Annotated in this window: 111 protein-coding genes, 2 tRNA genes and 5 pseudogenes (1 of these 118 running past the window's edge); 67 read left to right on the forward strand and 51 right to left on the reverse strand. The window is 63.1% G+C overall.

Annotated features, from left to right (window positions below; translation table 11 throughout):
* The 3 genes and pseudogenes from QXZ85_RS25845 to QXZ85_RS25855 form a co-directional block, all read left to right on the forward strand.
* Positions 1–91 carry the 3' portion of a hypothetical protein gene (locus tag QXZ85_RS25845; RefSeq protein ID WP_315728881.1) on the forward strand. It extends 887 nt beyond the left edge of the window, so the window shows 91 of its 978 coding nt (coding positions 888–978); its start codon lies beyond the left edge, outside the window; it ends in the stop codon at positions 89–91.
* 18 nt (positions 92–109) lie between these two features.
* Positions 110–292: pseudogene (locus tag QXZ85_RS25850) on the forward strand (conjugal transfer protein TraD); the annotation flags it as partial.
* 1 nt (position 293) lies between these two features.
* Positions 294–539 (forward strand): conjugal transfer protein TraD, encoded by a 246-nt coding sequence (locus QXZ85_RS25855; protein WP_315807056.1) that lies wholly within the window; start codon positions 294–296, stop codon positions 537–539.
* 96 nt (positions 540–635) lie between these two features.
* On the opposite strand, the gene QXZ85_RS25860 is transcribed toward QXZ85_RS25855, so the two are convergent.
* Genes QXZ85_RS25860 through QXZ85_RS25870 form a run of 3 tightly spaced genes read right to left on the reverse strand, consistent with a single transcriptional unit; the run spans position 636 to position 4,888 of the window.
* Positions 636–1,865 carry a pyridoxal phosphate-dependent aminotransferase gene (locus QXZ85_RS25860; protein WP_315701513.1) on the reverse strand — a complete coding sequence of 410 codons (1,230 nt, stop codon included), beginning with the start codon at positions 1,863–1,865 and terminating at the stop codon, positions 636–638.
* Between the two features lie 12 nt (positions 1,866–1,877).
* A complete protein-coding gene (locus QXZ85_RS25865) occupies positions 1,878–3,431 on the reverse strand; it encodes an aldehyde dehydrogenase family protein (RefSeq protein WP_315701512.1) in 1,554 nt (517 codons plus the stop codon).
* 53 nt (positions 3,432–3,484) lie between these two features.
* The gene (locus QXZ85_RS25870; RefSeq protein ID WP_315701511.1) at positions 3,485–4,888 is read right to left on the reverse strand and encodes a VOC family protein; all 1,404 of its coding nucleotides are present in this window, start codon (positions 4,886–4,888) and stop codon (positions 3,485–3,487) included.
* 154 nt (positions 4,889–5,042) lie between these two features.
* On the opposite strand from QXZ85_RS25870, the gene QXZ85_RS25875 reads away from it, so the two are divergent.
* The 10 genes from QXZ85_RS25875 to QXZ85_RS25920 all read left to right on the forward strand — a co-directional run bounded on the left by QXZ85_RS25875 (position 5,043) and on the right by QXZ85_RS25920 (position 15,975).
* A complete protein-coding gene (locus QXZ85_RS25875) occupies positions 5,043–5,945 on the forward strand; it encodes a LysR family transcriptional regulator (RefSeq protein ID WP_315701510.1) in 903 nt (300 codons plus the stop codon).
* Positions 5,946–6,046: 101 nt separating this feature from the next.
* Positions 6,047–6,487, forward strand: coding sequence for an Lrp/AsnC family transcriptional regulator (locus tag QXZ85_RS25880; protein WP_315701509.1), 441 nt, complete (start codon positions 6,047–6,049; stop codon positions 6,485–6,487).
* A 190-nt stretch (positions 6,488–6,677) separates the two neighbouring features.
* Entirely contained in the window at positions 6,678–8,459 is a 1,782-nt protein-coding gene (locus tag QXZ85_RS25885; protein ID WP_315730137.1) for a thiamine pyrophosphate-binding protein, read from the forward strand.
* A 13-nt stretch (positions 8,460–8,472) separates the two neighbouring features.
* A complete protein-coding gene (locus tag QXZ85_RS25890; RefSeq protein WP_316175087.1) occupies positions 8,473–9,603 on the forward strand; it encodes a saccharopine dehydrogenase family protein in 1,131 nt (376 codons plus the stop codon).
* A gap of 65 nt (positions 9,604–9,668) precedes the next feature.
* The gene (locus QXZ85_RS25895) at positions 9,669–10,520 is read left to right on the forward strand and encodes a transporter substrate-binding domain-containing protein (protein WP_315701506.1); all 852 of its coding nucleotides are present in this window, start codon (positions 9,669–9,671) and stop codon (positions 10,518–10,520) included.
* A gap of 109 nt (positions 10,521–10,629) precedes the next feature.
* Positions 10,630–11,346: an aspartate/glutamate racemase family protein gene (locus tag QXZ85_RS25900; protein ID WP_315701505.1), complete on the forward strand. Its 717-nt coding sequence runs from the start codon at positions 10,630–10,632 to the stop codon at positions 11,344–11,346.
* Between the two features lie 5 nt (positions 11,347–11,351).
* Positions 11,352–12,011, forward strand: a complete 660-nt coding sequence (locus QXZ85_RS25905) for an amino acid ABC transporter permease (protein WP_315701504.1) — start codon at positions 11,352–11,354, stop codon at positions 12,009–12,011.
* Positions 12,012–12,047: 36 nt separating this feature from the next.
* Positions 12,048–12,839 (forward strand): amino acid ABC transporter ATP-binding protein, encoded by a 792-nt coding sequence (locus QXZ85_RS25910; RefSeq protein WP_315701503.1) that lies wholly within the window; start codon positions 12,048–12,050, stop codon positions 12,837–12,839.
* Between the two features lie 22 nt (positions 12,840–12,861).
* Positions 12,862–14,169: an FAD-binding oxidoreductase gene (locus tag QXZ85_RS25915; RefSeq protein WP_315767478.1), complete on the forward strand. Its 1,308-nt coding sequence runs from the start codon at positions 12,862–12,864 to the stop codon at positions 14,167–14,169.
* Between the two features lie 159 nt (positions 14,170–14,328).
* Positions 14,329–15,975: a thiamine pyrophosphate-binding protein gene (locus tag QXZ85_RS25920; protein ID WP_315730134.1), complete on the forward strand. Its 1,647-nt coding sequence runs from the start codon at positions 14,329–14,331 to the stop codon at positions 15,973–15,975.
* A 341-nt stretch (positions 15,976–16,316) separates the two neighbouring features.
* On the opposite strand, the gene QXZ85_RS25925 is transcribed toward QXZ85_RS25920, so the two are convergent.
* Entirely contained in the window at positions 16,317–16,598 is a 282-nt protein-coding gene (locus tag QXZ85_RS25925) for a hypothetical protein (RefSeq protein ID WP_316205221.1), read from the reverse strand.
* Between the two features lie 262 nt (positions 16,599–16,860).
* On the opposite strand from QXZ85_RS25925, the gene QXZ85_RS25930 reads away from it, so the two are divergent.
* On the forward strand, positions 16,861–17,262 hold the full coding sequence (locus QXZ85_RS25930; protein WP_315729236.1) for a helix-turn-helix domain-containing protein: 402 nt from the start codon (positions 16,861–16,863) through the stop codon (positions 17,260–17,262).
* A complete protein-coding gene (locus QXZ85_RS25935) occupies positions 17,259–18,116 on the forward strand; it encodes an IS3 family transposase (protein ID WP_315741825.1) in 858 nt (285 codons plus the stop codon). The genes QXZ85_RS25930 and QXZ85_RS25935 overlap by 4 nt, the downstream gene beginning before the upstream one ends.
* 234 nt (positions 18,117–18,350) lie before the next feature.
* On the opposite strand, the gene QXZ85_RS25940 is transcribed toward QXZ85_RS25935, so the two are convergent.
* Positions 18,351–18,818 carry a MarR family winged helix-turn-helix transcriptional regulator gene (locus tag QXZ85_RS25940; RefSeq protein WP_315701495.1) on the reverse strand — a complete coding sequence of 156 codons (468 nt, stop codon included), beginning with the start codon at positions 18,816–18,818 and terminating at the stop codon, positions 18,351–18,353.
* A 65-nt stretch (positions 18,819–18,883) separates the two neighbouring features.
* Here QXZ85_RS25940 and QXZ85_RS25945 point away from each other — a divergent pair, with 65 nt between their 5' ends.
* The 5 genes from QXZ85_RS25945 to QXZ85_RS25965 all read left to right on the forward strand — a co-directional run bounded on the left by QXZ85_RS25945 (position 18,884) and on the right by QXZ85_RS25965 (position 22,824).
* A complete protein-coding gene (locus tag QXZ85_RS25945; RefSeq protein ID WP_315701494.1) occupies positions 18,884–19,174 on the forward strand; it encodes a DUF1330 domain-containing protein in 291 nt (96 codons plus the stop codon).
* A gap of 45 nt (positions 19,175–19,219) precedes the next feature.
* Positions 19,220–19,390 carry a hypothetical protein gene (locus tag QXZ85_RS33845; protein WP_409977525.1) on the forward strand — a complete coding sequence of 57 codons (171 nt, stop codon included), beginning with the start codon at positions 19,220–19,222 and terminating at the stop codon, positions 19,388–19,390.
* A gap of 521 nt (positions 19,391–19,911) precedes the next feature.
* Complete coding sequence (locus tag QXZ85_RS25955; RefSeq protein ID WP_315701243.1) at positions 19,912–21,012, forward strand: IS4 family transposase; 1,101 nt, start codon at positions 19,912–19,914, stop codon at positions 21,010–21,012.
* Positions 21,013–21,500: 488 nt separating this feature from the next.
* Positions 21,501–21,848, forward strand: coding sequence for a hypothetical protein (locus QXZ85_RS25960; RefSeq protein ID WP_315726824.1), 348 nt, complete (start codon positions 21,501–21,503; stop codon positions 21,846–21,848).
* Between the two features lie 298 nt (positions 21,849–22,146).
* A complete protein-coding gene (locus QXZ85_RS25965) occupies positions 22,147–22,824 on the forward strand; it encodes a ParA family protein (RefSeq protein WP_315701492.1) in 678 nt (225 codons plus the stop codon).
* 121 nt (positions 22,825–22,945) lie between these two features.
* On the opposite strand, the gene QXZ85_RS25970 is transcribed toward QXZ85_RS25965, so the two are convergent.
* From QXZ85_RS25970 to trxB, 4 genes are all read right to left on the reverse strand, one after another.
* On the reverse strand, positions 22,946–23,080 hold the full coding sequence (locus QXZ85_RS25970) for a hypothetical protein (RefSeq protein ID WP_315701490.1): 135 nt from the start codon (positions 23,078–23,080) through the stop codon (positions 22,946–22,948).
* Positions 23,081–23,269: 189 nt separating this feature from the next.
* The gene (gene dapA, locus QXZ85_RS25975; RefSeq protein WP_315701489.1) at positions 23,270–24,184 is read right to left on the reverse strand and encodes a 4-hydroxy-tetrahydrodipicolinate synthase; all 915 of its coding nucleotides are present in this window, start codon (positions 24,182–24,184) and stop codon (positions 23,270–23,272) included.
* Between the two features lie 423 nt (positions 24,185–24,607).
* Positions 24,608–25,531: a LysR family transcriptional regulator gene (locus QXZ85_RS25980; protein WP_315701487.1), complete on the reverse strand. Its 924-nt coding sequence runs from the start codon at positions 25,529–25,531 to the stop codon at positions 24,608–24,610.
* Between the two features lie 8 nt (positions 25,532–25,539).
* Positions 25,540–26,505 carry a thioredoxin-disulfide reductase gene (gene trxB, locus QXZ85_RS25985; RefSeq protein ID WP_315701485.1) on the reverse strand — a complete coding sequence of 322 codons (966 nt, stop codon included), beginning with the start codon at positions 26,503–26,505 and terminating at the stop codon, positions 25,540–25,542.
* Between the two features lie 287 nt (positions 26,506–26,792).
* Here trxB and QXZ85_RS25990 point away from each other — a divergent pair, with 287 nt between their 5' ends.
* Positions 26,793–27,272, forward strand: coding sequence for an Lrp/AsnC family transcriptional regulator (locus tag QXZ85_RS25990; protein WP_315701483.1), 480 nt, complete (start codon positions 26,793–26,795; stop codon positions 27,270–27,272).
* A 152-nt stretch (positions 27,273–27,424) separates the two neighbouring features.
* On the opposite strand, the gene QXZ85_RS25995 is transcribed toward QXZ85_RS25990, so the two are convergent.
* The 5 genes from QXZ85_RS25995 to QXZ85_RS26015 form a co-directional block, all read right to left on the reverse strand.
* Entirely contained in the window at positions 27,425–27,823 is a 399-nt protein-coding gene (locus QXZ85_RS25995) for a DoxX family protein (RefSeq protein ID WP_316175092.1), read from the reverse strand.
* Between the two features lie 314 nt (positions 27,824–28,137).
* On the reverse strand, positions 28,138–28,614 hold the full coding sequence (gene greA / locus QXZ85_RS26000; RefSeq protein WP_315701480.1) for a transcription elongation factor GreA: 477 nt from the start codon (positions 28,612–28,614) through the stop codon (positions 28,138–28,140).
* Positions 28,615–28,825: 211 nt separating this feature from the next.
* Complete coding sequence (carB, locus tag QXZ85_RS26005; RefSeq protein ID WP_315701479.1) at positions 28,826–32,290, reverse strand: carbamoyl-phosphate synthase large subunit; 3,465 nt, start codon at positions 32,288–32,290, stop codon at positions 28,826–28,828.
* A 227-nt stretch (positions 32,291–32,517) separates the two neighbouring features.
* A tRNA-OTHER gene (locus QXZ85_RS26010) sits at positions 32,518–32,594 on the reverse strand.
* 10 nt (positions 32,595–32,604) lie between these two features.
* Positions 32,605–33,369: a class I SAM-dependent methyltransferase gene (locus QXZ85_RS26015; RefSeq protein WP_315769056.1), complete on the reverse strand. Its 765-nt coding sequence runs from the start codon at positions 33,367–33,369 to the stop codon at positions 32,605–32,607.
* A 110-nt stretch (positions 33,370–33,479) separates the two neighbouring features.
* Here QXZ85_RS26015 and QXZ85_RS26020 point away from each other — a divergent pair, with 110 nt between their 5' ends.
* Positions 33,480–34,001 (forward strand): DNA starvation/stationary phase protection protein, encoded by a 522-nt coding sequence (locus QXZ85_RS26020; RefSeq protein WP_315701477.1) that lies wholly within the window; start codon positions 33,480–33,482, stop codon positions 33,999–34,001.
* Positions 34,002–34,042: 41 nt separating this feature from the next.
* Here QXZ85_RS26020 and QXZ85_RS26025 read toward each other — a convergent pair whose 3' ends face one another.
* From QXZ85_RS26025 to QXZ85_RS26040, 4 genes are all read right to left on the reverse strand, one after another.
* The gene (locus QXZ85_RS26025) at positions 34,043–34,840 is read right to left on the reverse strand and encodes a sulfite exporter TauE/SafE family protein (RefSeq protein WP_315701476.1); all 798 of its coding nucleotides are present in this window, start codon (positions 34,838–34,840) and stop codon (positions 34,043–34,045) included.
* Positions 34,841–34,931: 91 nt separating this feature from the next.
* Entirely contained in the window at positions 34,932–35,825 is an 894-nt protein-coding gene (locus QXZ85_RS26030; protein WP_315701474.1) for an MBL fold metallo-hydrolase, read from the reverse strand.
* A 2-nt stretch (positions 35,826–35,827) separates the two neighbouring features.
* The gene (locus QXZ85_RS26035; RefSeq protein WP_315701473.1) at positions 35,828–36,289 is read right to left on the reverse strand and encodes a DUF6691 family protein; all 462 of its coding nucleotides are present in this window, start codon (positions 36,287–36,289) and stop codon (positions 35,828–35,830) included.
* Positions 36,290–36,303: 14 nt separating this feature from the next.
* Complete coding sequence (locus tag QXZ85_RS26040; RefSeq protein WP_315744637.1) at positions 36,304–36,726, reverse strand: YeeE/YedE family protein; 423 nt, start codon at positions 36,724–36,726, stop codon at positions 36,304–36,306.
* 56 nt (positions 36,727–36,782) lie between these two features.
* Here QXZ85_RS26040 and QXZ85_RS26045 point away from each other — a divergent pair, with 56 nt between their 5' ends.
* A complete protein-coding gene (locus tag QXZ85_RS26045; protein ID WP_315701470.1) occupies positions 36,783–37,109 on the forward strand; it encodes a metalloregulator ArsR/SmtB family transcription factor in 327 nt (108 codons plus the stop codon).
* On the opposite strand, the pseudogene QXZ85_RS26050 reads toward QXZ85_RS26045, so the two are convergent.
* Both QXZ85_RS26050 and carA read right to left on the reverse strand, forming a co-directional pair.
* A pseudogene (locus tag QXZ85_RS26050) lies at positions 37,097–37,623 on the reverse strand (hypothetical protein). The gene QXZ85_RS26045 and the pseudogene QXZ85_RS26050 sit on opposite strands and share 13 nt — an antisense overlap.
* A 154-nt stretch (positions 37,624–37,777) precedes the next feature.
* Positions 37,778–38,974 (reverse strand): glutamine-hydrolyzing carbamoyl-phosphate synthase small subunit, encoded by a 1,197-nt coding sequence (carA, locus tag QXZ85_RS26055; RefSeq protein ID WP_315701469.1) that lies wholly within the window; start codon positions 38,972–38,974, stop codon positions 37,778–37,780.
* A gap of 184 nt (positions 38,975–39,158) precedes the next feature.
* Between carA and QXZ85_RS26060 the strand changes: the two genes are divergently transcribed.
* The 3 genes from QXZ85_RS26060 to QXZ85_RS26070 all read left to right on the forward strand — a co-directional run bounded on the left by QXZ85_RS26060 (position 39,159) and on the right by QXZ85_RS26070 (position 42,293).
* Entirely contained in the window at positions 39,159–39,614 is a 456-nt protein-coding gene (locus QXZ85_RS26060) for a GatB/YqeY domain-containing protein (protein WP_316175095.1), read from the forward strand.
* Between the two features lie 129 nt (positions 39,615–39,743).
* Positions 39,744–41,351, forward strand: a complete 1,608-nt coding sequence (locus QXZ85_RS26065; protein WP_316175206.1) for an acyl-CoA synthetase — start codon at positions 39,744–39,746, stop codon at positions 41,349–41,351.
* Positions 41,352–41,510: 159 nt separating this feature from the next.
* On the forward strand, positions 41,511–42,293 hold the full coding sequence (locus QXZ85_RS26070) for a DUF2189 domain-containing protein (RefSeq protein WP_316175097.1): 783 nt from the start codon (positions 41,511–41,513) through the stop codon (positions 42,291–42,293).
* A 156-nt stretch (positions 42,294–42,449) separates the two neighbouring features.
* Here QXZ85_RS26070 and QXZ85_RS26075 read toward each other — a convergent pair whose 3' ends face one another.
* From QXZ85_RS26075 to QXZ85_RS26085, 3 genes are read right to left on the reverse strand one after another with little or no spacing between them, the layout of a single operon-like run.
* A complete protein-coding gene (locus QXZ85_RS26075) occupies positions 42,450–42,962 on the reverse strand; it encodes an SRPBCC family protein (RefSeq protein WP_315701466.1) in 513 nt (170 codons plus the stop codon).
* Between the two features lie 3 nt (positions 42,963–42,965).
* Positions 42,966–43,427 carry an SRPBCC family protein gene (locus tag QXZ85_RS26080; RefSeq protein ID WP_315701465.1) on the reverse strand — a complete coding sequence of 154 codons (462 nt, stop codon included), beginning with the start codon at positions 43,425–43,427 and terminating at the stop codon, positions 42,966–42,968.
* The gene (locus tag QXZ85_RS26085) at positions 43,420–43,734 is read right to left on the reverse strand and encodes a metalloregulator ArsR/SmtB family transcription factor (RefSeq protein ID WP_315701464.1); all 315 of its coding nucleotides are present in this window, start codon (positions 43,732–43,734) and stop codon (positions 43,420–43,422) included. The genes QXZ85_RS26080 and QXZ85_RS26085 overlap by 8 nt, the downstream gene beginning before the upstream one ends.
* Positions 43,735–43,859: 125 nt before the next feature.
* On the opposite strand from QXZ85_RS26085, the gene QXZ85_RS26090 reads away from it, so the two are divergent.
* From QXZ85_RS26090 to QXZ85_RS26100, 3 genes are all read left to right on the forward strand, one after another.
* On the forward strand, positions 43,860–45,302 hold the full coding sequence (locus QXZ85_RS26090) for a hypothetical protein (RefSeq protein WP_316175099.1): 1,443 nt from the start codon (positions 43,860–43,862) through the stop codon (positions 45,300–45,302).
* A 9-nt stretch (positions 45,303–45,311) separates the two neighbouring features.
* The gene (locus tag QXZ85_RS26095) at positions 45,312–45,884 is read left to right on the forward strand and encodes a hypothetical protein (RefSeq protein ID WP_315701461.1); all 573 of its coding nucleotides are present in this window, start codon (positions 45,312–45,314) and stop codon (positions 45,882–45,884) included.
* A gap of 150 nt (positions 45,885–46,034) precedes the next feature.
* Complete coding sequence (locus tag QXZ85_RS26100; RefSeq protein WP_315701460.1) at positions 46,035–46,655, forward strand: LysE family translocator; 621 nt, start codon at positions 46,035–46,037, stop codon at positions 46,653–46,655.
* 262 nt (positions 46,656–46,917) lie between these two features.
* Here QXZ85_RS26100 and QXZ85_RS26105 read toward each other — a convergent pair whose 3' ends face one another.
* Positions 46,918–47,766, reverse strand: a complete 849-nt coding sequence (locus QXZ85_RS26105; protein ID WP_315763105.1) for a PhzF family phenazine biosynthesis protein — start codon at positions 47,764–47,766, stop codon at positions 46,918–46,920.
* A 19-nt stretch (positions 47,767–47,785) separates the two neighbouring features.
* On the reverse strand, positions 47,786–47,989 hold the full coding sequence (locus QXZ85_RS26110) for a hypothetical protein (protein ID WP_316175101.1): 204 nt from the start codon (positions 47,987–47,989) through the stop codon (positions 47,786–47,788).
* Positions 47,990–48,087: 98 nt separating this feature from the next.
* Here QXZ85_RS26110 and QXZ85_RS26115 point away from each other — a divergent pair, with 98 nt between their 5' ends.
* A complete protein-coding gene (locus QXZ85_RS26115; protein ID WP_410050912.1) occupies positions 48,088–49,431 on the forward strand; it encodes a PLP-dependent aminotransferase family protein in 1,344 nt (447 codons plus the stop codon).
* Positions 49,432–49,447: 16 nt separating this feature from the next.
* On the opposite strand, the gene QXZ85_RS26120 is transcribed toward QXZ85_RS26115, so the two are convergent.
* Positions 49,448–50,251, reverse strand: coding sequence for an N-formylglutamate amidohydrolase (locus QXZ85_RS26120; RefSeq protein WP_315763103.1), 804 nt, complete (start codon positions 50,249–50,251; stop codon positions 49,448–49,450).
* Between the two features lie 135 nt (positions 50,252–50,386).
* Between QXZ85_RS26120 and QXZ85_RS26125 the strand changes: the two genes are divergently transcribed.
* The 5 genes from QXZ85_RS26125 to QXZ85_RS26145 all read left to right on the forward strand — a co-directional run bounded on the left by QXZ85_RS26125 (position 50,387) and on the right by QXZ85_RS26145 (position 58,174).
* Entirely contained in the window at positions 50,387–50,785 is a 399-nt protein-coding gene (locus tag QXZ85_RS26125) for a gamma-glutamylcyclotransferase family protein (protein ID WP_315701455.1), read from the forward strand.
* Positions 50,786–50,894: 109 nt separating this feature from the next.
* The gene (gene dnaG / locus QXZ85_RS26130) at positions 50,895–52,901 is read left to right on the forward strand and encodes a DNA primase (protein WP_316175105.1); all 2,007 of its coding nucleotides are present in this window, start codon (positions 50,895–50,897) and stop codon (positions 52,899–52,901) included.
* 441 nt (positions 52,902–53,342) lie between these two features.
* Positions 53,343–55,469, forward strand: a complete 2,127-nt coding sequence (gene rpoD / locus QXZ85_RS26135) for an RNA polymerase sigma factor RpoD (protein WP_315701452.1) — start codon at positions 53,343–53,345, stop codon at positions 55,467–55,469.
* A gap of 868 nt (positions 55,470–56,337) precedes the next feature.
* Positions 56,338–57,276 (forward strand): DUF817 domain-containing protein, encoded by a 939-nt coding sequence (locus tag QXZ85_RS26140; RefSeq protein WP_316175107.1) that lies wholly within the window; start codon positions 56,338–56,340, stop codon positions 57,274–57,276.
* Between the two features lie 358 nt (positions 57,277–57,634).
* Positions 57,635–58,174, forward strand: coding sequence for a helix-turn-helix transcriptional regulator (locus QXZ85_RS26145; protein WP_316228793.1), 540 nt, complete (start codon positions 57,635–57,637; stop codon positions 58,172–58,174).
* Positions 58,175–58,345: 171 nt separating this feature from the next.
* Here the strand turns inward: QXZ85_RS26145 and QXZ85_RS26150 are convergent, their stop codons facing one another.
* The gene (locus tag QXZ85_RS26150) at positions 58,346–58,582 is read right to left on the reverse strand and encodes a hypothetical protein (protein WP_315701449.1); all 237 of its coding nucleotides are present in this window, start codon (positions 58,580–58,582) and stop codon (positions 58,346–58,348) included.
* A 224-nt stretch (positions 58,583–58,806) separates the two neighbouring features.
* On the opposite strand from QXZ85_RS26150, the gene QXZ85_RS26155 reads away from it, so the two are divergent.
* Positions 58,807–59,181 carry a thiol-disulfide oxidoreductase DCC family protein gene (locus QXZ85_RS26155; RefSeq protein ID WP_315764555.1) on the forward strand — a complete coding sequence of 125 codons (375 nt, stop codon included), beginning with the start codon at positions 58,807–58,809 and terminating at the stop codon, positions 59,179–59,181.
* Between the two features lie 359 nt (positions 59,182–59,540).
* Here the strand turns inward: QXZ85_RS26155 and QXZ85_RS26160 are convergent, their stop codons facing one another.
* A complete protein-coding gene (locus tag QXZ85_RS26160) occupies positions 59,541–59,873 on the reverse strand; it encodes a hypothetical protein (protein WP_315728879.1) in 333 nt (110 codons plus the stop codon).
* Positions 59,874–60,249: 376 nt separating this feature from the next.
* Positions 60,250–60,762: a hypothetical protein gene (locus QXZ85_RS26165; protein WP_315728878.1), complete on the reverse strand. Its 513-nt coding sequence runs from the start codon at positions 60,760–60,762 to the stop codon at positions 60,250–60,252.
* A gap of 160 nt (positions 60,763–60,922) precedes the next feature.
* On the opposite strand from QXZ85_RS26165, the gene QXZ85_RS26170 reads away from it, so the two are divergent.
* Positions 60,923–61,729, forward strand: coding sequence for a lytic murein transglycosylase (locus tag QXZ85_RS26170; RefSeq protein WP_315701445.1), 807 nt, complete (start codon positions 60,923–60,925; stop codon positions 61,727–61,729).
* Positions 61,730–62,409: 680 nt separating this feature from the next.
* Positions 62,410–63,510 (forward strand): IS4 family transposase, encoded by a 1,101-nt coding sequence (locus QXZ85_RS26175; protein ID WP_315701243.1) that lies wholly within the window; start codon positions 62,410–62,412, stop codon positions 63,508–63,510.
* Positions 63,511–63,734: 224 nt separating this feature from the next.
* Here the strand turns inward: QXZ85_RS26175 and QXZ85_RS26180 are convergent, their stop codons facing one another.
* Entirely contained in the window at positions 63,735–63,956 is a 222-nt protein-coding gene (locus QXZ85_RS26180; protein ID WP_315701444.1) for a hypothetical protein, read from the reverse strand.
* Positions 63,953–64,792 (reverse strand): SDR family NAD(P)-dependent oxidoreductase, encoded by an 840-nt coding sequence (locus QXZ85_RS26185; protein WP_316175109.1) that lies wholly within the window; start codon positions 64,790–64,792, stop codon positions 63,953–63,955. Before QXZ85_RS26185 ends, QXZ85_RS26180 begins: the two co-directional genes overlap by 4 nt.
* Before the next feature lie 175 nt (positions 64,793–64,967).
* Between QXZ85_RS26185 and QXZ85_RS26190 the strand changes: the two genes are divergently transcribed.
* Together QXZ85_RS26190 and QXZ85_RS26195 are read left to right on the forward strand one after the other, a co-directional pair.
* Positions 64,968–65,372, forward strand: coding sequence for a response regulator (locus tag QXZ85_RS26190; protein WP_315701442.1), 405 nt, complete (start codon positions 64,968–64,970; stop codon positions 65,370–65,372).
* 75 nt (positions 65,373–65,447) lie between these two features.
* A complete protein-coding gene (locus QXZ85_RS26195; RefSeq protein WP_315769032.1) occupies positions 65,448–66,059 on the forward strand; it encodes a LysE family translocator in 612 nt (203 codons plus the stop codon).
* Positions 66,060–66,132: 73 nt separating this feature from the next.
* Here the strand turns inward: QXZ85_RS26195 and QXZ85_RS26200 are convergent, their stop codons facing one another.
* Positions 66,133–66,279 carry a hypothetical protein gene (locus QXZ85_RS26200; protein ID WP_315701440.1) on the reverse strand — a complete coding sequence of 49 codons (147 nt, stop codon included), beginning with the start codon at positions 66,277–66,279 and terminating at the stop codon, positions 66,133–66,135.
* A gap of 297 nt (positions 66,280–66,576) precedes the next feature.
* On the opposite strand from QXZ85_RS26200, the gene QXZ85_RS26205 reads away from it, so the two are divergent.
* Positions 66,577–67,803 carry a GGDEF domain-containing protein gene (locus tag QXZ85_RS26205; RefSeq protein WP_315769031.1) on the forward strand — a complete coding sequence of 409 codons (1,227 nt, stop codon included), beginning with the start codon at positions 66,577–66,579 and terminating at the stop codon, positions 67,801–67,803.
* 69 nt (positions 67,804–67,872) lie between these two features.
* On the opposite strand, the gene rpoH is transcribed toward QXZ85_RS26205, so the two are convergent.
* Together rpoH and QXZ85_RS26215 are read right to left on the reverse strand one after the other, a co-directional pair.
* Positions 67,873–68,772 carry an RNA polymerase sigma factor RpoH gene (rpoH, locus tag QXZ85_RS26210; RefSeq protein WP_315703097.1) on the reverse strand — a complete coding sequence of 300 codons (900 nt, stop codon included), beginning with the start codon at positions 68,770–68,772 and terminating at the stop codon, positions 67,873–67,875.
* Between the two features lie 219 nt (positions 68,773–68,991).
* Positions 68,992–70,044 carry an RluA family pseudouridine synthase gene (locus QXZ85_RS26215; protein ID WP_315744627.1) on the reverse strand — a complete coding sequence of 351 codons (1,053 nt, stop codon included), beginning with the start codon at positions 70,042–70,044 and terminating at the stop codon, positions 68,992–68,994.
* Between QXZ85_RS26215 and QXZ85_RS26220 the strand changes: the two genes are divergently transcribed.
* Both QXZ85_RS26220 and QXZ85_RS26225 read left to right on the forward strand, forming a co-directional pair.
* On the forward strand, positions 70,043–70,381 hold the full coding sequence (locus tag QXZ85_RS26220; protein WP_315701436.1) for a hypothetical protein: 339 nt from the start codon (positions 70,043–70,045) through the stop codon (positions 70,379–70,381). The two genes, QXZ85_RS26215 and QXZ85_RS26220, sit on opposite strands and share 2 nt — an antisense overlap.
* 208 nt (positions 70,382–70,589) lie before the next feature.
* Positions 70,590–70,664, forward strand: a tRNA-Glu gene (locus QXZ85_RS26225).
* Positions 70,665–70,853: 189 nt separating this feature from the next.
* Here the strand turns inward: QXZ85_RS26225 and QXZ85_RS26230 are convergent.
* A pseudogene (locus QXZ85_RS26230) lies at positions 70,854–71,189 on the reverse strand (tyrosine-type recombinase/integrase); the annotation flags it as partial.
* On the opposite strand from QXZ85_RS26230, the gene QXZ85_RS26235 reads away from it, so the two are divergent.
* Positions 71,175–71,612: a hypothetical protein gene (locus tag QXZ85_RS26235; RefSeq protein ID WP_315768995.1), complete on the forward strand. Its 438-nt coding sequence runs from the start codon at positions 71,175–71,177 to the stop codon at positions 71,610–71,612. The pseudogene QXZ85_RS26230 and the gene QXZ85_RS26235 overlap by 15 nt on opposite strands.
* 133 nt (positions 71,613–71,745) lie before the next feature.
* Here the strand turns inward: QXZ85_RS26235 and QXZ85_RS26240 are convergent, their stop codons facing one another.
* Entirely contained in the window at positions 71,746–72,021 is a 276-nt protein-coding gene (locus QXZ85_RS26240) for a hypothetical protein (protein ID WP_315701434.1), read from the reverse strand.
* A gap of 549 nt (positions 72,022–72,570) precedes the next feature.
* Here QXZ85_RS26240 and QXZ85_RS26245 point away from each other — a divergent pair.
* Positions 72,571–72,804 (forward strand): helix-turn-helix transcriptional regulator, encoded by a 234-nt coding sequence (locus QXZ85_RS26245; RefSeq protein WP_315701433.1) that lies wholly within the window; start codon positions 72,571–72,573, stop codon positions 72,802–72,804.
* A 96-nt stretch (positions 72,805–72,900) separates the two neighbouring features.
* On the opposite strand, the pseudogene QXZ85_RS26250 reads toward QXZ85_RS26245, so the two are convergent.
* The 3 genes and pseudogenes from QXZ85_RS26250 to QXZ85_RS26260 all read right to left on the reverse strand — a co-directional run.
* Positions 72,901–73,077 (reverse strand): annotated as a pseudogene (locus QXZ85_RS26250) (integrase core domain-containing protein); the annotation flags it as partial.
* A gap of 274 nt (positions 73,078–73,351) precedes the next feature.
* Positions 73,352–73,750 (reverse strand): Rid family hydrolase, encoded by a 399-nt coding sequence (locus QXZ85_RS26255; protein ID WP_315701432.1) that lies wholly within the window; start codon positions 73,748–73,750, stop codon positions 73,352–73,354.
* A 10-nt stretch (positions 73,751–73,760) separates the two neighbouring features.
* Positions 73,761–75,131: an FAD-binding oxidoreductase gene (locus QXZ85_RS26260; protein WP_315701431.1), complete on the reverse strand. Its 1,371-nt coding sequence runs from the start codon at positions 75,129–75,131 to the stop codon at positions 73,761–73,763.
* 159 nt (positions 75,132–75,290) lie between these two features.
* Here QXZ85_RS26260 and glnT point away from each other — a divergent pair, with 159 nt between their 5' ends.
* The 11 genes from glnT to QXZ85_RS26315 all read left to right on the forward strand — a co-directional run bounded on the left by glnT (position 75,291) and on the right by QXZ85_RS26315 (position 88,231).
* Entirely contained in the window at positions 75,291–76,688 is a 1,398-nt protein-coding gene (gene glnT, locus QXZ85_RS26265; RefSeq protein ID WP_315728861.1) for a type III glutamate--ammonia ligase, read from the forward strand.
* A 24-nt stretch (positions 76,689–76,712) separates the two neighbouring features.
* A complete protein-coding gene (locus QXZ85_RS26270; protein WP_315701429.1) occupies positions 76,713–77,609 on the forward strand; it encodes a glutamine amidotransferase family protein in 897 nt (298 codons plus the stop codon).
* Positions 77,557–78,369, forward strand: coding sequence for a protein glxC (locus QXZ85_RS26275; protein ID WP_315728860.1), 813 nt, complete (start codon positions 77,557–77,559; stop codon positions 78,367–78,369). Before QXZ85_RS26270 ends, QXZ85_RS26275 begins: the two co-directional genes overlap by 53 nt.
* Positions 78,369–79,697, forward strand: a complete 1,329-nt coding sequence (locus QXZ85_RS26280) for an FMN-binding glutamate synthase family protein (protein ID WP_315701427.1) — start codon at positions 78,369–78,371, stop codon at positions 79,695–79,697. Before QXZ85_RS26275 ends, QXZ85_RS26280 begins: the two co-directional genes overlap by 1 nt.
* 57 nt (positions 79,698–79,754) lie before the next feature.
* A complete protein-coding gene (locus QXZ85_RS26285; RefSeq protein ID WP_315768994.1) occupies positions 79,755–81,044 on the forward strand; it encodes an ABC transporter substrate-binding protein in 1,290 nt (429 codons plus the stop codon).
* Positions 81,044–81,814, forward strand: coding sequence for an ABC transporter ATP-binding protein (locus QXZ85_RS26290; protein ID WP_315701425.1), 771 nt, complete (start codon positions 81,044–81,046; stop codon positions 81,812–81,814). Before QXZ85_RS26285 ends, QXZ85_RS26290 begins: the two co-directional genes overlap by 1 nt.
* Entirely contained in the window at positions 81,807–82,532 is a 726-nt protein-coding gene (locus QXZ85_RS26295; protein ID WP_315701424.1) for an ABC transporter ATP-binding protein, read from the forward strand. Before QXZ85_RS26290 ends, QXZ85_RS26295 begins: the two co-directional genes overlap by 8 nt.
* 1 nt (position 82,533) lies before the next feature.
* On the forward strand, positions 82,534–83,433 hold the full coding sequence (locus QXZ85_RS26300; protein ID WP_315701423.1) for a branched-chain amino acid ABC transporter permease: 900 nt from the start codon (positions 82,534–82,536) through the stop codon (positions 83,431–83,433).
* 2 nt (positions 83,434–83,435) lie between these two features.
* On the forward strand, positions 83,436–85,124 hold the full coding sequence (locus QXZ85_RS26305; protein ID WP_316175112.1) for a branched-chain amino acid ABC transporter permease: 1,689 nt from the start codon (positions 83,436–83,438) through the stop codon (positions 85,122–85,124).
* A 31-nt stretch (positions 85,125–85,155) separates the two neighbouring features.
* Positions 85,156–87,477 (forward strand): N,N-dimethylformamidase beta subunit family domain-containing protein, encoded by a 2,322-nt coding sequence (locus tag QXZ85_RS26310; RefSeq protein ID WP_315701421.1) that lies wholly within the window; start codon positions 85,156–85,158, stop codon positions 87,475–87,477.
* An 82-nt stretch (positions 87,478–87,559) separates the two neighbouring features.
* Positions 87,560–88,231 (forward strand): XRE family transcriptional regulator, encoded by a 672-nt coding sequence (locus QXZ85_RS26315; RefSeq protein ID WP_315701420.1) that lies wholly within the window; start codon positions 87,560–87,562, stop codon positions 88,229–88,231.
* Positions 88,232–88,384: 153 nt separating this feature from the next.
* On the opposite strand, the gene QXZ85_RS26320 is transcribed toward QXZ85_RS26315, so the two are convergent.
* From QXZ85_RS26320 to QXZ85_RS26350, 6 genes and pseudogenes are all read right to left on the reverse strand, one after another.
* Positions 88,385–88,576, reverse strand: a complete 192-nt coding sequence (locus tag QXZ85_RS26320) for a transposase (RefSeq protein ID WP_315701419.1) — start codon at positions 88,574–88,576, stop codon at positions 88,385–88,387.
* A complete protein-coding gene (locus QXZ85_RS26325; protein ID WP_315701418.1) occupies positions 88,573–88,905 on the reverse strand; it encodes a hypothetical protein in 333 nt (110 codons plus the stop codon). The genes QXZ85_RS26320 and QXZ85_RS26325 overlap by 4 nt, the downstream gene beginning before the upstream one ends.
* A 28-nt stretch (positions 88,906–88,933) precedes the next feature.
* On the reverse strand, positions 88,934–89,557 hold the full coding sequence (gene tnpB, locus QXZ85_RS33850; RefSeq protein ID WP_410051603.1) for an IS66 family insertion sequence element accessory protein TnpB: 624 nt from the start codon (positions 89,555–89,557) through the stop codon (positions 88,934–88,936).
* Between the two features lie 215 nt (positions 89,558–89,772).
* Positions 89,773–90,189, reverse strand: coding sequence for an IS66 family insertion sequence element accessory protein TnpA (gene tnpA / locus QXZ85_RS33855; RefSeq protein WP_409977528.1), 417 nt, complete (start codon positions 90,187–90,189; stop codon positions 89,773–89,775).
* Positions 90,190–90,343: 154 nt separating this feature from the next.
* Positions 90,344–90,451 (reverse strand): annotated as a pseudogene (gene tnpA, locus QXZ85_RS33860) (IS66 family insertion sequence element accessory protein TnpA); the annotation flags it as partial.
* A 596-nt stretch (positions 90,452–91,047) separates the two neighbouring features.
* Positions 91,048–91,941 (reverse strand): GNAT family N-acetyltransferase, encoded by an 894-nt coding sequence (locus QXZ85_RS26350; protein ID WP_315701416.1) that lies wholly within the window; start codon positions 91,939–91,941, stop codon positions 91,048–91,050.
* A 229-nt stretch (positions 91,942–92,170) separates the two neighbouring features.
* On the opposite strand from QXZ85_RS26350, the gene QXZ85_RS26355 reads away from it, so the two are divergent.
* Positions 92,171–93,094: a glyoxylate/hydroxypyruvate reductase A gene (locus tag QXZ85_RS26355; RefSeq protein WP_316175114.1), complete on the forward strand. Its 924-nt coding sequence runs from the start codon at positions 92,171–92,173 to the stop codon at positions 93,092–93,094.
* Positions 93,095–93,115: 21 nt separating this feature from the next.
* Here QXZ85_RS26355 and QXZ85_RS26360 read toward each other — a convergent pair whose 3' ends face one another.
* Positions 93,116–94,390, reverse strand: a complete 1,275-nt coding sequence (locus QXZ85_RS26360) for an FAD-binding oxidoreductase (protein ID WP_315730309.1) — start codon at positions 94,388–94,390, stop codon at positions 93,116–93,118.
* A gap of 14 nt (positions 94,391–94,404) precedes the next feature.
* Positions 94,405–95,073: a haloacid dehalogenase type II gene (locus QXZ85_RS26365; protein WP_315768989.1), complete on the reverse strand. Its 669-nt coding sequence runs from the start codon at positions 95,071–95,073 to the stop codon at positions 94,405–94,407.
* A 169-nt stretch (positions 95,074–95,242) separates the two neighbouring features.
* Between QXZ85_RS26365 and QXZ85_RS26370 the strand changes: the two genes are divergently transcribed.
* From QXZ85_RS26370 to QXZ85_RS26400, 7 genes are all read left to right on the forward strand, one after another.
* Positions 95,243–96,085, forward strand: a complete 843-nt coding sequence (locus QXZ85_RS26370) for a GNAT family N-acetyltransferase (protein ID WP_315730308.1) — start codon at positions 95,243–95,245, stop codon at positions 96,083–96,085.
* Between the two features lie 13 nt (positions 96,086–96,098).
* A complete protein-coding gene (locus QXZ85_RS26375) occupies positions 96,099–97,475 on the forward strand; it encodes an aspartate aminotransferase family protein (protein ID WP_315701411.1) in 1,377 nt (458 codons plus the stop codon).
* Between the two features lie 159 nt (positions 97,476–97,634).
* Entirely contained in the window at positions 97,635–98,354 is a 720-nt protein-coding gene (locus tag QXZ85_RS26380; protein ID WP_315701410.1) for an HAD-IA family hydrolase, read from the forward strand.
* 51 nt (positions 98,355–98,405) lie between these two features.
* On the forward strand, positions 98,406–100,013 hold the full coding sequence (locus QXZ85_RS26385; RefSeq protein WP_315768987.1) for an ABC transporter substrate-binding protein: 1,608 nt from the start codon (positions 98,406–98,408) through the stop codon (positions 100,011–100,013).
* A gap of 87 nt (positions 100,014–100,100) precedes the next feature.
* Complete coding sequence (locus QXZ85_RS26390) at positions 100,101–101,051, forward strand: ABC transporter permease (protein ID WP_315768986.1); 951 nt, start codon at positions 100,101–100,103, stop codon at positions 101,049–101,051.
* Positions 101,048–101,902: an ABC transporter permease gene (locus QXZ85_RS26395; RefSeq protein WP_315768984.1), complete on the forward strand. Its 855-nt coding sequence runs from the start codon at positions 101,048–101,050 to the stop codon at positions 101,900–101,902. Before QXZ85_RS26390 ends, QXZ85_RS26395 begins: the two co-directional genes overlap by 4 nt.
* A complete protein-coding gene (locus QXZ85_RS26400) occupies positions 101,903–103,561 on the forward strand; it encodes an ABC transporter ATP-binding protein (RefSeq protein WP_316175118.1) in 1,659 nt (552 codons plus the stop codon). It abuts the gene before it with no gap.
* A 14-nt stretch (positions 103,562–103,575) separates the two neighbouring features.
* On the opposite strand, the gene QXZ85_RS26405 is transcribed toward QXZ85_RS26400, so the two are convergent.
* The gene (locus QXZ85_RS26405) at positions 103,576–104,052 is read right to left on the reverse strand and encodes an Lrp/AsnC family transcriptional regulator (protein WP_315701405.1); all 477 of its coding nucleotides are present in this window, start codon (positions 104,050–104,052) and stop codon (positions 103,576–103,578) included.
* Between the two features lie 240 nt (positions 104,053–104,292).
* On the opposite strand from QXZ85_RS26405, the gene QXZ85_RS26410 reads away from it, so the two are divergent.
* From QXZ85_RS26410 to QXZ85_RS26420, 3 genes are all read left to right on the forward strand, one after another.
* A complete protein-coding gene (locus tag QXZ85_RS26410; RefSeq protein ID WP_316175120.1) occupies positions 104,293–105,618 on the forward strand; it encodes an FAD-binding oxidoreductase in 1,326 nt (441 codons plus the stop codon).
* A 1,005-nt stretch (positions 105,619–106,623) separates the two neighbouring features.
* Positions 106,624–107,460, forward strand: a complete 837-nt coding sequence (locus QXZ85_RS26415) for a bis-aminopropyl spermidine synthase family protein (RefSeq protein WP_316175125.1) — start codon at positions 106,624–106,626, stop codon at positions 107,458–107,460.
* Positions 107,457–108,038, forward strand: a complete 582-nt coding sequence (locus QXZ85_RS26420; RefSeq protein WP_316175127.1) for a hypothetical protein — start codon at positions 107,457–107,459, stop codon at positions 108,036–108,038. Before QXZ85_RS26415 ends, QXZ85_RS26420 begins: the two co-directional genes overlap by 4 nt.
* Here the strand turns inward: QXZ85_RS26420 and QXZ85_RS26425 are convergent.
* From QXZ85_RS26425 to QXZ85_RS26435, 3 genes are read right to left on the reverse strand one after another with little or no spacing between them, the layout of a single operon-like run.
* Entirely contained in the window at positions 108,035–108,694 is a 660-nt protein-coding gene (locus QXZ85_RS26425) for a hypothetical protein (RefSeq protein ID WP_316175129.1), read from the reverse strand. The genes QXZ85_RS26420 and QXZ85_RS26425 overlap by 4 nt on opposite strands.
* The gene (locus QXZ85_RS26430) at positions 108,687–109,682 is read right to left on the reverse strand and encodes a hypothetical protein (protein ID WP_316175131.1); all 996 of its coding nucleotides are present in this window, start codon (positions 109,680–109,682) and stop codon (positions 108,687–108,689) included. Before QXZ85_RS26430 ends, QXZ85_RS26425 begins: the two co-directional genes overlap by 8 nt.
* A 56-nt stretch (positions 109,683–109,738) precedes the next feature.
* The gene (locus QXZ85_RS26435) at positions 109,739–110,506 is read right to left on the reverse strand and encodes a hypothetical protein (RefSeq protein WP_316175133.1); all 768 of its coding nucleotides are present in this window, start codon (positions 110,504–110,506) and stop codon (positions 109,739–109,741) included.
* Between the last annotated feature and the right edge of the window lie 14 nt (positions 110,507–110,520).

A 110,520-nucleotide genomic window follows, 5' to 3' on the forward strand; every position in this document is an offset into this window, starting at 1 on the left:
ATTGCCGCTTTGGATGCTTGTCGCGGACCGGCTGATCGCAGTTGCCGAAGCGGCGCGGCAATGGTTCGGTTCACTCGGGATAGGGCTCTAAGCCCGATCTCGTGGCGCAGCTATTCGGAGCGTAGCCGAGACGAAAGATGCCGGAAGGAGGGAGGCATGGGCCAAGCGCGGGGTCGCGTTCTTTCAGAGCCGGCCGCGGCGAATTGCAGCAGCAACTGATCGCAGCATGGACGGCGCTCCAGCGCCACCGAGCGGCGCGCAACCGGCATCAGGCCGCAAAGGCGCGGCATGAAATGCGCAATTGGCAGGTCGAACGCCGCAAGCGCACGCGGCATCTCATCGAGCTCGGTGGACTCGTCGTCAAAGCCGGCATCGTAGGGCTCGCCGGGGATGATCGGGCGACGATCTTAGGGGCATTGCTCTGGGCAGCCGATAAGCTCCGCAGCGACAAAGGCGAAGAGGCCCGCAAGCTGTGGGCGACAAAAGGCCGGCCCGAATTAGAGGCGATCGCGGCAAAAGGTCACGAGCGAACTGTGTAACCAGTTCGTCGCTCATGCAACGCGATATCTCATTGCGTCAGTATTCGCGCAAGAAAATGGGTGAAATGCGAGCGGCTCACAAGTGTTCCGCGCAATCTACAAAAGTCGAGCCGATGCGGCAGCGATGCGCTGGCAGGCGTCGCGAAGCTCGGCCGCTGAGGTGGCGTAGGAGATCCGGAAATAGGGCGCGAGGCCGAAGGCCGAACCCGGGATGACGGCAACGCCGGCGGTGCGCAGAAGATAGTCTGCGAACAGGGTATCGTCTTCCACGACGCGGCCCTCCGGCGTGGTCTTGCCGATGAGGCCTGCACAACTCGCGAACGTGTAGAAGGCGCCCTCGGGGACGCGACAGCTGATGCCTTCGATGCTGTTCAACGCGTTGACGACGAGGTCGCGCCGCTGCTGAAACGAGCGGCAGCGGTCGGCGATGACATCCTGCGGTCCTGTCAGCGCCTCGATTGCGGCGGCCTGGCTGATGGACGAGGGGCAGGAAGTTGATTGGCTCTGCACGACGGCCATGGCCTTGATCAGCGCGCTGGGGCCGGCGCCGTAGCCGATGCGCCAGCCGGTCATCGCATAGGCCTTTGAGACCCCGTTCACCGTCAGCGTGCGGTTGCGCAGCGCCGGCTCGATGGCGACTGGCGTCACGAAGCGAAAGCCGTCGTAGACGATGTGCTCGTAGATGTCGTCGACCATGAGCCAGACATTGGGATGCTTCAGCAGAACGTCGAGGATCGGCCGATACTGGTGCTCCGAATAGGCCGCTCCCGACGGATTCGACGGCGAGTTCAGCATCAGCCAGCGCGTACGCTGCGTGATGGCGCGTGCAAGATCCTCGGCCGAGAGCCGAAACCCGTCGGCTTCCGAGCACGGCACGAGAACGGGCGTCCCGCCGGCGATCGCCACGATGTCGGCGTAGGTCACCCAGAATGGCGTGGGGATGATGACTTCATCGCCGGGGTCCAGCGTTGCCATCATGGCGTTGAATAGCACCTGCTTGGCGCCGGCCGAAACCGTGATCTCGTCCTGCGCGAAGTCGAGTCCGTTGTCGCGCTTGAACTTGGCACGGATGGCGGCCTTCAGCTCGGGCGCGCCGTCGAGAACGGTGTACTTGGTCGCGCCGTCCCGCATCGCCCGCGCCGCGGCCTCCTTGATCGGCTCGGGCGTGTCGAAATCAGGTTCGCCCGCGCCGAGGATGATGACATCCCGCCCCTCGCGCTTCATCTGCGCGGCGAGCCCGCTGATCTTCAGAATCTCCGACACGCCGATGGTGGACAGCCGCTGGGCCGGCTTGAACGGAGATGGCGACTTGGCGATCACGTTCACGGGCGGCTCCTCTCAGGCGATATCGAACTTGACACCCTGGGCGAGCGGTAGCGTGCGTCCGAAGTTGATGGTGTTGGTCGCGCGCCGCATATAGGCTTTCCAGGCGTCCGAGCCCGACTCGCGTCCGCCGCCGGTCTCCTTCTCGCCACCGAACGCGCCGCCGATCTCGGCGCCGGAGGGGCCGATGTTCACGTTCGCGATTCCGCAGTCGGATCCGCGCGCTGACAGGAAGGTTTCCGCCTCGCGTAGATCGTTGGTGAAGATCGAGGACGACAGACCCTGCGGGACGTCATTGTGCAGCTCGAGCACCGCGCCGAGATCGCGATAGGTCATCACGTAGAGAATTGGCGCGAAGGTCTCGTGCCTGACGGGACCGGTCTGCGCGGACATCTCGACCAGCGCCGGGCGCACATAATAGGCCTCGTCGGCTCCCGCCAGCGCAACGCGCTCGCCGCCGAGCACGTGGCCGCCAACGGCACGCGCCGCCTCGAGCGCTTTCTGCATCGCCGAATAGGCCAGTTGATCGATTAACGGCCCCACGAGAGCGTCGGTCTGGAGCGGATTGCCGACCGTCACGCTCTGATAGGCCCGCTTCAGACGCGGTACGAATGCGTCGTAGACCGTCTCGTGGACGAAGAGACGCCGCAGCGTCGTGCAGCGCTGGCCGGCCGTCCCCATGGCAGCAAAGGCGACGCCGCGCAGCGTCAGATCGAGGTCCGCCGTCGGCGTCACGATCGCGGCGTTGTTGCCGCCGAGCTCGAGGATCCCCCGCGCAAATCGATTGGCGAGCCGCGGGCCGACTGCACGGCCCATGGCTGTCGATCCCGTCGCCGAGACCAGCGGGACCTTGGCGTGATCGACCAGGATCTCTCCGATGTCACGCCCGCCGAACAACACCACGGACAGCGCGTCGGGGGCTGATCCGCCATCCCGCCTGAAGCGTTCGAGCGCGCGCGCGAACAGCGCCTCGGTGGCGAGGGCGGTCAGCGACGTCTTCTCCGACGGCTTCCAAACGATGCTGTTGCCGCACACCAAAGCAAGCGCCGCATTCCAGCACCACACCGCCACGGGAAAATTGAACGCGGAGATGATGCCGGTCACACCGAGCGGATGCCACGTCTCCATCATGCGGTGCGCGCTGCGCTCGGTGGCGATGGTCAGGCCATAAAGCTGGCGCGACAGGCCGACAGCGAAGTCGCAGATGTCGATCATCTCCTGGACCTCGCCCAGGCCCTCCGAGGCGATCTTGCCGACCTCGATCGAGACTAGCCTGCCGAGCGCCTCCTTGTTGGCGCGCAACTCCTCGCCGAGCAGCCGCACCAGCTCACCGCGCTTCGGCGCAGGGACCTGCCGCCATTCCAGAAAGGCGGCGTGCGCCTTGTCGATCTCGACGGCCGCCTGGGCGGCGCTGACCTCGTGCACGCGCCCGGTGATCTCGCCAGTGATCGGAGTTCGTGCCACCAGCGTGCCGCCTGTGTGCCGACTCGGCTCGACGCCGAGCTTGGCGAGCAATGCGTCCACTTCGCCGGCGAGCGATGTGATGGAACGAGACGGCGTATCGGTCATGGCAAACGGCCTTTGAACGGTAGATTGGATGAGTTGTTGCGATCTGCCCGCTGCTAACCGGCGACCGCCGTGCGTCCGAGATTTGATGATGTCAGCTGCAGCAGAGCCTGCTGCAGCGAATCCTGCTCCGCCCTCGCGTATAGCTCCATTTCATCGCAAACCTTGGCGCCGAGAGCGACCTCGAATGCGGACCGGTTGGCGTTGGACGCGTAGGTCTTCTGGTCCTCGGAGCCGAGATTCGACTGGAAGATGCCCGCGGCGCTCACCGGCAGAAAATCCTCGTAGACGATCGGATCGAAGCGCAACAGCCCCTCGGCAATTAGATCAGCGACGGAGGACGTCCGAGCGTGGCCCGATCCGGCCCCGGCCTCGGTCACCGAATAGCGGAAGAAGGCCAGGCCTTCGCGTCGCAGCGTTGCCCAGTCGTCGGGAAACGCCTCAAAACGTTCGGCCAGTCTTTCGGAGTAGCTGCGCGGGCTCGCCTCGCGGCCGCCAGTCTCCCGTGCCGACGCAAGCAGCGCGTCGTAGAGCGCGCGCCCTTCCGGCGTCAAGGCCACGCCGCGCTGCTCGATCTCGCCGAAGCGCGCGGTATGTGTTCCGGGCGCGGATGTGCCGTCGGCTCGCTTGAAGATGATAGGTTCCTCAAGCGCCTTGAAGCTGGTCTGGCGCAGCAGGATCGGGCAGTTGCGGCGCGGCGGGCCCTCGATGACGGCCTTCGGGGCGATGCCGCGTCCCGGCATTGCGGCCTGGACGGCATCGATGTCGAGCGTGCGCGGCGTCAGATGATTGATGTGGGGACCCCTGAAGCTCACCACGTCGGCAATCAGCCGATGCGCATCGTGCAGCTGCTCGTAGACGTCGAGGCTGACCGTCGCCTCGCTGTGCCAGCGGAAGGTCTCCAGCGCTTCGCCGACGAACTCCTCGGCCTGCGCGACGGTCAGGTAACCCCGCGTCTCGAACACGTCCACGAGGTCCAGGGTGCGCGGCGTGAAGATGCTGCGCTCGCCAAGGATGCGCTCGGCGTCCGCGCGTAGCGCGTCGTCCTCGATCAGCTCCAGGCGCAGCAGCGAGGTGAAAACCCGAAACGGATTGCGGCGCAGAGCTGCATCGTCGATCGGGCGAAACGCCGTCGCATGCACCGGCACGCCCGCGGCCGACAGGTCGTAGTAGCCGACCGGGTGCATGCCCATCACGGCAAACACGCGGCGCACGTTGAACAACTCCTCCGCGCGTCCCAGGCGGATCGCGCCGTGACGCTCGAGGCTCAATCGCTCGAGTTCGTCGCTCCGCTCGAGGCTCGCGCGCAACTGCTCGCTCTCTTGCAAGGTCGCCCGATTGACCTCGCTCACCAGCTCCATCAGGGTTCCGTATTGCGGCACCTCGGCGCGGTACATGTCCGACATAGCGCGCGAAAACAAGGTGCGGATGTCGTCGGCGTCCGCGTGCAGTGCTCGCATCGGAGATCTCCAGTGGGGCCGGACCAGCCTGATCGTGCGAGGCCCTGATCGCTCAGTCATGCAATTTGATCATGACATCTGCAGATTAGACTTGCCGCTGGGGCCGGTTCAAACAATGTTTGCTCAGAAGATCATTCTGAATTGGAATGACCAAATGAGCACCCAGACACCTCGCCGCTTCCTTCCCTCCACCGCGGTTCTCGCCGCCTTCGAGGCGACGGCCCGCACCGGCAGCATGACCATGGCGGCGCAGGAGCTTCAGCTGACGCAGAGCGCGGTCAGTCGGCAGATCAAGATCCTGGAGCAGCAGCTCGAGGCCGAGCTCTTCATTCGGGAACGTCAGACGGTGCGGCTCACCTCCGCCGGCGCGTCCTATGCGCGCGAGATCCGCGACGCGCTCCACAAGATCAGCTCCGCCTCGTTGAACCTGCGGGCCAATCCGGGCGGGGGAACGCTCAACCTCGGCATTCTCCCGACGTTCGGGACGCGCTGGCTGGCGCCGCGGCTGCCGCAATTTCTCGCGGCCAATCCCGGGATCACGATCAACCTCGCGACGCGGCTGTCCTATTTCGATTTCGGCGCGGAGGCGCTGGATGCCGCGATCCATTTCGGCCAGGCGGAATGGCCGGGCGCAGAAATGGCCCTCCTGCGCTCCGAGCAGGTCATTCCGGCGTGTAGTCCCGGCCTGAAACGGGAGTATCGCTTTCGTGCCGCGGGCGATCTCCGGCGGGCGCCGCTGCTCAGCATCTCGACTCGTTCCCAGGCCTGGACGCGCTGGTTCGCGATGCACGACGTCGCAGCGCGGCCCACTCAGGGAATGGTGTTCGATCAGTTTGCCACCGCGGCGCAGGCCGCGATGGCCGGCCTGGGCGTGGCCTTGTTGCCGACGTTCCTGATCGAGGAGGAGCTTGCGAGCCGCAAGCTGGTCCGGGCCATCAATCTGCCAATGGAAAGTCCCGAGCGCTACTACCTGGTCTGGCCGTCGGAGCGTGCGGCCTATCCGCCGCTTCGAGCGTTCCGGGAGTGGCTCATCGCGGTGACCGCGCCTGATCGATAGACAGGCAGGGGCTGACTGGAAGAAGTGCTGGACCGTTTTGGCCAGAACGTAATAATTTCCCTTCGTTCTGCTCAGAAACGATCAATTCGGAGAGGTAAGATATGGCCCGCCCCGCGGACGCCAGGAAGGATCAGGACCTCATCAACATCCTGATGGTGAACGCGCGGACCTCCATTTCCGATCTTGCGAAGGCGCTCGGCGTGTCCCGGGCGACCGCGCAGGGGCGATTGGCAAGATTGGAAAAGGACGGAACGATCGCCGGCTACACCGCGATCCTGGGCAAGCAGGCGCATGTGACCTCGATCTCGGCGATCATCCTGATCGAGCTGGAGGTGAGGCAGCAGGGCAACGTCATTGCCGCGCTGCGCAAGAAAGCTGAAGTCGTCGACTGCTACACGCTGAGCGGCCCGTTCGATCTTTTCGTCAAGATCAACTGCGCGACGTCGGCGCATCTCGACGAAATCATCGACTGGATCGCCGAGATGGAAGGTGTTCGACGCACCACGTCATCGATTCTTCTCGCCAGAAAATTCGAAAGGTGAACAAGGCCTGGGCAAAGCCTGCCTCATTGCCGTCCTTCTTGCTTCGATTGTTAGCAAGATGTCTCGTTTCCCGTCGAAACGAGTCTTAGTCCGGCGGTTTGCAACTATATTCTTCGTATAACCGGCGGTTTGGATATTTATGCCGCGCCTATGCTCCTGAATAACAACTGAGAACAAGGAGCATTTGAAAATGAACGGTGCAACCGCGCTGGTGAGCATGCTGTCCGGATATGGCGTCGACGTCATCTTCGGCGTCCCGGGCGATACCAATGTCGCGCTCTATGAGGCTCTCAGAACGACGAAGGGCGCGCCCCGCCACATCCTGTGCCGTGACGAACGTTCGGCGGTGTTCATGGCGGACTGCTATGCGCGCCTGTCCGGAAAGCCGGGAGTCGCGGAGGTGCCGAGCGGGGCCGGTGCGCTGTACGGTCTGCCCGGCGTCGCCGAAGCCAACAAATCGTCGGTGCCCCTCATCCTGCTGGTCAACGACATTCCGCAGCCCGGCGTCGGGCGCGGCACCCTGACTGAGCTGCCCGTCCAGGATCTGTTCAAGCCGATCAGCAAGCGGGCCGAGACGCTCGCTCATGTGCGCAAGCTGCCCGAGGTCGTGCGCCGCGCCTTTCGCGAGGCGACTGGCGGTCGGCCCGGCGCCGTCGTCCTCGCGCTGCCGGAGGACATTCTCTACCAGGATCTGCCCAGCGAGGGCGTCTCGCTGCATGTCGAGCCGCAATGCAGGCAGGCGCCGTCCTACAGGAGCAGGCCCGCCGACGCCGATCTCGACAGCGCGCTGGGCGCCATCCTCGCCGCCGAGCGTCCGCTGATCGTTGCGGGCGGCGGCGCCAATCGATCCGCAGCGGCGGAAGCCATCACCGCCTTTGCCGAGCGTCTCGGCATTCCCGTCGTCACGACGATCACCGGGCAAGGTGTCATTCGCGACGACCACAGGCTCGGGATCGGAATCATCGGCGACAACGGCTTCCATCCGCACGCGGTGTGGGCGCTCGGGCGTGCCGATCTCGTGATCTATGTCGGCTGCCGCATGGGCTCGGTGGCCACCATGAATTGGCAGTGGCCGGTGCCAAACGGGGAGACCAGGATCGTTCAGGTCGATCTCGAGCCGGAAATCATCGGCAATACCTACGCCATCGATTTCCCGCTGGTGGGCGACGCGCGCGCGGTCGTCGAGGCCCTGATCGCCAAGGCCCCCGCCGATCGTGCGTCGGTGACCGCCGGGTGGGTCGACGACATCAACAACCGTCGCGCCGAGTTCTGGGACGTGATGGCGCCGCATCTGCAGAGCGACGAGGTACCGCTGCGGCCCGAGCGGGTGATCGAAACGCTCAACCGGTGCCTGCCGATGCCGTGCAACGTGGTGTCGGACGCCGGTACGCCGACGCCCTATGCGACGCGCTTTCTCCGCCTGCGCGATCCGCAGTCCAAGCTCGTGATCCCCCGCTTCTATGGCGGCCTCGGCTACGCCATTCCGGCGGTGATCGGCGCCTACTTCGCAGCGCCCCATCTGAAGCCCGTCGGCCTGTTCGGCGACGGCTCGCTCGGCATGTCGGCCGGCGAGTTGGAGACGCTCGCGCGCCTGCAAATTCCGGCTGTATTGATCCATTTCAACAATGCCTGCTTTGGCTGGATCAAGGCCCTGCAGCGGGTCGTCGATCGGGATCGCGCCCGCAAGGCGTCCGCGCCGGGCGCGGCCGTGCCGGCCAACGACCCGACATTCAGCGTCGACTTCGGCAAATACGACATGAGCCGGCTCGCGTCCGTCTACGGCATTCGCGGCTTCCGGGTCGAAACGCCGGCGCAACTGGAGGCGGCGCTGCGCGAGGCGTTCCAGTTGAACGAGCCGGTCTTCATCGACGTTGCGGTGGAATCCATCGCCGATCGCCTGCCGCCGGTATTCTCATGGCTGAAGAAGGTCGGGGCCGATCCGGCGGCCGTCGGCGTCCAGGCTGCTCTCTAGGAAGGGGTTCGATATGGCTCAATCATCGCGAAACATCGCCGTTCTCGGCGCCGGGCAGATTGGTACCGTGATCGCCGGCATGCTGGCGGAGCAGGGGCACAAGGTGACCCTGGCGGACGCATCGGACGCGCAGCTCGGCTTGAGTGCCGGACGCATCTTCGCTACCACAGTTGTGGATGCCGGAGACGTTGCTGCCCTCCGCGCCTTTCTGAAGGACCAGGAGATCGTCGTCAGCGCATGTCCGTATTTTCTCAACCGTGGCATTGCGCAGACCGCCGCGGAGACCGGCACCCATTATTTCGACCTCACCGAGGACGTCGCCACGACCGCCTATATCAAGGACATCGCAGCGGGCGCGGACGTGATGTTTGCGCCGCAATGCGGCCTGGCGCCGGGCTTCATCTGCGTACTCGGGGCCGAGATGGCATCGCGGTTCGATAGCGTGAAAACCATCAAGATGCGCGTCGGTGCGCTGCCGCTCTATCCGACCAATGCCTTGCGGTACAACGTGACCTGGTCCGTCGATGGGTTGATCAACGAATACTGCAACCCCTGCGAGATCGTGTTTGACGGCAAGCCGACGGCGGTGCCGGCGCTGGAGGGGGTCGAGGGCGTGATGATCGATGGCGTCGCCTATGAGGCTTTCAACACCTCAGGCGGGCTTGGCACTTTGACCGAGACCTTGGCGGGCAAGGTTCGCGACATGAGCTACAAGACCTTGCGCTACCCCGGACATGCCGAGATCATGAAGTTGCTGTTGCAGGGACTCGGGCTTGCGGACGACCGGGAGACCATGCGCCGCATCCTCAATCGCGCAGCTCCATTTACGCGCAAAGACGTCGTTGTGATCTTCGTCACCGGCATCGGTGAGCGCGACGGCCGCATGGAGGAGGACAGCATCGTCCTGCGCTACGATGGCCGACCCGAGCTCGGGGCGATCCAGCTGACGACGGCCGCGGGCTGTGTCGCGATGGTCGAGCTGTTTCTCGCGGGCAAGCTGCCGGCAAAGGGCTTTGTGCGCCAGGAAGATGCAAGCCTGTCCGACTTCCTGTCGACCCGTGAAGGTAGCCGGCTGGCCAGGGAGGCCCGTAGCACCGAAACGAGTGACTTTGTCGCACGGTTTGCTAGCAAAAGGGCGGCATGAGTGTGTCCGACCTCGCGGCATCGCAGTCCGGGGTCAAAAAATCAACTTTAAGAGGGGGAGTTTGAATGGTCAATCGTCGTGAAATCGGATCGCTTGTGGGACTTGGCGCGGCGGCCGCTGCGATCGCAGCGAGCTCGGCGGTGTCGCCGGCCCTTGCGCAGTCGCAACCGGAGAGCACGTTCGCGCAAATTCGCAGGACCAAGAAGCTCCGTATCGCTGGTATCGTCGGCACCGAGCCCTATTACCACAAGGACATCGCGACCGGACAATGGTCGGGCTTCTGCGTCAGCATGGCGACCGAGCTGGCCAAGGCGATGGAAGCCGAGATCGAGATCATCGAGTCGACCTGGGGCAACTCGGTGTTGGATCTCCAGGCCAACAAGATCGACATCATGTTCGGACTGAGCCCGACGCCGTCGCGGGCCCTGATCGTTGAATTTACCCGCCCGATCATGAACAACACGTTCACCATCATCGCGAAGCCCGGCTTCGAGCCGAAATCATGGGACGACCTCAACAAGCCGGAGGTGAAGGTGGCCGTGGATATCGGATCCACGCACGATCTCTATGCGCGGCGGACGCTGCCGAAGGCGACGCTGGTTGCGCTGAAGTCCCCGGATGAGGCCGTGCTGGCGGTGCAGTCGGGCCGGGCGGACTGCCTGATCCAGGTGGCGATGCTGTCGCTGGTGACCGTCAAGAAGAACGCGAAGGTCGGCAAGGTCATCATCCCGACGCCGGTTGCCGCGCAGCCGACCTGCTGCGGCGTGCGTGTCGATTCCGATACCCGCTTCCGCACCTATGTCGACAACTGGCTGGAATATAGCCGTGCCCTCGGCGCGCTGCGCGAATGGATCCTGGGGAGCCTTTCGCTCGTGAACATCCAGGAGCAGGACATTCCTCCGGGCCTCCAGTTCTGATGCTGTCGATCGATCTGCCCGCGTCCACGCATGACGCGGGCAGTTTTGCATCAGGGCTCTCCTGATTGCATCGCATCGTTGAAGGAATCGATGTTTGAAGGGATACGGCTTGACGCAGAATGATCGACACCCTCCGCTCGGCATCATTATGCTCGATGCAGCGATCCACCGTCCGCCAGGGGACGTCGGCAATTCCGCAAGCTGGCCGTTCGATGTGATCTTCAAGATCGTTCCAGGAGCATCCGCGCGTAAGATCGTCGGTGGCGATGACGCCGACCTCATGGATGCGTTCGTTAAAGCCGGTGACGAGCTGCATGCGGAGGGGGCCATCGGACTCACGACGTCGTGCGGCTTTCTGGCCGCACGACAGTGCGAGCTTTCCGCGAGGATGAAGCTGCCGCTCGCAACCTCGAGCCTTTTGCAATTACCCATCGTCGAGCGCTGCCTGTCGGCGGGCCGCCGAGCGGGCGTCGTCACCTACGATGCGAAGGCTTTGACCGAGAGGCATTTCGTTGCCGTCGGCGCCGACCCGGGCACGCCGCGAGTCGGGCTTCCTGCTGATGGCGCGTTGCGCGCGCATATCGAAGGCGATCGCCCCTATGATCGCGAATGGCTGCGGCGGGACGTTTTCGCAGCCGTCCAAACGCTTCTCTCCGGCGATCCGAGCATCGGTGCCATCGTGTTCGAATGCACCAACCTGCCACCGTTTTCCGACGAGGTGTCGCGCGCCTTCGGATTGCCGGTCTATGACGTCATCACACTCGGGCGCTGGTTCTATTCGGGGCTGACCCAGACCGCCTATTCGCAATCGTTTGGTATGGGGTAGGCGAGATGCATTACGAGTGGAGCTTCGGCTTCCTTCTGCAATACAGCAAGCTGATCGGCGTCGGTACGGCCTATACGATCGGCTTCACCATTCTCACCGCGATCGCCGGCTTCGTCGTCGGCTGCATCGTGGCGATCGCAAGCCTGTCCAACATACGGCTGATCTCGTCACCGCTGGTGATGCTCGTCGAGATCTTCCGCTGTACGCCGGTGCTGGTTCAGCTGGTGTGGATCTACTACGCGCTCCCGGTCCTGATCGGCGTTGAGCTGTCGCCTGCGGTGGCGGCCTTCATCTCCCTGAGCCTCTATGGCGGCGCGTTCTATTCGGAGATCATTCGCGGCGGCATCGTGTCGATCGATCCCGGCCAGTGGGATGCCGGGCGCGCCCTCGGCATGCGCCGCTTCGACCTGATGCGGCGCATCGTGATGCCGCAGGCGTTGAAGCGGATGATTCCGCCGCTGGTCAATCAGGCCGTGCTGCAGCTGAAGAACACCTCGCTTCTCTCCGTACTGGCGGTGCCGGACCTGCTGTATCAGGGGCAGTTGATCACGTCGGCGACCTACCGACCGCTCGAGACCTACACGATGATCGCTGTGATCTACTTCATCATCCTGTTCCCGATGACCCGTGTCGCGCGCGTGCTGGAAGCGCGCCTCGCGCATTGAGGTGGGCCGATGTCAACGAGCGAGGCGAATGCTCCCATGTCCGATGCCGCGATGATCGAGCTCATTCACGTGAAGAAATCCTTCGGGGCCGTGAGCGTGCTCAAGGACATATCTCTGCGCGTTCCGCGCGGGGGCGTCGTCGCGCTGATCGGGCCCAGCGGTTCGGGCAAGTCCACGCTGCTCAGGTGCCTCAATCTGCTGACCCTCCCGGAAAGCGGAGTCATCCGCGTCGGTCGGAGCACCATGGACTTCACGAATGGACATCAATTGCCTCGCGACAAGGATCTCGCAGCGTTTCGCGCGCGGACCGGCATGGTGTTCCAGAACTTCAACCTGTTTCCGCACATGTCGGTCATCCGAAACGTGATGGAGGGGCCCGTCACCGTCCTGAAGGTTCGGCCGGACGAGGCACGCCAGACGGCGCTGGCGCTGTTGGACAAGGTCGGATTGAGGGACAAGGCCGACGTCGCCCCGGACAAGCTGTCCGGAGGGCAGAAGCAGCGCGTGGCGATTGCCCGTGCACTCGCGATGAAGCCGGAGGTGATGTTGTTCGACGAAGCGACCTCGGCGCTCGATCCCGAGCTCGTCGGCGAAGTGCTGGCGGTCGTCCGCCAGCTCGCGGCCGAAGGAATGACGATGGTGCTCGTGACGCACGAAATGGCATTTGCGCGCGAAGTCGCCGACACCGTGGTGTTCATGCGCGATGGTGTCGTGGTCGAGGACGGACCGGCGCGACAGGTGATCGACACACCGCAGCAGTCGGCGACACGCGCCTTCCTCAGTCATTTCCATGGCGGCCGCTTGCCGGCCGCTGCGGCCACCGCGTGAAGACGCAAGGACGCAGCTTCTCATGGAACAGAGTCAGACGCCGCTGCGCATCGCGGTGATCGGCGCCGGCATCGTCGGCGCCGCCACGGCCTGGGAACTGATCAAGGACGGACATGTCGTCACGCTGATCGAGCCGGATGAGCCCGGCGGACCCCAGGCGGCGAGCTTCGGCAACGGCGCCTGGATCAGCCCCGCGTCGATCATCCCGATGTCGATGCCCGGTCTCTGGCGCAAGGTGCCGGGCTATCTGCTCGATCCGAGCGGACCGCTGGTGCTGCGCTGGACGGCCCTGCCTTCGCTGGCACCGTGGCTGTGGCGCTTCCTCGCAGCCGGTTGGACCGTGCAGAAGGTCGAGCATACGGCGCGCGTGCTCGCATCGATCCTGCGCGATGGTCCGCAGCGCCATGCCCTGTTGGCGGAGGAGATCGGACGGCCCGATCTGATCCGTCGCACCGGCCTGCTCTATGCCTATCGGGACCGCAAGGCGTTCGAAGAAGAGGCGCTCGCCTGGCGGCTTCGGAGCCAGAACGGGCTGCGTTGGGTCGAGCTCGACGCCGACGAGTTGCGTCGGCGTGAGCCGGACTTGAGCCCCGGCTACCGGTTCGCGGCCTTTGTCGAGGAAGGCGCGCATTGCGCCGATCCAGGCGCCTATGTGTCGGCAATCGTGGCGGCCGCGCTTGCGCGCAGCGCTGATCTTCGTCGCGCGCGAGCGACGGGGTTTATCATGGCCAATGGCCGCCTTGAGGCCGTGGCGACCGACCAGGGGCGGGTCGACTGCGATCGCGCCGTGATCTGCGCCGGCATCTACTCCAAGGCGCTCGCTCGGGCCGCTGGCGATCGCGTCTCGCTTGCTAGCGAGCGGGGCTACCACGGCGTGATCACATCCCCTCGCGCCGGCCCGCGGCTTCCTATCATGCCGAGCGATGGAAGAATGGCCAACACGCCCACGGCTGCCGGCCTCCGGCTCTCGGGACAGGTCGAGCTTGCGCATGTTGACGCCAAGCCGGATTGGGCCCGCGTCGAGATTCTTGTTCAGCATGCACTGAAAACCTATCCGGGCCTCGGGTCGCGTGGACGTCTGGCGATAGAACGCTGGATGGGGCACCGGCCATCGACGCCGGACGGTCGTCCAGTCATCGGTCCGTCCCCGGCGTCACCGGATATCTTCCACGCGTTTGGACACGGACATATCGGTCTGGCTTCGGGCCCGCTCACGGGCCGGATCATCGCCGATCTCATTGGCGGCCGGGATGCGCCCGTCGATCTTCTGCCCTTTGCAATTTCGCGATTTGGCTCATCGAGCGGACAATCTGGGATCGGGGCGGCGTGAAGCCAAGCGGCTGATTATACGAACCATGGGGAGACGACCTGTGTCCTGATCTGGACACCGGAGCTCTGGGGCGCGCCGGCTAGATTGCTACGAGATCGTGCGCGGTGCAGACGCCACAAAGATCATGGACGATCATTCGGATTTCTGTAGGGAGCTCTCATGACTATTCGCAACACCCGCACCGGAGGCAAGATCCTGATCGATCAGCTCGTTGCCCAAGGCGTCGAGCGCGTCACCTGCGTGCCGGGCGAGAGCTATCTCGCGGCGCTTGATGCGCTGCATGACAGCCCGGTCGACGTCATGATCTGCCGCGCCGAAGGCGGCGCGGCCATGATGGCGGAAGCGTATGGCAAGCTGACAGGGCGGCCCGGCATCTGCTTCGTCACCCGCGGCCCCGGCTCGACCAATGCCAGCCACGGCGTCCACATCGCTATGCAGGACTCGACGCCGATGATTCTCTTCGTCGGCCAGGTCGACACCGGCATGCGCGAGCGCGAGGCCTTCCAGGAACTCGACTACAAGGCCGTGTTCGGCACCATGGCGAAATTGGTCGTCGAGATCGATCGTCCCGACCGAATCCCCGAGTTGGTCGCGCGCGCGTTCCGCGTCGCGCTGCAAGGCCGTCCGGGTCCGGTGGTCATCTCGCTGCCCGAGAACGTGCTGGTAGAGGCCGCCGCGGTTGCCGACGCGCCGCGCGTCGAGCCGGCGGTGACCTGGCCCGCGCCCGCCGATATCGAGCGGCTCGGCGCGATGCTCGCGGTTGCCACGGCACCGGTCGCCGTGCTCGGCGGTTCTGGCTGGACCGCCGAGGCGGCCAAGCGCATCGCGCGCTTCGCGGAGCGGTTCGACCTTCCAGTTGCGACCTCGTTCCGCCGTGCCGCACTGTTCGACGCCGATCATTCGCACTATGCCGGCGATCTCGGCATCGGCCCGAGCCCGGGCCTGAGGGCGCGCATCGAAGAGGCCGATGTCCTTCTCCTGATCGGCGGCCGCTTATCGGAGATGCCGTCCTCCTCCTACACGCTCCTCGACGTCCCCGTGCCGCGCCAAAAACTGATCCACGTCCATTCCGGTGCGGAGGAACTCGGTCGGGTTTACCAGCCGGCGCTCGCGATCCAGGCCGCGCCTATGGCGTTTGCCGCGGCGGTCGACACGTTGAAGCCTATCGCGACGCCCACCTGGAAAGGCGAGGCGGGCAAAGCGCATGCGGATTATCTTGCTTGGAGCGAGACGGCGCGCGAGCTGCCGGGCGCGTTCCAGTATGGCGAGATCGTTATCTGGCTGCGCGACCGACTGCCGAAGGACGCGATCGTCTGTAACGGCGCAGGCAACTATGCCGGCTGGATTCATCGCCATCACCGCTTCCGCACGTTCGCAAGTCAGCTTGCGCCGACCTCGGGATCGATGGGCTACGGGGTGCCGGCGGCGGTGCTCGCCAAACGCCAATATCCTGATCGAGTGGTAGTCGCGTTTGCCGGCGACGGCTGCTTTCTGATGAACGGGCAGGAATTCGCCACTGCCGTGCAATACGAAGCGGCGGTGGTGGTGATCGTGATCGACAATGCGCAATACGGCACGATCCGCATGCACCAGGAGCGCGAGTATCCGGGCCGCGTTGTCGGCACGCAGCTCAAGAATCCGGACTTCGCAATGTACGCCAAGGCCTTCGGCGGTCATGGCGAGCGGGTCGAACGCACCGAGGAGTTTGCGCCGGCCTTCGAGCGTGCGCTGGCATCCGGCAAGCCGTCGATCCTGCACTGCCTGATCGATCCGCGCGCGATCTCGGTGGCCAGGGATCTTTTATGAGTGGTCGGGTCCTCTCACGTCCATGCTGGTGCCCACGCCAAATTAGGATTGCCAACTGGATCGATAGGCCACCGTAGGCCGCGGGCGGGCGTTCTGAACTCGGCAAATCCGCCAAAGGCGGCAATGGGCGCACGAAGTGAGAAAATTCAGAAGATCGAGTGACTCTGCCTGTGAACGAAGTGGATCTTTAACTGTACAGCTCGTCGTCCCCGAGCGAGGCCATACGCCCATCAGATCGCGACCGCCAGTGAATGTCGGTATAGGTGGTTGCGCCTCCGCAACCACCGATGAGTAAGTCCTGTGTGACAACGGCTCGGTCGCTCGCCTCCGCGACATTGAGTTTACAGATCGATGCCCGGAGAAGCCTCTCGTACCGGATACTCTCTTATTGCGTCGACTGCCTCAATACCTCGAACAACTCGGTCGACATGGCTTGCCCATGCTGTCAGAGCGGCGCGCATTTCGGCTTCATATCGGGCAAGGTTATAGACGCCGGCCACTCCCGCCCGATGGCCGCTAACGTGGTTGAGCACCGCCTCGATGATATGCGGCAGCACTCCCAGTCGATCGGCCATCGCTGTCGCGGCAGTACGACGAAGATCGTGCACCCACCATTCGGTCATGGGAGCGACCGTTTCCCCGACCCCGGCCCTCTCTTTGCGCTTAGCGAGTAGCCGCTCATCGAGTGCGGCCTTGGATTTCGACCACCCCGAGAAGCCGCGCGGTGGATCGCCCTTCCGTCGCGGTCCGTCGCCGAAAACATGCTCTCGGCTGCCTGGGATGGCATTTCGGTGACAGTGCACTTAGCATTTCGGTGACAGTGCTGGACTGCACCCCTGAAGTGAGACACGATAATTTCAGTGACAGGCATTCCGAGGATGACCTGTGGCAGTACGAGGAAAGAACCGTCAGTTTCCGACGGCTTACAAACTGAAGGCGATCAGGCGTGTTGAGCGAGGCGAAGGCGTTCTGCCTGTGGCTCGTGAGCTTGGAATTTCGCGCAAAATCCTGCACGATTGGATCAAGTCGTGGAAGGCCCATGGGCCCGAGGGACTGAATCGCAAACGCGGACCCAAGCCCGGACCTCGCAAACTCAAACCCCTAGCGGCCTATGACGACAAACGCTCCGCGCTCGCACAGGCGAATGCCCGGATCGCCGAGCTCGAGCGACTGGTCGGCCGTCAGCAGATGGATCTCGATTTTTTTCGGCAAGCCTTGCGCGCATTGGAGCGGCCGGCAGCGCAAGGCAAACCCGCACCCGCATCATCGAAGTCATCCAAGCCATGACGTCGGAGGCAACGGATCCCAATGCCGACGTGCAACGGCTCTGCGGCCTGGCTGGCCTGCCGCGCGCGACCTACTACCGGCATCTCATCAGACGCAGTCGTGAGACGGCCGACTGCGAACTGCGCGACCAGCTCCAACGCATTTGCCTCAGGCATCCGTTCTACGGTTACCGGCGCGTGACCGTCGCCATTCGGCGCAAAGGCATGGTCGTGAACGCCAAGAAGGTCCTTAGACTTATGCGCGAGGACAATCTTCTTGCGCAGCGCAAGGCGCCATTCTTGAAGCCACCTGCGGAGCGACCAAAGGACATTATCGTGGTCCCGAATCTGGTGCGCGGCTTGGTGCCGTCCGCTCCCGACCAAATCTGGGTCGCGGACATCACCTACGTCCACCTCGCCAAGACCTTCGCTTACCTCGCTGTCATCCTCGACGCCTTCTCGCGCAAGGCCGTTGGCTGGGCCTTCGAAAACACTCTCGATGCCTCGCTCGCCGTTACGGCACTGGACAAGGCAATCGAGGCCCGGAACCCGCAACGCGGCAGCCTGATCCATCACTCCGATCGCGGCGTGCAATACGCCTCGATCGCCTATCGCCAAATATTGGCTGATCGTGACATCACGATCAGCATGAGCAGGCCAGGCAATCCCTTCGATAACGCCAAGGCTGAAAGCTTCATGAAGACGCTCAAAGCCGAAGAGGTCAACGGCAAGGCGTTCTCCGACATCACAGACGCGCGTCGCCGGATCGATCGCTTCATTGCGGATGTCTACAACAAGGAACGCTTGCACTCGGCGCTCGGCTACCAATCGCCTCTTGAGTTCGAAGCTGCGTTCGCGCAAAACAAAGCACGATAACCGTCGTGGCAACCCGCGATGTCACTGAAATTATCGTGTCTCACTTCAGGGGTGCAGTCCAGCACTGTCACCGAAATTGGAAATTGGATCGGTGTCTTGGCAGATGGGGCGACAGCGGGGGCTACAAGTTTAGGCTATGATGGAAGCCTAGCGTCGGAAGTAGCCAGGATGAACTGGCGCGCGAGCGATTGGCAATGCAACACTGACGGCGCTCCAGCGGAACCGGCGGGCGGTTCATTCAGAGCTTTCCGATGCGGCGGTCTGCGCGGCCTGAGTAAGCCGAGACATGATGTTACGCGCAACGTGTGACGCTTCCTCACCGAGAATGTCTGTCAATCTAGCTCTAGCTCGCTCCCAAACGACGATGGCTGCCTCCATCAACCTGCGACCTTCGTCGGTAAGCACCAAGCGCTTCCCGGCGCGACCGAGACCTCCTTGGCTGTATACGAGACCCCTTTGCTCAAGACTCTTGACGTTGCGGCTGAGAGTGGTGGCGTCCACTCCCGCTCGTGCGGCCAGTTCCGCGAGCGTCGGCTCGTGGCTGCCACCAATTCCTACCAGAAGGCTGAACTGCTCAGCGGTGATCCCCAGCGAGCGGAAGCAAGCATTGTAAAAGCGCGTGACCGCTCGTGCGGTCGCTCGCGCCTGGAATGCCGGGCATTCGGTTTCGATGAGGCGATAGAGATCTGAATCGTCCGTCATATGTCGGCCTCGACAGGCTTCGAGAAAGAGAATAATGTATATGCATTATTTCTAGGAGAAGCACGATGCCAGCCTATGTCCACGTCAACCTCCGGGTTAAGGATGCTGCTAAGCAAGCGGATTTGGCCCCGCACTTTCAGGCAGCCCTCACAGCCGCCGGGGGGCGCATCCTCCATTTCGGACCTGTCGCTCGGGTGTTGGAAGGAAACGTGGAGCCGCTGCCTCTAGCCGGCATTTTTGAGTTTGCGACGTTGTCCGACGCTCTTGCATTTTACAACTCGTCAGAATACGCGCCGATCAAAGTCGAGCGCGATGCGGCTCAAGAGGCGCGCATGTTTGTCGTCGATGCAGGCTGACGGGCGTCAAGGTCATGAGCCGAGCGCAAAAATCGCGGTAAAGCGATGCCCGGCATCCTGGACACGACGCCATCCATGATCCAACTCACGTTGAGCCTCTACATGGTGATGCTCGGCGAGTGGCAGGGCGCGCGCCTCGTCGATTCGGTCTGGATCCGCTTCATGGCGACGCCCCAGACGTATTGCGGTGACAGTGCATTTATCTTTGGGCTGTGAGATGTGCGGTGGCCTGCAGGTCCATCGCTCATAGTTCGATTACGCCGTCGCGCCGGTCTATGACGCTTATTCCGATTTTCAGAAATCACCTTGACTCCACCCCCAAATCAGTGGTTTCATCCGCGACATCCCGCCTCAATGCTGAGGGGCGTACGCGCGATCGTCACGATACGTGAGGCGGGGATGCGGTGGCCGCGGCACATCAGGCGCTATTGCGCGACGACTGATGGCGCTTGCGGGCGGTGAAGTCGTGTGGTCCTGGCGCCCCGGTGCTGGCGTTACGTTGGCGACGATGCTTGGCATCGCGCCGACAACGGGGACAAAAGAGCCGGTCCCCGGGGAGAGCACGTATAAGCCGTAAGCCCATCGCGCAGGGAGTGCCGGTTGATCGGCTTGACCTGTGGTGACTGCCGCCTGCTTTTTTTCTGCAGGCGGGCCATGGGTGAGGCCTTCACCCGGCATTCCCCATAGGCGTTAAGTTTATGCTTGAGTGTTGGAATCCGCCGTGATTCGAACAGGGGATGGCAGACGAATCGCTCCTGAACGAGGACTGGACGAGAGTGGTTGCGCAGCTGGGCGGGGCTGCGCAGCTCGAGAAAACTGCGCGCCAGACGAAGGCCTTCGCGCGTCGGCGGCAGATTCCAGATGCGGTGACGTTACTTCGGCTGATGCTGGCCTATTGTTTGGGTGAAAGAGGGCTGAGATCGACAGCCGCATGGGCGGCTTCTGTTGGCCTTGCCGACCTCACCAGCGTGGCGTTGTTCTATCGGCTGCGTCAATGTGGTGATTGGTTTGCGGTGCTGGTGGAGGGCTTGCTCGCTGCGGCAGCTCCGAAGGCGAGCCAAGGCCGCCTGATCCGCATCATCGATGCGACGACAGTGCCTCAGGCGGGACCGGCTGCGCGCAAGAACAGTGAGCTTTGGCGCGTTCATAGCGCATTTGATCTGCCCTATGAGCGCTTTGGTCACTTCGAGCTGACAGATCAGCAAGAGGGCGAAACGTTTGACCGGATACCAGTGGTCAAGAACGAGATCCGCATTGCTGACCGCGCTTATCTGCAACCTGACCGCATTGCGGCCGTCCGCGAAGCCGGGGCCGACGTTTTGATCCGAGCGGGCTGGAAGAACGCACGTTGGCTTGACGCCAAAGGCCTTCCGTTCGATCTGATGGCCCAATTGCGTGCCGCGAAGGCGCGCGGACTGGTCGATCGGGAGATTTGGATCAAGCGCAAGGGCGGCGCGCCTCTGGCTATGCGTCTGGTCGCAATCAAGAAGCCCACCGGTGCGGCTGCTGCTTCTCGGCGTAAAGCCCGGCAAGACGCAAAAGATGAAAACCGCATCATCTCCAAAGAAACTTTGGAGGCTGCGGATTGGGTCATTCTGATCACGTCGCTCGCGCGGGACGAGTTCTCCACCAAAGATGTGCTTGCGCTCTATCGATTGCGATGGCGGATCGAGCTTGGGTTCAAGCGACTGAAGAGTCTGATTGGCCTCAAGACGCCGCCAGGAACCGATCCGCGCTCTGCCAAGCCCTACCTGCTGGCCCACCTCCTGATCATCCTGTTGCTCGAGCCGCTTGCCAGCGACTTCGAGGACTCTCCCCACTGGACGCAGGCCGCTTAACGACGCCTGGCGCTTGGCGGGTCCTGCAGCAGCTCGTTGCATCCTTGCTGCAAGCAATCATTCCACAACCAACCATCCGTTGCTTGCGCCGCAGAAAACGCGCGTTGGGGCGCCACCTTCGCGAGCCTCCTCGAAAACGCAAGTATCAATCGATGCTCGCGCTACCTTAACGCCTATGCGGCATTCCCTGCGCCCTCGCGCTTTTGGAGAGAGGGCCTGTTGCAGCCAAACTCGGGCATCTGGTGCCGCGAGACCGTGAGCGTGCGCCCGCATGGCATCTGGGCAGAGTTGCGATGAAGAATTCATGTCAGGCGGTGCAATTTCGGACATTGCGAGATGCAGGGCGGCGGGCCGGCAGCGTCCGGGAGTCCGTCGACCTCCGTCCTTGAGGCCCCGCATGAACGATGAGGCGGTCAGTCCTCTCTATCGCGGAGCTTGCGAATCTTTCATATTTCAATCAGAGTTTGCAATCACGAAGGGAGGGGCGCATGACCGTGAACGGGTGGGGAGGCATCGGCGCCGTATTGCTCCTGTCGGCGGTGGCGACGGCGCATCCGGCGACCAGCTATGCCTACACGCCCGAGCAGCAGCAGGCCTGCACCGACGACGCACTCCGGCTGTGCAGCTCGGAGGTCCCCGATGTCGACCGCATCACCGCCTGCATGGTCCGGCACAAAGCGGAGCTGTCGCCGTCATGCCGCGCTCAGTTCGGGCCGGAGCCGGGCGAGACTGCGACCTCCGCGACCGGTAAGCCGATGAGCATCCGGCCTGTGGCGAAGAAGCCGGCCGGCAAGAGAACGCAAGGGAAGAGATCCGCAAAGTCCGAGGCGAGTTGAGCGGAGGTTCGGCAGGACGGATGCAAATCCGAGCAGTTCGACGTGAGCAGTCCGACGCTTTGCGTTCGGACACGTGGATTGCTGTTGAGCGAGTTATCATCGGGAAAGCGTTTGCAGCCCGATGTTCAACGTTGGACGGGTGATCGGCGTTGCTCGATCGTGTGCTGGCCGCGGGTGTGACTCAAAACCAACGCGAATCAGCAATCAGGAGTTACGCCATAACAAACACTAAATTTTTCTTCCGCGAATCAGCCCGCTGATTCATTTTTGTTTCCGGGGTCAATCTGGAGGCCAAAGTATGAACGTTATTGTTTTCGCTTCGCGTAAGGGGGGCTCGGGCAAGAGCACGCTCGCTGCCCATCTCGCTGCGCAGATCAAGTCGAGCAAGTCTTGTCTGCTCATCGATGCCGACCCGCAGGGGTCGCTGACGCTCTGGCACAAGCTGCGCGGCACCAACGAGCCGCCGATCAAGACCGCGGTGAATTCGGTGAGCGGGATCGTTGCCGCCGCCCGCCGCGAGGGCGTCGAGTGGGTGCTGATCGATACGCCGCCGACCGTTTCGGCCGTCGTCGAAGACGCCATCAAGAACGCCACCATGGTCATCATCCCGGCGCGTCCGGGCGTGTTCGACGTCAACGCGGTGCAGGAGACGATCCAGACCTGCCGGGCGGCGCGCAAGCCCTATGCCGTCGTGCTGAACGGTGCGCCGGCGCGCCGCGACGAATCCGAAAGCCCGATCGTCACCATCGCCCGCGAGGCGCTCGCCAAGTTCAGGGCGCCGGTCTGGGGCGGTCAGATCACCAACCGCGCCGACCTGCTGATGGCGCTCGGCCAGGGCGAGGGCGTGCGCGAATATTATGCCGAGGGTCGTGCTGCGGCCGAGATCGCAAGGCTGTGGGCTGCGATCGAGCGTTCGGTGCGGGCGATCCGGGGCACCGTGTCGGCGAACGGCGCGATGCACAAGCAGGCGGCTTGATCGCGTCCCGAAGTCAGGAGCGTACAACGCACGGCTCCCGCGCGTTGGTTTAAGTGGTCAAAGATCTCAGAGCCGTGCGGCGGCGCGGCTTGATCTTCCCGACCTCCAGCCGGCAACCAGGCTAGACGACCATCAGGAAATAGACCGCGATCGCGGGCGTCAGGGTCAGGATGACGGACCAGATGCCGATCGCCCAGAGAATGTCTTCTCGAGTGAAGCTCTGCTGCGCAGAGTAGGGATGATGCTGTAAAGCCACGACGCCCCCGCGTTCTTGCTCTTCGCGAGTTTGATATTGGAATAGTTTTAAAAGCCGGTTGCGATTTCGCTTCCATTTGTTCGCTTCGATTTGCTCGCGGGGATTAGTTTGCATTTAACTCGATGGCAGCCGATCGGCATCGGTTCGCGGCATGCCGCGCCGGGGCAGCGGCGCGGCGACATAGGTCCCTCATGCAGGTAACAGGACGCCGTGCCGGTGCGCGATCAGCTGGTCGAGACGGGCGGCGAGCTCGACGCTCACCTCCACCATCGGCAAACGCAGCTCGGGGCTGGCAATGACGCCGGTGCGGGCGAGCCAGTACTTCGCCGGGGCCGGGCTCGGCTCGGCGAACAGCAGCCGCGTCAAGCTCTCGACGGCATCCCAGCAGGCGGCTGCGCTGTCATGACGGCCGGCCGCGATGTGAAGCTGGATGTCGGCGAAGGTCTCGGTCTCGATATGCGCCGAGAGCAGGATCGCGCCATCCGCCCCGGCCTGAAGCGCGTCGAAGCTCTGCGCGTCTTCTCCCGTCATCACGCGGAAGCCGTGCGGCCGCTTTTGCAGGAGTTCGCGGGTCTGCGCGCGGTTGGCGCAACAATCCTTCAGGCCCACGATCTTGGGGTGCTCGGCGAGCCGCAGCAGCGTTTCGTTGTCGAGGCCGACCGCGGACCGGTAGGGGATGTTGTACAGGATGATCGGATGCGCGGTGCGTTCGGCCAGCGCCAAGAAGTGCTGCAGGAGCCCGCGTTGCGAGGGCCGCACGTAGAACGGGCTCGAGATCAGATAGCCGTCGATCGGCCAGGTCGCGGTCCGATCAAGCGCCTCCGCCAGCTCCGCCGTGGCCGCGGCGCAGAGGCCGAAGCAGATCGGCAGGGTTCGGCCGGTCGCCGCCAGTTCGGCGCGCACGATCCTGACCAGGCGCTCACGCTCGGCCCACGACAGCGCCAGGCCTTCGCCGGAGGTCGCAGCCAGGATGAGGCCATCGATCGGCTTGGCCGCATAATGCCTGACAAGGCTGCGCAACGACGGCTCATCCAGCTCGCCGTCACGGAACGGGGTGATCAACGGCAGCCAGAGGCCGTGCAGTTGGGTGCGCAGGTCGGTCATGGTCCATCTCCTTGTTTCGAGCCGGGAGACGGAGCCAACAAAAAACCCCGTCCTAGCGGCGGGGTTTTGCGAAGCGGCGGATCAGAAATTCAGCGCGCGCGTCCACACCTCCCCCAAGGGGGAGCTTTTTTCGACGACAGCTTGGCGTGCGACGACGTGGACATGGCTCCTACATGCGTGGAAGCGGCCGTACTGTCAACGACAGGTTGCCTTAAGCGCAAAAAAATAGCCGGGCCCAATGAGCCCGGCTGGAGGTTTGGCCATGTGAGGCCGACACAATCACCTTCCAAGAGGGATTCCTGAACGCCCGCGCCACTGGAGGAGGGGGACAAATGCGCAACGCGAGCACTCAGTACGGAGTTATTATGGTACCCGCCACCGCTACCCAGCAACCATGCGAGCCGCATGTCAGACATGCACAAATCAGGACGGCCAGCGCTGCGCTTTGCTCACGACAAAGTCACGGAACACCTGCACGCGCGCCACCGTCTTCAACTCTTCGGGATAGACAAAGTAGGTGTCGAGCTGGATCGAATCCGACTCGCCGAAAAGTTGCACCAGGCGGCTGTTTTCTTCGACCAGATAATCCGGCAGCGCGGCGATGCCGAGCCCCTGCTGACAGGCGCGCACCAGCCCCAGGATGTTGTTGACCTTGAAATAGGCCTCGCGCGGTCCGGAGCCGTTGCGGCCGGCCTCGACCAGCCAGTTGCGGTTCTGCAGATGCGGAGCGACCTGGCCGTCGGCCAAGGTGATGATGCGATGGCTGTCGAGTTCGTCGAGGGTGCGCGGCGTGCCGAACCGCTTCACATATTCCGGCGAGCAATAAGCATGGAAACCCATCGCGAACAGCTTGCGTTGGATCAGGTCGGGCTGGGTCGGCTTGCGGGTGCGGATCGCCACGTCGGCCTCGCGCATCGAGAGGTCGAGCTCCTCGTCGGTCACGATCAGCGAGATCCGGATCTCTGGATAGAGCGCTGTGAACTCGCCGAGCCGCGGGATCAGCCAATTGATGCCGACCCCCGGCGTGGTCGTGACCTTGAGGTCGCCGCTCGGCCGCTCCCGGCTGTCTGTCAGCTTGGCGCGCGCCGCCTGGAGCTGCATGAAGACGTCATGCGCGGTGCGGAACAGGAGATCGCCTTGTTCGGTGAGGATGAGGCCACGTGCATGGCGGTGGAACAGCGAAACCGACAGCTCCTGTTCGAGCGCGCTGACCTGGCGGGACACCGCCGATTGCGACAGCCCGAGCTGCTCCCCGGCATGCGTGAAGCTCCCTGCTTCCGCCGCTGCGTGAAACACCTTCAGCTTGTCCCAATCCATATCCGTAAATCCGTCGCGAGTTCGTGCCATCGTTGAGTTCATTCCGCAGCCGCGCGTTCGCTCGCGGCATGCGCAAGGAAGCGTTCGGCCTCGAGCGCAGCCATGCAACCCATGCCGGCTGCGGTGATCGCTTGGCGGTAGGTTTCGTCGGCCACGTCGCCGGCCGCGAACAGGCCGGGGACGGACGTCGCCGTCGAATTCGCCGCGACCTCGACATAGCCGGAGGGTTTCAATTTCACTTGGCCGGCGACGAGGTCGGTCGCGGGCGCGTGTCCGATTGCGATGAAGACGCCGTCGGCCCGGAGCTCGGTCAGCGCGCCGGTCTTGATGTTCTTGAGCCGGACATGGGTGACCTTGGCGGGCGAGCTATCGCCGCAGACCTCGTCGAGTGCACTGTCCCACACCACCTTGATCTTGGGGTGGTTGAACAAGCGGTCCTGCAGGATGCGCTCGGCGCGGAAATGATCGCGCCGATGCACGACCGTGACCGATGCCGCAAAATTGGTCAGGAACAACGCCTCCTCGACCGCTGTGTTGCCGCCGCCGACCACGACGACGTCCTTGCCTCGGTAGAAGAAGCCGTCGCAGGTCGCACAGGCGGAGACGCCGAATCCCTTGAACTTCTCCTCGGAGGGGATGTCGAGCCAGCGCGCCTGGGCGCCGGTTGCTAGGATCACGGTATCCGCGAGGTAGGTGTCGCCGGAATCGCAGGTCAGCTTGAACGGCCGCCGCGACAGGTCGAGCTTGGCGACATAGTCCGTCTTGATCTGGGCGCCGACATGCGCCGCCTGCTTCTCCATCTGTTCCATCAGCCAGGGCCCCTGGATCACGTCTGCGAAGCCCGGATAGTTCTCGACGTCTGTGGTGATCGTGAGCTGACCGCCCGGCTGGATGCCCTGGATCAAGATCGGCTCCAGCATTGCCCGCGCTGCGTAGATGGCTGCCGTATAGCCGGCTGGGCCGGAACCAATGATGACGACCTTGGCGTGGAGCGGAGCTTGCATGGGGCGGATTTCTCGTCGGGCGGGGGATTTTCGCGATGTGGCAAGCGGAATGTGCCGGCACACGCCCCGGCCGCCCATCGAAAGTGTCAAATCCAAGTCTAAGGCATCTGGCTAGCCATGCAAGAATTGCAACGCATCTCAGCGAATTTTCCCTTCACGAGCCGGTCATTGGCTGGAAAAGGCGTAATAAAATTGCGCAAATGAGCCGGCCTGCGCTAAGACAGTTCCGTCCCCTCGGGGTGACCGACCGGTCATCCGCCGCAGCTTCCGCCAGGACCAATATCCCCGTGTCGAAAAATCTTGACGAGATAGACCTCAAAATCCTGAGCGAGATCCAGGCTGACGGCCGGATCACCAATGTCGAGCTGGCAAAGCGGGTCGGCATCTCTCCGCCGCCCTGCCTGCGGCGGGTACGGACCCTGGAGGAGGAAGGCTACATCACCGGATATCGGGGCCTGCTCGATCCACGCAAGCTCGGCTTCGATGTGACGGTGTTTGCTTCCGTCCATCTCTCCAGTCAGGCGGATGCGGACCTCAAAGCGTTCGAGGAGTTCGTGCGTGCCGAGCCGCTGGTACGGGAATGCTGGATGTTGTCGGGCGAGGTCGATTTCATCCTGAAATGTGTGGCGCCCGACATGGCGACCTTCCAGGAATTCGTGACGCACCTGACCGCGGCACCCCATGTGCGCAATGTCAGGACGTCGCTCGTGCTGCACAACTCGAAATACGAGGCGGCGGTGCCGCTCGACGTGAAGGGACGGGATTGATCGTCCCGTCATTCTGGGGCGATGCGACCATCAAAGCTCAAATGGGCAATTGCACATCTGGGAATCTCAAGCTTGCGATTCGTCCCTTCCGCGCAAAATGGCTTTGCCATTTTGTCGCGGAGGCATCCCACAATGACCACGAATTGATGTGATTACATCTTCTTCCGGATCACCGCGTCCAGGCTGATCGGGCCGCCGCCCGAGGTCATCAAATAAAGGCATGCGAAGCAGAGCGCGATCGCGAGCGAGCCGCCATTGACGACGGGAAAGAAGTTCTTCGGAAAATGGCCGATGAAATAGGCAAACGCCATTTCCCCCGAAAGAGTGAAGGCGACCGGCCGGGTGAAAAGGCCGAGCATCAGGAGAGCACCCAGGATCAGTTCGATCGAGCCTGCTGCTCCGTACAGGGACATGATCTGGACTTTGGCGAAAGGCGAGTCTGGCGGGAAGTGAAGGATCTTGGCCACGCCAAATTGAAACAAGAGCAGCCCGGCGATGAAGCGAAACAGGCTAAGCGCCGCCGGTTGCCAGGATGAGAGCATCTTCTCCATATCGATCTTCCCCAGTCAAAACGAGCAAAGCTCCAAACGGACAAAGCCGGCCGCGGCGAGCGGAGGCTGCCGCGATCGCATGCCTTCTCCCCGAGAAGGAGGGACGCCGCAGCCCGTGTTTGCCCCTATCGGATATGCTCTATCGCAACGGCCCGCGTCCGTCACTGGAATGTGTTCGCGTTGTCGATGAATTGACTTAGCTAGCTAACAGCTCGCCTGGTCGTGCTCGGGGTCTTACAATCAGTAATTGCAGCGCAACAAAAAAGCCGCGCAGCATGCGCAGCTTTTTGTAGGGCGGAAGTGGCAGCCGTGGGCTAGCGCCACTCCACCTTTGCAATTTCATAGGATTTGGCGCCGCCCGGCGCCATCACTTCGACGGAGGTGCCCTTCTTCTTGCCGATCAGGGCCCGCCCCAGCGGCGAGGTGATGGAGATCTTGCCTTTCTTGGCGTCGGCCTCGACCTCGCCGACGATCTGCCACACCGCCTTCTTCTCGGTGTCCTCATCGATCAGGGTCACGGTGGCGCCGAACTTGATGGTGTCGCCGGACAGCTTGGTGACGTCGATCACATCGGCGCGGGCCAGCTTGTCCTCGAGCTCGGCGATGCGCCCCTCGTTATGCGATTGCTCCTCTTTCGCAGCGTGATACTCGGCATTTTCCGAGAGGTCGCCATGCGAACGCGCTTCCGCAATGTGTTCGATGATGCGCGGACGGTCCACCGATTGACGCTGCTTCAGTTCGGTCTCCAGCGCGGCGTAGCCGACCGAGGTCATGGGAACCTTTTCCACCATCTCTTCTCGTCCTTCAGTCGTGCGCGCAGGGGCCCGCACGAGTCATACGTTCAGATTAAGCTTTTGCGGCTCAAAGCAAAGCCCGAAAGCCCGGCATGCTCGCCCCCTTTGAGGGCCGAGACAACAGTCAGACGAGGCGGCGGGTTCCTGCGGAGCGTATTATTGCCGAAAATTGCCAATCGCTTAGCGGGCGCTCTGGCGCCGGCAGCGATCAGTTTTCGGAAAAGTAGCTCTGCAGGGTGCGGACCTCAAGGTCCCCGCCAAGATAGGCGCGGATGCCCTGTGCTGCCGCCACGGCGCCGGAAAGAGTGGTGTAATATGGCACTTTATGCAAGAGGGCAGCGCGCCGCAGAGAACGGCTATCGGCCAGCGCCTGCGGGCCTTCGGTAGTGTTGAAGACGAGCTGGATGTCGCCGTTGGTGATGGCGTCGACGATGTGCGGCCGCCCCTCCAGCACCTTATTGATCTTCTCGGCCGGCACGCCGTGATCGACGAGGAAGCGCTGGGTGCCCGACGTCGCCAGTACCTTGAAGCCCAGTGAGTGCAACATCCTGACCACCTCGGTGATCCGATGCTTGTCACTCTCGCGTACCGAGACGAACACGGTGCCACGCCGCGGCACGCGGGTGCCGCCGCCTAATTGGCTCTTGGCGAAGGCGACCGCGAACGAACGATCGACGCCCATCACTTCGCCGGTAGAGCGCATTTCGGGACCCAGCACCGTATCGACACCGGGGAAGCGCGCGAACGGGAAGACGGATTCCTTGACGCCGACGTGCTTGAGCTCGCGCTTCTTCAAGTCGAAATCGGCGAGCTTCTCGCCGGCCATGATTCGCGCTGCGATCTTCGCCACGGGCGTGCCGACGACCTTGGCGACGAAGGGCACCGTGCGCGAGGCGCGCGGGTTGACCTCAAGCACATAGATATCGCCGTCCTTGATCGCATATTGCACGTTCATCAGCCCGACCACGTTGAGCCCGAGCGCGAGCTCACGAGTCTGCCGCTCCAGCTCAGCGATCATGGTCGCATCCAGTGAGTAGGGCGGCAGCGAGCAGGCGGAGTCGCCGGAGTGAATGCCGGCCTCTTCGATGTGCTCCATGATGCCCACGACGAAGGTATCCTTGCCGTCGGAGAGGCAGTCGACGTCGACCTCGGTCGCGTCGGACAGATAGCGGTCGAACAGCAGCGGGTTCTTGCCGAGTACCGTGTTGATCTGGCCGGTCTTGTCGTTCGGATAGCGGGCCTTGACGTCGCCGGGGACCAGTTCCGGCAGGGTGCCGAGCAGGTAATCGCCGAGCTGGTTGTCCTCACGGATGATCTGCATGGCGCGGCCGCCGAGCACGTAGGATGGGCGCACCACCAAGGGCAGACCAAGATCGGACGCGACCAGCCGCGCCTGCTCGACCGAATAGGCGATGCCGTTCTTCGGCTGCTTCAGGTGCAGCTTGTCGAGCACCCGCTTGAAGCGGTCGCGGTCTTCGGCGAGATCGATCGCCTCGGGCGAGGTGCCGAGGATCGGCACGTCGGCAGCTTCCAGCGCGTGTGCAAGCTTGAGCGGGGTCTGGCCGCCGAACTGCACGATCACGCCATGCAGCGTGCCGTTCGTGCGCTCGGTCGCGATGATCTCCAGCACATCCTCGGCGGTGAGCGGCTCGAAATAGAGCCGGTCGGCGGTGTCGTAGTCGGTCGACACCGTCTCCGGGTTGCAGTTGATCATGATGGTCTCGTAGCCGACGTCGGCAAGCGCAAAGCAGGCATGGCAGCAGCAATAGTCGAACTCGATGCCTTGGCCGATGCGGTTCGGTCCGCCGCCGAGAATGATCACCTTTTTCTTGTTGGATGGCGCGCTTTCGTCGGCGAGTTTGCCCGCAAACAGCGCTTCATAGGTCGAGTACATATAGGCCGTCGGCGAAGCGAACTCGGCCGCGCAGGTGTCGATCCGCTTATAGGCCGGGCGCACGCCGAGAGCGCGGCGCTTGGCGGCGACTTCGGCCTCGGTCGTATTGGCGAGTACCGCAAGACGGGCGTCGGAGAAGCCCATCGCCTTCAGGCCGCGCATGGCGGACGCATTCGGCGGCAGGCCGTGCTTGCGGACCTTGTCCTCCATCTCGACGACGCCGCGCATCTGCGCCAGGAACCAGCGGTCGATCTTGCAGGAATTGAAGATCTCCTCATCCGACCAGCCGAGCCGCATCGCCTGCGCCACCTGCAGGATGCGGTTCGGCGTCGGCGTGCCGAGGGCAGCGCGGATGGCGTTCTTGTCGTCGCCGCGGCCGAGCCCCTCGATCTCGATCTCGTCGAGGCCGGTCAGGCCGGTCTCGAGACCGCGCAACGCCTTCTGCAGGCTTTCCTGGAAGGTGCGGCCGATCGCCATCACTTCGCCGACCGATTTCATCGACGTCGTCAGCGTGGACGAGGCGCCCGGGAATTTCTCGAAGGCAAAGCGCGGAATCTTGGTGACGACGTAGTCGATCGTCGGCTCGAACGACGCCGGGGTGGCGCCGCCGGTGATGTCGTTGGCGATCTCGTCCAAGGTGTAGCCGACCGCGAGCTTGGCCGCGACCTTGGCGATCGGAAAGCCGGTGGCTTTGGAGGCCAGCGCCGAGGAGCGCGACACGCGCGGATTCATCTCGATCACGACCATGCGGCCGTCGACCGGGTTGACACCGAACTGCACGTTGGAGCCGCCGGTCTCCACCCCGATCTCGCGCAGCACCGCCAGCGAGGCGTCGCGCATGATCTGATATTCCTTGTCGGTCAACGTCAGCGCCGGTGCGACCGTGATGGAATCCCCGGTGTGCACGCCCATCGGATCGAGGTTCTCGATCGAGCAGATGATGATGCAGTTGTCCTTTTTGTCGCGGACCACCTCCATCTCGTATTCTTTCCACCCCAGCACCGATTCTTCGATCAGCACTTCGTTGGTGGGGGAGGCGTCGAGCCCGCGCTCGATGATGTCGAGATATTCTTCCTTGTTGTAGGCAATGCCGCCACCGGTGCCGCCCATGGTGAAGGAGGGGCGGATGATCGCCGGCAGTCCGATCTCGGACAGCGCCATCAGCGCTTGGCCGAGCGCGTGTTCCTGGTAGCGCTTGCGACGCTCGTTCTCGCCGAGCGTCCATTGCCGATCGAGCTCGTCCCGCTCGGCGCCCGACAGCTTCTCGCGCTCGGCGAGATATTTGTCGCGATATTGCTTCTTCAGCGCCGAGGCGTTGGCGAGACGCGATTTCGGCGTCTGCAGCCCGATCTTCTCCATCGCGTTGCGGAACAGCTGGCGGTCTTCCGCCTTGTCGATCGCATCAGCGGTCGCGCCGATCATCTCGACGTCGAACTTCTCCAGCGTCCCCTGGCGCCGCAAGGACAGCGCGCAGTTCAGCGCGGTCTGGCCGCCCATGGTCGGCAACAGCGCGAAACCGCCCGGAACGACGTAGCGTTCCTTCTCGATGATCTTGCCGACGATCTCCGGCGTGATGGGCTCGATATAGGTCGCGTCCGCCAATTCCGGGTCGGTCATGATGGTGGCCGGATTGGAATTGACGAGGACGACGCGATAGCCCTCTTCCTTGAGCGCCTTCACCGCCTGCGTACCGGAATAGTCGAATTCGCAGGCCTGGCCGATCACGATCGGACCGGCGCCAATGATCAGGATGGTGGAGATGTCGGTTCGTTTCGGCATTCAATCTCGCGGGCAGGAATTAGGCACAAAAAAAGGGCGCGCGTGACGCGCGTCCCCGAAGGCCAAGGCGCGACCAGACCTCGCGCGCGGGCGGTTCTTAGACCAGTTTCCCAGCATCGGAAAGGGTTTTGGGCCGAAATCAACGGCCAATTTGGCCGGATCCTGCGATGAGGCGGCTTTTAGGGCGAAACCGGCTTGCCCAGCCGAAACGCCAAAGGCGCGCAGGCTGGAGGCCCGGCCTGGACTTGAACCAGGTTCAAGAGCGTTGCACCGCTCTTCGCGTCGAAGCTTCCGCCACCGGGCCAAGGGCGATCTTACCGTTCACGGCTCCCGAAGCTACCCGATGCTTCAGTTAACCCTAATTCGGCTTCGGCCTGCGGCGCGCCCGGCGCAGGGCTCGCCACGAAGGTCATGCGCCAGGGATTGTGGCCGATATTCTTCGGCGCGCGCACCGCGCTGAAGCCCGCCTGTTTCAACTTGGCGAGCATGTCGGCCTCGCCGTAGCGCTGCAGGCCGATCTTGGTCCGCAGCTGGCGGTAATCCGACAGCGCGGTGGCGGCGAGACCGACCAGGGCGTCCTTCAGGAACCCATGGGCGCCGGCAAAGCGCAGAAGGGCGATCACATCGCGGGCCATGCCGACATTGGGGCGCAAAATGTCGCCTAGTACCAAGCGGCCGGTCGGCTTCAACAGCCGGCGAATGACGCCGAGCGCCGCGTCGAGCTCGGCCGCGGTCATGTATTGCGCCACCGAGTTCATCACGACGAGGTCGACGGAGGCTTCCGGCATCCCGCGCAACTCGTCGGGCGAGCGTACCCGGATCTTGGTGTTGGGGGCATAGCGGGCGATCAGCCGCCCGCGCACGCCGGGAGCGGGTTCGGCCAGGATCAGCATGGCGCAGGCGTCGGCCACCTTGCCGGCCGACAGAGCCTCGCCGCAGGAATAATCCAGCACGACCGCATCAGGCGAGCTGATGTAGCCGATGATGTCCCGCGCGATCACCTCGAAGTGGAGGTCACGATGCCGCTTGCTCGCGTAAATCGTGTGCGTGGAATCGTAATAGTCGATCCAGTCGTCCATGGTCCCGCGAGCTTCGAATTGAGTTCCTGTGACGGAACCGGGGAGGCCAGCGAGCGTTAACGGGTCCCGTCACCCCTGTCCATGGCCTGCTTTAACAGGAAGGTACCACCGTGAGTAAAGCAAAGACTGACAAAAGCGATCTCGACACCCCGACGGATCTCGCGCCCGACGCGGTCAACAAGATCTCGGCGGCACTGAACACGTTGCTGGCCGACAGCTTCGCGCTGTACCTCAAGACCAAGAACTTCCACTGGCACGTCAGCGGCCGCCACTTCCATGATTATCACCTCATGCTGGACGAGCAGTCGGACGCGATCTTCGCCACCACCGACCAGCTTGCCGAGCGGGTGCGCAAGCTCGGCGGCACCACGCTGCGTTCGATCAGCGAGGTGAGCAAGCTGCAGACCATCAAGGACAACAACGAGGAGTATGTCCCGCCGCGCGAAATGCTGCGCGAGTTGATGGAGGACAACAAGCACATCGCCGCCGCGATGCGCAAAGCCCACGAACTCTGCGACGACAATGACGATCCTGCCACGGCGGGCCTGCTCGAAACCTTCATCGACGAGACCGAGCGCCGCACTTGGTTCCTGTTCGAGGCAAGCCGCCAGGAGGGCAGCAACGCGGCCTGACAGTCAATGACCGGCGTAGCGGGTGCTTCAAGCGCCCGCTGCTATGCTGCATGGCCGAGCGCCGTCCAGCTCCGATACATCATGTAGGCGGCGACCGCGAAGATCATGATCGCGAAGATCTTGTTGAGTGCGCCGCGCTTGGCCGACAAGTTGGTCGCAAGCCGCGCGCCCACCAAGCCGCCGACCACGCCCGCGGCGAGAAACACGAGGGCGAGCGGCCAGTCGATCAGGTCCGAGGCGGCGTAGTTCGCCGCCGTCGTCAATCCGAACGCTGTGACGGATACCAGCGAGGATCCGATCGCGAACAGGATCGGCATTCCAGTCGCGAACATCAGGGCGGGCACGATCAGGAAGCCACCACCGATGCCGAAGAAGCCCGACAAGGCACCGCCTCCGAAGCCAAAGGCCAGGAGCGGAACGAGGTTGTCGCGGTTCAACACCACCGACAGATTTCCGTCCCCGCTGCGCCTGCGCAACATCAGTATGCCAATGATGATCATGACCAGCGCAAACAGCAGCAGCAGTTTCTGGCCATCGATCATCTTGCCGAAGGTCGAGCCGGCAAAAGCGCCGACGATGCCGGCTGCCGCGAACACCACCGCGCAGGGCCATTTCACGTGCCCAGCCCGGGCGTGGTTGGCGAGATTGGCAGCAGCATTGACCGCGACCGCGACGGCACTGGTCCCAATAGCGACATGCGGGCTGCTGACCCCGACCAGATAGACCATCAGTGGCACCGCCAGCACAGAGCCTCCACCGCCGATCAGCCCCAGCGTGAAGCCGACCAAGGAGCCGGAGAGCGAGCCCAGGGCGAGCTGAGCGGCGGGCAGGGCAATCATGAGGATACTCCAACGTTGCGCAAGCAGGCGCCGCCGCTTTGGCGGGAGCAAGTGCATCGATAGGGCTGCGGGGGCGCGCAGCCGGTCAAGTTTACAAGGTATCGAGCGGAACTTTGAGGAATCGCCGTCCGCCGCTGTCGGCCACCGGCAGCTGCCCGCCTTTCATGTTCACCTGCAGCGAAGGGATGATGAGGGTCGGCATCGCCAGCGTCCGGTCACGTGCTTCACGCATCGCCACGAATTCGTCCTCGCTGATGCCCTCGCGCACATGGATGTTGTGGGCACGCTGGTCGGCCACGCTGGTCTCCCAACGGGCGGCGCGGCCGTTCGGTCCATAATCATGGCACATGAACAGACGGGTCTCGGGTGGCAACGCCAGCACCCTCCGGATCGAGCGGTAGAGCTGACGGGCATCGCCGCCGGGGAAATCCGCCCGCGCCGAACCGCCATCGGGCATGAAGAGCGTGTCGCCGACGAACGCCGCGTCTCCGACCACATGGGTCATGCAGGCCGGCGTGTGACCCGGCGTATGTATCGCGAAGGCTGTCATCCCGCCGATCTGGTAGGTGTCGCCATCCTTGAACAGCCGGTCGAACTGGCTGCCGTCACGCTGGAATTCGGTGCCTTCGTTGAAAATCCTGCCGAAGGTTTCCTGCACGATCCTGATGTTTTCGCCGATGCCGATCCTGCCGCCAAGTTTGGACTGGATGTAGGGCGCGGCCGACAAATGATCGGCATGGACATGGGTCTCGATCAGCCACTGCAGCTCAAGCCCACGCCCTTTGATGAAGTCCACGATCGCGTCGGCAGATCGATGGGCGATCCGGCCCGAGGCATAGTCGATGTCCATCACAGAATCGATCACGGCGCAGGCGCGTGAGGTGGGGTCCGCGACGACATAGCTGACGGTGTTGGTGGTTGGGTCGAAAAATGGCGTAACCTCCGGTTTCACGGAGAGATCAACGGGGTGGGGGATCTCGAACATCTTCATGCTCCGTTACTCAAAGCGGGAGTTGCCGCCGTGACACGACGAGCTGCCAGAGTCCGCGCGGTCGCCATGCCAACCAACATCGCGATCGCGAAGAGAATCGCCTTGGCTGAACCGTAGCCGAGATCGACAAAGGCGGGACCCGGGCAGATGCCGGCGAGCCCCCAGCCGACGCCAAAAATGGCCGCTCCCGCCACGAGGCGCCGATCGAGCCCGCGCCTCGGAGGCAGCAGGTGGCTGCTTGCCAGAATCGGGCGCGGCCGCCTCAGGACCAAGCGGAATCCGGTGAACGTCACCGCGATGGCACCGATCATCACGAATATCAGACTGCCGTCCCACGCCCCTTTGTCGATGGCCGCCAGATCGAGGAAATTCAGAACCTTCGCGGGGTTGGAAAGGCCGGACAGCAGCAGCCCCAGCCCGAACAGCAGGCCGACGAGGAATTGGATCAAGATTGTCATGTGACACTTGACGCTTAGATCGCATGCCGAATGATGAAGACCGTCGCAAATCCCATGCCCATGAAGACCAGCGTGGCCACCATCGAGCGACGCGATAGGCGTGAGATTCCGCAGATCCCGTGTCCCGATGTACAGCCGTTGCCCCAGACTGCGCCGAAGCCGACCAACAGGCCCGCAGCCACCAACGCGAGGTTGCCGGCCCCGATGACGAGTGGGGGCAGAGCCCCACAGGCCAGCCGAAGGACAAGCGGAGCGCCGACGAGGCCCGCAATGAACGCCAACCCGCTGGCAGCATCGCTGCTCATTGGACCCAGCAGCCGTGCGGCGATGCCGCTCACGCCGGCAATGCGGCCCAGGAAGGCCATCAGGATCACGGCCGACAGTCCAATGAGGACACCGCCTGCCAAGGAGGCGCCGGGGGTGAATGGAGTGATCATCTGGAACAAGTACATCCGCTTAAATTCGTATCTTCGAATATGATAAAGTAAGCGGCATGAAAATGCAAAGCAATCGCAGCCGCAAGGGTTCACATCTAGGCGAGCTGGAAAGCAAGGCCGAGGAAGTCGCAGGCCTGCTTGCGGCGATGGCCAATGCGCGGCGGCTCGTTGTGCTCTGTCAGCTGATCGACGGCGAACGGTCGGTCGGCGAGCTGGCCGGGAATGCGGGCTTGAGTCCGGCCGCACTGTCGCAGCACCTCAGCAAGCTGCGTGCTCTCGGCCTGGTGGCGACCCGTCGTGACGGGCAGACCATCTATTATCGGCTGGTGAGCCCGGAGGTCCGGGCGGTGCTGCAGACGCTGTACGGGCTTTATTGTACGTGAGTGCGCTGCCACAACTTTGTGAGCGGGCCGTCCTTTCCCATCGGGTCGGTCTTCGGCAGCGGCACCTGCGGAATAGTCTTCAGCGCCTTCGCGTGATCTTCCGGCGTCGGCCGGGTGATCTGCATCTTCGGCCCCGGCGGATAGGCGCCGACCACGGAAAAATCATCGCTCGCGGACATGCATTGATGGCCGGTGCCGGCGGCCAGGATGGCGACATCGCCGGGCGCGAGATCGAAGTCCTTGCCGTTGTCGCCGCCGAAGCGCACCCGCGCCGAGCCACGCCGAGTGCCTCATGTACGGTCGAATGGTAATGCAGATAATCGAAGATACCATTGCGCCACATGTCGCCCCAGCCGTTGGCGCCGAACAGCTGCTCGATCGTCTGCTCGGGATCGCCGCCGCCAATGGCCACCGCGCCCTTATAGACCAGGAACGGCATCGGATTGTTCGGCACCAGGCCGTCATCCTCGAAGACGACGGTCAGCGGTTCGATCTTCTCCTTGATCGCAGACATGCGGGGCCTCCGGACGATCCAAGCCTAAGCTCGGATCAACCGAGGTCAGATCGGCACGTTCCACTCGCGTGCCGCGATCACAAAAGCAAACGCCCGGGAACGGGCCCGGGCGTTACCTGAAATCTGCGTTGCCTGAATCTACGATGGGGGCGGCTTACGCGCGGGCGCGCTTCTTCTCCCGCATCAGCTCGGCGAAGCGTTGGAACAGGTAATGCGAGTCGCGGGGACCGGGCGAGGCCTCGGGGTGGTACTGCACCGAGAACACCGGCTTGCCCTCCAGTTGGATACCGCAATTGGTTCCGTCGAACAGCGAGATATGGGTCTGGGTGGCGCCCGCGGGCAGCGTCGCCTGGTCGACCGCGAAGCCGTGGTTCATCGAGGTGATCTCGACCTTGCCGGTGGTTTCGTCCTTCACCGGGTGGTTGGCGCCGTGATGGCCCTGATGCATCTTCTTGGTCTTGGCGCCGACGGCGAGCCCCAGCATCTGGTGGCCGAGGCAAATCCCGAAGGTCGGCGTGCCCGAGGAGATCACCTGCTGGATCACCGGCACGGCATATTTCCCGGTCTCGGCCGGATCGCCGGGGCCGTTGGAGAGGAACACGCCGTCCGGCTTCATCGCCAGGATGTCCTCAGCCGAGGTCGTGGCGGGGACGACCGTGACCTTGCAGCCGACGCCGGCCAGCAGGCGCAGGATGTTGCGCTTGATGCCGTAATCGATCGCGACCACGTTGAATTCGGGCGCGGTCTGGCGGCCGAAGCCTTCGTTCCACACCCAGGGCGTCTCGTCCCAGGTGAAGCGCTGGGCGGAGGTGACCATCGGCACCAGGTCCATGCCTTCCAGGCCCGGCCATTCCCGCGCTTCCTTCTTCAGCGCATCGAGGTCGAACTTGCCGTCCTTGGCGTGCGCGATCACCCCGTTCGGCATGCCCCTGGAGCGGATCAGCGCCGTCAGCGCGCGGGTGTCGATGCCGGACAGGCCGATGATGCCGCGGGCGCGCAGCCATTGGTCGAGATGGCGGGTGTTCCGGTAGCTCGAGGGATCGGTGATCGCGGTGCGCAGGATCACCCCGCGTGCACCCGGCGTCGCCGCCATGTTCACCGTCTCGATATCCTCGTCGTTGGTGCCGACATTGCCGATATGCGGGAAGGTGAAGGTGATGAGCTGGCCGGCATAAGAGGGATCGGTCAGGATCTCCTCATAGCCGGTCATCGCGGTGTTGAAGCAGACCTCGCCCACGGCGTGGCCTTCGGCGCCGAGGCCATGGCCTTCCAGCACCGTGCCGTCGGCGAGCACGAGGAGCGCGGTCGGCTTGGGGTCCGACCAGGCGGCGTCAGTATCGATCTGTGTCATGAGGCCTCTACATAGTCTCCCGGCACGGCCGCGTCAAAGCAGGAGACGGCGGTTTTCCGCACGTCTTCCGCGGACTTGGCCGGCAAATTGGCATGCCAGATCGGCAGAACGCCTCAGGAACCGAGTTGTTTCGAGGCTGCGAACCGCCTAGATCAGCCCGAACGATCTTGAAGAGGGCACGATCATGCTGCGCGACGACATCAACACCGCGGTCAAGGAGGCGATGAAGGCCAAGGACGAGCGCAAGCTCTCCACCCTGCGCATGGTCAATTCGACCTTGAAGAACGCCGACATCGCCGCGCGTGGCGAAGGCAAGCCGCCCTTGACCGACGCCGAAGTGCTCGCGGTGCTGCAGAAGATGATCAAGCAGCGCCAGGAATCGGTCGAACTTTATGAGAAAGGCGGGCGCGCCGAGCTCGCCGCCCAGGAGCGCGAGGAGATCGCTGTCATTTCGGCCTATCTGCCGAAGCAGATGAGCGAGGACGAGGTGAGGGCGGCGATATCAGCTGCCGTCGCCGAGACGGGGGCAGCCGGCATGAAGGACATGGGCAAGGTCATCGCGGCCCTGAAGGCCAAGTACACCGGGCAGATGGATTTCGCCAAGGCGAGCGCTCTGGTGAAGGCCTCGCTGGCGGGATAGTCGCTCCCAGCCAAAGCCTGAACTGTTTCCAAACCGCCATGCCCGGGCTTGTCCCGGGCATCCACGTCTTTAGAGTTACGAGAAAGAACGTGGATGGCCGCGCCAAGCGCGGCCATGACGGAGGAAACGGTGCTCAAGGAAACGTCCGACTACGACCAGCTCTACCGTGATTTCCGCTGGCAGATTCCGGCGCAGTTCAACATCGCGGTGGCCTGCTGCGACCGCCACGCCGACGGCTCGGGCCGGCTCGCGCTGACGGTCGTCGAGGAGGACGGCCGCGCCCGGCGCGTCTCCTTCGACGAATTGCGCGCATTCTCCAGCCGTTTCGCTCATGTGCTGAAGGCCGATGGTCTGGCGCAAGGCGACCGCGTCGCGGTGTTCCTGTCGCAATCCCTGGAATTGCCGATCGTCCATCTTGCGGCGTTCCGCGCCGGCCTTGTTTCCGTGCCGCTGTTCACCTTATTCGGCGAGGACGCGCTGCAATTCCGATTGGCGAACTCCGGCGCCAAGGTCGTCGTCACCGACAGCGGCGGCTTTGCCAAGCTGGCTGCGATCCGCGACCGGCTGCCCGAGCTGAAGGCGATCTATGTCACGGATGGCGATGGTGCGGGCGCCAAGCCGTTCTGGCCGGCACTCGAAGCTGCTTCGGACCGCTTCCCGACCGTCGCGACGTCATCCGACGATCCCGCCATCATCATCTACACCTCCGGCACCACGGGGAATCCGAAAGGCGCCTTGCATGCGCATCGCGTTCTGCTCGGACATTTGCCCAATGTCGAGATGGTGCACGGCTTCCTGCCCAAGCCCGGCGACGTGATGTGGACGCCGGCGGACTGGGCCTGGATCGGCGGCCTGTTCGATGCACTGTTTCCGGCCTGGTATCATGGCGTACCGGTGGTCGGCTATCGCGCCAGGAAATTCGAGCCTGACGCAGCGATGCAGCTGATGGCCGATCATGCCGTGCGCAATGTCTTCCTGCCGCCGACCGCGCTGAAGCTGATGCGGCAGGCGAACGTCAAGCACGAGGGCGTGAAGCTGCGCAGCATCCTGACCGGCGGCGAGTCGCTCGGCGCCGAGCTGCTGGGTTGGGTGCGCGCGACCTTCGGCATCGATGCGCACGAGATCTACGGCCAGACCGAGTGCAATCTCGTGGTCGGCAACAACGCAAAACTGTTTCCGATCCGCCCTGGCTCGATGGGCAAGGCCACGCCGGGCTTCGAGGTCGTGATCGTCAACGACAGGGGCGAGGAGCTGCCGCGCGGCGTCAGGGGCATCATCGGCGTGCGCCAGCCCAACCCCTGCACCATGATCGAATATTGGCGCAATCCGGAAGCCACGGCCAAGAAGTTCGCCGGCGACGTGCTGCTGACCGGCGATCTCGGCACCCAGGATGAGGACGGCTATTTCTGGTACGCGAGCCGCGAGGACGATGTCATCACCTCGGCCGGCTACCGCATCGGCCCGTCGGAGATCGAGGACACCTTGCTCAAGCACCCGGCGGTGGCGCTGGCCGCCGTCGTCGGTATTCCCGATCCAGTCAGGACCGAGGCGGTGAAGGCCTGGATCGTGCTGCGGCCCGGCTTTGCCGGCACGGATCAGCTTGCGCGCGAGATCCAGGACTTCGTGAAGGTGAAGCTCGCAGCCCACGAATATCCGCGGCACGTGGAGTTCACGGACACCCTGCCGATGACGGCGACCGGAAAGGTGCTGCGGCGCGAGTTGCGCGCGCGGGGCTAGTCTTCAGCGTCACCCGCGCGCATTTTTGGTGCGCGTCGGCCGCGAGCCGAGGGAAAAAGCGGCCGCGGGACGCCTCCATCCGCCTTACAAGTTCAAATTGAAATTGCACCGCATCCGCTGCTAGCATCCTCCAAAATAAACATAGGGGAGGGCAGGCCGATGACAGCATCCGTCTCAGGCAAGGTCGACCCCGTGGTGCGGCGCATCACCACGGCCGACATCGCCGAAGCATTGACGCAAGGATTGCGCGATTTCCAGGCGCAGCCGTTCTACGGACTCGCCTTCGGCGGTCTCTATGTTCTGGGCGGCATCAGCATCCTGATGTGCCTGACCGCGTTCGGCATGGTCTACCTGGCCTATCCGCTCGCGGCCGGTTTTGCGCTGATCGGCCCGTTCGTTGCGATCGGACTCTATGAGGTGAGCCGCCGCCGCGAAGCCAAGCAGCCGATCTCGCTCGGCGCAATCTGGCGCACCATCACTTCGCGGGCCGAGATCGGCTGGATGGCGTTCGTGACGCTCTTTTTCTTCGTGGTCTGGATGTATCAGGTGCGGCTGCTGATCGCGCTGCTGCTCGGGCTGAACGCCTCGTTCTCGAGCATGCGCGAATTCCTGACGGTTGTGCTGACCACGAACGAAGGCCTGCTGTTCCTCGCGATCGGCAATCTCGAGGGCGCCGCGCTGTCCCTGATCCTGTTTTCGCTGACGGTGGTCTCGTTCCCGCTGCTGCTGGAGCGCGAAGTCGATTTCGTCACCGCGATGATCACCAGCGTGCGCGCGGTGGTGACGAGCCCGGTGCCGATGATCGGCTGGGCCGCGATCATCGTCGTCTTGCTGACCGTCTCGGCGCTGCCTTATTTCCTCGGGCTGCTCGTCACCTTGCCGGTGCTCGGCCACACCACCTGGCATCTCTACCGCCGCATCGTCGCGCCGGTGGCGGCCTGATACTCTGTCAGCGATCTCACTGTCGCCCCGGCGAAAGCCGGGGCCCATAACCACAGGACGGGGTCGTTTCGCGAGATATCAGTTGCGACGTTCTTGGCGCTAGCTTGTCCGCGGCGTTTGGGTCCCGGCTTTCGCCGGGACGACCCGCAGAGTACGTCATGGCACCGCGATCCCCATCGCCTTCAGCGCCGCCAGCATTTTCGCCGGCGGGGCCATCTTCACCGCCAGCGGCCGACCGGTCTCGAGCAGGCTCTTCAGGCTGGACAGGATCGCCGGCCAGCCCTGCCGGCCGCCTTCGAGAATGTCGTCGGGGAGCGGCCGCTCATGCGATTCGATCATGGTGAGACGGACGGCGTCGCCGGCCGGCTCGATCTCGTATGTGACCAGCGTCTGTCCGAGCGCCTCGATCAGCGCTGGCCAATTGACGTTGAAGGTGACGGTGAGCTTACGCGGCGGATCGCATTCGATCACCTCGCCGCTGATATGCAATGCGCCGTCCGGTGTCCGCACGATATAGCTGCCGCCGATCTTGGGATCGATTTCGATGGCATTGCCGAAGAAATATTGCCGGCTGAACTCCGCCGAGGTCAGCGCCTCCCACACCTTCTCGGGCGTGGAGGCGATGTAGATCGTGTAGACGGTGGCGGGCTTGAACTTTGCGATATCCATGGCTCAGCCTTTCTTTCCGAGCGCCGACCGCGGGATTGCCAGCGCGGTGCCGGTTTCCAGCAAACTCTTCAGGCTCGATAGAATCGCCGGCCAGCCGTTGGAGATCGCATTCAGCAACTTGGGCGCGCCGTCGAAGCCTTCATGGGTCAGCGTCAGCTTGACGAATTTGCCGTGCTGCTCGATCGCGAACACGACCTTGGTCGGTCGCTCGTTGCGAAATTCGTCGCTCAGCACGTGCTGGAAGGTATAGGAGAGGCGGCGCGGCGGGTCGAATTCCAGGATCTCGCCGATGTCGCTGGTCGTGCCGTCCGTCACCAGCGCAAAGGGCGAGCCGACGCACCAATCGGATCGTAGCTCGGTGCCGAACCAATAGGACTTCGAGAACTCGCTTGATGTCAGAGCCTGCCAAAGCCTGTCCGGCGTGGTCTCGATATAGGTGACGTAGACGAATTCCGGCCTACTCATGGCGTTTCTCCAATTGCCGTTTCAACTCGCTGAGCGCTGCCAGCTTGCCGCGCTCGAATTTCTTGATCCAGCGTTCGCCGATCTCGTGGATCGGGACCGGGTTGAGATAGTGCAGCTTCTCGCGGCCGTGCCTGATCGTCGTAACCAGATTGGCCGCTTCCAGAATCGCAAGATGCTTGGTCACGGCCTGTCGCGTCATGTCGAGGCCGTCACAGAGCTCGTTCAGGGTCTGGCCGTTACGGGCATGAAGCCTGTCCAGCAGCGACCGCCGCGATGCGTCCGCCAGTGCTTTGAAGACCTCATCCATGCGTTTCAAAATAGGCAACCATTCGGTTGCATGTCAAGAGCGTGTGTTCGGTGCCGGTCCTTGCCGTGCTAAACTTCGGATCTAGCCGGCGATCAGACCGGTGACGAAAAGAAGGGTGGACGCGCATGCGGAACGGCGTCGGCTTGGCGGTCTTGGTTCTCAGCTTCGTGGTGCCCTTTGCCACCTCAGCCCAGCAGGTGATCGGAGCGCCGCCGGAGGCGTCGAACATGAAGCTGGTCGGCTTCAATGACCTGCAGGCGCGCGGCGCCTATCAGCCGACCATCCATCATCAGGGCGACCGTTGGATCGCCTATATCGGCCATCACGGCGGCACCGATGCCGTTCCTGATCCGGTCAATCCGCTGACGGGCAAGGCCGAGCCGAACGGCACCTCGATCGTCGACGTGACCGATCCCGCGCATCCGCGCTATCTGCACCATATTCCGGGGCAGGAGGGCAAATATGAAGGCGGCGGCGCGCAGATGGTGCGGGTCTGCGATGGCAAGACTTTGCCGAAGGGCGATCGCAATGCGGTCTACATGCTGCGTACCTTCGGCAGCGAGGCGCATGAGATCTGGAACGTTGCCGATCCCGCAAATCCGGTGTTGGTCACGCGCATCGGTGGGCTGAAGGACACGCATAAGAGCTGGTGGGAATGCGACACCGGCGTCGCCTTTCTGGTGTCAGGCGCGCCGGACTGGCGCGTGCGGCGCATGACGCAGGTCTATGACCTCTCTGATCCCACGCATCCGGTCAAGATTCGCGACTTCGGGCTGCCCGGCCAGGAGCCGGGTGCGACGGGCGCGGTGCCGACCGAATTGCACGGGCCGATCTCGCTGGGGCCGCAGGGCAACCGGGTCTATTTCGGTTACGGCACCGACAAGGGCGGCATGCTGCAGATCGTCGATCGCGACAAGCTGTTGAACGGGCCGAAGGAGCCGACCCCGGAAAATTTGCGTTATCCCGAGATCGCGCGCCTGCCGATGTCGGCTTTCAACGGCGCACATACCACGTTCCCGATGAAAGGCATGCCGATCGCGGAATACGCCAGGGACAAGGATGGTCAGAGCCGGGACATCGTCATGATCGTCGACGAGGCGATTCAGAACGAATGCGGCGAGCCGCGGCAGATGGTGTGGTTCGCCGACGTGACCACCGAAACGCGGCCGATGATGATCTCGAGCTACACGGTGCCGGAGGAGAGCGGCCATTTCTGCAGCCGCGGCGGCCGCTTCGGCTCGCATTCCTCCAACGAGAGCATGGCCCCGGTCTTCTACAAGAAGCTGGCCCTCATCGCCTTCTTCAATGCCGGCGTGCGTGCGCTCGACATTCGCGACCCCTATCATCCGCGCGAGGTTGGCTATTTCATCCCCTCGATCACCGACAAGACCGATAAGCGCTGTGTCACCATCGAGGGCGAGGAGCGCTGCAAGGTTGCGATCCAGACCAACAATGTCGAGACCGACGACCGCGGCTATATCTATGCCGTCGATCGCGCCAACACCGGCCTGCATATTCTCGAGCTGACCGGTGAGGCGCGCGCCATCGCCGGCCTGCCGCCGCAATAGCGGGCCGCCATGCGACCGCAACCGCTCCTCGTCATCGCGTTGCTTGCGATCAGCGTCGCCTGGGCTGCGTTCGTGTTCGAGATGGTGCAGTCGCGTGCCGCGCGGCATGACGATGTTGGAATGGGCAAGCTCGGCTGGCGCGAGATCGCCTGGCCGTTTCCGCGCGATGGCTGGCCGGCGGGACGCGCCTTCCGCTGCCAATCTTCATCCTGCGTTCCCGACAGTGAAATCTATCTTCGCGCCAAGCTCGGCTTCTGCAATTGCGACACCGGGGTGGCCGATGATGACGAAGTGGATCGCGTCGCCGACATCGACCTGATCAGCCCGCGTTTTGTTGCGCATGAAGCCGGCCGCGCGGTGCGCGTTGCCGAGCTCAGCGGGCGTGCGCGAAGTTATGATCTCGAAACCGGCGGAGCATCTCACGGTGCGGTCGGCTTCGCATTGTCGCACCGTTGCGACCTGATGGTCGCGGTGATCGAGGGCAGGGCGGCTCAGCCCTTGCTGCAGGATGCCGCGCAGCAGTTCCTGGCCTCGCACGAGGTGCGGCGCTGGATGATGGCGGCGCTGGGCGGCGGGAAGTAGCCCTCAGCCCAACCCTCCCGGCGCGAGCGATGCTCGTCGCATCCCCGTAGGAACGGGAGAGGGGAGCGCACCGCGCGCCGCACTTTCCTCCACGCCTGCATCATGCATTAATATGCAATATGCGCCTCATCACAACATCGAGCCCCGCCCATGTCCCTGCAAGCCTATCTCGCTTTCGTCGCCGCGTGCATCGCGCTGGCGCTGCTGCCTGGTCCCGTTGTCACGCTGCTGATCGCCAATGGCTTGCGCCACGGCACCCGCGCGGCGCTGGTCAACATCGCCGGCGTGCAGACCGGGCTCGCGATCGCGATTGGCGTCGTCGCGATCGGCCTGACCTCGCTGATGGCCACGATGGGCTATTGGTTCGAATGGGTGCGGTTGCTCGGAGCGGCCTATCTCGTGTGGCTCGGCGTCAAGCTGATCCGCACGCCGATCGAAGGCCTTGCGACGAGTGATGCGCCGCCACCACCGCCCCGCGGGGGCTTTTTCCTGCAGGGGCTTCTGGTGCTGTTGTCCAATCCGAAGATCATGGTGTTCTTCGGCGCGTTCCTGCCGCAGTTCATGGACATGAACCGCGATCACGTCCCGCAGGTCGCCCTCCTCGGCGTCACCTTCATGATGATCGCGGGCCTTACCGATGGTGTCTATGCGCTGCTGGCGGGCCGTGCGCGCAAGCTGTTCTCGGCGCGACGCACGCGGCTGGTGTCGCGCATCTCCGGCGGCTTCATGATCGGCGGCGGCGTCTGGCTCGCGCTGACGCGGTCGCGTTAGCAGAGAGGCGTAAGACATTCACAGCTGTCGTCCCGGACAAGCGCTTGTCCGCCGAAGCCTAAAAGGCGAAGGCGGAAGCGCAGCGAGGGCGATCCGGGACCCATACGCCGCAGCGGAAATTGTTGCGATGAAAGATGTCACGGGCATCTCGCATCGAACGCCGGCCGATGGTTATGGGCCCCTGCTTTCACAGGGGCGACAAGCGAACGTATTGGGTCAGTATCGGCCCCAACACGTGCTGACCTGTTCCGCAACGTCGTTCCTAGACTCCGATCGTCCCCTTCACGCAGATCGTGACGTCGCCGCCGATCCAGATCGTCTCTCCGTCCTGCGCCACGTGCACACGGCCGGCGCGGCCGAGCACGGTGCCCTGCGCGGCGACATATTGCCTCGGTGCAATTCCGGCCCCGATCAGCCATTGCGCCAGGCTTGCATTGAGACTGCCGGTCACCGGGTCCTCGCCGCCACGGCCCATGAAGCCTCTGACCTCGAACTGCGCATCGGTGCCGTCACTTGCCGGATCCCACAGAGCGACAACCCCGAGCGACTGGTTGGGGAGAATGCTCGCATCGTGCTTCAGCGCCAGCACCTCGCTGCGTGAGCCCATCAGCACTGCGACCCAGCCCGGGCCGTTGTCGACCCACTGCGCGGCCCGGAATGAACCTTCGGTCACCCCGAGCGCTTGCGCAATGCGGGCCTTTAGCTCGGGCTCGACCTCGCCGGAGCGGCGCTGCGGAGGCGCCGCGAACGCCAGCCTTGTATTTTCCTTTGCGCCATCGCGCTTGATCCGCACAAGGCCTGCCCCGCATTCCTGCACGACGTGCTCGCCCTTCGCCTGGCCGCCCAGCGCGAGCCAGACGTGACAGGAGCCGAGCGTCGGATGGCCGGCGAACGGCAGCTCGCGCTGCGGCGTGAAGATGCGGACGCGGTAATCCGCCCCCGGCGCCTGTGGTCGCAGCAGGAAGGTGGTCTCTGACAGATTGGTCCAATTGGCGATCCGCTGCATCGTCGCATCGTCGAGGCCGTCCGCCTCGGCGATCACGGCGAGCGGATTGCCCTTGAACGGAACGGCGGAGAAAACGTCGACCTGGTGGAACGGCAAGGTCTTCATGCGTCGTCTCCTCTAGGCTCTATGCCCGCCAGAACGGCTTGGTCGCCTCACGGCGAACGGCTTCGGGATCGAGACCGCAGTCGCGCAGCTGATCGTTGTCCAGTGTCGCCAGTTCATGCCGCCAGGACCAGCGCTGCAGCCACGTTTGCGGAAGCTGCAACAGCGTGCCTTCTCCGTGGGCAGTTTGCGTGGTTGCCCAACGCTGCGCCAGGGAATATGTCATGTGTCACCTATTGCTCTTCAAGTCCTTCATTGTTCGGAGAGCAATCGCGCAGTACAATGTTCGGTGCAATTAAAACATTGCACTCGGAGCAATATAGCATGAATGCTTCGTATACCGTTCTGGTCGACGCCATCGCAGCCGATATCGCCAACGGCCGGCTCAAGGCCGGCGACCGGCTGCCGCCGCAGCGGCAATTCGCTTATGAGCGGGGCATTGCCGCCTCGACCGCGGCACGGGTCTATGCCGAGCTGTTGCGCCGGGGCCTCGTCGTCGGGGAGGTCGGCCGCGGCACCTTTGTTGCGGGTGAGACGCAGGCGCTGTTGCCGGCACTGCGGCTGGAGCCGTTCGATGGCCGCATCGACCTCGAGTTCAATTTTCCGACCCTGCCCGACCAGGCTGCCTTGATCGCCAAATCGCTGCAGAGCTGGCAACGGCCGGACGTGCTGGGCACGGTGCTGGCCCCGATCACCCAGCGCCGCCTGGCCGAGGCCGGGCGGACCAGCGCGAGCTTTTTCGCGACCGATCGCTGGCGGCCACGGGCGGAGAATTTCCTGTTCGCCGGCAGCGGCCGGCAGTCGCTGGCGGCGGCCGTGTCAGCGCTGGTCCCGGTCGGTGGTCGGCTCGGAGTCGAAGCCGTCACCTATCCGATGATCAAGGGCATCGCCGCCCGGCTCGGTGTCACCCTGGTGCCGCTCGCGATGGATGGCGAGGGCATCCGTGCTGACGCGCTGGTCAAGGCGCATCGCGCGCACGCGCTGAACGCGATCTACCTCCAGCCGGTGATGCAGAATCCGCTCGGCCACACCATGAGCGATGCCAGGCGCGAGGAGATCGTCCGCATCGTCCGCAAGCTCGACCTGATGATCATCGAGGATCTGGTCTACGGTTTCCTGAGCGATGCGGCGCCGCTCGCCTCGCAGGCCGAGGAGCGCGCGGTGATCGTCGACAGCCTCGCCAAGCGGCTGGCGCCGGGCATTGCCGTGGGCTTTCTCTATGTGCCCTCGCATCTGCGCGAAAAATTCGCGGTCACCGTGCGCACGGGCGCGTGGTCGGTGACGTCGCTGGCGCTGGCCGCCGGCATGGCGCTGCTGGCCGACGGCACCGCGGCGGAGATCACGCGGCGCAAGCGGTCGGATGCGGTGGCGCGGCAGGCGATCGTGACCGAATGTCTGGCGGGCTATCACATCGACGCCGATCCGCGCTCCTATCACGTCTGGCTCAATCTGCCGGACGGCTGGCGCGCCGAAACGCTGACCGCGGCCGCCGCGCGCGCCGGCATCGCGATCACGCCGGCCAGCGCCTTTGCCATCGCGCATGGACATTCGCCCAATGCAGTGCGCCTCGCGCTCGGGCTGCCGAGCCACGGCGAGCTGCGTATTGCCTTGACGCGTCTTGCCGGCCTGCTCGCCGCAAGGCCCGATGAGAGCGACATGACGGAGTAGGCCGCTCCGCGCGGGCTCAGACCAGACCTTGCGCCCGCAGGGTCACTTCGATCTCGCCAAGGATCCGGACCAGCCGTTCGGCCCATTGCTGCTGGCCGTCCGCGTCCGCGATCAGGTCCTGGCGGATTTCGATGCCGGAGTTGATCAGCCCGCGCGCCTCGCCATGGACCGGGATGGTGTAGTCGGTTGCTTCGCTGACGGCATAAGGCTGGTTGTCGCCGACCACGAGCTCCGGCTCGGCGCGCAGCGCCTGCAGCAAGAGCGGCGGCAGCGTGCGGTCGCGCTGGTAGAGCGTGCCGACATGCCAGGGCCGCTTGATGCCGGCATAGACCGGCGTGAAGCTGTGCAGCGCCAGCAGCAACGTCGGCTGGCCGGCGCGCTGGCGCGCCTCGATCACAGCACCGATGCGGTCATGATACGGATCGAAGATGGTGCGACGCCTGAGCTCGGCGGCCTCGTGCGTCAGGCCCTCATTGCCCGGGATCGTGGTGTGCTCGCTGATCATCGGGATCGCGTTCGGCGCCTTCGGTGGTCGGTTGCAGTCGATCACGAGCCGCGAATAGCGCTGCGCGATCAGATGGCCGTCGAGCGCGTCGGACACGGCCTCCGCCACGCCGGCGATGCCGATGTCGACAGCGATGTGACGTTCGAGCTCGCTCGCGGGCAGGCCGAGGTCGCCGAGCGCGCGGGGCAGCAGCCGGCCGTAATGATCGCAGGCGAACAGGAATGGCGAGCGGCCGCCCGCATTCCGTTCGAGCACAGGCGGGATCTCATCGGCCCCGAGCAGGGTGGATGCGGCGGCGTTGCCTTGGACAGTCATGACGTGATTCGGGGCCTTCAGGGACGAGATGATGATCCTAAAATCGGGCAGACGAAAGTCCATCCGGGCACGCTCGTGGCTTTGACGTCGCCCCGCCGAGCTTCGCTTCGCTCGCGATGGCGGCTATAGAGCCGCATGACCTCCGACCTGCTCTTCGTTTACGGCACCTTGATGCGCGGCTTCGATCATCCGATGGCGCGGCTGCTCGCGGCCAATGCCGAGTTTCTCGGCGAAGCCCGCTGCCAGGGCCGGCTCTATCTGGTGAAGCACTATCCCGGCCTCGTGCTCTCCGACGATGCCGCCGACATCGTGCATGGCGAGCTGTTCCGCCTGCGCGAGCCGCTCGCCCTGCTGGCCGAGTTCGACATGTATGAAGCCTGCGGCGAGGGCTTTGCCGAGCCCACCGAATATGTGCGGCGGCTGCTCGATGTGCGGCTTGCCGACGGCAGCTCGCGGGAAGCCTGGACCTATCTCTACAACTGGCCGGTCGCGGAGCTGCCGCGGATCGGTTCGGGCAGGTTCCTGGAGCATTGATGCCAGGAGCCCTGTGAATAGCCCGTACAACGGCGATTAAGTTCACATTTTGTGAACTGCTCCTATATGCCTAGTACCTTGGCATCGGCCGGAGACAGCCCCCAACCCTATGGCCCGCTTCACGCAGGAATTTCTCGACGAGCTCCGCGCCCGGCTCCCGGTCTCGGACGTGGTCGGCCGCCGCGTGAAGCTGAAGAAGGCCGGGCGCGAATATAAGGGCCTGTCGCCGTTCCAGCAGGAGAAGACGCCGTCCTTCTACGTCAACGACCAGAAGGGCTTTTACCACGACTTCTCCTCCGGCAAGCACGGCAACATCTTCGATTTCGTGATGGAGACCGAGGGCGTTTCCTTTCCCGAAGCCGTCGAGCGGCTGGCGGGCCTCGCCGGGCTGGCGCTGCCGGTGGCGACGCCGGATGCCGCGCGGCATGAGCAGCATCGGAAGTCTCTCTATGACGTGATGGAGCTGGCGGCGAAATTCTTCGCTGAGACGCTGGCCTCGCGGCTGGGTGCGAAAGCGCGCGGCTATCTCGCCGATCGCGCGATCCAGCCGCAGACGCAGCTCGCATTCCGGCTCGGCTATGCGCCCCCCGAACGTTTCGCGCTGAAGGAGTTTTTAGGATCCCACGGCATTCCCGTCACCGACATGGTCGAAGCCGGGCTGCTGATCGGCGGCGACGACATCCCCGTTCCATACGATCGCTTCCGCGATCGCGTGATGTTCCCGATCACCGATGCCAGAGGCCGCGTGATCGCCTTCGGCGGCCGTGCGCTGGAGAAGGACGTTCCGGCCAAATATCTCAATTCGCCGGAGACGCCGCTCTTCCACAAGGGCGACAATCTCTACAACCTCGCCACTGCGCGCCAGGCGACGCATAACGGCAGCGCCCTGATCGTGGTCGAGGGCTATGTCGACGTGATCGCGATGGTCACGGCGGGCTTTCCAGGCGCCGTGGCGCCGCTCGGCACCGCGCTGACGGAAAACCAGCTCGCGCTGCTCTGGAAGATGGTCGACGAGCCGATCCTCTGCTTCGACGGCGACCGCGCCGGACAGAAGGCCGCCTATCGCGCCGCTGACCTCGCGCTGCCGCACCTGAAGCCCGGCAAGAGCCTGCGCTTTGCGCTGCTGCCCGAAGGCCAGGACCCCGACGATCTGGTCCGCTCGGGCGGCCGCGGCGCGGTCGAGGAGGTGCTGGCCGTGGCCAAGCCGCTCGCCGAGGTGATCTGGAGCCGCGAGATCGAGGGCGGCAGCTTCACCACGCCGGAGCGGCGCGCGGCGCTGGAGGCGCGGATCGGCCAGCTCACCAATGGCATCGGCGACGAGGTGGTGCGCCGCTACTACCGCCAGGACCTCTCCGAGCGGTTGGGGCGCGCCTTCGCTCCCGAAGGTGGCCGCGGCTTCGGCCGCTCCTTCGGTGCCGAATCAGGACGCCGTTTTGCCCCGCGCGGTCCCGCTCTGGGACAGTCATCTGGACGGTTGTCCACAGGCCCCCGCCGCGGCGGCGGCTTATCCACAGGGGCGCCACTGGGCCGCGGACCCTACCAGGCGGCGAGCCCACAACTCGCGGCCAGCCCGCTGATGCGCGGCCAGCGTTCGGCGATCTCGCGCCGCGAGGCGCTGATCCTGCTCTGCCTCGTCAATCATCCCTGGCTCCTGCACGACCATCTGGAGGAGGCGGCCGCGCTGGAACTTCCGCACATGGAAGCGCACAAGCTGCGTGCCGCCATCATCGCCGCCTTCGCGCATGACCACCACCATTCGCCGGATCCGGAGGAGCAGGCCGAGAAGATGCGCGCCGATCTCGATGCGGCCGGATTTTTACAAATTCTTCAAAGGGTTGAGCGTGCGATCACCACCGCCGCGGTCTGGGCGGTCGGGCCCGGCGCAGCGCGCGCGGACGTTCTTTCCACCTGGCATCAATTGGTTGCCTTGCATCGGCAGTGGCACACATTATTTAGGGAATTGAAGGACGCCGAGCTGGCGCTTGGGGACGACCCGAGCGACGCAAATCTGGGTTGGCTGAAGGACGTGAAGGCCAGAATGGCCGAGATGGACGGGACCGAAGCGCTCATCGAGGGCTTCGGGGAACTGTCCGGCCGGTTCAGCCGGAATGTGTAGCGCACATCCGGTCGAACGGTCCGCCACCAGGCCTTGCGACGCCAGGCCTCGCGAAATGACTCGCCAAACCCATGGTTTGGCTGCACAAACAGGGTTAAGCGAAGTTTAAGGGGTCCGGAGCATTTTCAGGAGTGGGGTCGCTGGGGCCGTCGGCAGCCGCGTTACGTTGGATGGCGTAACGGCGGGCGTCGTCCGACTGTAAACCGGTATCGCTTTTGCAGGCACACCGCAGGGTAAGACGTCGCATGGTAAGACCATGCCGTGTGCAAAAAAGCTTTCGCCGGGCCTTAAAGCGACACACCGGTGACAGAAATTAGGGGGTGGCGACGTAAAAGTGCGCCACCCTTTCCGCGTCGAGGACAGTAAGTAGATCAGGCGGGTGCCGCAATGCCAAGGTGCGAGATTGCCACAGGCAAAGCGGGCGCGTTTCGGGAGCAATGAATGGCCACGAAGGCAAAGACGCTGCAGGTGAAAGACAAGGAAAAGGACGACAAGGCGGTGGATACGCCTGAGAAGGACGCCACCGATGCGCCTTCCCCGTTGCTCGACCTGTCGGACGCCGCCGTCAAGAAGATGATCAAGCAGGCCAAGAAGCGCGGCTTCGTGACCTTCGATCAGCTCAACGAAGTCTTGCCGTCCGACACCACCTCGCCCGAGCAGATCGAGGACATCATGTCGATGCTCTCCGACATGGGCATCAACGTCACCGAGGCCGAGGACGCCGAGGGCGAAGAGGACAAGGACGAGGCCGAGGACGAGACCGACAACGAGCTCGTCGAGATCACGCAGAAGGCCGTCACCGAGGTCAAGAAGTCCGAGCCGGGCGAACGCACCGACGATCCCGTGCGCATGTATCTGCGCGAGATGGGCACGGTGGAATTGCTCTCGCGCGAGGGCGAGATCGCGATCGCCAAGCGCATCGAGGCCGGCCGCGAGGCGATGATCGCAGGGCTCTGCGAAAGCCCGCTGACCTTCCAGGCCATCATCATCTGGCGCGACGAGCTCAACGAAGGCAAGATCTTCCTCCGCGACATCATCGATCTCGAAGCCACCTATGCCGGCCCGGAGTCCAAGGGCGGACTCAACCCGGCGATTGCCGCGCCCAATGGCGGTGACGGCGAGACGGCCGAGGCCGATCCGCCCGAGGCGCAAGGCGCCGCACCGGCTCTTGTCGCCCCGCCTGCCGCTCCCCCGCAGCCGACCCCGTTCCGTCCCGCGCCTGCCGCCGCTGACGTGGAGGAAAAGGATCCGGGCGAGGCCGCAGCCGAAGCCGACATGGAGGACGACGAGTTCGAGAACCAGATGTCGCTCGCGGCCATCGAGGCCGAGCTGAAGCCGAAGGTGGTCGAGACCTTCGACAAGATCGCGAGCGAGTACAAGAAGCTGCGCCGCCTGCAGGAGCAGGACATCCAGAACCAGCTGCAGAGCGAGTCGCTCTCGCCCTCGCAGGAGCGCAAGTACAAGAAGCTGAAGGACGAGATCATCGTCGAGGTGAAGTCGCTGCGGCTGAACCAGGCCCGCATCGACTCGCTGGTCGAGCAGCTTTACGACATCAACAAGAAGCTGGTCTCGTTCGAGACCCGCCTGATGCGGCTGTCCGACAGCCATGGCGTGGCGCGCGAGGACTTCCTGCGCAACTACCAGGGCTCGGAGCTCGATCCGCGCTGGCTCAATCGCGTCTCGAAACTGTCGGCCAAGGGCTGGAAGAACTTCGTCCATTACGAGAAGGACCGCATCAAGGAGCTGCGCCAGGAGGTGCAGTCGCTGGCGGCGCTGACCGGGCTCGAGATCGTCGAATTCCGCAAGATCGTGCACTCGGTGCAGAAGGGCGAGCGCGAGGCGCGCCAGGCCAAGAAGGAGATGGTGGAAGCCAACCTTCGCCTCGTGATCTCGATCGCCAAGAAATACACCAACCGCGGCCTGCAGTTCCTCGACCTGATCCAGGAAGGCAATATCGGGTTGATGAAGGCGGTCGATAAGTTCGAATACCGCCGCGGCTACAAGTTCTCGACCTACGCCACCTGGTGGATCCGGCAGGCGATCACGCGCTCGATCGCCGACCAGGCCCGCACCATCCGCATCCCCGTGCACATGATCGAGACGATCAACAAGATCGTGCGCACCTCGCGCCAGATGCTCAACGAGATCGGCCGCGAGCCGACCCCGGAGGAGCTGGCCGAGAAGCTCGGCATGCCCCTGGAGAAGGTGCGCAAGGTCCTGAAGATCGCCAAGGAGCCGCTGTCGCTCGAGACCCCGGTGGGCGACGAGGAAGACAGCCATCTCGGCGACTTCATCGAGGACAAGAACGCGATCCTGCCGATCGATGCGGCGATCCAGTCCAACCTGCGCGAGACCACCACGCGCGTGCTGGCTTCTTTGACGCCGCGCGAAGAACGCGTGCTGCGCATGCGCTTCGGCATCGGCATGAACACCGACCACACCCTGGAAGAGGTCGGCCAGCAGTTCTCGGTCACCCGCGAACGCATTCGTCAGATCGAAGCCAAGGCGCTGCGCAAGCTGAAGCATCCGTCGAGGTCGCGGAAGCTGCGGAGCTTCTTGGATAACTGATCGTCAGTCAGTTCTGAATGTCATTGCCGGGCCTGCTTGCCTGCCGTAGCCTTGGCGAAGGCGGGACCCGGCAATCGAGAGAACCGCGGCGGGCCGAAAGGTCCGCCGCTTTGCTTCTTAGGCCAAGTCCGATATTTTTTGCTCGCTCAATTGCGAGCGGGCTCGCCATCGACACGGCCGAGCAGCTTGGCCGCACGCGCCAGTTGGAAGTCCGGGAGGCGTCTCGATTGACGCCTCGGTATTCCGCTGAAAAATCTTGTCCAGTCAGGAAGGATGATGATGAAGTGCCGTGCCGCTCTTGCTTTTGTGGCTTTGCTCGCAACAACATCGGTAGTATCGGCCGAGTCGATGCCGCTGAGGCCCGGATATTACGTCCAGCGTGATACGCCGTGCGAACGGGCTTCAAATGCTACCATAATGCTCTATGACGGTGTCTCATTCGGTGCGGCGCATGTCGAGTGCCGCAAGCCGGTGATCCGAAAACTGGTCGATGGCTCCTATCAATTCGTGCAGCAATGCCGCGACATGCAGGGCCGTGGGGGCACGTGGGAAACGTTCCGGTCCACTTATTCCATCCAGACCCCGACTGAGTTTACCGAGACAACGTCATTCGGGACGTTCTCTTTCCGATACTGCAACAGGTCCGATTTGCCTGATCCGTGGAAAACAAATGATCTCAGCCGCTACAGGTTACAGTGACAGTGCACTAATCTCTCGCGCCGAAAGGCGGCGTCGAGGTGTCACGGTTGGCCGACAAGACGTCTTGTCCGCAAATGTCCGTGTCCTTGCCGCAAGAGGCTGAGCTTTGCGCAGACGGCGTTGGGCGATCCACTGCTAGGAATTGGCGTCTCACCGGACGCCGACTCCCATGCATGACGACGAGTTTTCATCGGTCGCAGCGCACGACAGCGCCGCCGCCATCTGGGCGCCGCTGCGCCCCTTCATTGCCGCCGAAGCGCGGCTCGCGACGCGCGCGGCGCGGAAGCCCTGGACCGCAGCCCTCTACGAATTCCTCCGCTTCGGCGTGAAGCAGGCTTACGCCTGCCTGTTCGGCGGCATCGCGGTGGCGCTGATGCTGCTGACCTGGAAGTTCTATCCGGCGCACGCGCCGCTCGCCCGCTACGACTTCCTCTTTTTCTGCATGCTTGCCGTCCAGGCCATGCTCCTGGCCTTAAGGTTGGAGACATGGGAGGAGGCCAAGGTCATCCTCGTTTATCACCTCGTCGGCACCGCCATGGAGCTGTTCAAGACCGCGACCGGCTCCTGGATCTATCCCGAGCCGAGCCTCATCCGTCTCGGCGGCGTGCCGCTGTTCTCCGGCTTCATGTACTCCTGCATCGGCAGTTATCTCTGCCGAGTCTGGCGCCTGTTCGATTTCCGCCTCACCAATCATCCACAGCGTCGCCGGCTGATCGGCTTAAGCGCGGCGATCTACTTCAACTTCTTCCTCGACCATTACGGCTTCGACCTGCGCCTCGTGCTGTTCGTTGTATCTGCGCTGATGATCGGCCCGGCCACCGTTCATTTCAGGGTCTGGCGCGTGCATCGCGCGATGCCGCTGCTGCTCGGGCTGATCCTCGTGTCCCTGTTCATCTGGCTATCGGAGAACATCGGCACCTTCACCCGCGTCTGGCTCTATCCGCAGCAGGAGCATGGCTGGGCCATGGTCCCGCCCGCCAAGCTCGGCTCGTGGTTTCTGCTCCTGATCATCAGCTACACGCTGGTCAGCCTGATCAACCGGCCGAGGGGGATGGAGGTGCGGGAGGAGGGGGCGATAGCGCAGCAGCCGGAGCGAGAAGCGGCATAGAGATGCCTGCGGCGATCGCATTCATTGCCTGTTTGGTTTGTTCATGTTGTGTTCTTTTTGGGCAATCGTTGTGTTGACAATTGTTAACGGCTCTCCATTTAACCTGATGCGGGTTCGGCCATGGCGGACAGACCCAGACATCCCAAGAAGGATGTCGAGGAAGCAGTTCAGTACTCGGAGAGCTTAGGCTGGACGTATCGCAAGATGGGTCATTGGGGTTGGATGTACTGCCTTCATCATGATCATGCCGACCGATGCCACGTCGTCGTAAACGGGACGCCGAAAAATGCGGGCAATCATGCGAGGCAGATCAGACGCGCGGTCGATCGCTGCCCGCACCGGATAAGGGAGGAAGATGATGAAGACGTTTGAGTTCAGCATCATCGCCTCGGGCGTTGATCCGGAGGCGGACGATTTTGGTGATCGGTTTTACGATGCCGGATGCGACGATGCACTCGTGGCCTATCAGAAGGGACATATCATCCTCGATTTTGCCCGGGAGGCCGACACGATCGACCAAGCCGTTGCGTCCGCAATCGAGAACGTCCGTGCGGCAGGTGCCGTGGTCGATCGCATCGAACCAGATCCGCTCGTCAGTCTTGCTGATATCGCGGAGCGGACAGGCCTGACGCGGGCTGCGATCAGCAACTATTTCAAGGGAAGCCGGGGAAAGAACTTTCCTGCGCCTGTTGCCAAGGTCACCTCGGACAGTCCGCTTTGGGACTGGGCCGCTGTCGCGCATTGGATGGCTGCAAATCAGAAGGTACCCGTCGAGCTATCGGTCGAAGCCTGCGTGCTCAAGGAAGCCAACGCTGCGATCGGCGCGGGCGAGGTGCATCTCGCGGATAGGCTGAAGCGGCGGGCGCAGCAGGCGGTGCAGGCGTTTAAGGTCGCGTGATCGGCTGGCAAATCGATGTCATGCAGCGGATATAGGGTGGGCAAAGGCGCGTGTCCGCTGTTGCAGCTTGCGCCGTCGATCAACCGGCGCCGTTCCCGCCGTCTAGAGGGCGCACGGATCTCGGTGGGCACGCGCTTCGCGCTTTGCCCACCCTACGGAGCTGAGGCTGTGCTACTTCTTCTTCGCGCCGACGCGGGCAAGGCTCTTGATCTGCAGCGGCGGGCGGCCGGATTTTTCGGCGATCTCGCGGTCCTGCTCCATGATGAAGCCGCGCGCCGGCTCGTCGCCGTCGAGGCCGCCGAGCAGCTCGGCCGGCACCCGCCGGTTGGAACGCTGCGAGCCGTCCTCGTACGTGACGTTGAAGAAGGCGAATTCGCCTTTGGGATTGCTGCCGGGTTTTTTCGCCATAGCAGGCCGTTTACGGCGGGGAGGCCAGCCCGGTCAACGCAAGAAAATGCCTATCCCCTGCCCGAATTTGCGCGGCCCGTCATATGAGTTTCGCAGAATCGCCGGCGTGGAGTGGGTGGCCGCGCCAGCGCCGCGCCCGGCCGGTCGCTCCGCAAACTCCTCGATTTTGCCCGATGAAAGTGCCTTGATGGCAGCAAACCGAGGCCGACGAGACGCCCATGTCCATGCCGCAACTGACCGTCTGGTACAACACGCGCTGTCCGGTCTGCGATGCCGGGATCGACTGGCAGCGCAACAAGCTGCTGGCGCTGGTGCGTTCCGGCCGCGTTGCGTTCAGGGACATCAACGAGCAGCCGGAGGCGCTGGCCGCCCACGGCGCCGATGTCGATGACGTCAGGCGCCGGCTGCATGCGACCGACGAGGAGGGGCGGCTGATCACGGGCGCGGACGTTGCGCTGCTGCTGTGGAAGCTGACGCCGGGCGAGGGCTGGCTCGCCACGCTGCTCGGCAACCCTGTGATCCGGCCGCTCACCCGCTTCGGCTACGACCGCTTTGCCGACGCGCTGTTCGCCTGGAACAGATGGAAGGGACATTGGTGAGAAGCGGGTGAGCGGCGAGCCCGCGACTGGATGGGGAGCCTGTCACCGCGATTGCGGTCCGCTCCCCTCCCCCTTGCGGGGAGGGGTCGGGGGTGGGGGTCTACGAGTCCGACTCACCATGATGAGGGCGGGGTCTGTTGGGAGGTCCGCGATCATCGGCGCACAATGTCACCGTAGCCGCGCGCGTGCTTGAGCTCGCGTTGGAGCAAGCGGCCGGATGGCATCCCGCGTTCCTTGACCCGCGGCGTTTTGAAAATGTCAGGTGCACCCAACGAAGTTCGGCGCGCGTGGACCCCCACCCCCAACCCCTCCCCGCAAGGGGGAGGGGAGTTCTCCGTCAGTGCGGCAACATCTCAGGCCTAGTGCCCTTGCGCCTTCACCAGCGCGGCGGCGGCATGGGCGCGGGTGCCCCCACGGGGGCCGTCGTCGTCCTCGCGCCGGCCCAGCGCCATGATGGCGGTGCCCATCGCGGTCGAGCCGAAGGTGATGAAGAACGACATCAACAGCAGCCCGAGCGCGACGCCGGGCGAACGGTCGGTGAAGATCAGATGGCGCAGGCCGCCCGGATTGAGCGCGAGCAGTCCGCCGACCAGGAGCGTGGCCATGCCGAGCCCGAGCGCCAGGTTGATCGCCAGCAATCGAAACAACGGCAGCCGCAACAGGCTGCGCTTTCTCGGCGTCCGGTTTGCCATCGCTCGTCATCCGTGATCGTGTGAGCGCATCAACTCTAGCATCGATAGCAGCGCGTTCAAGGTCGGCGCCCGCTCCGCGGTACACGATAGGGGCACGTCATTCCGGGGCGCTCGCAAAGCGAGCGAGCCCGGAATCCATACCCACAGGGAAACATTTTCGAGCACGATGGAGGAAGGTCTGCGCAACAAATTCCCGGCCTGTGGTTATGGATTCCGGGCCCGCGCTCTTCGAGCGCGTCTCGGAATGACCGATGGAGATTTGCGCGAGATTCCATGCTGTGCAATGGCGTCGCTGGGTCCGCGACTTCGCTGACTTCACGGCGCCCCGGAACGACGGCGTCAATGTTGTTGGGGTTGAGCTCGCGGCGAGCCCGACCTACGCCGCCTCGCCTTCGGCCACGCCATGCTGCTTGGCGATCACGGTCTGCCACACGCTCGCGATCGCGCGCTGCGTCTCGGGGGCGATCAGGCAATGGCCCTCATTGTCGAAGCCGCAGAAGCGCACCGACGGATCGTGCCTGACTTCGGCGAGCGCGCGGTTGATCACTTCCAGGCATGCCATGACCTGGCCGATGTTCTGCAGCCGCGTGTGATGCAGGATGTCGATCAGGCGGACCATCATCACCGGCGGCTGGCCGAGCGAGACGCCGGGCCGGGCGAATTCGAAGAAGACGTTGACAGCCGGCAGCATGCCTTCGATCTGCGAAAGCACTTTCGCGGCGTCGTCGGTGCTCAGGGCAACCAGATGCGCGCTCTGTGCCGGCAGCGTCGGCTGCGGCGGCGCATCCGCAGCGAGCCCGAGTCCGGCCAGCACCTGATGCTCGATCCAGCGCCGCACCTCCGGCGGGGCACTGCGGATCTGGTCGGCGGTCAGGGTAATTCCGATCATGGCGTCTCTCCTTTTGGCGGCGAGCTTAAGGGCGAGCGGTGGCGTAGTATTGACGCGGATCAAGCGCATTCCGGGCGGGGATTGCGATCTCTGCCGTTTTGACGCCACCGTTGCGGCCATGGCATGATCCGCTTCCCGATACCGATCATGAGGACTGTGCATGCTGATCCGTCGTCTGGCTGTGTTGTTCGCGGCCTGTGTTGCGGCAACGTCCGCGCAGGCCGCCCGCTGTGGCGGCGATTTCAACTCCTTCATCGCCAATGTGTCGGCGGATGCGCAGGCGGCCGGCATCTCCTCCAGCACGATCAGCTCAGCGTTGTCGGGCGTGACGATCGATCCCAGCGTGCTCGCCTTCGACCGCCGCCAGCGCTATACCTTCAACAAGACCTTCGAGCAGTATGTCGCGACCCGCGTCGGCCCCGGCCGCATCAACGGCGCTCGCGCCCGGCTGCAGCGCCACGCGGCGCTGCTGGCGCGCATCGAGCAGCAATATGGCGTGCCGCGGCAGATCCTGGTCGCGATCTGGGGGCTGGAGAGCGACTTCGGCACCGGCGACATGGGCAAGCTGCCGGTGGTCCGCACGCTCGCCACGCTGGCGCATGACTGCCGCCGCAGCGAGCTGTTCCAGGGCGAATTGCTGGCGGCTCTGCAGATCATCCAGCGCGGCGATCTGCCCTTGCGCGATTTGATCGGCGCCTATGCGGGAGAGATCGGTCAGACGCAGTTCCTGCCGTCGTCCTACATCAAATACGGCGTCGACTTCGACGGCGACGGCCGGGTCGATCTGCGCCACAGCGTGGCCGACGTGCTGGCCTCGACTGCGAACCTGCTCCACACCAACGGCTTCAAGATGGGCGCATCCTATGAGGAAGGCAGCGCCAATTTCGAGGCGATGCGCGAGTGGAACAGGGCGGTGATCTACCGCAAGACCATCGCGTACTTCGCCGATCAGCTGATGGGACGCTGAAGGGAGTTGCCTCCCACCCTCCACGTCATTCCGGGGCGTCGCGCAGCGACGAGCCAGGAATCCATAACCACCGGCGGATGCCGCGCTCTCGCCTGCTGACTGTACTCCCCGCAGTCCGTACTAACAGCGTTGGCCATGTGGCCATGGATTCCGGGCCCCGGCCCGCTGGGCTGTCCCGGAAGACGACCTTGAGCATGCGCATACGCCCAATGCGCAGATTGCCCGTCGTGCCAATCTGTCGCGTCACGTCGGCTTGCGTCGTCGGGCAAATCACCTGCAGAATCCCTCGCGTCTCGGCCCACAAGAGGGACGCCTCGCGACCGTCACGAGTGTCGGGCCTGAGATGCGATGGACGCGATCACCCGCAGCGCGCAGCTTGCGCGCGGACGAACGAGGTGAGCGCGGACGGCGAAATCGTGTGGTCCTGGCGTCCCGGTGCTGACGCCTGCGCGATGCGCCTTGGCGCATCGTCGCGACGGGGGCAAGAAAGCCGGTCCCCGGGGAGATCACGTATAAGCCGTAAACCATCGCGCAGGGAAGGCCGGTTGTTCGGCCCGTACCTGTGGTTCTGCCGCGTGCTTTCTCTGCACGCGAGCCATGGGTGCGGTCAGCACCCGGCCTTCCCCATAGGCGTTAAGTTTATGCTTGAGTGTTGGAATCCGCCGTGATTCGAACAGGGGATGGCAGACGAATCGCTCCTGAACGAGGACTGGACGAGAGTGGTTGCGCAGCTGGGCGGGGCTGCGCAGCTCGAGAAAACTGCGCGCCAGACGAAGGCCTTCGCGCGTCGGCGGCAGATTCCAGATGCGGTGACGTTACTTCGGCTGATGCTGGCCTATTGTTTGGGTGAAAGAGGGCTGAGATCGACAGCCGCATGGGCGGCTTCTGTTGGCCTTGCCGACCTCACCAGCGTGGCGTTGTTCTATCGGCTGCGTCAATGTGGTGATTGGTTTGCGGTGCTGGTGGAGGGCTTGCTCGCTGCGGCAGCTCCGAAGGCGAGCCAAGGCCGCCTGATCCGCATCATCGATGCGACGACAGTGCCTCAGGCGGGACCGGCTGCGCGCAAGAACAGTGAGCTTTGGCGCGTTCATAGCGCATTTGATCTGCCCTATGAGCGCTTTGGTCACTTCGAGCTGACAGATCAGCAAGAGGGCGAAACGTTTGACCGGATACCAGTGGTCAAGAACGAGATCCGCATTGCTGACCGCGCTTATCTGCAACCTGACCGCATTGCGGCCGTCCGCGAAGCCGGGGCCGACGTTTTGATCCGAGCGGGCTGGAAGAACGCACGTTGGCTTGACGCCAAAGGCCTTCCGTTCGATCTGATGGCCCAATTGCGTGCCGCGAAGGCGCGCGGACTGGTCGATCGGGAGATTTGGATCAAGCGCAAGGGCGGCGCGCCTCTGGCTATGCGTCTGGTCGCAATCAAGAAGCCCACCGGTGCGGCTGCTGCTTCTCGGCGTAAAGCCCGGCAAGACGCAAAAGATGAAAACCGCATCATCTCCAAAGAAACTTTGGAGGCTGCGGATTGGGTCATTCTGATCACGTCGCTCGCGCGGGACGAGTTCTCCACCAAAGATGTGCTTGCGCTCTATCGATTGCGATGGCGGATCGAGCTTGGGTTCAAGCGACTGAAGAGTCTGATTGGCCTCAAGACGCCGCCAGGAACCGATCCGCGCTCTGCCAAGCCCTACCTGCTGGCCCACCTCCTGATCATCCTGTTGCTCGAGCCGCTTGCCAGCGACTTCGAGGACTCTCCCCACTGGACGCAGGCCGCTTAACGACGCCTGGCGCTTGGCGGGTCCTGCAGCAGCTCGTTGCATCCTTGCTGCAAGCAATCATTCCACAACCAACCATCCGTTGCTTGCGCCGCAGAAAACGCGCGTTGGGGCGCCACCTTCGCGAGCCTCCTCGAAAACGCAAGTATCAATCGATGCTCGCGCTACCTTAACGCCTATGCGGCCTTCCCTGCGCCCTCTGCTTGAAGAGGGCGCTAAATTATCGATCATGACTCGGGCATGCCATGTCGCGAGAATGCCGCCTCATACTCGTTCGTCATGCCCCGCGCATGCGGGGCATCCAGCACGCCGAGGCTCATCGAGAGATAATTGCTGTCTCTGGAATATTGGATCATCCGCTGGAGCCTGTCATCCGGCTCGCCGGAGGCGAGACCCGGTGGCGGATGATGACTGCAGATACGAAAGATCTGCCAGGATCGTTCGGTCACCCCGCCTTCGCCGCCGCCTTCTCGAGCCGCCTCGCCATCACGTTCCAATAGGTGCCCGGCATGAGACGCTGCAACAGATCCATGAAGCGCGCGTCGCTGCCGATCAGGATGCGCGGTTCGTTGCGTTCGATCCCTTTGATGATCCGCAGCGCCGCATCCTTCGGTGTCGTCTTGGCGAGCTTCTCGAAGCGGTCGATGGCCTGCGCCCGCCGCGCATTGTCGGTCATGCCGCTGCCGGACCGGGCGTTGCGCGCGATCGCGGTGGCGATGCCGCCGGGATGCACCACCGAGAGCTTCACCGGGCTTTGTGCCATCGCGAGCTCATGCCGCAGGCTTTCGGAAAAGCCGCGCACGGCGAATTTCGCCGCTGCATAGGCGCATTGTCCGGGCGGCGCGATGATGCCGAAGATCGAGGAGAGATTGACGATATGCGCTTGCGGCCTTTGCGAAAGATGCGGCAGGAAGGCGCGCGTGCCGTGCACCACGCCCCAGAAATTGATGTTGAACAGCCATTCCATGTCGGCCTGCGAGATTTCGGCAAAGGTCCCGGCCAGCGCGACGCCGGCATTGTTGATGAGGATGCTGAGCGAAGGGTGCGCGCCGGTTGCCGCTTGTGCGAACGCCCCGATCGCGCCGGCATCGCTGACATCGAGCCGATGCGTGGTCACCTTCCTGCCGTGCCGGGCGACCTCATCGGCGATGCTTGCCAGCCCGGCCTCGTCGCGATCGGCGAGCGCGAGGTCGCAGCCGCGTGCCGCCAGTTCTTGTGCAAGCGCGCGCCCGATGCCGCTCGCGGCGCCTGTCACCGCCGCCGCCGTTCCGTTGATCGTCGTCATTGTTTGTTGCTCCCCCTTGCGCCTGTTGTTCCTCGCGCGCCTCGCGTTCGTGATGACTCGTGTATTCCAACGCGTTGCCGGCGACGTGAGACTTTTTGATATTGGAACTGAACCATCGGACGGTTCCGCTTTTAACTCACATTACTTTGTGAAGATACAATTTGGAGGCACACGCATGGGACAGTCGAAGCCCTTCCGCGCCACGGCCCTGATCGTGGAGGATGATCCCACGCAGCGGGATATGGTGACCATGCTGCTGGAGGAGAGCGACTACGACGTGATCGCCTGTGAGAGCGCGGAGGCGGCGGAGCTCGTTCTCAGCAAGCCCGGCAATCGCGTGGTGCTGTTGATGACCGATGTCAATCTGGCGGGACGGATGAGCGGGGTGGAGCTCGCGCATATCGCCAAGCAGCGCCAGCCGCGGCTCAACGTGGTGGTGACCTCGGGCCGGCCTTTGGCGGAGCCGTTGCCTGATGACACCAAGTTCTGGTCGAAGCCGTGGGCGCCGCTGGACGTGCTGCGCGAGGCCGAAATGGCGCTCACGGCCGCCGGTCCTTCCGAGGCGCGGCGGCGCGAATAGCAGGATGGCTGCCGGATGCTTCCGTCGGGTCCGGCGCTGTGATAGCAGCGTGGTGAGTGCAGCCGGAGGCCTCTGATGTCGATCGCATTTCTCCTGACCTCGCTGATCGTGGTGGCCTCGCCCGGCACCGGCGTGCTGTATACGCTCTCTGTGGCGCTCGCGCGGGGCGCACGCGCGAGCATCGCCGCGGCTTTCGGCTGCACGCTCGGCATCATCCCGGCGATGCTGGCCGCGATCTTCGGACTCGCCGCCGTGCTGCACACCAGCGCATTGGCTTTCGCCGCGCTGAAATGGTGCGGCGTGCTCTATCTGTTGTACATGGCCTGGCAGACCTTGCGGGAGAGCGGCGCGCTCTCGGTCGAGGCGCGCGCCGAGGCGAAATCGCACCGTCAGGTGATCGCCACCGGCTTCCTGATCAACATTCTCAATCCGAAACTGTCGATGTTCTTCCTGGCCTTCCTGCCCCAGTTCATCGCCGCCGACGAGGCGCATCCGTTTCCTGAGATGCTCCTGCTCAGCGCGGTCTTCATGGCGATGACCTTCGTCGTCTTCGTGCTTTATGGGCTGTTCGCCGCCCGCGTCCGCGACGCGGTCGTGACCAGGCCGAACGTGATGGGCTGGATGCGTCGGGCCTTCGCCGGCGGGTTTGCGCTGCTCGGCGCCCGGCTCGCCTTGACGGATCGCTAGGACGATCCCATTTCGGATAATGGTGAGAGCCCGGGTGGAAGCCGCGCTCCCACCCGGGGAAGGGGTGGCGCAACTACTTCTTCTTGGCAGCCTTTTTGGTCTTCTTGGCGGCCTTCTTGGTCGCTTTCGCAGCCTTCTTCGCTTTCTTTGCCATCGGATCCTCGTTCAGGAGTTCATGGATTGAAACGCGACGCGAGGCCGGCACAGCGGACGCCCGCATGTGCGACAGCCTCGGGGAATGATCCCAGCAGATTCGCGAACGGCTGCCTCACTCTGTCACCGCTCCGTCATGCCGTTATCCACAGCTCGGTTGCAGGTAATGACGGCGTGGGATCGGCGCACAGCGTTAACGGGAGGCAAACGCGCCGTCTTCATCAATTCAAAACCACGGCGAAATCTCGGTTTTGCCATTGAGGTTCCTTTAAGCCCGTCGCCCCATGGTGTCGCGATCGTCAGGGATCCTCATGGCCACCACCTTTGTAAATCGATGGGACAGGGCGCGCGTTCTGTTATCGCCATGCTGAGCGTCCCGACCCTGTGGACGGCCTTCATCGTCAACTTTCTCGCGCTGGGCTTGATCTGGGCTTACGTCCTGCGCAGCTACCCCAACCTGGAAGCGGCCCGCTTTTGGACCGGATCGGCGCTCGTTGCCGCGGCGGGCGCGACGCTCGCGCTGATGCGCATCTATTTTGACGCGATGTTGCCGCTGCTGTTGGGCAGCGGCATGATCGTCTTCGCGATCTGTTTGAGCGCGATGGGCGTTCAGCGCTTCTATGATCAACCTGTGTCGTGGCGGAATACGGTGCTCACCGTCTTGCTGACCGGCGCTGCGGTCGCGTTCTTTGTCTATGTCTATGACAGCCAGCCGCTGCGAATCGTCGCGTATTCGATCGGCCAGTTCATACCGGTGTTTCTGATCGCGCGGCGGCTGCTCGACCCGCGGAAGGGCCGCGTCAATCCCGGCGCGCGGTTGGCCGGAGTTCTCGCCATTCTGCTCATGGCGATTTTCATGTTTCGTGTCGCCGGCAGCCTGACAGGTCTCGACTTCAACATCAGCCGCTCCAGCACCGTGCAGTCCGTCGCGGTGCTGGTCCTGATCTTCTTATCCATGTCGCTCAATTTCGGTTTCCTGCTGATGGCGGTCGACCGGCTCCGTAATGAGGTGGCCGATCTCGCGCTGCTCGATGATCTCACGGGGGTTGCCAATCGGCGTCATCTGATGCTGCGGCTCGGCGAAGAATGTGCGCGCTCGGAGCGTTCGGGCCGGCCATTTGCGCTGCTTGTGATCGACCTCGACGGCTTCAAGTTCATCAACGACACTTATGGCCATGCCGCGGGCGATGCCTGCCTGCAGCATTTCACCTTGATGACGCAGACCCGGCTGCGGCCCGGGGACATGCTTGCGCGGACCGGCGGGGACGAGTTCTGCATCGTGTTGCCGTCGTCCACCTTGCGCGAAGGGGAGATGATCGCGCGGCGCGTGCTGCAGGTCTGCCGCGAGGATGCGGAGGCTTGTACCGGCACCGACATCCCGATCGCCGTCTCGATCGGCATCGCCGAATGGAGCGGCGAGGTCGGGGCCTTTCCGGACCGCTTGATCGCGCGCGCGGACCAGGCGCTGTACGTGGCGAAGAAGCAGGGCAAGAACGGCTATGCGCTCCATGACGGCGCTCCGTCACTTGCTCCCGATATGATCGCCGGCCTGCTGGGCGCACAGATCGCCCACGACGCTTCGGCATCCTGATGCAGCAAAGCCGGCGTCGCCGCCGGCTCCATTCATTGCTTCCGATGAGCGATCAGACAGAAGCCGCGCTTAGTGCGCAGCTTCCAAGGCTGCAGCTTCCTGCTTGGCGATCGTGCCCTTGACGGCCGACTGCACCTTCTCGAAGGCGCGAACCTCGATCTGGCGCACGCGCTCGCGAGAGACGCCGAACTCGGCGGCGAGATCCTCCAGCGTCATCGGGTCCTCTGCGAGCCGCCGCGCTTCGAAGATGCGGCGTTCGCGCGGGTTGAGCACGCCGATCGCGCCGTTCAGCGCCGCGCGGCGGTGATCATACTCCTCGTGCTCGGCCATGATGGCTTCCTGGTTGGGCGAGGTATCGACCAGCCAGTCCTGCCATTCGCCCGCCTCGCCGTCGTCGCGGATCGGCGCGTTCAGCGAGGCGTCGCCGCCGAGGCGGCGGTTCATGTCGACCACATCCTGAGCGGTCACGCCGAGCCGCTTGGCGATCAGCTTGACCTGATCGGGGTGAAGATCGCCTTCGTCCAGCGCGGAGATCCGGCTCTTGGCCTTGCGCAGGTTGAAGAACAGCTTCTTCTGGTTCGCCGTGGTGCCCATCTTCACGAGCGACCAGGATCTCAGGATGTACTCTTGTATTGACGCCTTGATCCACCACATGGCGTAGGTGGCAAGACGAAATCCCTTCTCGGGCTCGAACCTTTTCACAGCCTGCATCAGGCCGACATTGCCTTCCGAGACGACTTCGGATATCGGCAAGCCATAGCCGCGGTAGCCCATGGCGATCTTGGCCACGAGCCGCAAGTGGCTGGTCACGAGTCGCTGCGCTGCGTCGCTGTCGTCATGCTCGCGCCAACGTTTGGCAAGCATGTACTCTTCCTGCGGTTCCAGCATCGGGAACTTGCGGATTTCGGCGAGGTAGCGAGAAAGTCCGGATTCTCCATTGAGAACCGGTAAAGTAGCTGTACGGGCCATTGAGCGCCCTCCAGTTGGTTCAGGCCCCCGATAGCGGCGGGCCAGGCAAGACGGTCGCTTTCTTAAAGCCGGCCAGCTTGCGATGTTCCTTGCGTCGGGTATTCGACGCGGACGCAACATACACTAAAATCATCCGCGGGTGGAAGGATAACAGGGGTCACGTCCCCGTGTGGCTGCCATAACATATTGTCATACTTACGTTTTTCTCAACAGTCTGCGTCATAGCGCCGCCCCCAGCGCGCCTCGCAAAGCTGCCAGATCGGGCGGAAGCTCGGATTCCCAGTGCATCAGCTCGCCGGTTCTGGGGTGTTCTATTACCAGAAGGTATGCATGTAGCGCTTGGCGGCCGAGGGACGCGAGCGCGGCCTGGGCCGCCGGGCTGAGCTGGCTCGCCTTGGTCTTGAAATGCGGGCCATAGACAGCGTCGCCAAGCAGCGGGTGGCCGAGATGCGCCAGGTGCACCCGGATCTGGTGGGTGCGGCCGGTCTCGAGACGGCAGGCCAAAAGAGCGGCGACCGGCTTGCCGTCGCGGCCGTTGAAGGTTTCCTGCACCTCGTAATGGGTGACGGCGTGGCGGCCGCGCTCGCGCACGGCCATCTTCTCGCGGGCGTGCGGGTGGCGGTCGATCGGCGCATCGATCGTGCCGTACTGACGGTGCGGCACGCCCCAGGCAAAGGCCAGATAGCCGCGTTCCATCAGCCCGGTGCGGCCGTGATCGGCGAACTGGGCGCTGAGGGATTGATGCGCCATGTCGTTCTTGGCGATCACCATCAGCCCCGATGTATCCTTGTCGAGGCGATGGACGATACCCGGCCGCTTGACGCCGCCGATGCCGGACAGGCTGGCGCCGCAATGGGCGATCAGCGCGTTCACCAGCGTTCCCGTCTCGTGGCCGGCGGCGGGATGCACCACCAGCCCGGCCGGCTTGTCGATGACGATGATGTCCTCGTCCTCGTAGACGATATGAAGCGGGATGTTCTCGGCCGCGGGCTCGGCCGCCACCGCCTCCGGCACGTCGATTGTGATCGTGTCGCCGGCCGCGACATGGTAAGCGGGGTCACGAACCGCGACGGGGCTGGTTTGGCCGGGGTTGGTTCGGCCGATGCTGACCTGACCGATGCTGACTTGGCCCGCCAGGATCAGCGCCTTCAGCCGCGACCGTGACAGCTCCGGCAGCCTGCTTGCTAGTACGCGGTCGAGCCGCGACGAGCCCTCGTCGCCGGCGACGACGACCCTGACCGATCCTTGAGGACGAGAAGCCGAGATTTCCATGAACACTACCGTTGCGCCGGACGCATCATCCCCCGAGCAGGCTCAGCTGATGGCACGGCTGCGGCGCATGATGATGATTGCAGGGGTGACGACGTCGGTCGCGATCGCCGTCCTGCTGGTTGCCATCGGCTACCGCCTTTTCAAGGGCGAGGGAAGCGCCGCGTCCGGCCCCGATATCACGGCCGTGCTGCCCAAGGGCGCCCGGATCGTCGCGACCGCCACGGCCGGCGACCGCCTCGCCGTGACCCTGGACGTCGGCGGCACCACCGAAATCCGCACCTACGACGCCAAAACCCTGAAACCCACCGGCCGCCTGCGCTTCGCCGTCGAGCCGTGAGGGCGGAAAAGATATCTTTTCGGTCATACGGGGCGATCTCTCGCCGCGACAGCGGTGCGCCCCCCTCCCCCTTGCGGGGAGGGGTTGGGGGTGGGGGTTCTCTCCACGAGGCGCCCCCCTCGGAAAACCCACCCACCGACAACCTCACGGATAATTCCGCCGCCCGTCTTGCGGTGCGCCGATTTCGAGGCTATTCGGTTCACCTCACGCTCCCTTCGTCTAGCGGTTAGGACGCGGCCCTCTCAAGGCTGAAACAGGGGTTCGATTCCCCTAGGGAGCGCCAGTTCTGCTTTACCCCCGCTGATTTTCTTGGGCTTTTGGTCGGTTTTCCCAAACCAGCAGATTGCGTTTGGGGAAAGTCGTTCGCCTTGTGTCCCTCCAGGCGTGCCAGAGCATCGACCGCAAGGCTCGCCTGATCAGCCTCCTCAGTGTATCGCTCAGCCTCTGCAAGAGTGGTGTGGCCAAGGACGGACATGATCATCTTCGCCGTTGCGCCAGCCTCAGCCAGGCGGCGGCCGGTCGCCTTCCGCAAACCGTGCGGCTGACAACCGAGCGGCAGGCCCGCGTCAGTAATGGCATCGCGCATCCATTGGCTGAATCCGTCAACGCTGAAGGACTGGCCGTAGGCGGTCGTGATGATGGACACGTGGTCACGCTTGGCGACGGCCAAGGCTGAAAGCAGGTCACGGTGGAGCGGAATTAATAGCCGTCGTCCTGTCTTCTGCTGCGCGACGGCGATTCTGTTTTCGGGCGCGATGTGGGACCATGCCATGCGGACCACGTCCGAACGTCGTTGGCCCGTGTTCAAGAACAGTTCGAAGGCCAGCCGTTGTTTGGTTTCCAGCGGCCACTTCTTGCGGAAAAGCTAGATCTCATCCTCGGTCCAAGATCTGATGCGCTGAAGCTTGGGTCGTTTTATTCCAAGCGACGGATCGTGCTTGATCCATCCGATGTTGATGGCGTGACGGATCGGAATGCGAAGTTTCTTGAGTGTATCGAGAGCTGCACCGGGCCGATCGGCGAAGGGCTGAAGAATGCCCGTGATGATGCGCTCACGAGAAAGTCCAGCGACGCTCCGATGACCATGCTCAATTCTGAGTGCTTCGAGGCGTCTGCCGTAACCCTCCTTGCTCGTCTTACGGAGGCCGATGTATTCGGAGCTTCGCATGTAAGAGGCGATCAGCGCGGAAATTGTGCCTGGAGCTGGAGATCGGAGTTCGGGCCTCGATGATGTCGCTTGACCGAGGAGGGCGTCTCGGTAGGCCGACATGAACTCAGGACTGGTCGGGTCATCTGGTAGGCGAATGCGCCCACCTTTGCCGCGCCGAAATGACAGATACGTATGCCCCTTGACGTGATTGCGCTCAACGTATGGCGGCAACCTTCGAGGCATCGACATCACTCCACGTCTCGTCAAGGCCAAGATCATTGCCATCCGAAGGCAGCAGATCAATGGCGGTATCCAGTTCTCGGACGTCCCATGCTTTCCGGCGCCCGCCGAGAAGTTTGGGCCTCGGCATAGTACCTGTTCGCACCATCTGATCAAAGACGTTGGCGGAAACGCAGATGTAGGCGGCTGCCGCCTCGCGAGTAATGAGGCGCGGCTTCAGTGATGAAGGGAGAGCCGTCTGCCTTGGCATCGATCGGATACCCTTTCCGAAGCCCTGTGCACCTGCCAGAAAAAACGCCGGCGGATGTGTCTAGGCTCCGGATCAGGTAAGAGTGAAGGCCTTTGCGTCTTTCGGAAGTGTCGTCGCGCTATCGGAAGCAAAAGGGTGGGGTTCAAGGGCTCTATCGCGGGTGCTCATCGTCTGCCTGCGAGGCGTTATCGTGCTCAGCCACGAGGAGCTCGGAGACGCGAGATACAGCGTCTGAGTGACTTCGAATCATGTTGCTCCACGTTCTGCTCTGCCACGTCTCGCCGCGAAGCGGACCACCCATAATCGTGGTTATGAAGCTGCAGACGGGGGCGGCGGACACGACGCGCTCGCAGGCTAGGCTCGCAACTGTAATGACCACGTTGCCATGTTCAATCGCGCTCACTGCTACGGCACGACCTTGCGGATTCGGTTCGCCGAAACGACTTCGCGACACGGAACGTCCTCATAATCCGATCAAGCGCTACACACTTTAGTGGATACATACTATAGTTGATAAAAAGCGCGCGCGCAATGGGCTGACTTCAGCTCATGGACATGCGTCGGTTGGTTGGCCGCAACGTTCTGCGGATCCGAAAAAGCAAAGATATGACTCAGGAGAGGCTGGCGGAGATTTCTGGCTTCAGCCAGCAGTACATTAGCGGCCTGGAAAAGGGGCAGCGCAACCCGACGGTCGTGACGATTTACGAGCTATCGGTCGCACTCGATGTGGACTATCTCGACCTACTAAAGCCCGACGCTCAGTCGAAGAGAGAAAAGGAGTAGCGTCCTCTGCAACAGCTCGGGGACACCGATACTGCGAAAGCCCATGCAGTGAGACCGAACTTTAGACCACCCAGAACTAGAGTTTTGCGCCTCTTATCACGGTGGCGGGCTGGTTGCGCCAGCGTGGTTTTGCAGCAAAATCGGCGGTCTGTTGCCGATCGCGCCATGGGGACGTTCTTCGTTATAGTACCTACGCCAAGTCTCTACCTTTTCCTGGGCGTCGGCAAGGCTCAGGAACCAGTGGGTGTTGAGGCATTCCTCCCGGAAGCGTCCGGTCGTCGAGAAGGGCGAATATCCCCGAGCCGCCCTGATCTTCCGCCAGGCGTTGATCACGAAAGCAAACCGACGACGAGCCGGTCGAGTGCCTCGCCGCGACTGCCAGCACGCTCTCCGAGGGGGCTAACGGAGAAGGAACAGGCAGCCGTGCGTGACGACGAGAACGTTTGGGGCTCCACGCCTTCACGCCGGGAGCGTCGCGCGGCGCCGGCTCATTATGATGGCCAAACGCAAGCGACGACCTTCCCGCCGGAACCAGTTCTCAAGATACTCATTCCATCAGAGCGTAGACCTCGATTTCAACGAGCTGCCACGAACGCAGCATCGAGGTGACCTGCACCAGGGTCGATGCGGGGCGAATGGAGGCGAATATCTCCAGGTGCGCCTGCGCGACTTGGTCGGCATCGGCAATGTTCCGAACGTACACGACGGTCCGGACAACGTCGCCGAGGGCGGCGCCCGCGGCCGCCAGGGCCGACGCAATCGTCTCCAGGGCGGCCTTCGCCTGCTCGTAGGCGTTGCGTCCTTCGAAGCTGGCGGGCGCACATGTGCCGGATACGTGAACCTGGCCGTTTTTTGCGACGGCGCGGGAATAGCCAAAGACGTTCTCGTATGCTCCGCCCGATGAGATGTTCTGGCGCTTCGCTTTGCTTTCGGGAATAGTGATCATTTTGACTCCTTTATAGTCCTGTTGCATCGCGCAGACGATACCAGCCTTCGACGAAGGGAACGGCAGGCTTGGCGAATGCGTGGAAGGTGTGGCTCGGAAACGAGAGCTCGTCGAAGGCGGACCGGCCCTCCGGCTTTCCGAGCATCTGCAAGGCGATCTTCCGGCCAAAATGCGTCGAGCGCGACACGCCCGTCCCGCAGTAGCCCATTGCGTAATAGAGTCCGTCTGGAGAACGGCCGAGGTGGGGAAATTCATCATACGTGTAGCCGATGAGGCCGCTCCACGCGTATGACACCTTCACTTCTCCCAGTATGGGGAAGGTGCGCAGCAAGTCGTGGGCGAGATGCGTATAGGCGGCCAGCACCGAGTCTCTTGCGAAATGATTTGATCGGCCGCCCCAGATCAGCCGGTTCTCGTCGGGGGCGGGGCGAAAATAGAAAAACACGCGGTTCGTATTTCCATAGGCGCGCCTTGTCGGCATCAGCCGCGTGAAGATATCGGGTGCGATTTCCTCGGTCGTGATTTGCGCGGAGCGGATCGGGACGATTCGCTTCCGGAAAAAGGCGCCGACATTCTTCGTGTATCCGTTGGTAGCCACGAGAACGTCGCGCGCCTGGATGCTGAACCGCTCGAAGTGGATCGTGTGCCCGTTCCTCTCTGATGAGATTGCTCGGACCGGCAGATGGCCATGCACCGTGCCGCCGGCATCAATAACGCGAGCGAGGAGGCCGCTGTGGTACTTGCCGGGATGCAGGCTCGCGTCCATTGGCAACACGGATCCGCCGTGAAACAGCTCCGTGCCGATCTCCTTGTGCTGCTCGGCTCGATTGACCATATAGGAATCGACGTTGGCGTAGCGTTTCAGATCCTGCATGTCGCGCGCCATGGTGTCGTAGTGTTCTACGCGCATAGCGCCGCGAAAGCGCCCGCATCGGACGAAAGAGCAGTCGATCTTCTCTTCCTTGATCAGAGCTTCGATGCCGTCGAGCATCTCGACGCCTTCGTGCAGCAGTTCAACTGCTTTCCGCTCGCCCTTCATTTCGACGAGGGTTTTTACCCGAAATTTCTGATTTCCGCTGCCGATCTGACCGCCGTTGCGTGTACTTGCGCCATAACCGGGAACGAAGGCGTCGACGACGACCACTTGTCTTCCGGCACGAGCAAGTACGAGGGCAGCGGAAAGGCCTGAGAAGCCTGCCCCGATAACGACGACGTCAGCCTTCTTTGGTGGGGCGGGCCAAGGGCCGGTGCGCGGCACAGCGGCGCGCCACCAATATGGAATTGCCTGCGTCGTCCAATATTTGGTGCGACCTTCGGAGAGATCCGAGAGCCGAATTCCTATCGGCTCGTGCCGCGAATTCGGATCGACGAAATGCGTCATCGCAGTTGTTTCCAGGTTTCCCATCATCATCGCTTGCAGATAATAAAAATTACTTGCATTATATGCAAGTCGCATTTATAGGGAAGTTGCCGGTGCAAAAAATCTTGCCGAGATCGCAACGTGGGATCGGTGAGGAAGCGTCTTCCAAGGAGAGTTCAGATGCACATTCCCAATGCGTGGTCCGGCACGCTGGCTCCAGGCAGTCTCGCGACTCCCGCCGGGCTGGATCTTACCGGCGCTCAAGCCTTCCTCAAGCAGACGGGCGTCCGCTACGTTCTCGCCCAATTCGTCGACCTGCACGGCGTGGCCAAGAGCAAGTCCGTCCCCGTGCAACACCTCGAAGATATTTTGACCGACGGCGCCGGCTTTGCCGGTGGCGGCGCATGGGGGCTCGGGTTGTTGCCCCACGAACCCGAATACATGGTCGTCTGTGAGCTCGATACGCTGACCGTGACGCCGTGGGCGCCGGGTTACGCGCGAATGATGGGCGTGGGAACGGTAAAGGGCGTTCCCCATCCCGTCGACACGCGTAACGTTCTGAAGAAGCAGGTCGCGCGTCTTGCCGAGCGCGGCTGGACTCTGAACACGGGGTTGGAGCCTGAGTTCATCCTATTGCGTCGGGATGGCGATGGAAAATTGCAGCCCTTCGACGGGACCGACACACTCGCCAAGCCAGCCTACGACTATCGAGGTCTGATGCGCGGGCGAAGCTTCCTGGAGCGGGTCACGGAATCGCTGCAGGCCATAGGGATCGACGTCTATCAGATCGATCATGAGGATGCGAACGGGCAATACGAGATCAACTTCAAATATGCCGATGCACTGAAGACGGCCGATCAGATTACGCTGTTCAAGATGGCGGCCTCGGAAATCGCCAACGATCTCGGCGGGATCTGTTCGTTCATGCCCAAGCCCCGGAGCAATTCGACGGGCAGCGGCATGCATATCCACTGCTCGATCGCCGACGGCAATGGCCGTAATCTCTTCCACGACGATGCAGATCCAAACGGCCTTGGGCTGACCAAGCTCGCCTATCATTTCCTCGGTGGCGTTATGGCGCATGCCAAGGGGCTGACCGCGCTCCTGGCGCCCACGGTCAACTCCTACAAGCGCCTTGTGGTCGGGCGCACGGTCTCCGGCACAACTTGGGCGCCTGCGTTCATCGCGTATGGCGACAATAACCGCACGGCCATGGCGCGCATACCCTACGGGCGGATCGAAATCCGCACCGGCGACAGCAGCATGAATCCATATCTCGCGACAGCAGCGCTGATTGCCGCCGGCCTGGACGGCATCGACCGCGAGCTTCATCCGGGTGAGCCGAAGAATGTGAATTTCTACGGCCTTTCGCTCGACGCCATTCGTGGCATGGGCGTGGAGCTGTTGCCGCAAACCCTTTCCGAGGCTTTGAGGGAGCTCGAGGCGGATCCGTTGTTCGCAGCCGCGCTCGGGTCTCCGGTCGTTGATGAGTTCGTGTCGCTGAAGAGCTCCGAATGGCTAGAATATCATCGGCACGTGTCAGACTGGGAAGTCGAGCGATATCTCAGCTTTTTCTAGCCTTCGCTTGCACTGGAGATCGCGATGTGTGGAATTGCAGGACTGTTCATCAAGGCCCCTCGGCTGCAACCCGTGCTTGGGGCTTTGCTCGCCGAGATGACTTCGACCCTGTGTAGCCGGGGTCCGGACTCCGCCGGCTTCGCTTTATACACGGCGGAAAGTCCCGGCAGGACGAAGCTCACGTTGACGTCCGTCGCCGAACGGTCCGATTTTGGGGCGCTTGGCGCGCTTCTCGCCCATTCTCTGGGGGTCGCTATCCTTGTGACCAATCGCTACACGCATGGCGTGCTCAGCGTGCCGGTGGATTCGGCGGATCAGTGTCGCGCCTGGCTCGCCGAAAACGCGCAGGACGTTCGCGTCTTGAGCGAAGGGGTCAACCTCGAAATCTACAAGGAGGTTGGTTATCCAGATGACGTTGCCCGGCGGTTCGATATTCAATCCTTTGCGGGAACGCACGGCATAGCCCATACGCGGATGGCAACCGAGTCGGCGGTGACCACCACCGGCGCTCATCCGTTTTCGACCGGACCTGACCAGTGTCTGGTTCACAATGGTTCGCTTTCGAACCACGCTTCGCTTCGTCGCGAGCTTCGGCAGAACGGCATCGTTCCGGAAACGGAGAACGATACCGAGGTCGCCGCAGGCTATATCACGCGAGAGCTGCGACGCGGACGTACGCTGGGAGATGCGCTGAAGTCGAGCGTCGATGATCTCGATGGCTTCTTCACCTTCGTGGTCGGAACAAAGAATGGTTTCGGGGTGCTGCGTGATCCGATCGCATGCAAACCGGCCGTCATGGCGGAGACGGACGATTACGTGGCGTTCGCCTCCGAGTATCGCAGCCTCGCTGGGCTCCCGGGCATTGCGAATGCGCGGGTCTTCGAGCCGAAACCGGCAACGCCTTACTTCTGGGAACACTGAGATGAATCGAATTGAAGCTGGCTCGTGGTCGGGCCACGACATCAAGGCAGGGCGGGGGCCGTCAGACCCGGCCACGGAGCTGGACCTTTCCGCTCTGTCACTGCGTGAGCTCAACGCTCGGCTTCAGGCGCTGAAGCTCCCGACCAATGAGACGTTTTGGCGTGTACTCAATCCCAACGGCGCTCACGCGATCGCGGTCGGCGTGGATGCGCCCATTGATGTCGAAGTGGCAGGGCACGTCGGCTATTTCTGCGGCGGTATGAACAAGAGTGCTCGCATCGTGATCGATGGAAACGCCGGCCAGGGCGTTGGCGAGAACATGATGTCCGGGCTTATTCACGTCAAGGGCGACGCGAGCCAATCCGCCGGGGCCACCGGACATGGTGGCCTGTTGTTGATCGATGGCAATGCGGGAGCTCGGTGCGGCATTTCGATGAAGGGGATCGACATTGTCGTCAAGGGCGACATCGGGCATCTCTCCGGTTTCATGGGCCAAACCGGGCGCCTGGTCGCCTTCGGTGATGCGGGCGATGCTCTGGGGGATTCGATTTACGAAGCGCACATCTACGTCCGCGGCAAGGTCGAAGGCGTCGGCGCCGACTGCATCGAAAAGGAATTGCGGGATACGCATCGGGCGGAGCTGTTTGCGCTGCTCGAGCGCGCCGGCGAGGCGCACAAGGTCGATGTATCGGAATTCCGCCGATATGGATCGGCGCGCAAGCTTTACAACTTTAATATCGACCATGCCGGGGCCTATTGATGACTACTCATGAGAAGACGTGGGGGTATATCCCGCCGCGCCAGTCCGCCACGTTTGATGCACACTCCATTGCGGAGATAAGGCGGGCCGCTGCGACCGGCATTTACGATATCCGCGGCGGTGGCACCAAGCGGAAGGTGCCGCACTTCGACGACCTCTTGTTTCTCGGCGCGTCGATGTCGCGTTATCCCCTGGAAGGATATCGCGAGCGTTGCGACACCAGCGTCGTTCTCGGAACGCGTTACGCGAAGAAGCCGCTTCATCTGGATATTCCTGTCACCATCGCAGGCATGAGCTTCGGGGCTCTCTCGGCTCAGGCGAAGGAGGCCCTTGGTCGCGGCGCAAGTCTGGCCGGCACCTCGACCACCACTGGTGACGGTGGTATGACTCCGGAGGAGCGCGGGCAGTCCAAGACGCTCGTCTATCAATATCTGCCATCCCGATACGGCATGAACCCGGACGACCTGCGCAAGGCCGACGCGATTGAGATCGTGGTGGGCCAAGGCGCCAAGCCCGGTGGCGGAGGAATGCTGCTGGGCCAGAAGATATCGGATCGGGTCGCAAAGATGCGCTCGCTTCCGATGGGAATAGACCAGCGTTCAGCCTGCCGTCACCCGGACTGGACGGGGGCGGACGATCTGGAGATCAAGATCCTGGAGCTGCGCGAGCTCACCGGCTGGGAGAAGCCGATCTATCTGAAGATCGGTGCAAGCCGTCCCTACTATGATGTTGCGCTCGCCGTAAAGGCGGGGGCTGACGTGGTGGTGCTGGACGGCATGCAAGGCGGCACCGCAGCCACCCAGGACGTCTTCATCGAGCACGTCGGAATTCCAATTCTTTCGGCGATCCGCGCCGCCGTTCAGTCGTTGCAGGATCTCGGGATGCACCGCAAGGTACAGCTCGTCGTTTCCGGCGGCATTCGCAGCGGCGCCGACGTGGCCAAGGCGCTTGCGCTCGGCGCGGATGCTGTCGGCATCGGGACCGCGGCGCTGATCGCGCTGGGCGACAACGATCCTCGGTATGAAGACGAATATCGTGCTTTGGGGACGACTGCCGGTTGCTATGACGACTGGCACGAGGGCAAGGATCCGGCGGGCATCACCACTCAGGATCCCGCGCTGTCGAGCCGGCTCGACCCGATCCTGGCCGGCCGACGGCTCGCAAATTACCTCAAGGTGATCACGTTGGAGGCGCAGACCATCGCGCGCGCATGCGGCAAGAGCCGCCTGCACAATCTGGAGCCGGAAGATCTCGTTGCGCTTACCATCGAGGCAGCTGCGATGACGCGTCTTCCTCTGGCGGGAACGAGCTGGATTCCTGGTCAATAGTTGCTGGGCTGGTGCGGCGGTGGTCGCCGCGCAACGCTTCGTTGAGGAGGGGGAGTAATGACCAAATTGGAGTTGACGAGACGCAGTGTCGTTACGGGCATCGGTACCGCCGTCGCGATGCCCTGGATATCCAGGGCGGGTGCAGCGCCAAAAGGAGAGCCCATTCTGCTGGGTGTACCAACGTCGCAGACGGCGGCGGCCGGCGTTGCCGACGATCTTGATCACCTCAACGGCACGACGCTAGCGATGGAGGAGATCAACGCCGCCGGCGGCATTTTGGGACGTCCTCTGAAGCTGTTTGTCACTGACGTCGATAAGCTGTCGCCCGAGAGCTGCCAGCAGGCGATCGCAGCATGTGCTGATGCGAAAGTCCATGCGATCTCGAACGCGTTCGTGTTTGCTCCGATCCCGGCAATGGATGAGTCCGCCAAGTATGGATGCCCGTATCTGCAAGGCAATACGCAGCGAGCGGCAACCGAAGCGTTCAAGTCCAACTCGAAGAAATACAGCCACGTTTTCCAAACCGACCCGTCCGAGGTCCACTACGGCCACACCTATCCTCTTTGGCTCGAGCACGAGGAAAAACGTGGCGTCTGGAAGCCGAAGAATCGCAAGGTTCACATCGTCCAGGAGCAGGTAGCGTATTGCCAGACCATCTCCAAGGCGGCGCAAGAGGCGATCAAGAAGCGCGGCAAATTCGAAGTGGCGGCCGTGACCGACATCCAGTTTCCCGTGCAGGACTGGTCGCCGGTCATTCAGAAGCTGAAGGAGGTCGACGCCGGGGCCATCATGATCGACCATTGGGTGGCTGCGGAGTATGCAGCTTTCTGTAAGCAGTTCGCGGCAGATCCGGTGAAAAACTCACTCGTCTATCTCCAGTATGGACCGTCTCAGCCGGAATTTCTCGAACTCGCCGGGGCCTCGGCAAACGGATTCTGCTGGTCGACCGTGTTGGGCGTGTACGCAGACGAACGAGGAAAGGGATTCCGCAAGAAGTACCAAGCGAGATTTCCGGGAACGATGGGGCTCGTCTACACCGGTAACGGCTATGATATCGCGCATTGGCTGAAGCTAGCCTGGGAAGCCGTCGGCAAACCCGAGGATTTCAAGGCGGTCTGCGACTGGATCCGGCAGCATCCGTATCGCGGCGTTTGCGGCTATATGGATCTGAACAACGACTATCAGGAAGCCGCCCATTTCCCAGACGACGGCAATCCGATCTCGGCGCTGGAGCTGGAGAAAGGCATGAGCCAGCTGTACGTCCAGGTCCAGAGTGGGCAGCACAAAATCGTGTTTCCGAACGAGATCTCGGAATCTCAACTGCAGCCCGCGCCATGGTGGACGTAGTGAACATACCAAAGCTCGACGTCGAGATGCGTCGAGCGCCCGCCCTTTTTGCGGGAGAGAACATCTCTCTCGATCTGGGCGGACGGGAGATCCTCAAGAGGATCAGCCTGAGCGTCCGTCCTGGTGAAGTGCTGGGAATCATCGGGCCCAATGGCGCCGGCAAGACAAGCCTGTTCGAGGTTCTGTCTGGCCGATTGAAGCCGAAGTCCGGATCGGTACGCTTCCGCGGTTCGGATGTGACTGCCCTGCCGCTTCATGCAAGGGCCCGCCTTGGGATTGGGCGGACTTACCAGACGCCGGTGGTTCCGGACGAATTGACGGTCGGACAGACATTCAAGGCCGCGCGACAGGCCTACAAGCCCTATCTGACCCGTTTCGACGCCGAATACGGCGCCGAGCTGGTTGGCCTCGACGTCGATGCGGAAGAGCCGACGAGTTCGCTGGAAACGCTCAACAGACGCAAGCTTCTGCTTGCGTGCCTCTTGATGCGTCGTCCTGCCTTGCTGCTCATGGACGAGCCTGCCGCAGGTCTGATCAATTCGGAGGTCGACGAGATCGATCATCTGATCAGGATGCTGTCGAAGGAGATGAATGTCGCGATCATCATCGTCGAGCACCGCATCGAATTGCTCGAGACGATCGCCGACCGGGTCATGGTGATGGACGCGGGTGAGGTCATCTCTGAGGGATCGCTTGCCGATATTCTGGCCGATCCGAGAGTACACGCGGCATATTTCGAGAAGGTCGAAGAAGGGGCGCTCGATGGCTGAAGCGCGCGAAATTCTCTCCGTACAGGGGCTGTCAGCGGGGTGGGGGCCGCTGCGGGTGATCCATGACCTGGATTTCATCGTAAGGGCCGGCGAGCGGATCGGACTGGTTGGGCTGAACGGCCATGGCAAGACCACGCTGTTCTATGCGATCGCAGGTTTGACAGGCTGGCAGCGTGGTTCGATCTTCCTGAACGGAAAGCAGATCGGGCGCACCCGCAGCCAAGGGCCGGGCCGTTATACGCACCAGATCGTGAGGCAAGGGTTGGCCCTGATTCCTCAGGGCGATGAAATCTTCCATGGCCTTACGGTCGAGGAGCACCTCGATTCGGGGGCATTCACGCCACGCTCCTGGAAGGAGCGGGCCACGCGCAAGCAGCGAATCTACGATGTCTTTCCGCCACTGCGGAAATTGAGTCATGTGCCGGTCGGCCGTCTTTCAGGCGGTGAGCGGCGGATGGTCTCGATCGGTCGGGGCTTGATGGCCGAAGCGTCGCTGTTCCTGGTCGACGAGCCCTCCCTTGGACTTGCCCCGAAGATCGGCAAGGGCGTTCTCGATGCATTGATGAGCATTGAGCTCCGCGATTCAGCGATGGTCATCGCGGAGCAGAACATAGCCTTGTTGGAAGGACGCGTGGATCGCGTGATCGGAATGCACGTCGGCAAGCTCAAGGGTGGCGCCTCAGCCGCGCTGACCCTGAACAGCAATCGGGATCTCTAGGATGAACTGGCCGTATGTCATATCTAATGCGATTGTGCTGGCCTGCATCTACGGCACTCTCGCCATCGGGCTGTCGATCACTTGGTCGAGCCTGGGCCTGTTGAATCTCGCCTACGGGTTCATCTTTGCCTTGTCCGGCTATGGCGCCTGGCTGACCCATCAATATGTGGCGGCCCTGATGCCGGACGCGCTGCATGGCCTAATCATCATGCTTGCCGGAATTGCGACGGGCGCGCTGGGCGGAGTTCTGGTGTGTGCCCTGGCGTTTATTCCAGTTCACGACAAGCCGAACTTCACGATTCGCGGCATGATCGCGACCTTGGCGATCAGCTTGATGGGAACTCAGCTGCTGCTCTGGTGGTTCGGCCCGCGGTCGAAGAGTCTTCCGGAGATTTTCGGCACGAGCAAGCTGTCTCTGTTCGGGCTGGTTCTGACGGCCGACAAGATCGGTAACGTCGTCGTCTCGATCGCGATGTTGCTGATCGTCCTGACATGGATGCGTTCGAGTAGGCGAGGTCTTGAAATCCGTGCAATGATGATGAATCCCCACGCCGCGGCGATCGTCGGCATCGGCGTGCGGCGCACCAGCTTCTACGTGATGGCGATCACCGGCGGTTTGGCGGGCCTCTCGGCAGTTCTTCTGTCTCAGACCTATTACATTCAGCCGTTCAATGGCCTCACCCCGATGGTCAAGGGCGTCAGTATCGCCCTGTGCGGTGGGCTCGGAAGCGTGCCGGGCGCGGTGATCGCTGCCCTACTCCTGGGGCTCAACGAGGCCATGACGTCCGTGGCGCTCGGTGGCCAATACGTGCTGATGACCCAATTCCTTCTCATCATCCTGATCATTCTGGTTCGTCCACGCGGAATCGCTGGGCTCCTCGATAAGGCGCGGGAGGCCTAACGATGCTCAATCCCGTTCCGAACACGGCGACCATGACTGAAGCATCCGAAGACGGCGCGCGAGTCTGGCGCAATCCTTTGACGGCTTGGGGTGGCGCGGGTGCCGAGCCCGAGGTGCCGACGATCCCTTACAAGGATCCGACGGAGATTTGGACGCAGACCCGCGAATCGGGTGTGCGGTTGCTGCCGGTCGGCCGACTTCGGTACTATTACAAATGGCCCGGTCACGGCGAAAAACTTTGGACCAAGCTCCGCTACTGGCCCACGCGCCGCCGCGTTCTTCACGTGCGTGGAGAATATAACCCGAAGACGCTCCGCCGCGAAAAGACGATCGTCGACAAGCGTCCAATCTGGTGGGTTCTTGGCCTGCTGGCGCTAGCGCTCGCCCCGTTTGTGTTTCCGGCGTCCCAGCTCAATACGCTTCTTGCGGCCGGCGCGTTCTTCGGAATTTATGCGGCAATCAACCTGTGCTGGATGCTCGTGCTCGGCACGGCCAGCATCTTTTCGCTTGCGACTTATGCGGTTGTAGGGGCCGCGGCATTCATCACGACGTGGCTGTCGATCTCCATCGGGCTCCCCTGGTGGGTTCTGCCGATAATCGGCAGCGTAATCGGACTCGCGTTTGGAATCGTGATTGCCATACCAGCCACCCGCCTGGACGGCTTCTACTACGCACTCTTGACCCTCGGACTGAATGAGTTGTGCCGAGTGTATTTCGTGCAGTCGAAGATATTCGGCTCGGCGACAGGTGGCCTCTATGGCGCGGACGCCTACGCTCCGAAATCTTGGTCTCCGCTCGACCAATCGATGCTGGGGTACTACGCGGCGCTGGCGCTGATGTGCGGCGCGTTGCTGCTCTATCGCATGGTCGACGGGCGGCGGCTGGGCCGAATTCTGCGCATGGCTCCTGAAAAGCGGGAAGCTTTTGCGGAGGCCACCGGAGTTGATTTTCGTCGCGCCCGCATTCAGGTGTTCGTTATCTCCTCGATTGCCCTCGGGTTCATCGGCGGATTCTATGCCGCCCACTATCGAGGCGTGGGATTCTCGATCTTCAGCTTCGACACGGTTTTGTTGGGCTTGGCGATGCTGGTCATTGGCGGCATCGGAAGAGCTGAGGGCGCGGTTGTCGGCACCGCGATCGTGGTCTTTCTCGACAAGGTGTTGATCAGCTGGGGACCTCTCAGGCTTTTCGCCATCGGCATCATCATGTTGCTCGTCGTCTTGTACCTCCGGAACGGGTTGTTCGGCATCAAGCAGCAGTTCCGGGCCTGGAGAGACAAGAAGAAGAGCGAGCGTCGCTCTGCGCGAGCAGAGAAAGGAGGAGAAATGTTACCGGAAGAAGCGACCGAAACGAGCAACAAGGACCTGGTCTATTGGCGCCGCTACGACAAGATGCAGCGAGACTATCTGAAGTCCCTGGTTTCTCCCGAGCTGATCGAGGAGCACAAGCGCAATCCTCTCGGGCAGCACAGCGAAGCGCTCGAGCGTCTCCTGCTTTACTTCCGACGCCAGCCGCTTCCGGACAAGTACGCCATTCAGGTCGTGCAGCCGTTCAAAGCCTACCGGATCGTCGCGCTTTCAGGTCATCGGGGCGTTCCACCCCGGGTGGTCGAGGACAAGCTCTATCCCTCGCAAGACGACGCTTATCACGGCGTATTCATGCGACGCGTCCAGGATCTCTTGGAATCCTGATCAATCAACTCGCAAGGCGGCAGACAGGCGCATGGCTCAGATCAAGCTGTTTGGTTACACGGACCGGATTTCAGTCAAACCGGGAGAAGCTATTACATTCCATGTGAGTGCGGATGGTGCTGCCGCCGCCGACGCTCAGCTTGTCAGGCTCGTGCACGGCGATGAAAACCCCTTGGGGCCCGGCTTCATTGAGCAGGAAGTGGCTTGCGAGGGAAATGGCCGCTGGCGCGTCGAGAAGCAGTTTACCCAGCTCGGCTCCTTCCTTGCGGTCGAGGATCCCCAGCGGAAGCTCGTGCTTGAAGGAAGCATGACCCTTTTCGGCTTCATCTTCCCGGGGCTTCCTGGAGACGGACGCCGCCAGTGCCTCATCGGCCGATGGAGCAACGACAAAAGCGCCGGATTTTGTCTCGGCATCAATCACGAGGGCCATCTTGAATTTTGGGTCGGGCGCGGCGACGAGGTTGACTACGTCAAGACAGAAATCCCCTTGATGAAGAAGACTTGGTACTTTGTTGCGGCCACCTTCGATGCAAAGACGGGCAAGGCTACCATTCACCAGGAGTCCGTGACCAACCGGTACAACGGCCTGCTCGGGGGCGTGGTGCCGATCGATTATCGTTCGCACGTGACCGAGACGTTTCGATTCAAGCAGAAGAATCTCGAGGAAACCCCTTTCTTGATAGGCGGATCTCGTGACTTCCATGAGTTGCGCGGACCATTCGTATCTCAGAATTTTTCCGGCAAGATCGACAGGCCCGGCATTTATGATCGCGCTCTCGGTCGCGCCGAGCTCGAGCGGCTTTCGAAAGGAGAACTCCCGACGAGCGATGGACTGGTCGCTTATTGGGATACGACGGAAGGATACACGGACGCCGGCATCGGCGATGCGGTAATCGACATCGGGCCCAACAAGCTGCACGCCGAGGGCTACAATCGCCCCGTGCGTGCTCAGACAGGCTGGAACTGGAAGGGCCGAAACGACTGCTTCCGATTGGCTCCCCGTGAATATGGCGGCATCGAGCTTCATCACGATGCGATGATTGACTGCAAATGGAAGCCGACCAGGACGGTCAGGCTGCCAGAAAGCTTGCGCTCGGGCATCTATGCGATGCGCCTGCGTGCAGGGGATGGCGCGGGATTAGGTGAGGAATATATTGTCTTCTACGTTCGGCCGAAGCAGCCTAAGGCGAAGATTGCATTTCTGGTGCCGACCGCGACCTATCTCGCCTATGCGAACGAGCACCTCAGCTTTGATGCCGAAATCATTCAACCGATGACGGGGCAGCCGCCCATCATTTCGGAAGTCGATGTCGAGATGTACAAGAATCCTGATTTCGGTCTCTCGACTTACGACTGTTGGGCCGACGGCAGCGGTGTTTGCTACAGTTCCTATCGCCGGCCGATCGTCAATATGCGGCCGAAACATCGGATGTCGAGTATGGGCGTGCCGTGGGCGTTCCCGGCGGACTTGTCCATCGTGGGTTGGCTTGAGCAAAAGGGGTACGATTACGAGGTCCTGACGGACGAGGATCTTCACGTCGAAGGTGTAGACGCACTCAAGCCGTACAGTTGTGTGCTGACGGGGACGCATCCGGAATACTATTCGGAGAGGATGCTGGACGGCACCGAGGACTACATCGCCGGCGGTGGCCGATACATCTACATGGGAGGTAATGGCTACTATTGGAACGTTGCCTTTCGTGAGGACGAACCCTGGACCATGGAGGTGCGCAAGCTCGATGCGGGCATGAGAGCGTGGAATGCCCGACCTGGTGAGCACTATCTGGCGACAACTGGCCAGAAGAGCGGACTGTGGAAGAATTTGGGGCGGCCCCCGCAAAAGCTGGTGGGTATCGGCTTTATCGCCGAAGGTTTCGAAACCAGCCGTCCGTATCGACGGATGCCGGACAGCTACCATCGCCAGGTTTCCTGGATTATGGAAGGAATCGAGGGTGAGCTGATCGGGGAGGAAGGGCTTGCCTACGGCGGCGCTGCCGGCCTTGAGCTCGATCGCTACGATTTGACGCTGGGAACGCCGCCTCACACCAAGATCTTGGCTTCTTCGGGCGGTCACAGCGACAACTACATGCTGTCTATCGAGGAAATTCTATATCCGTATCCTGGCCTTGCTGGTAGCCAGGATTACAGGATCCGCGGCGACATAACGTTCTTCAACGCCCCAAATGACGGGGCAGTGTTCTGCGGAGGCTCGATTGCATTCGGTCAGGCGTTGCCGGCGCGAAACTTCGACAACAATGTGTCTCGACTTCTCGGCAATGTCGTCGATGCATTTCTCAAGCCTGGCCCCTTGCCGGGTTCTCGCTGGATCAGCGAGGAGAAGCAGTGGAGATAAAGCGAAGGGGACCGTTTTCTTATCTCGTGCCCCTCGGCTGGCCGAGGGCTACCGAGATCCGCAACCGTTAAGGACAAAGAAATTGAAAAAAGCAAGCCGAGCGGCCCACAGGCGTCAGAACGAAAAGAAGACCTCGGTCAAATCGGCTAAAGTAGCCATGCCTCCCGCGGAGGAGACGATCGCCAAAGCGCCGATTGATGAACGCATGGGGGCAGCCATCCGACGTGGCCGGCTTGAGCGGGGACTAAAGCTGACTGAGCTTGCATCTGCGGCAAACATCTCCGTTCCGATGATCAGCCGTTTTGAAAATGGACAATCCTCGGTCAGTCTCCCTTTGTTGGAACGAATCTGCACCGCGCTCGGGACGGATCTATCAACGCTTTTCCGCGAAGTCGAACAGAGCAGCGGAAGTGCGCAGCTGATAAAGGCCGGTGATCAGATGGAGGTGGTTCGCTCGGGAACGAAGCATGGTCATACGTACAAGTTACTGTCGTACAACAGGGGTCCGCGCAAGATCTTTGAGCCGTTCCTGATCGATATGGATAAGGAAAGCGAGAGCTACCCGCGCTTTCAGCATGCAGGAACGGAGTTCATCTACATGCTGAGTGGGCGCATGGAATACCGCTTTGGCGATAAGACCTTTCTCATAGGGCCCGGTGATGCATTCACCTTCTCCGGCAATGTTCTACACGGGCCGGAGAAGCTACTCGACGACCGGATTCAGTTCATCACGATCATCGTCTATGCGGAATAGCGGGCAGCCTAGCAGGAGATGCACGTTTATCGCTCTCCTGGGGCTCTAGCAGTCTGCTGAAGAAGCGGCCGAACCCCGACGGATTTTCGGTGATGTGAGGTTCTGTACGAGATTTCGCCGTTGGAGCGATGATCTCCGCTCCGAGAGGCGGCCTTATGCGGCAATCAGCTTGGGTATTCGGACGAGGTTGTAGTCGATCAGGTTGAGGAGGAAGTCGCCAAGCACGCGGTCGCGGCCTCGGTGCTTGGTCTTGCGAATGGTTCCGTGCTGCTTGCCCCAGCCGAAGATGCATTCGACCATGGCTCGGCATGTTTGAGACATGCCGTAGCCGGCGTGCCGGGTCATTCGCCCATCGATGGCGCTCTGGCGTCCTTTGGGATTGCCGTTGTTGTACTGGCGACGTGCGACGTGATGTTCATCTCCCGCAGCTTGGCGACGTGCTCGGCTCTGTCATAGGCCTTGTCCTCGCCCACGGTCATGCGGCCTCCAGACGTCTTGGCTTTCGCCTTGAGCATGACTTCGGGCGCGTTTCTTTCGGCCGTTACCGTCGCATGGGTCACCCGCCCGTCGATCGCCAAGCCGTTCCTGTTTTCCATGATGAATTGGCACATGTAGCAGAGCCTGGCTTCCTTGCCTCGGGACTTCCGATACAGCCGGCTGTCAGGATCGGTCACGCTGGCATGGGTATCGTTCTTGCGCTTCTCAGGTCCTCAAGACGAGTGCAAGCTGGTCGGGATCGATGCGCTCGGAACTACGGCCGAACTGCATTCGCTGCAGCTGTTTGATGATGGACTTGAGACGCTCGATCTCGGTGTCGCGATGGCCGATCGCAGCGGCAGTGTCGCGCACCAGGCGCTGCAGAAGCTCAGGATCGGAGGGGAGATTAGTGAGATCGTGCTGCATGTCCGATGGTACTCGAACACGCTGATTCGTAGAAGAATCGCAACTCAGTTCAGCACTGGTTTTTGCAGATGATCCTGCAATCGCGGGCTTCCAGATACGCTCTGGCGCGCGCCAGTCGATGCCTTCGATCAGCATCGCGAGCTGCGCCGGCGTGAGCGTGATCGAGCCATCATAGCCCGCCATCACCGGCCACACGAAGCCGCCCTGATCGATACGTTTAGTGAACAGACAAAGCCCGTTCCCGTCCCAGAACAGGACCTTCAGGATCGATGCCTTCTTGCCGCGGAAGGCAAACAGATGACCGGAGAACGGATCCTTCTTCAGCGCGTCCTGCACCAGCATTGCGAGCCCATCCATGCCTTTGCGCATGTCGGTGTAGCCGAGCGCCAGGTGCACCTTCACGCCCGCTGGAACGAACATCATGATGCTGTCTCTCCGCTTTCGATCTGCGCCCGCACCGCATCCGGATCGCTGCCGGCGGGAGCGAAGACACGCTGTCTGTCAGGAAGGTCGACGGCCATCATGCCCTCCGGTGGACGCACGAGATTGCGCAGAACGCGCGCTGCGGGCATGTCGTCCGGCAGCACAACACGGGCGAGCTTGGATCGCTTCTTTTGCGCGATGCCGAACTGCGCGCGCTAGCGGAACAGCAGCCCGGTGACGATCCCATGCTTGCGGGCGACGGCAGAGACTTTGGCGCCCGGCATCTCAGTCTCCCTGGCGATCGCGAGCTTCTCCTCGTCGCTGAAGAAGCGTCGGGCCGGCGTTTTGGGCGCGGCTGGATCGCCGATTTCGGCGGCTGTCAAGCGGCGTTCGGGCTGTGAGTTCCTAGCACTAGTGCTAACGGCCGGACGGGCGGAGGGATGAAGATGGGCGCGCCAGTCGATCGTGACCTCGCCGGCCGCCAATCGGTCGCGCCATTTGCGCAGCGAATGCGGCGACAGCTGCATGGCCGCGGCATAGGCGCGGAGCTCCATCCCGCTCCAGTTCAGCGCCTCGACATGCATCGCCCAGAACGCTTGAGACGCCCGATTGCGCACATCCGAGGTGACCATGAACCTGCGCTGCTTCTGCTTTCGGAGCGCCTTTTCTCGCTCGTCCCCGGGCGCGCTCGCGGCGCAATTCCGTCTGATATTTCTCGAGCTTAAGCGCAGTCTCGTTGCCGGCCAGCCGCTTCAGCCAACGCCGCAACGTGTTCTCGGTGAGACGTTGTTGCTGGCAGTATTTGCGGATCCCGAGACCGCTGCGACGCCACGCTTCGATGTGCAGCGACCACCATTCGCGGCGCGCTCTGTTCTCGAAATGTTTGGATCCCACCGGAGATTCTCCACAGCAGCAGAGAACCCGAAATGGAACGACAACACACGAGGGGGAAGGTGTGCAGAGACCGGACGGTTACAAGGCGGCGTTTCCGAGCAAGATAAAAGTGGCTCGCCGGTTGAATGCCAAGCCATTGACATGGCTTGGGTTCAACCGTGCCGTTCGGTCGAGGTGAGTGCCGCTACCGAGTTTTTTGTCAGCAAAGTCAAAGGCGACTTCGGCACTGATCGTAGTGTAGCGAACTCTGGCGAAGAACTCGGTTGAGCCACGCGACGAGTGCAGGATCTGCGACTCGGCGTGCGAGTTGACCGATCAATCGTGTCGCGCCGTCGTATCTCTGAGCCTGGGCCGATGCGTTCCGCCGACGCGGCCAGAACGAAATCGCGGGGTCGAAAGGGACCTGCGGCTCCGCGGGTCCAAAAGGGATCTGCGTATAAAGACTCGCGGCGGGGCCCTAAGGGATCCGCTTTCCCTGCGACCAACGATCTCCCACCTGTCATTTTCCTCATCTTGGCATGTCGGCTCGGCGGTCGACCAGGACCGTATCCAGGATTCGCATGGACGCGAGCGGGCTCTGATCCAGGACGCAGGGGCTAGCCGAAGGCCTGACTGACGACGCCGTAGCTCGTCGGCCGGTCGTGGCCACGCGGGTGTGCACCCTTCACGTCGTTGCGCAGCGACATGGTTGTGACGGCATCAAACAGATCAAGCCCCGCTCGGGCTAGAAAGTCGCGAAACTCTCCGGTCTGGTGGGTATCGAGCCTGAGGAATTGGCCGGCATGAGCCGCGACGTGCGGCGCGACCACCGCGATGGCGTCGCTGTCGCAGGACGCGACCACCGGCCCGACGACATGCCCGCGTCCAAACCGCCGGCACAGCGCGAACGCCGCGAGTTGTCCCGCTCGAAACAGGCCGAAGCTGCGCGACTGGGCCAACAGCGCCGTCATGAGCTCGCTTCGCTGGACGCCATAGGCGGACGCGTCGAGCTCGATCAGGGCCGGCAGCTCCGACCCGGTCAGCTCGTGGATGTCGCCCGTTCCGGCGACCGCTGTGCCGGGGTCGATCGCCTCGCCCTGACACTGAAACAGCGTCTGTTCGCGTTTGAAATCGAGCGATCGGTAGAGGCGATAGGCCGCACGCGTCGCGTTGAGCCGTAGCACGCGATCGCCGCACTCGGCCATCACGCGCTTCATCAGCCATTGCCCGGTGCCGAGGGCCTGAAGCCGCGGCGAGGTGATGACCATCCCGACCGCAGCAAAGCCATCGCTGTAGGGAAACCACATCGCAGCCCCCAAGACGCGACCGATCTCATCGAGCGCCACGACTCCGCGTCCGATGCCGCGCATGAATTCCCAATCCTCCGCCCGATGCGGCCACTGGACGGCGATCGACAAGGCGAGCAACTGCCCAAGGTCGACGCTGCCGATATCGGCGAGTTGCATCTCGAACACGTCGACGATGCGCGACTCGACGCCCGGGTCTTCCATGTCTGCTTTCCCTGTCCTCGTCCCGCCGGCCACGCGTCACCCTGCCTCGATGAGGTGGACAGCGACCATGCTGCCGTCACGCCGGCATATTGACGCGTCTGCGATCGAACTTCGCAACATTCTTCTCAATCCTGCCCTGTCTTCAGCAGGGAATACAGACCACGTCGTCTATGATCGATGCAGGCCGGAAATGGGGGCGGTGAGCCCGGTCGGCCGCTGGGATGATCGTATGACGTTCCTGTTCAAATCCGATGCCAAGCGTGGCGCCATCTTTCGCGAGGTGCTTGCGCGCGAACTCCCTGACCTGCCGTTCGCGATCGATCCGGCCAAGATCGATGCCGCGGCCGTCCGCTACATGATCGCTTGGCTGGTGCCGCCGGATCTTGCCGCCTATCGCAATCTCGAGATCCTGTTCTCGATCGGCGCCGGCATCGACCAGTTCAACGCCGCCTCGGTCCCTGCAGGGGTCAAGATCGTCCGCATGGTGGAGGACGGCATCGTCCGGATGATGCAGGAATACGTCACGCTGGCCGTGTTGACGCTGCATCGGAACTGGCCGGCCTATGTCGATCAGCAGCGACAGCAGCTGTGGCGCGCCGTACCGCAGCCTCAGGCGCGAGAGCGGCGCATCGGCGTGCTGGGCTTGGGCCTGCTCGGGCAGGCGGTGTTGGAGCGGCTGGAACCGTTCGGCTTTCCTTTGTCCGGCTGGAGCCGCAGTCCGCGCACGATCGACGGTGTGACCACGCACCATGGCGCCGACGGTCTCGACCGGCTGCTGGAGACGACGGATATCCTGATCTGCCTGCTGCCTCTGACGGACGAGACGCGCGGCCTGCTGAACGCTGAGCTGTTCGCCAAGCTGCCGCGAGGGGCCGCCCTCGTGCAGACCGGCCGTGGCCCGCAGCTCGACCAGGCGGCGCTGCTCGCCACGCTCGACAGCGGGCACCTCGCGGGGGCGGTGCTGGACGTGACCGATCCCGAGCCGCTGCCGGCCGAGCATCCGCTGTGGCGGCATCCGCGCGTGCTGATCACGCCGCATGTGGCCAGCGTCACGCAGCCTGAGTCGGCCGCGCTTGCTGTGGCCGAGAACATCAAGCGGCATCGCGCCGGGCTCGATCCGGTCGGTCTCGTCGACCGCAGCCGCGGCTACTGAGGGCCGGCGCGCCGCCACGGCTCAGCGGATCCAATCCAGGGTCTTGTAGTACGCGCCGACGAACGGCAGGAACCAGGGCTTGCCGAAATGACCTGGCACGACCGGCCAGTCGGCCTCCTTCATCGGGTTGCGGTCGGGCCGGCCGAGCATCGCATCGGCCATGATCATGCCGAGATGAGTCGAGAGCTGTGCGCCATGGCCCGAATAGCCCATCGCGTACCACAGCCCGCCCTCGCGGCCGGCGCGCGGATAGCGGTCGGCGGTCATGTCGACGAGGCCGCCCCAGCAATAGTCGATGTCGATGCCGGCAAGCTGCGGGAACATCCGCTCCATCGCCGCGCGCAGGATCGCGCCGCTCTTGGCGTCCGATTGCTGATCGGATGTCGCCGAGAAGCGCGCGCGGCCGCCGAAGATCAGGCGGTTATCCGGCGACAGTCGGAAGTAGTTGCCGATGTTCATCGAGTTGACATAGGTGCGGTTGCCCGGAAGCACGGATGCCGCTTCTGCCTCCGTCAACGGCCGCGTCGCGATGATGAAGCTGCCGACGGCGATTATGCGGCGGCGGAAATAGCTGAATGTCGATGGCGTGTAGGCGCCGGTGGCGAGCAGCACCTGCTCGGCGCGCACCGTTCCCTTGGCCGTGGTCAGGCGGAAGCTCTTGGCCTGCTGCATCTGCTCGGTCACGGCCGCCTGCTCGACGATGACAGCGCCGCGGCGGCTTGCGGCCGTGGCGAGGCCCGCTACAAAGCGGCCCATATGCATCATGCCGCTCTTCTTGAACAGCATGCCGCCATGAAAGGGCGAGCCGATCTCGGACGTCAGGTCAGCCGGCGAGAGCAGCGCGGTGTCCGGGTCGACCTCGCGATGGATCGCTTCGAAGTTGCTCGCGATCGCATCGAAATGAGCGGGCTTGGAGGCCAGCTTGAGCTTGCCGGAGCGGCGGAAATCGCAGGCAATGTTCTCTTCCGCGATCAGGCGCTCCAGCGTGTCGATCGAATCGTCGAACGCCTTGTAGAGGGCGATGGCGCGCTCGGCGCCGAGCTCGGCCTTCGCCGCCGGATAACTATGCGCCAGGCCGTTGTTGAGATGGCCGCCATTGCGTCCCGACGCGCCCGAGCCGACCTGATCTGCCTCGAGCACTATGACCTTGGCGCCGGCCTTGGCGAGCTGCAGCGCCGCGCCAAGTCCGGTGAAGCCGCCGCCGATCACCGCGACGTCGTAGTGCCCCTCCACGGGCCCGGTGTGGCCGCCGGCAAAACCGGTCGCAGTGTCGCGCCAGTAGGAGACATATTTCATCGCGGGCACTCTGCTTAGAGACCTAACACGCCGGGCAGCTCGGAGACGTCCTTGATCTCGGTGTAGCCGTAATACGGATTGGCCGGCTCGTGACCGCGGTTGACCCACACCTTGCTCTTGATGCCGAGATCATGCGCCGTCATCAAATCGTAGCGGAACGATGACGAGCAGTGCGTGATATCCTCCGGGCCGCAGCCAAGCATGTCGAACATGTATTCGAAGGCGCGCATCCGCGGCTTGTAGGCCTGCGCCTCTTCGGCCGTGAATACGGCATGGAACGGCGCGCCGAGCTTGGCGACATTCGAGGGGATCTGCGCATTCATGGCGTTGGAGAGAATGACTAGCGGGATTTCCTTGGCCACCTTGGCAAGGCCCGACGGCACGTCGGGATGCGGACCCCAGGTCGGCACGCGCTGATACACCATCTCGCCGTCCTCGGGCTTGAAGGGGATGCCGATCTTGCGGCAGCTGCGCGCCAGCGCGTTGCTGACCACCTCGGCATAGGGCTTCCACGCGCCGAGGATTTCGTCGAGGCGGTAGGCCGAGAAGACCTTCACGAACTCGTTCATCGCCGGCTCGGAGAGCGTTGCGCTGTAGAGATCGCGCGCGGCTTCGGCCATCTCGAAATTGATCAGCGTGCCGTAGCAGTCGAAGGTCACATATTTCGGGCGAAAGCGGCTCATGGATCCTCATGCCGGTCATGGTCTCGGCCGCCGATGATAGGCCGACGCGCCAGCATAAGATGCGGCTTTGCCCCGGTTCTGCGGCGGAAGATGTTGTGGGCGTCACCGCCTTCAGCCGATCTGCTGGGTCCCGCTCGCCCAGACTCCCACGGAAATGGGAGTGCATGACATGACGTCCGACGCCGCGAGCTTTGTCGCTTTCAGCGGGGATCACCTGGATGCCGCGACGCGGCTGTCGCAGCAGGCGCGCTGGCCGCATCGTCGCGAGGACTGGCAGATGGCGCTTGCGCTCAGCAAAGGCTGCGTCGCCATCGCCGCGGATGGTCGCGTGATCGGCACTGTGCTGATGACCCCCTACGGCACCGACGCAGGCACCATCAACATGGTCATCGTCGATGAGGCGGAGCGGGGGAAGGGGCTCGGACGGCGCCTGATGCAGCAGGCGATGACGCTCGCGGGCGATCGCCGGCTGCAGCTCGTCGCGACCGAGGACGGCCTGCCTCTCTATGAGAAGCTCGGCTTCCACCGGACGGGTGAGATCGTGCAGCATCAGGGGCACCTTGCGCAGGCGGTGGCGCGGACCGACGCCGTGCGCGCAGCCCCGCCGGAGGACGTCTCCGCCATGACCGCCCTCGACGCTGCGGCGTTCGGCGCGGACCGCAGCGATCTGATCGCCCATATTGCGTCGGTCGGCGAGTTCGCGGTGCTTGAGCGACAGGGCCAATTGACCGGCTTCGCGGTGCTGCGCCGCTTCGGCCGAGGGCTCGTGATCGGCCCTGTGGTCGCGTCCGATCTCGACGACGCGAAGGCGCTGGTCGCGCATTTTCTCGCTGGTCGCGAGGGCGAATTCATCCGTGTCGACACCGGCATCGAGAGCGGCCTCACGCCGTGGCTGAGCAGCCTCGGCCTCGGCCATGTCGGCGGCGGCATCGTCATGCACCGACCCGCCGCACAGGACAGGGCTCAGCCATCCCCGACATCATTTGCCTTGGCCAGCCAGGCGTTCGGCTGAACCGGAGATCATCATGCTCAGCAACTCGCTCATCGAACTCGACCGCGCGCATCTAGTGCATCCGGTCACGTCGTATCGCGGACACGAGGCGTCGGGCGCGCGCGTCCTGGCCTCGGCCAAGGGCGCGATCGTCACGGACGCCTCCGGGCATCAGCTGGTCGACGGCTTCGCCGGGCTGTGGTGCGTCAATGCCGGCTATGGTCATGAGAGCATCGTCGAGGCGGCTGCTCGGCAGATGCGCGAATTGCCTTACGCCACCGGCTATTTCAGCCTTGCCTCGGAGCCCGCCATCCGGCTCGCGGCGGCGCTCGCCGAGCGCGCGCCCGGCGACCTCAACCACGTCTACTTCACGCTCGGCGGCTCGGACGCCGTCGACAGCACGGTGCGCTTCATCCATTACTATTGGCACGTGAAGGGTCAGCCGCAGCGCGACCAGTTCATCACCCTGCAGCAGGGCTACCACGGTTCCTCGACGGTCGGTGCTGGACTGACGGCGCTGCCGGCCTTCCACGCCAATTTCGGCGTGCCGCTCAACTGGCAGCACAAGATCCCCTCGCATTATGCGTACCGCAATCCGGTCGGCAGCGATGCCGATGCGATCATCGCGGCATCGCTTGCCGCGCTCGAAACCAAGATCGCCGAGGTCGGCGGGCCGGAGCGGGTGGCGGCGTTCTACGCTGAGCCGATCCAGGGCTCCGGCGGCGTGCTGGTGCCGCCCGACGGCTGGATGAAGGCGATGCGCGAGCGCTGCCGGCAGCACGGCATCCTGTTCGTCGCCGACGAGGTGATCACCGGCTTTGGCCGCACCGGACCGCTGTTCGCCTGCACCGACGACAAGATCGTCCCGGACTTCATGACCGTGGCCAAGGGCCTCACCTCGGGCTACGTCCCGATGGGGGCGGTGCTGATGTCCGATCACGTCTATGACGTGATCGCCGACGGGGCAGGGGCCTCGGCTGTGGGGCACGGCTATACCTATTCGGCGCATCCGGTGAGCGCAGCCGTCGGCCTTGCCGTGCTCGATCTCTACGAGAACGGTCTGCTGGAGAACGGAAGGCGCGCCGGCGCACGGCTGATGGCAGGCCTGCGCGCGCTGCAGGATCATCCGCTGGTCGGCGAGGTCCGCGGCCGCGGCCTCCTGGCCGCCATCGAACTCGTGGTCGACAAGGAGAAGAAGACGCCGCTGCCGGCCGGCGTCGAGCCGTCGCGCCGCATCTTCGATCGCGCCTGGGCCAATGGGCTCGTCATTCGTGCGTTCCCCACCGGGGTGCTCGGCTACGCGCCGCCGCTGTGCTGCAGCGATTCCGATATCGATGCCATCATCGAGCGGACTGCCCGAACGCTCGACCAGACCCTGGCCGACCCGGACGTCCGCCAGGCGATGGCGTGAAAGCGGGCACGGGCAGATCGTCGCGTGTGCAGCAACGCCGATATGTCGGCGCCTGCTCCTATTCGCAATTTTGTGCCGTCGGGTCCCCACAATTCGGAAGTTTTCGCCGGAACCCGGCTCCACACTAGGACCGTCATCTAAGAGACACCTTACGCCAGGATGAACACGATGGATCTCGCCCAATTCAGGTATCTGACCTTCGACGTGGTCGGCACGCTGATCGACTTCGAAGGCGGGATCGTCACCAGCCTCGCCGAGATCGCCGCGGAATCGAACAAGGTCATCGATGGAGAGCAAGCGCTCAGCCTGTACCGCGCTGCACGCTACGCCGCCGATGCCGATCGTTTCCCGGATGACCTCGTGCGGGTCTATGACGTCATTGCGCCGCAACTCGGCCTGCCCAGGCAGACCGCGTTCGGCGAGCGCTTCCGGGATTCCGCCGCGCGCTGGAAGGCGTTTCCCGATAGCGCCGCGGCCATGGCCCGACTCGCCAAGCGCTACAGACTGATCGCGATGACCAATGCGCGGCGCTGGGCGCTGGATCATTTCGAGCGCGAGCTGGGCTCCCCGTTCTACGCGGCCTTCACGGTCGACGACACCGGAACGGAGAAGCCGGATCCCGCCTTCTTCACCCATGTGTTCGATTTCGTCGCACGCGACGGTGGCAACACGTCGCAGATCCTGCATGTCGCGCAGAGCCAGTATCATGACATTGGCATCTCCCGACAACTCGGCATCACCAATTGCTGGATCGAGCGGCGCCACGACAAGCAGGGCTACGGCGGCACCATCGAGCCCGCGTCTTTCACGAAGCCTGATTTCCATTTCCACTCCATGGCCGAGCTGGCCGACGCGGTGGACCACGTGCCAGCGACATGATGAGCTGCTGACAACTTCATTCTGCCGGATCGCAAACAGGGGAAGGTTGACATGAGCGACACGATCACCAACTGGGCTCCGAGCGACGATGGGCTGATCGAAGCGGCGATCCGGCGTGGTGCATCGCGTCGGGATCTTTTGAAGATGATGTTTGCCAACGGCGTCGCGCTCGCCGCCGGCAGCACCATCCTAGGCCGCGCCGAGCGCGCGTACGCGGCAGCGCCGAAGAAGGGTGGCTCGATCAAGGCGGCGGGATGGTCGACCTCGACCGCCGACACGCTCGATCCGGCCAAGGCGTCGTTCTCGACCGACTATGTCCGCTGTTGCTCGTTCTACAATCGGCTGACCACGCTCGACCAGAACGGCGCGGCGCAGATGGAGCTTGCGGATTCTGTGGAGTCGACGGATGCGCAAACCTGGACCATCAAGCTCAAGAAGGGCGTCACCTTCCACGACGGCAAGCCGCTGACGGCTGACGACGTCGTGTTCTCGCTGAAGCGGCACCTCGACAAGGCGACCGGCTCCAAGGTGGCCAAGATCGCGGCGCAGATGACCGGGTTCAAGGCTGTCGACAAGTCCACCGTCGAGATCACCCTGGCGAGCCCGAACGCCGACCTGCCGATGATCCTGGCGCTGCATCACTTCATGATCGTGGCTGACGGCACCACCGACTTCTCCAAGGGCAACGGCACCGGCGCCTTCGTCCCCGAGGCGTTCGAGCCCGGCGTGCGCTCCATCGGCGTGCGCAACAAAAACTATTTCAAGGACGGGCCTTACCTAGACCAGATCGAGTTCATTGCGATCACCGAAGAGAACGCGCGCGTGAACGCGCTGCTCTCCGGCGACATTCAGCTCGCGGCCAGCATCAACCCGCGCTCGCTCCGGCTCATCGAGGGCAAGGAGGGGATTGCTCTGTCGAAATCGACGACGGGCAACTACACCGACCTCAACATGCGGCTCGACATGGCGCCGGGCAACAAGAAGGACTTCATCGATGGCATGAAGCACCTCGTCAACCGCGAGCAGATCGTCAAATCGGTGCTGCGCGGCTTCGGCGTCGTCGGCAACGACCAGCCGGTCTCCCCGGCGAACTTCTTCCACAATCCCGACCTGAAGCCGAAGCCGTTCGATCCCGAGAAGGCAAAGTCTCTGTTCCAGAAGGCCGGCGTGCTCGGCTCGTCGATCCCGGTCGTGGCATCGGAAGCCGCGAACTCCGCGATCGAGATGGCGATGGTGATCCAGGCCTCGGCCGCGGCGATCGGCCTGACGCTCGACGTGCAGCGCGTCCCGTCCGACGGCTATTGGGACAATTACTGGCTGAAGGCGCCGGTCCATTTCGGCAACATCAATCCGCGCCCGACCCCGGACATCCTGTTCTCGCTGCTCTATGCCTCGGAAGCGCCCTGGAACGAGAGCCGCTACAAGTCGGAGAAGTTCGACAAGATGATTCTCGAGGCGCGCGGCCTGCTCGACCAGGCCAAGCGCAAGCAGATGTATGCCGAGATGCAGGTGATGATCGCGGAGGAGGCGGGCACCATCGTTCCGGCCTATATCTCCAACATCGATGCCACCTCGTCCAGGCTGAAGGGCTTGGAGCCGAGCCCGCTCGGCGGCATGATGGGATATGCCTTCGCCGAATATGTCTGGCTCGATTCGTGAATGTGGTCTGAGATGCGGGGCGCCGGTCGTTGAGGCCGGCGCCCTTGCGACGAACTCTCTCTCTGATCAGGCTCGCGGACGCCCAGTGTGAAACATCGGATCGCCTCACTCGTCCTTGCCCGGTTGGCCATCGCGCTGGTCACAGCGATCATTGTTTCGTTCGCCGTGTTCTTCGCCACCGCCATGCTGCCGGGCGACACCGCGACCATCCTGCTCGGCCAGGCCGCGACTCCGGAAGCGGTCGAAGGCCTGCGCAAGGCGATGCATCTCGACGATCCCGCGATCTTCCGCTTCCTGCGCTGGCTCGCCGGCGTGGTGCGAGGCGATCTCGGTATCTCCTATGCCAACAACATGCCGGTCGCGAAGCTGATATCAGGACGGCTCGTCAATACCCTCAAGCTTGCCGGCCTCACCGCTGTGATCTCGGTGCCGCTCGCACTGACGCTCGGCGTCACCGCGGCGATGCTGCGCGACACGTTATATGATCGCTGCCTCACCATCGCGATCATCGGCGTCGTCTCGGTTCCGGAGTTCATGATCGCGACCCTCGCCGTGCTGCTGTTTGCGGTTTATCTCAACTGGCTGCCGGCGGTGTCCTTCACCAGCGAGATCCGTACCGCCTATGATTTTGCGCGCGCCTATGCGATGCCCGTCGTCACGCTCACCATCGTGATCTCGGCGCAGATGATCCGGATGAGCCGGGCGGCTGTCATCGAGACTCTGAACACGCCCTATGTCGAGATGGCGCTGCTGAAGGGCGCCTCGCGCGGCAGGCTCGTGCTGCGCCACGCGCTGCCGAATGCGCTCGGCCCGATCGTGAATGCGGTGGCGCTGTCATTGTCCTATCTCCTGGGCGGGGTCATCATCGTCGAGACCGTCTTCAACTATCCCGGCATCGCCAAGCTGATGGTCGATGCAGTGTCGACGCGTGATCTGCCGCTGATCCAGAGCTGCGCCATCATCTTCTGCTTCGGCTACCTCCTCTTGACCACGACGGCCGACATCATAGCCATCCTGTCCAATCCGAGGCTGCGATGATGAGTGCCGCGAGATCCACTCCGCGAAGCCCGCGATTTGGCTACCGCATCAATGCGGTCGGCGTGGCTGGGGCGCTGATAGTGCTGTTCTGGATCGTGGTGGCGCTCGCTGCGGCAACAATCATTCCGCATCCGATCGGCGACATCGTCGATACCGACTATTTTGGTCCCATGAGCCGCGAGCTGTGGCTGGGCTCCGACTATCTCGGCCGCGACATGGCCTCGCGCATCCTGATGGGTGCGCGCTATACGCTCGGCATTTCCGTGGCGTCGGTCATCATCGCCGGCGTGTCGGGCGTAACGCTCGGCATGATCGCAGCGATTACCGGCGGTGCCGTCGACATGGTGCTGAGCCGCTTTCTCGACGCGCTCAACTCGATCCCGAACAAGCTGTTGAGCCTTGTCGTCGTCGCCGCCGTGGGCTCGTCGATTCCGGTTCTCATCGTCACCATGGCGGTGATCTACATTCCCGGCGCCTTCCGCTTCGCCCGCGCGCTGGCCGTCAACATCAACACAATGGACTTCGTCGTGGTGGCCCGCATCCGCGGCGAGAGCCTGTTGTATCTGATCCGTGCGGAGATCCTGCCCAACATCATCGGTCCCGTGCTGGTCGATCTCGGCTTGCGCTTCGTCTTCATCGTGCTGCTGCTGTCGGGGCTGTCTTTCCTCGGCCTCGGCGTCAAGCCGCCCTATGCGGATTGGGGCGCGCTGGTGCGCGAGAACATCGGCGGGCTGCCCTATGCCGCGCCGGCGGTGATCTTTCCATCGCTGGCAATCGCGAGCTTGACCATCGCCGTCAATCTCCTGGTCGACAATCTACCGACCAAGATCCGCGACCGGGAGCCATCCTAGATGACGAGTCTCGTGCAGATCCGCGGTCTTCGGGTCGAGGCGACCACCGATTCCGGCCGCATGATCGAGATCATCAAGGGCGTCGATCTCGAAATCGCCGAAGGCGAGATCGTCGCGCTGATCGGCGAGAGCGGCTCCGGCAAGACTACGATCGCCATGACCCTGATGGGCTATGCGCGCGCCGGCTGCAAGATCGTTGGCGGCACGGTCGTGGTCGATGGCGTCGACATGGTGGCGCTGCCCGAGAAGGACAGGGCGGCCGTGCGCGGCGCCAAGATCGCCTATGTGCCGCAGAGCGCCGCCGCGGCGTTCAATCCGGCGATCCGCATCATGGACCAGGTGATCGAGGTCGTGCGTATCCATGGCGTGATGCCGCTGGACGAGGCCCGCACCAAGGCGGTGGCGCTGTTCCGCGCGCTGTCGCTGCCCAACCCCGACATGATCGGCGATCGCTATCCGCATCAGGTGTCCGGCGGCCAGCTGCAGCGGCTCGCCGCGGCGATGGCGCTGATCGCGAATCCCAAGCTGTTGATCTTCGACGAGCCGACCACGGCGCTCGACGTCACCACCCAGGTCGAGGTGCTGCGCGCCTTCAAGTCGGTGATCTCCGCGCATCGGATCGCCGGCATCTACGTGTCGCACGATCTCGCGGTGGTGGCCCAGATTGCCGACCGGATCGTGGTGTTGAGGAACGGCGAGGTGCAGGAATCCGGCACGACCGCCGATATTCTCGAGCATGCGCAGCATCCCTATACGCAGCAGCTGCTCGCAGCTGTGACGCCGCGTCATGCGCCGCGGGCTGAGGTGTCCGAGCCCACCGCGGTCGAGGCGCTGCTCGACGTCCATGAGGTGTCGGTCGGCTATGGCCCGCCGCGCTCGGACGGCAGGCCGGCGATCGTGGCGGTCGACAACGTCAGCCTGCGCGTGGTGCGCGGGCGCAATCTCGGCATCATCGGCGAATCCGGCTGCGGCAAGTCGACACTCGCCCGCGCCATCGCCGGCATCCTGCCGCCATTCGCGGGCGGCGTCGTGTTCGATGGGCGCGAACTGGGGCGGAGCGCGCGCAACCGCAGTGTGGATCAGCTGCGCGAGCTGCAGATCGTGTTCCAGCATGCCGATACGGCGCTCAATCCGGCGCAGACCGTCGAGGACATTCTCGGCCGCCCGCTGACCTTCTACCACGGCATGGCGCGCAAACAGCGCAACGCCCGGATCGACCAGCTGTTCGACATGGTGAAGCTGCCGCGGAGCTTGCGGCTGCGCCGTCCGGCCGAGCTCTCGGGCGGACAGAAGCAGCGCGTCAACTTGGCCCGCGCGCTGGCGGCGGACCCGAAGCTGATCGTCTGCGACGAGATCACCTCGGCGCTCGATACCGTTGTCGCCGCCGCGATCATCGATCTCCTGAAAGAGCTGCAGCGCGAGCTCGATCTTGCTTACGTCTTCATCAGTCACGATCTGTCGGTGGTGGAAGCGATCTGCGACGACATCGTCGTCATGTATCGCGGCCGCAAGATCGAGCAGATCACGCCCGAGGCGATGGCAAGGCCCGAGCATCCCTACACGCAGCTGCTGCTGTCCTCGGTGCCGAAGCTCGATCCCGCCTGGCTCGACAATCTGCGCCAGGATCCCGAGCAGGTCCGCGCCTACTGCCAGCGCTGACGCGCAGCGCGCACCTAAATCTGGAACAGGCTGGTCAGCGGCAGATAGGGTTTCACGATCGGCGACTTCAGCACGACGAAGCTGAAATACTTTTCGATGCCGATGTCCATGTCGGTCAGCCGCTCCATGATAGTCTGATACTCGCCGATTCCCGCGGTGACGAACTTCATCATGTAATCGTAGCCGCCCGAGACAAGGTGACACTCGATCACCTGGTCGATCTTATCAACCGCCGCGAGAAAGCGGGCGAAGTCGATCTGGCGGTGGTTCTTCAAGGTGACCTCGGTGAAGACGGTCAGCGTCTGGCCGAGCTTGGAGACACAGATCTGCGCCGAATAGCCCTCGATGTAACCCTCCGCCTGCAGCTTCTTCACTCGCATCAGGCAGGGGCTCGGCGACAGGTTGACCAGCTCGGCCAGCTCGACATTGGTGACGCGGCCGTTCTTCTGCAGTTCGTGCAGGATCTTGATGTCGATGCGGTCGAGCTTCATGCAGCCGGGGTCCCGTGTGACGACGCGTCCTTTTCCCACTACAGCAGAAAATTCTGCAATTGGGTCAATGAACTTCCGTAAAGCAAGAATGGGGCCGCAATCGTCCGAATTATGCGATGCAAAACAATACACTGAGGGTGTGATGCCCCGCAGAATGATATGCCGTTCGGTTGCCAAATCCAGCCCCCGCGGTGCCGGATGCCGTTCTAACCTGACGCCGCAGAAAGCCGGAGAGACCGCATGCCCGCACCGCTGGTGCACGTCGAAACATCGCCCACGCTGCCGGAGCATGCAGATGCCGTCGTCATCGGCGGCGGTATCGTCGGCGTCTTCACGGCCTACAACTTGGCGCGGCGCGGGCTTGCGGTCGCCCTGATCGAGAAGGGCCGGATCGGCGCCGAACAGTCCAGCCGCAACTGGGGCTGGTGCCGGCAGCAGAACCGTGATGCACGTGAGCTGCCGATGGCGACCTTGAGCCTCGATCTGTGGGAGCGCTTCGCCGCCGACAGCGGCGAGGCCACCGGCTTCTCGCGCTGCGGCCTGTTCTATCTCAGCAATGATGAGGCGGAGCTGGCCAGCTGGGCGCGCTGGGGCGAGTTCGCCAAGACCGCGGGCGTCACCACGCACATGCTCGACAGCCGGCAGGCGACCGAGCGCGGCGCGGCCACCGGGCGCAGCTGGAAGGGCGGCGTGTTCTCGCCGACCGACGGCACCGCCAGCCCCGCGGATGCAGCGCCCGCGGTGGCGCGCGCCATCCTGAAGCAGGGCGGCACCGTGCATCAGATGTGCGCCGTGCGCGGCGTCGAGACCAGCGGCGGCCGGCTGTCGGCCGTCGTGACCGAGCGCGGCAGCATCCGCACAAAGATCGCCGTGCTCTCGGCCGGCGCCTGGGCCGCGTCGTTCTGCCATCAGCTCGGCGTCGCGCTGCCCATCGCCTCGATCCGTTCCTCGGCGCTGGCGCTGTCGCCCTCCGCGGAGCCGCTGCCGCCCGCGCTGCACACCGCCGCAGTCTCGATCACGCGGCGCGGCGATGGCGGCCATACGCTTGCCATCAGCGGCCGCGGCCGCGTCGACCCGACCTTGCAGCAGCTGCGCTTCGCGCCGCAGTTCCTGCCGATGTTCGTCAAGCGCTGGCGCAGCCTGCTGCCCGGCGGCCTCGAAGGCCTGCGCTCCGGCCACGAGACGCTCGGCCGCTGGCGGCTCGATGAGCCTACGCCCATGGAATACACCCGGATCCTCGATCCGAAGCCGGACCAGGCGACCATCCGCCTCACCCATCGGCGCGCGGTGGAGTTGCTCCCGGCGTTGAAGCAGAGCCAGATCACGGCGACTTGGGCGAGCTATATCGATTCTACGCCGGATGGAGTGCCTGCCATCGGCGAGCTCGCCGCGCTGCCCGGCCTGATCGTCGCGGCCGGCTTCAGCGGCCACGGCTTCGGCATCGGCCCCGGCGCCGGCCATCTCATCGCCGATCTCGTCACCGGCGCAACGCCGATCGTCGATCCCAAGCCCTATGAGCCCGCGCGTTTCGCGCGGCATGAGTCCAAGAAGGTCGCAGACTTCTGACGGTCGCCTTACAGGGACTTGAGCCCCCGACGAAGTGACGGCCGCACGGTTCGCCAATTTCCCCTTTGCACTTCCACGGCCTTTCGGCTGCGGCCGAGTTCGTTCGGTCGTTTGGGTCATGCTCCTAAAGAGCTTTGCAGAACAATGATGCCGTTTCTCCCCAAACGGATTGCTAATCCGCTGATCTTGTTGGCTTTCCCCGCTTCCCTAGGGAGCGCCATTTCCCGGCGCTCAACCTGATATCTCCGACCTGTAAGCGCGGCTTCGCAGCCTCGCGGCGCGCTTTCGCGTCCGAGCTTTGCTCCTTCGACGCCCTCCTAAGAGAAGGGCGCAGGGAAGGCCGGGTGCAGGCCGCACCCATGGCCCGCCTGCAGAAAGAAAAGCAGGCGGCAGTCACCACAGGATTGGCCGAACAACCGGCCTTCCCTGCGCGATGGGTTGAACGGCTGCTCCGTGCTCTCCCAGGGGACCGGGCTTGCTTGCCCCCGTCATCGGGATGTCGCCGACCAAGACACCAGCGTCGGGGTGTCGGGACCACACGGCTTGACCGTCCGCTTAAGGTCGTTCGTCCGCACGCGAAACGCGCACTGCGACCCCAGGCGGCCACCGCATCTCCCGCTCCACGGTCCGTGACGATCGCGAAACGCCCCTTCTAGCCGAGCAGGAGACGGCGAGAAGCATCGATCTGATTTGCCCGACGACACAAGGCCGGATTTGCCCGACGGAATGCGGCAAACTGGCACGACGGGCAGCTTGGGCATGGGTGCGATGCGGGAGCAAATTTCTGACGGCGGCGAGATTGAGTGCAGCGCTATCGTAGTCCCCACCGACGTTGTGGCGGACACACTTGCATCGACTTAGAGATAGGTCAGACTAGATCCAATTGACTATGAATTATAGCTGGTCCGGCCAGGCAGCGCGGTTGCCCGATACACGCGGGAAGCGTAATTCAGATACTCGTTTTGATTGATTTGTTGCGTTTTCGGCGTCGGCCGAGGGGGGTAGATGGCAAAAAAGCAAATCGACCTGCGAATGGCCATGAACGCGATTTCGGACGTGGTCCAAAATCGACCGCGGCCGCTCCGGGAGTTCGATCAAATATACATGAAGAGCGGCGACATGGTCATGCAGACGGAGTTCGTCGCAAACTGGGTCGAAGACAAGAATGTCGCATTCATCGGGGACGGCGACGCGATCAGCATTTCGATCGCCTATTTCAAGCGCTGCGGGATCACTGAGTACGGTCCGAAGTCGGTCACGGTCTTCGATTTCGACGAACGCATCGTCGAGGCCATCAGGCGCTTTGCCGAGAAAGAGGACATACCGAACTTAACTGCTGAACTCTACAACGTGTTGGACGCGTTTCCAAGACCAGGCGCGTTTGAGCTGTTCTACACCAACCCACCGTGGGGCCAGCACAACGACGGCGAAAGCGTCAACGTGTTCACGCAACGAGGTATGGAAGCGGTAGGCTACCGCGGCGACGGGATGATCGTGATCGCCGACGATAGGGAACTGGATTGGCCGAAGCAGGTCTTGAGCAAGGTACAGCGCTTCGGAGCGGAGAGCGGCTACTTCGTGTCGAGGATGATGCCGCGTCTCCATCTGTACCACCTGGAGGATGCGCCTGATCTGCAGTCTTGCAATCTGATTTTGTCGGCAGTGCCCGGCGAGGTAAGAGCCGTGGATAGCAAGGCTATCGTAGAGCCGGAGCGGCTCAACAATTTCTATGGGCGATCGAAAGCTCCGCGAGTCCGCTATGTCCGCGAGAAGAAGCGGTTGAATTACGGCATGGCGAACGAAGATGAATACGAGTTGGTTCTGCTGGAGGGACAGTCATGACGACCATCATCCGTCCAGGTGCGGGCATTCTCTACATGAAGGTGGGAAAGCACGCGCAGGAGTCCCTCGCGGACATCATCAAGCGGAAGTCGGAAGAGATCAAAAAGGCTGGCTTCGGCATGTGGGGCTACGGCGGCAACACTTGCCATCCGACGACGATGGTTCAGCCGTTCGCGGAGGACATTCAGAAAAGGGGAGGGCCGATCTTCCTCTGCATGCAGGCAATGGATTCGAAACACGAAGCCGATCCGGTGAGAGCCCACGAATACTCGGTGGACGGGTTGAAATGGCAGGAGATTCCGAAGGACATCAACGTACGGGGATCGCGCTACGCCTTGATGATCAAGAGCCTCAGGGAGGAGGAGCACGTCCTGAAATTGCACGAGACGCGCGTTGCCGTAGGACCCAATGCCGGCCGCGTCGGTAGCCGCTATATCAAGGGGCGGGTCGATAAGGCGTGCCTGCTCGTGGATGAGAAGCCCGAATTGGCTAACCAAGAGGAAGCCTCAGACATCAACATAAATCTGGTCGCCGAATTGGTCGATCCCTATTCGGTCTTTCTGAGGGATCCGCGCTAGGCGGTAAGCTTGTCGCAGAGCAACTCGCCACTGTTACCCCGCAGGTGCCCAATGTAGCTGTCCAGCCCCTCTCGCAAGTTCTGCTCGTCGAATGTCGACGAGCATCCGAAGCAGATGGACATCGCCTTGTCCACGGCAGGTTCGGCACATACCGAAACCGCGAGTGCTCGCCCGCCCTTCTTGATGCAAATTCCGAGCATGACCTGTTCGAAGCACCCGAAGCGCCCAGCGAGGACGGGAACGATTTCAAGATCGGTGGCCAATCGCCAAGCGGCGGCAACGGCCCGCTTGTCACCCGTCACCATGGCTTTGGCCGCCCGATTAACCAGCACGGCGAGCAATTGGCTCTCACCCGAGTCGAACGCGTAACCGGCCGACAGCGCGTGCTCTTCGTAATGCGCGGCTAGACCGAGTTCTGCATCGTCGGGTTCGAGGGCAGAGATCGAAGCGAGCACGGCCTCCAGCGACTTCGCGGCCCTCTGCCGACCGACGATCTCGCGCGACTTCTCGATCTTCCGCTTCAGGACGAATTTTGCCAGCGCAAGACCGGCCACGTCGCGGCTTCCGCCAGCCAAAATGTCGATAAGATCGGGCGCCAAATCGTAGCATGACGCCTTGAACAGGACGTCGTTGTCGACGAGCACGAGTTCAGCCATTCGGCATTCCCATGATCGTCCGCAGAAATTCCGCGGAATCATCGCTCATAGCGGACCAATCTATCTGATCGTCCGCAAAGCCGTTCACCTCGCGCCATACCGGCTTATTCTCGGAGTAAATGTGACGCAAAGCCGCCATGGCGCGAGCCCAGTTCTCGGTGCGATAGGCGTAGCAGAGAGCGAGCGTTCCGGGTTCGATGCCCCGCTTCGGGCCTTCCTCCTGGACGGCTGCCGCAAGCTGCCGTGCGCCGAATTTGTTGATGTTGGTCCGTATGTCGGGTTCGGAGGACCCGGTCAACAGAGCGAGCGCGTATCTGTCAGCGGCCTTCTCGTCGTCGTCTTCCTGTTCGCTTTCGACCGGATCGTCGAGGTCCACGATTGCCGAAGCGCCATTGAGATGCCCGAGTGAGGCGTGCCCCAGTTCGTGCGCCAGCGTGAATGCCACAGGCGCCGGGTACTGCGCATCCTTTCCCAGGAGAACCGCGAAGCGTCCGTTGGCCTCAACGACCATTGCGTGCATTGCCTTCGTCGCGAGCGGAAACACCCGAAGATGGATGACTGGGATGCCGAGTGCCCAGCAGGTTGCCAGAAGAGACGTGAGATCGACGAATGGCGCACCGCCGTTGCGTATGGCGTCACGAAGTTCCTCTGCCGAGGGCGGGTGGATGGCCGCCCCGCCGACACCCTGGAGAAGGAGGTGTGCGACCGCGACTCCGAAGGAGGCGAGCGCGGCCTTCTGCGCCGCTCCTTCTCCAGACAGGTGCTTGAAGCGTGCCGTATCGCGCCAGACGAATTCCACGCGGTCGTTCGACAGGGCCTTCGGCGACACGCCGAGCTTGCGGGCAAGGGCGAACCGCAATTCGGCGCGGGCCGAAGCCGATCCGTCCGCCTCTTCGCTCCACCAAGTCGGCCACGCGGCGTCGATAGCCTGATCGCTCAGGCCGGCGTCTTTCAGATCCTTCCTAAGTTTGCCGGACTCAGCCGTCACTTTGTCACCGCCCGTCCGTCGATGATTCCTGTTTCGTTCTACATGCTTTTTGGAGGCTAGAACAGCCTGGACTGAAATTCGGTCGCGCTGGAGGGTCCCGACCGCATATCGAAGACTATCCGCAGCCACTCGCCTGGGCTTACGGACGACAGGTTCGCCAAGATCCGTTCGAGCATCAATCGTCGATCTGCGCTCAGATCGATCGGGTCTCCCAGTCGGACCCAGTAACCCTGCTCGAGCTTAGCCCTGAGATTTACCTTGTACGCGGGAGTGGCCGCTTCGCTGGAGACGCGCCGGAGCAGGGCGGTGACTTGCGACGCGCCTACGGCTCCCCCAGTGTCGGAGACGTTGCGGTAAGCGCTCGGGTCGAATGGTCCAAAATCGCCCAGCCTCAGCTGCTGATCCGATCGGCACATCAACGCATAGTGGACGTTCCTGACCCGTATGCCGACATCTGCTCTACTCGTAATGAGGGTGGCCGGCGGCAGCGGCTTCTCCCGGCCGGAATGATCGAAGAAAGACCGCCAGATGCGAAGACGGCTGGGGACGACATCAACCGCTTTTGGGCGAGACTTCATGATCGAGAAGACGACGTCGACATCCGCGCCGGCGCGAGCGAGTTGGGGGATGGATCGGGAAGGCGCATTGCCCACGCCCCAGCAAAACACGCCGTTCCCGGCCGAGCGTTCGAGCTCCTTCCTGTCGATGATCGCCTGAAGCTCCTGGCCGGCCTCGGTCTGCATGCGCGACCAGCAAACGGTCTCCGTCAACGAGGCGCGCGGGGGCGAGCTTTCTAGCGGCAGCGATCGGGTACGGGCAAGCATCGGCATGATCCTGA

Origin of the sequence: Bradyrhizobium sp. SZCCHNGR1005, from assembly GCF_032489995.1 — a bacterium.
In the GTDB taxonomy this organism is placed as follows: domain Bacteria; phylum Pseudomonadota; class Alphaproteobacteria; order Rhizobiales; family Xanthobacteraceae; genus Bradyrhizobium.

Excerpts from the sequence above, each read along its gene's own strand:
- QXZ85_RS25855 (WP_315807056.1), top strand. The coding sequence starts at position 294 with ATGCGCAATTGGCAGGTCGAACGCCGCAAGCGCACGCGGCATCTCATC.
- QXZ85_RS25865 (WP_315701512.1), bottom strand. The coding sequence starts at position 3,431 with ATGACCGATACGCCGTCTCGTTCCATCACATCGCTCGCCGGCGAAGTG.
- QXZ85_RS25870 (WP_315701511.1), bottom strand. The coding sequence starts at position 4,888 with ATGCGAGCACTGCACGCGGACGCCGACGACATCCGCACCTTGTTTTCG.
- QXZ85_RS25875 (WP_315701510.1), top strand. The coding sequence starts at position 5,043 with ATGAGCACCCAGACACCTCGCCGCTTCCTTCCCTCCACCGCGGTTCTC.
- QXZ85_RS25880 (WP_315701509.1), top strand. The coding sequence starts at position 6,047 with ATGGCCCGCCCCGCGGACGCCAGGAAGGATCAGGACCTCATCAACATC.
- QXZ85_RS25885 (WP_315730137.1), top strand. The coding sequence starts at position 6,678 with ATGAACGGTGCAACCGCGCTGGTGAGCATGCTGTCCGGATATGGCGTC.
- QXZ85_RS25890 (WP_316175087.1), top strand. The coding sequence starts at position 8,473 with ATGGCTCAATCATCGCGAAACATCGCCGTTCTCGGCGCCGGGCAGATT.
- QXZ85_RS25895 (WP_315701506.1), top strand. The coding sequence starts at position 9,669 with ATGGTCAATCGTCGTGAAATCGGATCGCTTGTGGGACTTGGCGCGGCG.
- QXZ85_RS25905 (WP_315701504.1), top strand. The coding sequence starts at position 11,352 with ATGCATTACGAGTGGAGCTTCGGCTTCCTTCTGCAATACAGCAAGCTG.
- QXZ85_RS25910 (WP_315701503.1), top strand. The coding sequence starts at position 12,048 with ATGTCCGATGCCGCGATGATCGAGCTCATTCACGTGAAGAAATCCTTC.
- QXZ85_RS25915 (WP_315767478.1), top strand. The coding sequence starts at position 12,862 with ATGGAACAGAGTCAGACGCCGCTGCGCATCGCGGTGATCGGCGCCGGC.
- QXZ85_RS25920 (WP_315730134.1), top strand. The coding sequence starts at position 14,329 with ATGACTATTCGCAACACCCGCACCGGAGGCAAGATCCTGATCGATCAG.
- QXZ85_RS25925 (WP_316205221.1), bottom strand. The coding sequence starts at position 16,598 with ATGACCGAATGGTGGGTGCACGATCTTCGTCGTACTGCCGCGACAGCG.
- QXZ85_RS25935 (WP_315741825.1), top strand. The coding sequence starts at position 17,259 with ATGACGTCGGAGGCAACGGATCCCAATGCCGACGTGCAACGGCTCTGC.
- QXZ85_RS25940 (WP_315701495.1), bottom strand. The coding sequence starts at position 18,818 with ATGACGGACGATTCAGATCTCTATCGCCTCATCGAAACCGAATGCCCG.
- QXZ85_RS25945 (WP_315701494.1), top strand. The coding sequence starts at position 18,884 with ATGCCAGCCTATGTCCACGTCAACCTCCGGGTTAAGGATGCTGCTAAG.
- QXZ85_RS33845 (WP_409977525.1), top strand. The coding sequence starts at position 19,220 with ATGCCCGGCATCCTGGACACGACGCCATCCATGATCCAACTCACGTTG.
- QXZ85_RS25955 (WP_315701243.1), top strand. The coding sequence starts at position 19,912 with ATGGCAGACGAATCGCTCCTGAACGAGGACTGGACGAGAGTGGTTGCG.
- QXZ85_RS25960 (WP_315726824.1), top strand. The coding sequence starts at position 21,501 with ATGACCGTGAACGGGTGGGGAGGCATCGGCGCCGTATTGCTCCTGTCG.
- QXZ85_RS25965 (WP_315701492.1), top strand. The coding sequence starts at position 22,147 with ATGAACGTTATTGTTTTCGCTTCGCGTAAGGGGGGCTCGGGCAAGAGC.
- dapA (WP_315701489.1), bottom strand. The coding sequence starts at position 24,184 with ATGACCGACCTGCGCACCCAACTGCACGGCCTCTGGCTGCCGTTGATC.
- QXZ85_RS25980 (WP_315701487.1), bottom strand. The coding sequence starts at position 25,531 with ATGGCACGAACTCGCGACGGATTTACGGATATGGATTGGGACAAGCTG.
- trxB (WP_315701485.1), bottom strand. The coding sequence starts at position 26,505 with ATGCAAGCTCCGCTCCACGCCAAGGTCGTCATCATTGGTTCCGGCCCA.
- QXZ85_RS25995 (WP_316175092.1), bottom strand. The coding sequence starts at position 27,823 with ATGGAGAAGATGCTCTCATCCTGGCAACCGGCGGCGCTTAGCCTGTTT.
- greA (WP_315701480.1), bottom strand. The coding sequence starts at position 28,614 with ATGGTGGAAAAGGTTCCCATGACCTCGGTCGGCTACGCCGCGCTGGAG.
- carB (WP_315701479.1), bottom strand. The coding sequence starts at position 32,290 with ATGCCGAAACGAACCGACATCTCCACCATCCTGATCATTGGCGCCGGT.
- QXZ85_RS26015 (WP_315769056.1), bottom strand. The coding sequence starts at position 33,369 with ATGGACGACTGGATCGACTATTACGATTCCACGCACACGATTTACGCG.
- QXZ85_RS26025 (WP_315701476.1), bottom strand. The coding sequence starts at position 34,840 with ATGATTGCCCTGCCCGCCGCTCAGCTCGCCCTGGGCTCGCTCTCCGGC.
- QXZ85_RS26030 (WP_315701474.1), bottom strand. The coding sequence starts at position 35,825 with ATGTTCGAGATCCCCCACCCCGTTGATCTCTCCGTGAAACCGGAGGTT.
- QXZ85_RS26035 (WP_315701473.1), bottom strand. The coding sequence starts at position 36,289 with ATGACAATCTTGATCCAATTCCTCGTCGGCCTGCTGTTCGGGCTGGGG.
- QXZ85_RS26040 (WP_315744637.1), bottom strand. The coding sequence starts at position 36,726 with ATGATCACTCCATTCACCCCCGGCGCCTCCTTGGCAGGCGGTGTCCTC.
- QXZ85_RS26045 (WP_315701470.1), top strand. The coding sequence starts at position 36,783 with ATGAAAATGCAAAGCAATCGCAGCCGCAAGGGTTCACATCTAGGCGAG.
- carA (WP_315701469.1), bottom strand. The coding sequence starts at position 38,974 with ATGACACAGATCGATACTGACGCCGCCTGGTCGGACCCCAAGCCGACC.
- QXZ85_RS26060 (WP_316175095.1), top strand. The coding sequence starts at position 39,159 with ATGCTGCGCGACGACATCAACACCGCGGTCAAGGAGGCGATGAAGGCC.
- QXZ85_RS26070 (WP_316175097.1), top strand. The coding sequence starts at position 41,511 with ATGACAGCATCCGTCTCAGGCAAGGTCGACCCCGTGGTGCGGCGCATC.
- QXZ85_RS26075 (WP_315701466.1), bottom strand. The coding sequence starts at position 42,962 with ATGGATATCGCAAAGTTCAAGCCCGCCACCGTCTACACGATCTACATC.
- QXZ85_RS26080 (WP_315701465.1), bottom strand. The coding sequence starts at position 43,427 with ATGAGTAGGCCGGAATTCGTCTACGTCACCTATATCGAGACCACGCCG.
- QXZ85_RS26085 (WP_315701464.1), bottom strand. The coding sequence starts at position 43,734 with ATGGATGAGGTCTTCAAAGCACTGGCGGACGCATCGCGGCGGTCGCTG.
- QXZ85_RS26090 (WP_316175099.1), top strand. The coding sequence starts at position 43,860 with ATGCGGAACGGCGTCGGCTTGGCGGTCTTGGTTCTCAGCTTCGTGGTG.
- QXZ85_RS26095 (WP_315701461.1), top strand. The coding sequence starts at position 45,312 with ATGCGACCGCAACCGCTCCTCGTCATCGCGTTGCTTGCGATCAGCGTC.
- QXZ85_RS26100 (WP_315701460.1), top strand. The coding sequence starts at position 46,035 with ATGTCCCTGCAAGCCTATCTCGCTTTCGTCGCCGCGTGCATCGCGCTG.
- QXZ85_RS26105 (WP_315763105.1), bottom strand. The coding sequence starts at position 47,766 with ATGAAGACCTTGCCGTTCCACCAGGTCGACGTTTTCTCCGCCGTTCCG.
- QXZ85_RS26110 (WP_316175101.1), bottom strand. The coding sequence starts at position 47,989 with ATGACATATTCCCTGGCGCAGCGTTGGGCAACCACGCAAACTGCCCAC.
- QXZ85_RS26115 (WP_410050912.1), top strand. The coding sequence starts at position 48,088 with ATGAATGCTTCGTATACCGTTCTGGTCGACGCCATCGCAGCCGATATC.
- QXZ85_RS26120 (WP_315763103.1), bottom strand. The coding sequence starts at position 50,251 with ATGACTGTCCAAGGCAACGCCGCCGCATCCACCCTGCTCGGGGCCGAT.
- QXZ85_RS26125 (WP_315701455.1), top strand. The coding sequence starts at position 50,387 with ATGACCTCCGACCTGCTCTTCGTTTACGGCACCTTGATGCGCGGCTTC.
- dnaG (WP_316175105.1), top strand. The coding sequence starts at position 50,895 with ATGGCCCGCTTCACGCAGGAATTTCTCGACGAGCTCCGCGCCCGGCTC.
- rpoD (WP_315701452.1), top strand. The coding sequence starts at position 53,343 with ATGGCCACGAAGGCAAAGACGCTGCAGGTGAAAGACAAGGAAAAGGAC.
- QXZ85_RS26140 (WP_316175107.1), top strand. The coding sequence starts at position 56,338 with ATGCATGACGACGAGTTTTCATCGGTCGCAGCGCACGACAGCGCCGCC.
- QXZ85_RS26145 (WP_316228793.1), top strand. The coding sequence starts at position 57,635 with ATGAAGACGTTTGAGTTCAGCATCATCGCCTCGGGCGTTGATCCGGAG.
- QXZ85_RS26150 (WP_315701449.1), bottom strand. The coding sequence starts at position 58,582 with ATGGCGAAAAAACCCGGCAGCAATCCCAAAGGCGAATTCGCCTTCTTC.
- QXZ85_RS26155 (WP_315764555.1), top strand. The coding sequence starts at position 58,807 with ATGCCGCAACTGACCGTCTGGTACAACACGCGCTGTCCGGTCTGCGAT.
- QXZ85_RS26160 (WP_315728879.1), bottom strand. The coding sequence starts at position 59,873 with ATGGCAAACCGGACGCCGAGAAAGCGCAGCCTGTTGCGGCTGCCGTTG.
- QXZ85_RS26165 (WP_315728878.1), bottom strand. The coding sequence starts at position 60,762 with ATGATCGGAATTACCCTGACCGCCGACCAGATCCGCAGTGCCCCGCCG.
- QXZ85_RS26170 (WP_315701445.1), top strand. The coding sequence starts at position 60,923 with ATGCTGATCCGTCGTCTGGCTGTGTTGTTCGCGGCCTGTGTTGCGGCA.
- QXZ85_RS26175 (WP_315701243.1), top strand. The coding sequence starts at position 62,410 with ATGGCAGACGAATCGCTCCTGAACGAGGACTGGACGAGAGTGGTTGCG.
- QXZ85_RS26185 (WP_316175109.1), bottom strand. The coding sequence starts at position 64,792 with ATGACGACGATCAACGGAACGGCGGCGGCGGTGACAGGCGCCGCGAGC.
- QXZ85_RS26190 (WP_315701442.1), top strand. The coding sequence starts at position 64,968 with ATGGGACAGTCGAAGCCCTTCCGCGCCACGGCCCTGATCGTGGAGGAT.
- QXZ85_RS26195 (WP_315769032.1), top strand. The coding sequence starts at position 65,448 with ATGTCGATCGCATTTCTCCTGACCTCGCTGATCGTGGTGGCCTCGCCC.
- QXZ85_RS26200 (WP_315701440.1), bottom strand. The coding sequence starts at position 66,279 with ATGCGGGCGTCCGCTGTGCCGGCCTCGCGTCGCGTTTCAATCCATGAA.
- QXZ85_RS26205 (WP_315769031.1), top strand. The coding sequence starts at position 66,577 with ATGCTGAGCGTCCCGACCCTGTGGACGGCCTTCATCGTCAACTTTCTC.
- rpoH (WP_315703097.1), bottom strand. The coding sequence starts at position 68,772 with ATGGCCCGTACAGCTACTTTACCGGTTCTCAATGGAGAATCCGGACTT.
- QXZ85_RS26220 (WP_315701436.1), top strand. The coding sequence starts at position 70,043 with ATGAACACTACCGTTGCGCCGGACGCATCATCCCCCGAGCAGGCTCAG.
- QXZ85_RS26215 (WP_315744627.1), bottom strand. The coding sequence starts at position 70,044 with ATGGAAATCTCGGCTTCTCGTCCTCAAGGATCGGTCAGGGTCGTCGTC.
- QXZ85_RS26240 (WP_315701434.1), bottom strand. The coding sequence starts at position 72,021 with ATGCCAAGGCAGACGGCTCTCCCTTCATCACTGAAGCCGCGCCTCATT.
- QXZ85_RS26245 (WP_315701433.1), top strand. The coding sequence starts at position 72,571 with ATGGACATGCGTCGGTTGGTTGGCCGCAACGTTCTGCGGATCCGAAAA.
- QXZ85_RS26255 (WP_315701432.1), bottom strand. The coding sequence starts at position 73,750 with ATGATCACTATTCCCGAAAGCAAAGCGAAGCGCCAGAACATCTCATCG.
- QXZ85_RS26260 (WP_315701431.1), bottom strand. The coding sequence starts at position 75,131 with ATGACGCATTTCGTCGATCCGAATTCGCGGCACGAGCCGATAGGAATT.
- glnT (WP_315728861.1), top strand. The coding sequence starts at position 75,291 with ATGCACATTCCCAATGCGTGGTCCGGCACGCTGGCTCCAGGCAGTCTC.
- QXZ85_RS26270 (WP_315701429.1), top strand. The coding sequence starts at position 76,713 with ATGTGTGGAATTGCAGGACTGTTCATCAAGGCCCCTCGGCTGCAACCC.
- QXZ85_RS26275 (WP_315728860.1), top strand. The coding sequence starts at position 77,557 with ATGCGCGGGTCTTCGAGCCGAAACCGGCAACGCCTTACTTCTGGGAAC.
- QXZ85_RS26280 (WP_315701427.1), top strand. The coding sequence starts at position 78,369 with ATGACTACTCATGAGAAGACGTGGGGGTATATCCCGCCGCGCCAGTCC.
- QXZ85_RS26285 (WP_315768994.1), top strand. The coding sequence starts at position 79,755 with ATGACCAAATTGGAGTTGACGAGACGCAGTGTCGTTACGGGCATCGGT.
- QXZ85_RS26295 (WP_315701424.1), top strand. The coding sequence starts at position 81,807 with ATGGCTGAAGCGCGCGAAATTCTCTCCGTACAGGGGCTGTCAGCGGGG.
- QXZ85_RS26300 (WP_315701423.1), top strand. The coding sequence starts at position 82,534 with ATGAACTGGCCGTATGTCATATCTAATGCGATTGTGCTGGCCTGCATC.
- QXZ85_RS26305 (WP_316175112.1), top strand. The coding sequence starts at position 83,436 with ATGCTCAATCCCGTTCCGAACACGGCGACCATGACTGAAGCATCCGAA.
- QXZ85_RS26310 (WP_315701421.1), top strand. The coding sequence starts at position 85,156 with ATGGCTCAGATCAAGCTGTTTGGTTACACGGACCGGATTTCAGTCAAA.
- QXZ85_RS26320 (WP_315701419.1), bottom strand. The coding sequence starts at position 88,576 with ATGACCCGGCACGCCGGCTACGGCATGTCTCAAACATGCCGAGCCATG.
- tnpB (WP_410051603.1), bottom strand. The coding sequence starts at position 89,557 with ATGATGTTCGTTCCAGCGGGCGTGAAGGTGCACCTGGCGCTCGGCTAC.
- tnpA (WP_409977528.1), bottom strand. The coding sequence starts at position 90,189 with ATGGTCACCTCGGATGTGCGCAATCGGGCGTCTCAAGCGTTCTGGGCG.
- QXZ85_RS26350 (WP_315701416.1), bottom strand. The coding sequence starts at position 91,941 with ATGGAAGACCCGGGCGTCGAGTCGCGCATCGTCGACGTGTTCGAGATG.
- QXZ85_RS26355 (WP_316175114.1), top strand. The coding sequence starts at position 92,171 with ATGACGTTCCTGTTCAAATCCGATGCCAAGCGTGGCGCCATCTTTCGC.
- QXZ85_RS26360 (WP_315730309.1), bottom strand. The coding sequence starts at position 94,390 with ATGAAATATGTCTCCTACTGGCGCGACACTGCGACCGGTTTTGCCGGC.
- QXZ85_RS26365 (WP_315768989.1), bottom strand. The coding sequence starts at position 95,073 with ATGAGCCGCTTTCGCCCGAAATATGTGACCTTCGACTGCTACGGCACG.
- QXZ85_RS26370 (WP_315730308.1), top strand. The coding sequence starts at position 95,243 with ATGACGTCCGACGCCGCGAGCTTTGTCGCTTTCAGCGGGGATCACCTG.
- QXZ85_RS26375 (WP_315701411.1), top strand. The coding sequence starts at position 96,099 with ATGCTCAGCAACTCGCTCATCGAACTCGACCGCGCGCATCTAGTGCAT.
- QXZ85_RS26380 (WP_315701410.1), top strand. The coding sequence starts at position 97,635 with ATGAACACGATGGATCTCGCCCAATTCAGGTATCTGACCTTCGACGTG.
- QXZ85_RS26385 (WP_315768987.1), top strand. The coding sequence starts at position 98,406 with ATGAGCGACACGATCACCAACTGGGCTCCGAGCGACGATGGGCTGATC.
- QXZ85_RS26395 (WP_315768984.1), top strand. The coding sequence starts at position 101,048 with ATGATGAGTGCCGCGAGATCCACTCCGCGAAGCCCGCGATTTGGCTAC.
- QXZ85_RS26400 (WP_316175118.1), top strand. The coding sequence starts at position 101,903 with ATGACGAGTCTCGTGCAGATCCGCGGTCTTCGGGTCGAGGCGACCACC.
- QXZ85_RS26405 (WP_315701405.1), bottom strand. The coding sequence starts at position 104,052 with ATGAAGCTCGACCGCATCGACATCAAGATCCTGCACGAACTGCAGAAG.
- QXZ85_RS26410 (WP_316175120.1), top strand. The coding sequence starts at position 104,293 with ATGCCCGCACCGCTGGTGCACGTCGAAACATCGCCCACGCTGCCGGAG.
- QXZ85_RS26415 (WP_316175125.1), top strand. The coding sequence starts at position 106,624 with ATGGCAAAAAAGCAAATCGACCTGCGAATGGCCATGAACGCGATTTCG.
- QXZ85_RS26420 (WP_316175127.1), top strand. The coding sequence starts at position 107,457 with ATGACGACCATCATCCGTCCAGGTGCGGGCATTCTCTACATGAAGGTG.
- QXZ85_RS26425 (WP_316175129.1), bottom strand. The coding sequence starts at position 108,694 with ATGGCTGAACTCGTGCTCGTCGACAACGACGTCCTGTTCAAGGCGTCA.
- QXZ85_RS26435 (WP_316175133.1), bottom strand. The coding sequence starts at position 110,506 with ATGCTTGCCCGTACCCGATCGCTGCCGCTAGAAAGCTCGCCCCCGCGC.